Genomic DNA, 115,343 nt, shown 5'->3' with positions numbered 1-115,343 from the left:
CCGGCCCCGGGAGCATCGACGATTTCGAGCTGTTCTACGCCCGCCGAGCCCTGGACCGCTTCAGGACCCGGCTGGGCCGCGAGGGCCTGCTCGACCTTCTCGCAGCCGACATCGAGGAGGGCAACGCCTTCCTGCGCGAGTGCGCGCGCACTTCCAAGGACCGCTTCAAGGCGGGCACGACCGTGCTCGCCGTGCAGGGCCTCACCTCGGCCGCGTTCCTGGCCTGGATGGACGAGGCCTTCGCCGGCGACGAGCACGCACTGCTCGTCGCACACCCCGAGCACTACGTGATGGGCACCGACGACATCGGCGCACGCGTGGTGGAGAACATCGGCCCGTACGTCTGCTCGTTCTACATGGGCGGCTGGGGGACGGCCGCGCTGGCCTGGGCCGAGGACGCGGACGAGCTCCTCCCGGAGTCGGAATTCCCGCGCAAGATGTCCTCGAACCTCTTCCTGGCCGATGGCACGGTCGTCGGCCGGGCCCTCATCCAGTTCGGCGACACCGCCGACGGATTCACCGCCAACCTGACCGTCTACTTCCCCGTCACGAGCCCCGACGACGTCCTCGAACACCACCTGCGCCACTACGCCGTCGAGTTCAGGAACTGGATCGTCGCCGCAGCGGCCGTCCGTAGCTGAGGTGAGGGTTCGCCGTGTCCGACTACTCCGCTCCACCCCGTGCGGGCCGCAAACTGACCCTGGTCGTCCTCGGCCTGGCGGCCCTCATCACCACCATGCTGTGCGCTTTCGCACTGCCCTCGCTGCACAGCGGACCGCACCACGTACCCATAGGTGCTACCGGGCCCCGGCCGGCAGTCGAGGCCCTCCACAAGAACATCGACGGCCCGCGGTGGGACGTCCGTCGCTACGCGACCACCGATGCCGTCGAGTCGGCCACCAAAGAGGGCGACATCGCGGGCGGTCTGGCGATCACCGCGCAGGGCGTCGATGTCTACACCGCCACCGCCGGCGGCCCTTCCGTCACCAGCGCGCTCACCGGGTTGGGTGACAGCGTCGCAGCACAGAACACGACACAGGCCACAGTCCACGAACTGGTGCCGTTCACCGAGGACGACCCACGCGGCGCGGGGATGACCGCGGCACTGATGCCCATGATCTTCGGCGGGATCTTTCCCGCGTTGATCCTGGGCAGCGTCTTCCCCGGCCATCGCGGGCTGCGGACACGTCTGACGGGAGCCGTGCTGTTCTCCGTCGCGGCGGGCGCGGCCGTCGTCGCCGTCCTCCAGTTCGGTACGCACTCGATCGACGGCGACTACGGGCTCACCGCGCTCGGGGTCATCCTCGGCATGACGGCCATGTCCACGACCCTCCTCGGCCTCCAAGCTCTCCTCGGCGTCGCCGGCTTCGCCCTCGGTGGTGCCGTCATGATGCTGCTGGGCAACCCGCTTTCGGGTCTGGCCACCGGTCCGCACTGGCTCCCCGACGGATGGGCGACCCTCGGTCAGCTGCTTCCGCCGGGCGCATCGGGCAGCCTTCTGCGTGTCAACGCCTTCTTCGGCGGGGTGGGTGACGGCCTCCCCGCCCTGGTCCTGACCGTCTGGGTCGTCGTCGGGGTCGCCCTCGTGCTGATCGCCGACCGGCGCGGAAGGCGTACTGCGCCGTCCCGCTCCGCACCGGCCTTCGACTCGGGGGGCGTCGAGACCTCACGGCGCGAACCCGTCACCCCCTGAAAGCTGACGCACACCTCTCGACTGGAACGTGAGTACACAGTAGGTTTACCCGAGTGTCATGCACCGGCGGGGCGTGGGGCGACTGCCGCGCCCGACGAAGCGCGGTAATGACGCGTTGCCATATCGACAAGGAGATACGCCGATGAATGTCGAAGAACTGAGCGCACGTGCGGAGATCCACGACGTGCTGCTGCGCTACTGCCGCGGTCTCGACCGGGTCGACATGAGCCTGGTCAGGGGCGGCTTCCACGGCGACGCCTGGGTCCAGTTCCCCGAGAGCCTGCATATCGGTTCCGTGGATGGATTCGTCGACTTCCTGTCCGGCGAGATGCCGCGGTTCGTCCGCACCATGCATCTCCTCGGCAACAGCCTGGTCGAGTTCGACGGGCCCGACGTCGCCCATGTCGAGACGTACCTGAACGCCTATCACCAGGGCTCGGAGAAGCACCAGTGGAAGGGCGCCTACGTCAAACTCTGGGGACGCTACCTCGACCGGTTCGAGCGGCGGGACGGTGTCTGGCTGATCGCGCGCCGCAGGCTTCTCGTCGACTGGATGTACCAGTACCCCTCCGACGGATGGTTCGACGACCACCCGGACGCCTCCGTGGGCATGCGGGACGGAACCGACCCCAGCCTGCGCCCGGTTGCCGGCTTTCACGGCACGCCGACGGCGGAGAAGGACTGGCCCAGCTGATCCGGTGCGCGCGGATGCCATGACGGCCGCGGCGAAGTGTGAACGTGACGACGACCAGGAGGCGATGAGGTATATGTCAAAGGGCATCAAGGCGGACATCGGCCAGTCGAAGGCGCAGGAGATCATCGACCGCGTCGTGGAGTTGCGGCCGTGGCTGCGCGAGCACCAGGCAGCGGCCGAGCGGCAGCGGCGCATCCCGCAGGAGACCATCGAGCGTCTCGACGCGGCCGGTGTGTTCGGCCTGACGACACCGAAGCGGTACGGGGGAGCGGATTTCACGACCCGGGAGGTGCACGACATCTTCCGTGCACTCGGCTCCGGATGCGGGGCGACCGGCTGGATGGTGTGGGCGGCCGCGGGCGGGAACCTGTGGAGCTGTGCCTTCGACGACGACGTCGTCGCCCCGGTGTACGAGTCGCCGTGGGTCGGCAATCGCACCTTCGCTGTGGGCGGGACCAGCCGGCGCACGTCGGGGACCGCACGGCAGGTCGACGGCGGTTGGATGATCAAGGGCGCATGGCCCTTCGCGACGGGGAGTGCTCACGCGTCCCACGGCTATCTCGCCGTCTTCTACGACGAGGTGGACGACGCGAAGGTCGGGATGGTGCTCGTCCCGAAGGATTCGCTTGCGGCCAGGGACGACTGGGACGCGATGGGGATGGCGGCCACGGGCAGCCAGACCGTGGCGACGGACGGCGAACTGTTCGTCCCCGACGGGTACTTCAGCACTCCGAAGCGGCTCACCGAGCGGCTCGCCGGGCTTACCGAGCGGGGCCTCGGACCACGTCGCGGAGGCCTCGCCCGCTCGCTCGTCACCGGAGCGGGTGTCGCGCTCGGCATGGCCGACCACGCCATGGAGGTGTTCCTGGGGGCGATCGGGAAGCGTGGCATCCCGTACTCGCCGTACGCGAAACAGGCCGACGCGCCGATCACGCACCTGACCGTCGGTCGCGCCCACACCCAGATCCGGGCGGCGGCAGCGGTGGCCGACGCCGCGGTGGCTCAGCTCGACCGGCTGGAGGCAGCGGAGGCGGACCCCGCCGAGCCTGACACCCTCCAGCTCCACACCGACGTGGCGTACATCTGGGACGCGTGCGGCTCTGCCGTCGAGACGCTCTTCCGTGCGTCCGGGGCGTCTGCGATCACCAAACGGCAGCCGCTTCAGCTGATCGCGCGCAACTGCCGTGCGGGCAGCCTGCACGCGGCGCACGGCATCGACACCTGGATGGAGAACGTCGGGCGGGAGCTGTGCGGATCGGAGGCGCCGCCGGCGTCCATGAGCGTGCTCGAACGCCGTTCATAACAAGCCGAGCGAGAACGCCGACGCGCCACGTGCGAGGAGGAATCCGATGACCCGACTTCGCCCGCCGGGACCACGCAGGTCTGGTACGCGACTGCATAGTAGATTTATCAACATGTCACGTACTGATAAGTCGGCGGACGAGCAGATCGTCCCCCAGGACATCGTCGGAGCAACCCTGCGGGCCGCGGAAGCGCGTGGCGTCTCCGTGGCCGAGGTGACGCTCCGGGACATCGCCCAGGAGGCCGGGATCTCCCGCAGCACACTGGTACGCCGGATCGGCGGCAGTCGGCACGCCCTGGACGAGGCGCTGCGCGCGGCCGGCGTCGAACCCGGGGGACGCAAGCCGGTCCGAGAGCGGGCGATCGAGGTCACAGGCACCCTGATCAGTACGCAGGGACTCGGCACGGTCACGTTCGAACGTGTGGCGGCTGCCGCCGAGTGCTCCGTACCCAGCCTCTACGCGACCTTCGGAGGACGTGACGAACTGCTGCGGTTGGTGTTCGAGCGCTACAGCCCCACCGTCGACGTCGAGGCGCTTCTTGCCACGTCGCGCGGTGACCTGGAGGACACCGTCCGGCGCCTCACGCGGCTCATGGTCGACACGCTGGAACGTGAACCGCGTGTCTTGCCCGCCCTGTTGGCGGAGGTCTTCGCCCGCCCCGGCGACGCCAACGTCCTGATGGTCTTCCAGACACTCACTCCGCGCCTCCTGGCAGGCCTCGGAGCGTGGCTCGCCGAAGAAGCCGCCGCCGGCCGGGTCCGGGATCTCCCGCCCATGCTGCTCACCCAGATGATGACCGGCCCGATCTTCCACCATTTCTTGTTGCGCCCCGTCACCAGCCAGGTCGCCGCGGCAGACCTGCCCAGCAAAGAAGAAACGATCGAGACGTTCGCCCAGGCCTTTCTCCGTGCCGTGGCCCTGCCCCCGCCGGGCGACGAGGCCAGGCAGGAATAGCACGACGGCCAACAAGGTGACGGCGATCCACGCCGTCGCCCGGCCGCAACAGCACTTCACATCAGGAGGTTCCAGCATGCTCCGCACCGGAGTTCTCGCGGGTCCCATCAGCGGTATCAAGTACGAAACACCGAGCTGCTCCGGCCTGACGAACGAGCGTGGCGAATTCCGGTACCGCGACGGGGAGCGCATGGCCTTCCTCCTCGGCGAAAACGCGATCGGAACCGTCAAGTGCGCCCCTCAGGTGAACTTGACGCAGATAGTCAGCCGCGTCGACGGGAGCCCGCACAAACTGAAGGACCCCGGTCTCACCAACATCGCCCGCCTGGTCTTCACCCTCGACCGCGAAGGAGTGCTCGACCACGGCACCCGGATAGCCCCCGAGGTCCACGACATCATCGGCGCACGCCCGTTGGACTTCCGGCATGACATCGCCTTCGCGGGCCGGGAGGACGATGAGATCCTGGCCTTCACCCAGGATCCCGTCATGGTCTCGCTGCTCGCCGACCTCGACGGCGCCGGCGTCTTCGAGGACCGCACACCGCGGCAGTTGTGTTCCCCCGCCGCCGCCCGCAACGAGCTGCGCCGCAACGCGATGGGCATCCGCCGCTTCCGCGACGTCAAGATCCCTCTCAGCAACGGCTCGCACCTCTACGCCGACGTGTTCCGCCCCGCGGAGGACGGCGCGTACCCGGTGATCATGGGCTGCGGTGTGTACGGCAAGGCGTTCAACCACCACTCCATCTGCGGTGACGCCGAACTGGAGGAGCACGAGCAGATGGAGGACGAGTACTTCCACGGGAACGCCGACGGGCTCCCCTGGGAGAACCACGAGACCGTCAACACCGCTACCTGGGTGCCGAACGGCTACACCGTCGTCCGGGTCGACGGACCCGGCAGCGGCAAGAGCCCTGGCACGCTGGCGCCTTGGGGCATCTCCACCGCCGAGGCGTACAAGGACGCCATCGAGTGGGCGGGCGAACAGCCGTGGTCCAACGGCAACGTCGGGCTGTGGGGCATGTCCTACCTCGCTGTCACCCAGCACGCCGTGGCGAGCCTGCGCCCCGCCCACCTCAAGGCGATGGTCGCCATCGGCACCGACATCGACCTGTACGAACAGGTCGCCTACAACGGCGGCATCCTCAACGAAGAGTTCTTCCCACACTGGTACCGCAACGGCCTGGTGCCGGCCGTGTGCGGCGAACTGGACGCCGTCGACTTCCTCAAGGCCATGCGGGACAACCCGTTCAAGGACTCCGACCCGGACGCCATCTTCGGGCCGCGCGCCGAGGTCTTCATGAGCCCGGACATGAGCGACGTCACGGTGCCCCTCTGGGCCGTCGCCGCGACCACCCATGTGAGCCACCTCCACCAACTCGGCAGCAGCGAGACCTACGTGCACACCCCGACGCCGCACAAGAAGCTCGACTTCTGGGAGGACTGGCTGGTCAAGTCCTATGCGGAGGACTCCGTCGCCGACCACATGGCCTTCTTCGACCACTGGCTGAAGGGCATCGACAACGGCATCATGGACAGGCCGCCGGTACGGCTTGAGATACGCACCGGCAACGGCGCCTCCTACATCCAGGAGGAGGACGAATGGCCGATCGCGCGGACGCGGTACACCAAGTGGTTCTTCGACGCCGCCCCGTCCGCCTGGAGCGGCGACGGTGTGCGCGACGACTTCCTGCGCCTCTCGCCGACGCGGCCCGGCGAGGAGGCCCGCGTGAGCTACTCCGCCGAAGTCCAGCTCGCCGACGCGGCGCTCGGCCCCGAAAGCCTGCGCGGCGACACCGGGTCGGCGGCCACCGACCCGCGGACCACCGGCGTCTCCTTCATCAGCGACCCGGTGACCGAGGACCATGTCCTCGCGGGATACGGCAAAGTCGAACTCTGGGTCTCCGCCGACAGCCAGGACATGGACATCTACGTCTCCCTCCGCGTCGTCGACGAGAAGAACAGGGAAGTCGACTACTCCGGCCCCACGACGATGGGGCTCAAGGCCGCGCATTACCCGGTGGCGAAGGGCTGGTTGAAGGCGTCGCACCGCAAGCTCGACCCCGCACGCAGCACCGGATACGCGCCGAAGCACACCCACCTCAAAGCCGATCACGCCCCGCTGAACGACGGGGAGGTCGTCCCGGTGGAGATCGAACTCATCCCGCACACCGCTGTCGTGCGTAAGGGCCACCGCGTCCGCATCGACATCCAGCCCTACGACGGCCAGGGCCACGGCACGCACCACGCGTACGACCCGAGCTACCACACCGGCGCGACCAACAGCGTCCACACCGGCCCGGCACACGTCGGGTACGTACAACTGCCGCTCGTCCCTCGCCGGGTCCAGGGCTGATACGACATCGGCCGGTCGGCCGCTCTCCTGCTTTTCAGGCCCCCGACGTTGCCGGTCCTTGTCCAGCGCCGTCCGAGCAGCCGGACTACTGGGCCATGGACTCCTCCTCGACGAGGAATCCTGGGACCCCCGTTCCCGGCGCGCCGACCACGTCCGCCCCGCCCGAACCTGCACGTCATCGGCGCGTCTTCAAGCGTTGACACGGCGGAAACGCGCTCCTTACAGTGCATCCTGCCAAGTGCCCTGATGCGAAGGCGAGTCCGTGATACCTCGGAGAACGAGAATCCGCCGCACCTCCGTCGCCGTCGCCTTGGCGAGCCTGCTGCTGTCGACCGTGACAGCCGGCGTTCTCGATCCGCCGTCAGCAGCAGCGGCTACGGGAAAGACGGATGCGAGCTGGGTGCTCAGCACGACCGATCCGTCCACCGACTACGCCTCGGCGCCCCTGGGCAACGGGTACTTGTCGACCCGGGTGCCCGCGGAGGGCGCCGGCTTCTCGGCCACGCCGTTGCTGACCGAATCGCAGCTCGCGGGCTTCTACGGGCAGGGGCCGGGGATCTCCCCGCAGCGCGTGAACATTCCGGCCTGGTCCACGCTGGGGATCTCCGAAGGCAGCGCGATCTACGGCAACGTCGCATCGGGCAGCTGCAGTTTCGGCGTCGTCTGCGAGGCGGAGTCCGGAAAGCTGTCCGGTGGGGCGTTCGTCGACACGAGCCACAAGAACTTCGGGGGGACGGGGTTCGTCGCCGGCTACGGCCCCCTCGGGAAGCCGGCCGTCGGTGCCGCCTCCACCGTCACCGTGGCCGACGTCCCGGCGGGCACCGCGCGCCTCACGGTCCGCTACGCCGCGGGCTCCGGTAAGGCCCAGACGCTGACCGCACAGGTGAACGGAGCGGGCCCGGTCCAGCTCCAGTTGCCCGGTACCAGTTCCTGGGACACCTGGGCGACGGCCACGCTCGACGTCCCCGTCACTTCCGGTGCGAACACCGCGGCCGTCACCTGCGCCGCCGGCGACAGCTGCCTGGCCAACGTGGACGAGATCTCACTGTCCCCGCAGGACACACCACCGGCCGCTACGGCGCCGACGGGGACGACCTCGGACTACCGGCAGTCCCTTGATCTCCGGGCCGGCATCATCACCACCTCGCTGAAGTGGACTTCGCCGGCGGGGCGGGCGACCCGGCTGACCTATCGGGTACTGGTCGACCAAGCCGACGCCCATCTCGGCGTCACCCAGGTCGACATCACCCCGGTGAACTGGAGCGGACCCCTGTCGGTGATCGACATGTTCGACGGGCGGGCCGACACCCTCCCGGCCAACCACCGGCTGGCCAAGTCCGTCAACCTGACGCAGGTCTCGGCCGGACACGTCGACGGGAGGTCGGCGACGATGAGCGAGAGCCTCACCACGCAGCAGATCGGCATGCGGGCCGGGCTCTCGTCCGTACTGCGCGTCGACGGCGACCGCGTGGCGACCAAGCCGTACACCGACGTGCCCGCCGACTCGCTCGCCCAGAGCGCCGATCTCCACGTCAGAGCCGGAAAGACCTACCAGGCGACGAAGTTCGTCGGCGTCGCGTCCTCCAACGACACCGCACAGGGCTCGGCGCCCCTGGTGACGAACGGACCCGCCGACCCGCAGGCCGCGGCTCGGAACTACGCGGCACACGCCGCCCAACGAGGATGGCGGCAGGTGGAGAACGACCACACGCGTGCGTGGGCACGCCTGTGGCAGTCCGACATCACCGTTCCCGGAGACCCGTCCCTGACACAGCAGTTGCGCGCCAGCGCGTTCTACCTGCTCTCCGCGGTCCGCGACGGCGTCACCTGGGGTTCCTCTCCCGGCGGACTGACCTCCGCCGACTACAACGGACATGTCTTCTGGGACGCGGACACCTGGATGAACCCCGCGCTCCTGGCCGGCCATCCGGACCTGGCCAAGAACCTGCTCGACTACCGCGAAGCGCTCCTGCCCGCGGCCGTCGCGAACGCCGCTTCGCACGGTTTCCAAGGCGCGCAGTACCCCTGGGAGAGCGCGGACACCGGAGCCGACGTGGGCATCCACCCGCGCGAGATCCACATCGACTCCGATGTCGCGCTGGCACAGTGGCAGTACTACGAAGCCACCGGAGACCTGAAGTGGCTGCGCACCAAGGGCTGGCCGGTGATCAAGTCGGTCGCGCAGTTCTGGGCGAGCAGGGCCACGCCCGACGGTCAGGGCGGCTACGACCTCAACGGGGTGCAGTCCCCGGACGAGAACCACGACAACGTCAACAACAGCGCGTACACCAACGCCGGTGCGATCAGCAGCCTGAACACCGCCGTCACGGCCGCGAAACTCGTCGGCGAACAGCCCGATCCCCGGTGGGCGCAGGTCGCCGGCGGGCTGAGCGTGCCCGTCGACCCGGCCACCGGGGTGCACCAGGAGTTCGACGGGTACCGCGGCGACACGATCAACCAGGCCGACACCGTCATGCTGCAGTACCCGTTGGCCTATCCGATGACCGACGAGCAGGCGCAGGCCGACCTCGACTACTACACGCCCCGCACCGACATCAACGGCCCGTCCATGACGGACTCGATCAACCTGATCGACAGCGCCGCGCTCGGGACCCCCGGCTGCGTCACCGAGACGTTCCTCAAGCGCGGCCTCGATCCCTTCATCGCCGCGCCGTTCGACCAGTTCGCCGAGACGCGCGCCGGCGGGGCGTTCACCTTCACCACCGGGATCGGCGGGGTGCTGCAGGCCTTCCAGTACGGCTTCACCGGCCTCCGGTTCCAAACCGACGCGGTCACCGTCGACCCGATGCTCCCGCCGCACATCCCGGGTGTCGACATCACCGGCCTCCAGTGGCACGGCAGCACCTTCGACATCTCCGTCCGTCATGACACGACGCGGGTGACGATGCGCGGCGGCCGGTCCCTGACGGTGTCGGCCGCCGGCCGGCTGACCACGCTGCACGGACACCAGAGCATGACGATCCCCACCCGGCGCCCCGACCTGACGCCGACCCGGGATGTCGCACGCTGCACGGCCGTCAGCACGTCCACGGCCGACCTCAGCTTCCCCGCGGTCGCCGCCGTCGACGGCAGCCCCAGCACCTGGTGGAAGGCGACCGGCCCAGGCTCCACCCTCACCGTCGACCTGGGCAAGGCCAAGACCCTGTGCCGGACGGTCGTCCAGTCCCACGGAGCGACGACCGCCTACCGGATCGATGTATCACGCGACGGCAAGACCTGGACACCGTTCGGCACGCCGGTCGCGGCAGCCGCAGCGTCCAACACCACGGTCACCGCCTCACCTGTCTCCGCGCGCTACGTCCGATACACCGCGGCGGGCACAGCGACCGCCCAAGTGGTGAGCATCGAGGCGTACGCCGACTAGCGGCCCCGGAGGCGCACGTCTGAACGGCGTTGGGGGCCTGCCGCAGGCGGAGTTGGGCGTTCGGCTGACTCCGGACCGCGAGGTGCTGCGCGGCTGCCAGGTCTACGTTGTATGTACTGTGCGGAGATGACAAGGAGCGAGCGAATCGCGGACCAGCTGGACCGGCACTGGCACAAGAACCTGCGGCCGCGGCTGCAGGGTCTTGCCGATGAGGAGTACTTCTGGGAGCCGGTGCGTGGCTGCTGGAGCATCCGCCCACGTGGCACGTCGGCCGCGCCGATGTCGGCAGGTTCGGGGGAATGGACGATGGACACCGCGTCCCCTGACCCGGTCCCGTCGCCGGTGACCACGATTGCCTGGCGGCTGGCGCACATCGTCGTCTCCTGTCTGGGTTATCGGGTCGGATGGCACTTCGGCGGCCAGGACGTCGACTTCCGGACATTTGCCTACGCGGGGACCGCTGACGAGGCGCTCGAACAGCTCGACGAGATGTACGGGAGATGGAACGCGGGGGTCCGCGAACTCTCGGACGCCGACCTGGACAATCCGCCCACGGTGGGTCCCGAGCGGTTTCCCGTGGAGGGCATCGTCCTGCACGTCAACAGGGAACTGATCCATCACGGCGCCGAGATTTCTCTGCTGCGCGACCTCTACCGCTGGCAGGACCGCGCCGTACAGCGCTGAGAGGTGGGCGGCCGGACGGGCGGGTCGACCCCCGGCACCCACTTTCTGGCAACGTTCCCAGGATGGGGCGGCGTCGAGGTTGACAACGTTCTCATACGGCTCGTAGGTTCACGGAGAAAGCGCTTGCTATCACACCGCACCGTGGGGGTGTTCGCTCTGTCCCGCTCTTCAGGACGTCCAGAACCCGTAACCGATTCGCCAGGCTCCGACCGGACGCTGCGCGCTGCCGTCGTGGGCACCGGCGGGATCGCGAGGGGAGCTCACCTGCCCGCCCTCCGGTCCCTCGCCGGGGTGGACGTCGTCGCCGCCGTGGACGTGTCCGAGGAGTCCGTCCGCTCCTTCTGTGCGGAGGGCGGCATCCCGCACCCCTACACGGGGCTCGACCTCATGCTCACCGAGCAGAAACCTGACCTGGTGGTGCTCTGCACTCCGCCCTCGGTGCACCGGGAGCAGACGATCTCCGCCCTGCGGGCCGGCGCGTGGGTGCTGTGCGAGAAGCCACCCTGCCCTTCCCTGGAGGACTTCGACGCGATGCGCGCCGAGGAGGGCGACGACGGTCCCTACGCGGCCATCGTGTTCCAGCACCGGCTGGGCTCCGGTCCACGCCATGTGCGGCGTCTCTTGCGGGACGGGGCGCTGGGCCGCCCGCTGGTGGCGCACTGTCAGACCACCTGGTACCGCGACGCCGCGTACTTCGCCGCGCCCTGGCGCGGGCAGTGGGAGACCGAGGGGGGCGGGCCCACCATGGGGCACGGTATCCATCAGATGGACCTGTTGCTCGACCTGCTCGGCCCGTGGGACGAAGTCAAGGCGATGGCGGGCCGGCTGGTCCACGACGTGCGCACCGAAGACGTCTCGACCGCTCTTGTCCGCTTCGAGAACGGCGCGCTCGGCACTGTCGTGAACAGCGTCCTGAGCCCCGACGAGGTCAGCCGCATCAGGATCGACTGCGAATACGCGACGGTGGAGGTCACCCACCTGTACGGCCACTCCAACGCCGACTGGCACATCAGCCCCGCCCCCGGAGTCCCCGAGGAGACGGCCGCCGCGTGGCGGGACTTCGGCGCCGACGAGCCCAGCTCGCACCTGGCCCAGGTACGTTCCTTCGTCGACGACCTGCGCGCGGGCAGGCGTCCCGGCACGAGCGGGGCGGGCGGCAGGACCACGCTCGAACTTGTCTCGGCCCTCTACAAGTCGGCGTTCACCGACGCCACGGTCCACGCGGGCGAGATCGGGCCGGGCGACGACTTCTACCCGGTCCTGCACGGAGGCACCCCCGGCTGGGCACCCATGAATGATCTGGAGGGCACCGCGTGAAACTGACTCATCTCCACGGCGAACGCATCGACGTGGCGCACGACGGCACCCGCCTGCTCTCCTACGTCTACGCGCCGGAAGCCGCCTTCGAGGCGCCCAAGCCGTACCTGCATCCCCTCGCCACGCTCTCCGGCGGCGTCGTCACCGACTACCGGCCCAACGATCACCGGTGGCACAAGGGCATCCAGGTGACGGCCTCCCACCTCTCGGGACAGAACCTGTGGGGCGGCAACTCCTACGTGCACGGCGAGGGCTACCTCGAACTGCCCGACCGGGTGGGCTCGATGACCCACGAGGGCTTCGACGACGTGCGTGCGCAGGACGGCCTCGCGGTCATCGCCGAGCGCCTGACCTGGCGTGCGCACGACGGCTCCGCGTGGGCCGACGAGCGGCGCCGCGTCGAAGCAGCCGTCCCGCGGCCGGGCTCGGGCGCCTGGCACCTCACCATCTCCACCGCCGTCACCAATCTCCGCGACGAGCCGTTGCGCTTCGGCAGCCCGACCACCGAAGGCCGCGAACTGGCCGGGTACACAGGCCTGTTCTGGCGCGGGCCGCGCGCTTTCCGCGACGGCCGGGTGCTGACCGCCGACGCCGAAGGCGCTGAGGTCATGGGCACGCAGTCGCCGTGGCTCGCGTTCAGGGGTGAGTTCGACGGTGTCGACGGGCACGCGACCGTAGTCTTCGCCCACGCCCCCGAGAACGATCACACCGGTGAGCACGGCGCGCATCCCGCGCACTGGTTCGTCCGCAACGACCCCTTCGCGGCCGTCGCCCCCTCCTGGGCCTTCTACGAAGAACTGGTCCTGGTGCCCGGCGACACGCTCGTCCGGCGCTACCGCGTCGTCGTCGCGGACGGCCAGTGGGAACGCGGAGACATCGCCTCCTATCTCGCGAAGCAGACATGGTGAGCTTCGACGGCCTGCCGGGCGCCGTCGGCGTCTCCCATCTCTCCGTCTACGACTGGGAGGCGGCGGACGGCCACTGCGGCGGCAGCCCTCATCTGCATCTGGTCTGCACCGAGGGGTACGTGGTGGAGTCGGGTCGGGGCGCCGTGCAGACGATCACGAGCCGCGGTTTCACCTCGACGCCACTGGCGGCCGGGTCCGTGGTCTGGTTCACGCCGGGCACGATCCACCGACTCGTCGACGAGGACGAGCTACGCATCACGGTCCTGATGCAGAACAACGGTCTTCCGGAGGCGGGCGACGCGGTTCTCACCTTGCCGCCCGCCCACCTCGATCCGCGCACGTACGCCGCGGCCGTCGCCCTGCCCGCCGAGGAGACGGAGGCGGCCGCGCGGCGCCGCCGTGACTTGGCTGTCGAGGGTTTCGCCGTTCTGCGCGCCGCCGCCGAGGCGGGGGAGCCTGGACCGTTGCGCGCCTTCCACAAGGCCGCGGCCGCCTTGGTCCTGCCGCGGCTCGCGGACTGGCGCGAGCGTTGGGAACGCGGCGCGCTGCGGGCCGTCAGGGCGACGGGCGCACAGCTCGACCACTTGGCCGCAGGTGATGTGAGCCATCTCGCCGAGGCCGCCGTGCACGCGCGGACCCCCGCCGTACGCGGCAAGTACGGCATGTGTGGCCGACTGGACACCTACGACCTGCCGGGCGCCTGAGCCTCCGGTCCACCGATCCTCGACGGCCGGCCGCGGCCGGGTACCACGGACCCCGTGGTGCCCGGCCGCGGCCGGCCGTTCGTCAGCCGGCCGCGACCTGCGGCCGGCCCGTTTCCAAGCCCTTGAGCGGCGCGGCCAGTTCCGCGCCGCGGCCCTTGTCGTGCAGCCAGCAGTGCGCCCAGTGGCCGCCGCCCAGGTCGGTGCGCGGCGGGAACGAGGTGCGGCACTCGTCCATCGCGAAGGGGCAGCGTGGATGGAATCGGCAACCGGCGGGCGGGTCCGTCAGGTTCGGAGGCTCGCCCGCCGTCTCGCCCTCGTCGAACGCGGTGGCCCGGTTCACGGTGATGCGCCGGGCCGGATCGGGGGATGCCTCGACCAGCATCCGGGTGTAGGGGTGGCGCGGTGTGTTGATCACCGCGTCCTTGGGGCCGCCCTCGACCATCTGCCCCGCGTACATGACCTGCACGTCGTCGCACAGGTAACGGGCGGAGGCGATGTCGTGCGTGATGTACAGCAGGGCGAGGCCCCGTTCGTCACGGAGCTTGCCGAGGAGGTTGAGCATGTCCAGGCGGATCGATACGTCGAGCATGGAGATCGGCTCGTCGCCCAGCAGCACCGAGGGCCGCACCGCGAGCGCGCGGGCGATGACCACGCGCTGGCGCTGACCGCCCGACAGGGAGTGCGGGAGCTTGGACAGGTAATCCTGGGCCGGCGTGAGACCCACCTGTTCCAACAGCTCCGCCGCGAGCGAGCGGGCCTGCGCCTTGGTTCTGGCGTGCCGGTGGATGAGCAGCGGGCGCTGGAGCGTGTAGCCGATCGTGTGGCCCGGGTGCAGGGAGCCGAAGGGGTCCTGGAAGATGAGCTGGACCTGTCGGTGGTAGTCGCGGCCCGGCGCGCGCCGGGTGGCGACCGGCTCGCCGTTCAGCTCGATCGTGCCGGACGTGGTCGCGTACATCCTCGCCAGCAGCCGGGCCACGGTCGTCTTTCCCGAGCCCGACTCTCCGACCAGAGCGACGATGCGGCCGGGGCGCAGCGTGACGTCCACGTGCTCGACGGCGTGCACGCGCGCGCCGCCCGGCATTTCGAAATGCTTCGTGACGTCGATGGCCCGCAGGACCGGGGCCTCCTCGGTCGCTGTCCGTTCCGTGCTCATCGGGTGGTCTCCTCGGCTGCCTGGTCGGGGGAGGGCGGCTCGTGCCCCGGCTGCGTTGTGCCCTCGGCCTCGGGGAGGTGGCAGGCCGTGACGCGGCTGCCGCGCAGGACGGGCAGCGGGCGCTCCGTGCGGCATCGGTCGAAGGTGTGGGCGCAGCGTGGCGCGAACGCGCAGCCGTCCGGGAGCTGCTTGAGGTCCGGTGGTGTACCGGGAATCCCGTGCAGCACCTGAAGAGGGGCGTGCAGGGGAGGGAAGGAGTCGCGCAGGCCCTGGGTGTAGGGGTGTTCGGGGCTGAGGTAGAGGCTCGTGGCCGCTCCCGTCTCGACGATGCGCCCGGCGTACATGATGGCGATACGGTCGGCGACCTCGAGCAGCAGCGACAGGTCGTGGGTCACGAGGACCACGGCGAACCCGATCCGGTCCCGCAGGCGCAGTATCTGGCCCATGATCTGACGCTGCATCACGACGTCCACGGCGGTGGTCGGTTCGTCCATGATGACGAGGGACGGCTCGCAGGCGAGAGCCAGAGCGATGGAGGCGCGCTGGCGCATCCCGCCGGACAGCTCGTGCGGATAGGCGCGGGCCCGGTCGGGGGTGATGCCGACCATGCTGAGCAGTTCGGTGATCCGCGCGTCCAGTTCATCGCGCTTTATGCCCTTTCGATGCTCGCGCAGGACGTCCGCGAACTGCGCGTGGAGGCGCATCACGGGGTTGAGCGCGTCCATCGCGGACTGAAGGACGACGGCGATGTCGTCCCAGCGCAGCCGCCGCAGCTCGCGTTCCGAGAGCGACAGCAGGTCGACGGCGGCGCCGTCGGCGCCGTGCAGCAGCATCCGGCCCGCCGTGGTCGTTGCGGGTGGGCGCTGCAGTCTGGCGAGGGCGGTGATCAGGGTGGACTTGCCGGACCCGGACTCACCGGCGATCCCGAAGATCTCGCCCCTGCCCAGCGTGAAGTCGATGTCGGTGCAGGCGCGGACGTCCGTCTCGGGGCCGCCCGGTCCCAGGTAGTCGACGCACAGCCCACGGACGTCGAGGAGGGGCTCGGCGGCCGAGGGGCCGGGCGCCGGAGACGGCGGGTGATCGGTGGTCGCGGTCATGAGTGGAACTCCTTCGCACCCGCGGCGGTCGGTTTCACGAGCTCACCGCGGTCGGGGCGGGGACCCGGGAGGCGGCACGGCGGGAGGTGTGCCTGCCGGCGGCGAGCCGTGGGTTGGCGATCTCGTCGATGCCGAAGTTGATGAGCCCGGTCGAGGTCCCCAGGGCCGCGATGCAGAAACCGGGCGGCAGGAACCACCACCACTGCCCGTTGAGGATCGCGTTCTGCTCCTGCGCGCTCTGGATCATCGTGCCCCAGGAGGGATTGCCCGGGTCCGAGACGCCGAGGAAGGCGAGACCGGCTTCGGCCAGGACACCACCGATGATCGCGTGCAGGAACATGGCGAAGACCCAGCCGGAGAGCAGCGGGAAGACTTCGACGAAGACCAGGCGCAGTCTGCTCTCGCCCAGCATTCGGGCCGCCTGGGTGAAGTCGCGGTTGCGCAGGCTCATCGTCTGGGCCCGCAGGGTCCGCGCACCGCCGGCCCAGCCGAAGACACCGATGATCACGGCGATGCTGAGGGCACTGATGTTCTCGACGTAGCCGGCCACCACCAGGGTGAGCGCGAAGACGGGCATGACGATGAAGAGATTGGTGACGAAGTTGAGCACGGTGTCGGTCCAGCCGCCGAAGAACCCGGCGGTGACGCCGAAGACGATCGCCAGCGCGGTGCCGATGACCGCGGAGACGAGCCCCACCAGCAGGGAGCCCCGGGCGCCCGCGATGACCTCGGCGAGCACGTCCTGGCCGGACGCGGTGGTGCCCAGCGGATGGGCGCCGCTCGGCGGTTTGCTGACGGCCAGGTAGTTGAGGGCGGTGGGGCTGCGCCCGAGCACCGCGTCGTTGATCCACGGGCCGAACAGTGCCGCGAGCACACAGAGGGCGAAGATGACCAGGCCGACCTGGACCTTGCGGTTGCGGAGCATTCTCGTACGGGAGCGCATGGCTGTCTTTCTTCTCCTCGGCCGCGGTCAGCCTTGGCCGCGGGTGCGCGGGTCGAGCAGGACGTACACGCTGTCGGCGACGAAGTTCGCGATGAGCACGGCGAGCGTGGTGAACAGCAGGATTCCCTGCATCAGTGGCAGGTCGCGGTTGCTGACCGCGCCGGCCAGCAGGCTGCCCATGCCGGGGTAGCCGAAGACCGTCTCGGTGACCACCGCACCACCGATCACCGAGCCGATGGCGAGGGCGAAGCTGGTGAAGGTCGGCAGCAGGGCGTTGCGGGCCGAGTACCGGAACAACACCCGGGACCTGGACAGGCCCTTGGCGCGCCCCAGGAGCACGTAGTCCTCGCTGGTGGTGGTGAGCGTCATGTTCCGCATCCCCAGCAGCCAGCCGCCGAAGCCCGAGAAGACCATGGTCAGGGCAGGAAGCAGCCCGTAGTGCAGCGTCGAAAGCCAGTAGGCCGGCGAGCCGTGCGCGGTGTTCGGATCGGCGCCGCCCGACAGCGGGAACCAGCGCAGCTGGAAGGCGAAGTACCAGAGTGCGAAGAGCGCCACCCAGAAGTACGGGACGGAGCTGAAGAAGGTGCTCAGCGGGCTCAGGATGCTGTCCATCCTGCTTCCCGAGCGCCAGCCGCACAGGGCGCCGAGCAGGGTGCCGAGGAGGAACGCCAGCACGGTGGAGGCGCCGACCAGGAGGAGGGTCCAGGGCAGTGCCGAGCCGATGAGCTGGGAGACGGGTGTCGGGAAGTTGGTGAGCGAGAGGCCGAGGTTGCCGTGGGCGAGTTCGGAGAGGTAGTGGCCGTACTGGACCGGCAGGCTGGAGTCCTTCTCGCCGAACAGTTCGCTGATGGCGGCGACGGTCTCCGGCGGAACGGTTCCGCCGTTCTTCTGCTGCATCTGCTGGACGATGGCGCCGGTCGCGTCGCCCGTCATCAGGCGTGGCAGCAGGAAGTTGAGCGTGATCGCCGACCAGGCCGCGATGAGATAGAAGCCGAGCCGCTTGCCCAGCTCCCTGAAGCGGGCGGTATGCCGCCGGCCGCGGGCGGTGGGTGCCGCCGCGGGTGCGGGCGCCGCCGCAGGTGCGGGCGCGGTATGCGTCGTCATGCCTGGACCGCCTTCAGGGAGTGCAGCAAAGTGGCCGCGGCCGGGGCCGAGTTGACTCCGAGTACGCTGTCGCCGCCCTTGTTGGCAGGCCAGTGCGTCCAGAAGGCCGAGGTGCGCGCCGCCCAGTTGCAGGACCAGACGAGCGGAATGAGTGGCAGCTGTTCGGCCAGGATCCGCTGGAGCCCGTGCGCGGCGCTCTCGATCTCGGCCGGATCGTTCGTGGCGGCGAGCTTCTTGAGGAGGGCCGCCGTCTCCTCGTCCTGCCATCGGATCATGTTGAAGGTGGTGGCCTTGCCGATCGGCGTGACCGTGTTGGAGTCCATCAGCAGGTGAAAGTGGTTGTAGACGGAGCCGCCGCCCTGGGTGCTGAGGTGGACGTCGAAGTCGCCCTTGTTGACCCGGTCGACGAGGGTGGGGACGTTGACCGCGGACAGCTGCACCTCGACGCCCAGATGGCGCCGCCACTGGTCGGCCAGAGCCGCGCCGAGGATGCTCTGGGTGGGGATGCCGGAGAAGCAGGCGAGCTTGACCGTATGAGTGCCTTTGTCCGGATGGGTCAGTGCGCCTCCGCGCACCGACCAGCCTCCCTTGGCCAGTTCGGCCCGCGCGGCCGCGGCCTGCGGCTTCGGTACTCCGGCGTAGCGGGGCAGCAGTACGGAGCCGAAGACGTTGGAGGCGAGCCCGGCAGCGTTGGCAGGACCCTGGCCGGAGTCGACGAGCTTGGAGACTGTCGTGCGGTCCAGTGCCAGGTTCAGTGCGCGGCGCACGTGCACGTCGCCCCACGGCTGCTTCGCGTGGTTGAACAGGATCGCGGCGAACGAGCCGTTGGGGGAGGGGATGTAGGCGTTGCGTTGTGGGTCGCGGCGGTCGAAGTACTTGGTCCCGCCGGCCCAGGATATGTCCACGAAGTCCAGCTCGTTCGCGAGGATGCGCAGCTTGGCGTTGTCCTCGCCGACGGTGGTGAAGCTGACGCGCTGGGGCGCCATCGAGCCGCCCCAGTAGTCGTCGCGCACCCGCATCACGACCTGCGCGGTGGAAAAGGTGTCGAGGACGCACGGGCCGGTGCCGACCGGCTCCGGGTTGGCCCACGTGGTCACCGGGTGCTGCTCCCACAGCCGTTTGGGCACGATCTTCATGGTGCCCAGCGGAGCGATCTCCTGGTAGGCCGGGTGGTCCCAGATCAGCCGCACACGGTCCGGCCCCGAGCGCTCTGCCCTCTGGTAGGTCACGCCTGCGATATTGGTCTCCGGATGCTTCAGCGGCAGCTCGAAGCTGTACAGAGCGTCCTCGATGGTGAGGGGATGGCCGTCCGAGAACCGGACTCCCTCGCGCAGGGTCAGCTCCAGGGCGTGACCGCCGTCCTGCCAGGTGAAGGATTTCATCAGCCATGGGCGGGCTTCACCGCCTGACATCTCGACGATCCACAGCGGTGGTTCGTACACGAAATTGGCGAGCGAGCCGATCGTGCTGGCCGGCGAGTAGATGTTGAAGTTGCGCACCATGCTCGAATTGCGGTTGGACAGGGCCAAGGTGTGCGACCTGTCGCCTCCGCCGCTGCCCGGCACGCTGCATCCGCTCAGCGTGACCCCCGCCCCCGCCACCGCCCCGCCAGTGGCCAACAGCATGGCCCGTCTTGACAGTTGGGGCACAGGACTTCCCCTCTCCGTTGAGGTTGACATCGTTATCAGAAAGCGTTTTCTGATAACGTTCGCAGGTAACGTAACCAGAGGGAAATCTTCCGTCAACCCTTGGGGCCGGCCAGGAGGCCGCGAGGGGCGGGACGAGGTCCGCAGCGAACACGAGGAGGAACCGTGGGGGACGAGCCCACCATGCGGGACGTGGCCCGCGCCGCGCAGGTCAGTGTCAGCACCGTCTCCCGCGTGATCAACGGCGAGAGATACGTGGGAAGCGCGACCCGTGAGCGGGTCGCCGAAGCCGTCGCGCGCATGGGTTTCCAGCCCAACGCGCTCGCCCGCAACCTGCGCCCCGGCCAGACCTCCTCGACCCTCGCCTTGGTCGTCGAGGACCTGTCCAACCCTTTCTCCGCGGCCATCGCCGACGGAATCGACGAGGTCGCCAGGGCCCGCGGCCACCTCGTGCTGCTCGGCTCCACCAAGCGCGACTTCACACGCGAACGCGACGTCCTGCAGGAGATGGTGCGCCGCCGCGTCGACGGCATTCTCCTTGTCCCCCGGCCCGAGAACCACGCGCAACTGCACGCCGAGATCTCCCGCTGGGCCCCTATGGTCTTCCTCGACCGCGTACCGCGCGGCGTCAAGGCGGATGCCGTCGTCCTCGACAACCGGGGCGGCGCGCGCCGCGCCGCCGCCGACCTCATCGCCCGCGGCCACCGCCGGATCGGCTACCTCGGCGGAGCGTCGAACGTCACCACCGGCGCCCAACGCCTCGCGGGCTACCGCCAGGCCTTGCGTGACAACGGCATCGAACCGGACTCCTCCCTGGTGCGCCTGGACAACCACGACGTGGCCTCGGCCCAGGAGGCCGCTGCCTCACTCCTCGCCGCGCCCGAGCCGCCGACCGCGCTGTTCGCCGACAACAACCGCATGACCGTCGGGGCCGCCACCGCCGTCCACCGCTCCGGCCGGCCCGTCGAGATCACCGGCTTCGACGAGATGGAAATGGCTGAACTGCTGTCCCTGCCTCTCACCCTCGTCACCTACGACGCCGTCGAACTCGGCAGGAGGGCCGCCGCCCTCCTGCTGGACCGGATCGCGGGCGACACCGCGAAACCCCGCCGCGTCACCCTGCCCACGTCCCTCACGCGTTTCGGGAGCCACGACCGTGCATGACCGCCGCGCCTCCACGGAGGCCCGTCTGAGCCGTACCCTGCGCGAGCGCGTCCGCCCTGCCGTACATCCGCTGCGGCTGCCGCTCGACGTCGCCGTGTGGGAGGCCCCCGGCGAGCCCGTACCCGTCGCCGATGCCCTCGGCGCCGACCACACACCGACCTCGGTGGGCGAACCCTGGGGCCGCCCCTGGTCCACCACGTGGTTCCGGCTGCGCGGCACCGTGCCCCCCGCATGGGCGGGGCGGCACGTCGAGATCCACGCGGATCTCGGCTTCGACCGCTCCTCCGTCGGTTTCCAGGCGGAAGGCCTCGCCTACACCGCCGACGGCGCCGCCCTCAAGGGGCTGAATCCCTACTCGGACTGGATACCGGTCGCCGCCCCAGCCCTCGGTGGCGAGGACATCGACCTTCACATCGAAGCCGCGGCCAACCTGTCCGTCATCGGCACTCCCGGCGAAGGCGGCTTCGACTTCCGGCCCAGCCCCGAGGGCGACAGGCTCACTTCCTCCGGTGAACCCCTCTACCGCACCGCCGCCTTCGACCTTGTGGTTGTCGACGACGAGGTGTGGGAACTCGTCCAGGATCTCGAGGTTCTCTCGGAGCTGATGGCCGAACTCGGCGACCGCGACCCGCGCCGCGCCGAAATCCTGCGCGCTGTGGAGCGCTGCCTCGACGCCCTCGACCCCGAACAGGTGGGCCCCACCGCCCCCGCCGCCCGCGCCTGCCTGCGCTCAGTGCTGGCTGCCCCCGCGCACGCCAGCGCCCACCGGCTCAGCGCCGTTGGCCATGCCCATATCGACTCGGCGTGGCTCTGGCCGGTGCGTGAGACGGTCCGCAAGGTCGCGAGGACCTGCGCCAATGTCGTCGATCTCCTCGACAGCGACCCGGACTTCGTCTTCGCCATGAGCCAGGCCCAGCAGTACGCCTGGATCAAGGAGCACCGCCCTGAGGTGTACGCGCGGGTCAAGGAGAAGGTCGCCGAGGGGCGCTTCGTGCCCGTGGGCGGCATGTGGGTGGAGTCCGACAGCAATCTGACCGGCGGTGAGTCACTGGTACGCCAGTTCACCCACGGCAAGCGCTTCTTCCTCGACGAGTTCGGCATCGAACCACGCGAAGTGTGGCTGCCCGACTCCTTCGGCTACAGCGCCGCGCTGCCGCAGATCATGAGGCTCGCGGGCGCCGAGTGGTTCCTGACCCAGAAGATCTCCTGGAACACGGTCAACCGCTTCCCGCACCACACTTTCCGCTGGGAGGGCATCGACGGGACCCGGATGTTCACCCACTTCCCGCCCGCCGACATGTACAACTCCGAGGTCAAGGGCGCCGAGGTGCATCACGCCGCCCGCAACTTCGCCGAACAGGGCGAGGCCCGGCATTCCCTGTTGCCCTACGGACACGGCGACGGCGGTGGCGGCCCCACCCGCGAGATGCTCGCCCGCGTCCGTCGGCTGCGCGACCTGGAGGGCTCGCCCCGCGTCGACTTCGACTCCCCGGCCTCCTTCCACGCCAAGGCGCTCGCCGAGTATCCGCAGCCACCCGTCTGGTCGGGAGAGCTGTACCTGGAGTCCCACCGGGGCACCTACACCTCCCAGGCCCGCACCAAGCAGGGCAACCGGCGCAGCGAACACCTCCTGCGGGAGGCGGAGTTGTGGGCCGCGACCGCTGCCGTGCGCCGCGCCGCGCCGTACCCGTACGAGGCGCTGGACCGGATCTGGAAGACGGTCCTGCTCCAGCAGTTCCACGACATCCTGCCCGGCTCGTCCATCGCATGGGTGCACCGCGAGGCCGAGGAGCAGTACGCCCGCGCCGCAGCGGAGCTGGAGCGGCTGATCGCCGGCTCCCTGAGCGTGCTGACGGAGGACGGCGACCCGGCGACGGAACTCGTCGCCAACGCGTCACCGCACGCCAGAGCGGGGGTGCCCGCCCTGGGCGTCGCCCCCACGGCCGCTGCCACCGGCCCGGTCACCGTGACCTCCGACGACGGCCTTGTGACTCTCGACAACGGCCTGCTGCGCGTACGGGTCGACGGGCGCGGACTTGTCGTCTCCGTCCACGATCACCGGGCCGGGCGCGAGGTCGTGGCGCCCGGAGCACCGGCCAACCTCCTGCAGCTCCACCGTGACACCCCCAACCAGTGGGACGCGTGGGACGTCGACGAGTTCTACCGCAACTCGGTAACCGACCTCACCGACGTCGACGGCCTCACCGTCCATGGTGCCGGTACGGACAGCGCCGAGGTTCGGGTCGAACGCCGCTTCGGCGCCTCGACTGTCGTCCAGACCATCGCGCTGCGCGCCGGCGCCGCGCGCGTCGATTTCACTGCCGAACTCGACTGGCACGAAAGGCAGAAGCTCCTCAAGGCCGCCTTCCCCCTCGACGTCCAGGCCGACCGGTCGGCCGCCGAGATCCAGTTCGGCCACGTGTTCCGGCCCACCCACGCCAACACCACGTGGGACGCCGCCAAGTTCGAGATCTGCGCGCACCGCTGGCTGCACGTGGCCGAGCCCGGCTACGGCATCGCGCTCGTCAATGAGGCCACCTACGGCCATGACGTCACCCGCGACGACCGAGCGGTCGGCAAGGGCGTCGTCACCACCGTCCGGCTCTCGCTGCTGCGGGCACCCCTCTCGCCCGACCCGGAGGCCGACCAGGGCAGGCACGTCCTGCGCTACGCCCTCGCGCCCGGCGCCGACATCGCGGACGCCGTCCGCGAGGGGTACCACGCCAACCTCCCCGAGCGGCGCCTCAGCGGGACGCCCGTCGTGCCCCTGGTTTCCGTCGACCATCCGGCCGTGGTCATCGAGGCCGTCAAACTCGCCGACGACGGCAGCGGTGACGTCGTGGTCCGCCTCTACGAGGCGCTGGGCGGCCGGGCGAGCACACACCTCGACGCCGCCTTCCAGGTCGTCCGTATCGCCGAGACCGACCTGCTGGAACGCCCAGCCGCCGACGGCGCCACGGCCGACGGGGACCGCTTCCCCGTGGAGCTCGGCCCGTTCCAGATCCTCACGCTCCGTCTGTACCGCCCCGACTCCCCGCACGAGGTGAAGTGACATGACAGCGCAGGTGCCCCTGCCCGACTCGGTCCACGTGATGACCCACGACACCGCACCGCGCACGGCGCGCGCCGCGGCAGCAGGGGAGTGGCACACGGGACAGGTCCGTGTACGCGCCTCCCACGACACCGACGGCGGGCTGGCCGTCACCGCCACGGCCGGACCCGACGGCCTCTCCCACATCGCCTTGCGCTGGCGGCTGACGCCGGCCCCCGGCGCCCTGGTCCTCGGCGACGCCTGGGAGCGTGGGTACGGAGACCTCCAGTGGCGCACCCTTCAGCCGGAACGTGCCCTTCCCTGGTACGCCCTCGTCAGCGACGCCCCCGGCGGCTCGACCACGGGGTGGGGGGTGCGCACCCGGGCCGGCGCGCTCTGCTCCTGGACGGTCGACGAGAGCGGTATCACCCTCTGGCTGGACGTCCGCAGCGGCGGCCTCCCGGTCCTGCCCGGGGAGCGCGAATTGCGCGCGGCAACCGTCGTCACCGCCCGGGCGGCCACACCGTACGCCGCACACGCCGCCCTCTGCGCACGCATGAGCCCGGACCCGTTGCTGCCGGCCACCCCCGTCGTCGGCAGCAACAACTGGTATTACGCGTATGGGAGGGACTTCGGCCCCGATGCGGTCCTGCGCGACGCCAGGACCCTCGTCGCCTACGCCGATGGTCACCCCGTACAGCCGTACTGCGTGATCGACGACGGCTGGACCGAGGGGGGCGGCAGCGCACCCGGCGGCCCCTGGGACGTGGGACTGCCCGGCCTCTTCGACGACATGGCGGGCATGGCCGCGTCGATCAAGGCAACCGGAGCCAGGCCAGGACTGTGGTTCCGCCCCCTGCTGTCCCGCACCCCGACCCGCGCGACCCGTCCCGGCGTCATGCGGGACGGCGGCCACCCGCTCGACCCGTCGCTGCCGGCCGCCCTGGAGACCGTGGCCGAGGACATCACCCGCTTCAGGGGCTGGGGTTACGAGCTGATCAAGCACGACTTCTCGACCTACGACGTCTTCGGCCGGTTCGCGGGCGACGCGCCCGCGGTGCTCGCCGAACCCGGCCTCGCCCTGGCCGACCGGGGGCGCACCAGCGCGGAGATCCTGGTCGACCTCTACCGCACCGTCGCCGAGGCGGCGGGAGACACACTGATCATCGGCTGCAACACGATCGGCCATCTCTCGGCCGGACTGGTACAGGTGCAGCGGGCCGGGGACGACACCTCGGGCAAGGACTGGGAGCGGACCCGCCGTATGGGAGTCAACACGCTCGCCTTCCGGCTGGCCCACCACGGAAACCTGTACGCGGTGGATGCCGACTGTGTGCCCTGCACCCCGGCCACCGACTGGGAGCTCAACCGGCAGTTCCTCGACCTCGTCGCCCGCTCCGGAACGGCCCTCTTCGTCTCCGTCGATCCCGCCGCCCGCACCGACCGCACGGATGCCGACCTCGCGGCGGCGGTCCGCCTGGCACTCGACGGCGGCACCCCGGGCGGCGTGGAACCCCTCGACTGGCAGTCGACCACGGCGCCGCGTCACTGGCGCACCGGCGAGGGCGAGGAGCTGGCCTACGACTGGTCGCAGCGCTGGGGCGCCACCCCGCTGCCCGTGTGACCGGCTGCTCCAGGCGCCCCGTGCGGTAACCGCACCGGCGGCCGGCCCGCGGCGCTTCCCCCACCTCATGAAACGAAGGAACTCACATGACGCGCATTCGCTCATTTCCGCTCCTGAGTGTGACAGCCGCCCTGAGCCTGTGTCTCCTGTCCGTACAGCCCGCCGCCGCGCAGCCCGCGGCCGGCGATCACGGGGACCAGCGGCACGCCGACGCGACCGCCGCCGTCAACGGCTTGCTGAGCTGGTACAACACCGGCACAGGGCAGTTCGACACCACCGGCTGGTGGACCAACGCCAACGACCTCCAGGCGGTGCTCGACTACTGGCGGGCCCCGGGGGACACCGGAGGCCACGACTTCAAGAAGCTGGCCGCCGACATCTACACGAAGAACGTCGACAAGTACGACGGCCAGTTCCGCAACGACTACCTCGACGACACCGGATGGTGGGGCCTGGCCTGGCTGCGTGCCTACGACCTCACCAAGGACCCCCGTTACCTGAAGACAGCCATCGCGGACGCCAACCACATGTGGAGCTACCACGACGACGTCTGCGGCGGCGGCATCTGGTGGAACTATCCCCGTCAGTTCAAGAACACCATCACCAACGAGCTGTTCATCGAACTGTCCGCGGGCATCCACAACAGGCTGGCAGGCGACACCACCCACCTCCGGCGAGCCCTGAACGTCTGGCACTGGTTCGAGGACAAGAAGCTCATCAACGGCGACAACCTCGTCAACGACGGCCTCAACACCTCCTGCGTCAATACGGGGTTGACCACGACCTGGACGTACAACCAAGGCGTCGTCCTGGGCGGTCTGGCCGAACTGCACCGGGCCACCGGCGACACCGCCTTCCTGAAGCAGGCCCGCACCATCGCCGACGCCGTGGTCACGTCTCCCGTACTCGCGCCCGGCGGCATCCTGTCGGAACCGAACGACCAGGACGCGGACCCCAACGGCGACCAGCCCTCCTTCAAGGGCGCGTTCATGCGCAACCTCGGCACGCTCAACCGCGCTCTGCCCAACCACCCGTACAACACCTTCATCGACAAGCAGGCCGACTCCCTGAACACCCTTGACCGCAACGGTGACTTCTACGGCTACCACTGGAGTGGCCCCTACGACAGGGCGGACGGGGCCCGCCAGCACAGCGCCATCGACGCCTTGGTCGCGGCGATCCGCTGACGGTTCTCGCGCCGCGCAAGCCGCGGATGGGAGAGCTCGCTGTGACCGACATTCGTCGTGACGAAGGGCTGCGGGACCCCTCCCGCCGCCCGTGACTATGGTCGCCCCCGGCGGCGAGCGGCCAGCTCGTCCGGGTGCGATCCGGGTGCGATCCGGCGAGAGCGATCACAGGGGAGACACGCGTGGCCGGACGGGTGAACGCTGCAGTGGGTCGCGGTGCGAAGCTGGGCATCTACTGGTCGCTCGTCGCGTCGATGATGGCGGTCCCGGTAGGGATAGCGGCAGGTTCCGTGCTGATTCCCCTGATCACTGTTCTGGTCATCATGTTCGTGTGCGTTCTCGGCACCTGGCTGGTGTCGCTCGGCGAGGGCTGGAGGACAGCGGTCCTGGTCATGTCATGGTGCCTGGGGGTGGCCGTGGGTCTGACGCTTGTCGGCTTCGGCATCTGGAGTATCCGCAACTTCAGCCCGTACTGCTTCTCCGGCGGGCAGTTGGAGTGCTTCGAGACCGTCGAAGAGCAGCGCCGACGGGCCAGAGCCAACTCCTTGGCGTGGCTCGTGGGCGGCGGCATGGTCATCCTGCTGGTCCTGGCCGTGCCGGCCGTCACGTTCATGAGGCGCCGCACGGTGTATCGCCGACGCCGGTGAGGGGCCGGGCCGCTTGTACCGGCATGCGGCGGGCGGAAGCGGGCGTGCAGTCGGCCGGCATGAACCACGAACAGGCGGGTCTGCCCGGAATTGTGTGACTGGGCCCTGTAGTTGGCGCCAATCGCCGGTCGCCGTGCTCAGCCGGCGTCGTGGCAAGGCGCATTGGCTGACCCGTCGGCGAACGACATGAGGCCTCCCCATACGCTCCGTGGCATGAATTTCTTCCGATCGCGCGTCAGACCTGCGAAGCCGACTCCTGTGGCTCGGGCCGCGGCTCTGTATCAGTCCGGGCGTTATGCCGAGGCGGAGGCCGAGGCGAGCGCCGTGGCCGGGTCGCGACGGCGTGACGATACGGATGTGCCGCTGGCGCTGAGCATTGTCGCGCTTTCGGTCGGCGCCCAGGGCCGCCATGCCGAGGCTCTTGCCGCGTACGACGAGGCTCTGCCGGTCTTCGGCAGGCTTTTCGGGGCCGGTCACTGGCAGACCCTGAAGTCGCGCTCCGACCGCGCTCAGCAGCTGGCCGCACTCGGCCGGTACGCGGAGTGCGAGGCGGAGTGTGCGGCCGTTGTCCGGGCCGCGACCGGCGGGACGGGTCCGGAGATGCGGCTCGTGGCGGCGGCAGCCGGCAACGGACTGGTCTTCGCCCTCAACGCGCAAGGACGCCACGTGGAGGCCGAGGCGCTGGCCCGTGAGGCGTTGGCCGCGCATCGCGAACCGGACCGGCTGTTCCTGGTCCTGCGGCTCGGACTGGCCCGCAGCCTCAACGGGCAGGCCCGCTACGAGGAAGCTCTCGCCGAGGCTGCGAGCGCCGACGCCCTGCACCGAGGTCTGCCCCCGGAGCAGCGCGGTCAGGAGGTTGGCTCCGTGGAGCTTGTCGTGGCTACCGCCCTCCTGGGGCTGGGTCGCGAGGCCGAAGCCCGCGACCGGGCCGGCAGCGCTCACGATGCCTGCCTGGCCTCCTTCGGTCCTGTCCACCGCCGGACCGTCGAAGCTCGGGCACTGCTCGACCGTCTCGACGGCGTCTGACGCCGCTCGTCCGCCAACTACAGCGCTCAGCCGGGCGCGTGGTCGTACCAGCGGCCGGGGGGACCAATTTCCCGCTTGTTGAACGGCAGTTCAGCGGCATGAGCACGGATATCCCATTCTGGCGTCCATGATGACGCGCGACGCATACGACGACGCCATCGGCGACGACGACGTGGAGTTCGGCCTGACCCGGATCCTGGACGGGATCGAGGTCCTGATCGCTCGACGGACGTGCCCAGTGCACGGGACGCAAATGGTCACCGGGCCCGCCGACCTGGTTCCCGCTGCCGCGCGCCGAGCGCGCGCGCCACGGGCTTGACGTCGCGGCCGAGGTCGGCTGCTCCGACCTCCGGACAGCGGCGGCCTGCCTACGCGACGTACCGATTGATGAGCTCGTCAAATGGTCCGACTACGAACTCGGGTCCGGACCGACGGTCGGCGGAGGCGTACTACCGGTGAGCCCGGAACAGGCTTTCGCCACAGGTCGTCGGCGACTGGGCCTGGGGATGCACGGCCCTCGACCGGGACCGGGCCCTGGACCGGCAAGTGCCGACCTACGCCTACGAGTTCGACGACGAGAAAGCTCCCTGGTTCAGCACCCTCAAGAAACCCAATTTCCCCACCGGGGCCTTCCACGGCAGCGAACTGCAGTACCTCTTCGCCGACGACAGCTCCCCGGTCCGGCCACCCCCGCCCAGCAGCAACTGGCGGTCCAGATGGTGCGCTACTGGGCCCAGTTCGCCTACACGGGCGACCCGAACGGCCACGGCGCGCCGCCCTGGCCCCGATTCGGAAGCGGCCAGCACGTCCAGTCGCTGCAACCGGGGAAGACGGAAACGGCCGATCTCACCCAGGAACACCAGTGTGGCTTCTGGCAGACCATCGGCAGCTGACGGCTGCTCGTCCGCGTGGGGCTCGTCGGACTGCGGCAGCATCGTCCTCGGGCCGTCGTACGACTACGCCGGGGCGGTCTTCGTCAGGTCGTCGGCTTCGAGGCGGCCGTGGGACCAGTCTCGGTCCCGGTGTCGTCGCGGGCTGCCCAGGAGGCCAGAATGCGCAACGCGTCGTCCGACGCGGTCCCCGGTTCGGCGGTGAGCACCATCAGCCGCTGGCCGCTGCCGTCGGGGCTGGCCCAGGTGTCGCAGTCCAGGGTGAGGCTCCCGACGACCCGATGGTGGTAGTGCTTTGTGCCGTAGGTCGCCCCGTTGACGCGGCGATCGGCCCACCATGTACGGAAGTCGGGGTCGATGACGGCGAGGTCGCCGACCAGCCGCGCGAGCTCGGGGTTGTCGGGGTCCGAGGCGGCCTCCATGCGCAGCGCGGCGACAGCGTCGCGAGCGTCGTGTGCCCACTCGGTGTGCAGCGCGCGGATCACGGGATCGGTGAAGACGAGCCGCACGTAGTTGCGCTGCCGCGGCGGGATGGCGTCGAAGTCGGTGAACAGCGCGGCGGCTGCGGGATTCCAGGCGAGCACGTCCATGCAGGTGCCGAGCACGATCGCCGGCGTGCTGGTCAGGCTGTTGAGGAGGCGCCGCATCGCCGGGCGCGGGCTTTGGCGGGTGCGCCGGCGCCGCGGCCGTGCGTCCGTCTTCCCGGCGATCTTGTACAGGTACGCCTGCTGGTCCTCGTCGAGCCGCAGTGCGGCGGCGACCGTGGCGAGGACGGAGGCGGACGCCGGCACCCGTCCCTGCTCAAGACGGGTGTAGTAGTCGACGCTGATCGCCGCCAGCCCCGCGACCTCCTCGCGACGGAGCCCCGCGACCTTCCTCGGCCGTCCGCTCTCGGGCAGGCCGACCGAGCGAGGTGTCAGCTCGGCTCGGCGCGCCTTCAGAAAGGCGCCGAGTTCGCCGGTGTCATGGGCAGGCGTCATGCACACCATTGTGCGCGGCAGGACGCTTCGCGTGGGAGGGCACGATTGTTCCGGGGGAAGGAATCCGCCGCTTGTGCGTCCGCTTCACCCGTTCGACGCTGGGATCATGAACAGCACGGATGTCACCTTTGACAGTGCCGGCGTCCCCCTTGCCGGGCGCCTCCACCTTCCCGACGAAGAAGCCGTGGCCCCCCGGCCCGCGATCGTGGTCGGCCACCCAGCCGGCGGAGTGAAGGAGCAGACCGCCGGCCTGTACGCCGCAAGCCTCGCCGAGCGGGGCTTCGTCACGCTCGCCTTCGATGCCGCGTACCAGGGCGAGAGCGGCGGACAACCGCGCGGTCTTGAGGATCCGGCGCATCGCGTCGAGGACCTCAAGGCGGCGGTGTCGTTCCTGAGTACCCGGTCCGAGGTCGACCCGGAACGCATCGGCGCTCTCGGCATCTGCGCCTCCGGCGGCTATGTCGTGCCGGCGGCGGCCACCGATCACCGTATCCGCGCCGTCGCGACCGTCAGTGCCGCCGACATCGGTCGCCAGTTCCGCGAGGGCGCCGACGGCACCCAGGACTCAGCGGTCATCCAGTCGATGCTGGATGCCGCCGCGCGCGCCCGGACGGAGGAAGCGAGCGGCGGCGGCGTCGGCAGCTTTCCGATCTTCCCCGCGACCGCCGAGGAGGCGCGGGCGCTGGGCGGGCAGCACGGCTTCGAGGGCTTCGACTACTACCGTACGGACCGCGCCGGGCATCCTCGTTCGGCTAAGGAGTTCACCTGGTCGAGCGTCGACCGGATCGCCGCCTTCGAGCCGTTCCGTTTCATTGCCATGATCGCGCCGCGCCCCCTGTTGATGATCGCCGGCGGCCAGGCGGTCACCCGGCACATGACCACCGAGGCGTTCGACAGCGCGCGGGAACCCAAAGAACTGTATTGGGTCCACGGAGCCAGCCACGTTGACCTGTACGACAGGCCGGAGTACGTCGGCCCGGCGGTCGAGGAACTCACCGGCTTCTTCGGCGCGCACCTCGCCGGCTGACCGGCCACGCGCGCGCCCGAGCCCTCGCCGCACTGAGCGCGGCCCGATCCCGCGCCAACGCTCACACCACCGAGTTGACGCTTCGGCGGTTATTTCTGTGTGGCGGCATTGAGCAGGTCGAGGGCACTGTGCTGGCAACTGTGGTTGGACTCCGTCAGCGGCCCGTTCCAGTGCGACCCGTAGATGTCACCGTCAGCGCGGTCCTTGGTGTAGGCCGCGTCTGCCTGACGGTCCAAGTAGGCGGTGTACGGGTGATCGTCGAGCCCTCCGTTCAACGCCCCCAGCCCGCGTACGTATGCGCCCTTGAACGAAGCACCGTCGCCCTCGCATCCACCCTCGTTGTTTTCTCGCAGGATGCCGTCGGGGTTGAGGCCGGCCGCTGTGGTGGACGCGTCCGCCAGCGTTCGCGCGCTGTCCAGGAGACCGTTGTCGCCGGTCGCCTTGTTCAGCTCGCTCAGTCCTCCGAGCACGACACCTTGGTTGTAGGTGTAGGTGGGCTGGCCGTTGTTCTTGCAGTCGTCCCCGAGCCCGTCGTTGATCAGGTTGGAGCCGTTGATCATTCCGCTGCCCTTGAACCAGTTCCACTCGTCCTGGGCGCTGTTCAGGTATGTGGTGTCACCGGGGATGCGGTTGTGCAGCGCGGCGGTGAGTTTGAGGTACAGCTCGTTGGTCACGGCGTTCTTGTAGGCCTCGTCCTCCTTCCACTGGACTCCACCGCCGCACTTGTCCGTCCAGTAGCCGGCCATGTGATCGGCGTCGGCGCGTGCCGTGTCGAGATAGCGGCTGTCGCCGGTCTGGTCGTACGCGGCGACCCAAGCCAGCCCCCACCAACCGGTATCGTCGAGAAACTCGTTGGTGAAGTCGCCTCCTTGCGCGTCCACGTTCTTGTCGTAGGTCTGCGCGATGGCGCTCTCGTACGTCGTGTCTCCGGTGACCTGCATGTTGTTGATGAGGGCGGTGAGGGCGTTGGCGGACGTCCACCAGCCGCCGCCGTCGAACAGCCCGGTGTCGTTGTCGTACATGGTCATCAGGCCCGCCGCAGCGGCCGTGCTCCTGCTCTCTGCCTGCGCGTCGGCTGCCTGCGACAAGGGAGCTGTACTGAACACCAGGCCGCACAAGGCAACGGACGCACCCAGTACTTTGCGGGGGAAGTTCATCGTCACTCTCCATCCGCGGTCAGGCCGCGGCGACTCGGGACTTGTGGGGGGAACGTGCTCGGCGGAGGGCCGGTGCCGGCGTCGTGGCGGCGCGGGCAGGACAACGGGCCCTCTGGGCAATGACGCTGGTCGGTCGCTGACGTCGGTGGTCACGGCTCAGTGGTGCCGTCACCCTCGACCCTGGCACCCGTGGCCAGTGGCATTGACGCACGTCTGATCCGGCCGGGCATGCAGAACTGTGCCGTACATGACAACGTTGTCGAGCCCTTGACGTATGCGGTCATGACCCGTTCTGGCGGGATTCGCGAGAAGCTCTCGAAACTCTCCAGACGCCGGACGCACACTTCATTGGTACCTGGCGAATGCACTTCGAAGCTAGCCAGCCGTCGTGGCCACGTCAATGGCCCGTGCAACTGGTCGGACCTATAAGGGGGTTGCTCCGGTCGACGAGATCTCCCGCCGACGTGACGCCGTGTCGTGAGCCCCGTGGTGGGAGAGGGTGTGACGACCGGTCACTCCAGCCGGCCCGCTCGGCGAACCACCGGCCGTTCGCGCTGCGGTCGCGGGTTGAACCGCAGCGACTGCTCCGAGGTATCTCGGACGTATCGGCGGATCGAGACTGGGGTTGTCATGGCCCTTGCGAACTGACGCGAGTGCGTGTGAAATCGTTTGGAAATGTTCGAAGTTGCTGTTCCCTTCTGGAACCCGAAGGAGCCTTATGGGCAGTGTCATGGCGGGCGGCGCCCGTACCGAAGAGGTGCCGCTCACGTTCCTGGGGGGACGGCACGTACGCCGTGGACGTGGTCGGGGACGGCCCGGACGGGCTGGTGGGGGAGAGCCGCGAGGTGACGTCCCAGCACGCCCTGAGGCTGGACATCCCGGCCGATGGCGGGGTCTCTGCCGCCGCCACGACCTGAGATTTACCGAACTGCCTTCGACATGATGACAACGTTGTCAATGGTGTTGTCGGTTTTCTGCCTACTGGAGGTCCCCCATGATGAGATGGAGTCGACGCTCGCGCCTGCGCACCGCAGGGGCATTGGCCGTCGCGGCGCTGTTCGGCGGGGCGTTTCTGTCGCCCGTCGCCCAGGCGGATGTGCCGCATGCCGGCCGCCTCACCGATCTGGTCAACTCGTTCATCGGCACCCAGAACGACGGCAACACCTATCCGGGAGCGGCGGTCCCGTTCGGGATGGTGCAACTCTCGCCGGACACCGGGCACAACACCGGTTACGACTACACCCAGAACCAGATCCGCGGCTTCTCCATGGTCCACCTCTCCGGAGTCGGCTGTGGCCTCGGCGGCGATCTTCCGGTGCTGCCGACGACCGGCGATGTCACGGAGACGGACAACGCGAAGTATGCCGCGACGTTCAGCCACGACGACGAGAAGGCCGGGCCGGGATACTACGCGGCCGGGCTCGACAGCGGAATCAAGGCCGAGTTGACGGCGACCAGTCGTACAGGGGTGCAGCGCTACACCTTCCCGGCCACCACCAAGGCCAACGTCCTGCTGAACGCCGGGCAGTCGCTGCACAAGACGGTCTCCACCAAGGTGGAGATCCTGAACTCCAGGACCGTGCGCACCGCGATCACCGGCAGCGGCTTCTGCCAGGACACCGTCCCGTACACGGTCTACACCGTCACCCGCTTCGACCGGCCCTTCACGTCCTCCGGTACGTGGAAGGACACGACCGTCACCGCCGGATCGAAGACGTCGTCCGCCACCACCGGCGGCAACGGCGCCTACGTCCGATTCGACACCAGCAAGGACCGCACCGTAGAGGCGACGACGGCCTTGTCATACGTCGACGCCAAGGGGGCTGCCCTGAACCTGGCGGCCGAAGGCGGACGTACCTTCGACAACGTGCACAAGGCCGCGCAGTCCACCTGGGAGAAGCGGCTCGGTGACGTCAAGGCGCAGGGCGGCAGCGACACGCAGCGCCGCACATTCTACTCATCGCTGTACCGGTCGTTCCTCGCGCCGAACGTAGGCAACGACGTGGACGGGCGTTACACCGGCTGGGACCAGAACATCCATCGGGCCAGGGGCTTCACGTACTACCAGAACCTCTCGCTGTGGGACACCTACCGCACTCAGACGCAGCTCCTGTCCCTGCTCGCGCCACGCGAGACCCGGGACATCGCCTTGTCGACGATCCAGATCGACAAGGACAGCGGCTGGCTCCCCAAGTGGGGCTACGGCACGGTCGAGACGAACATCATGACCGGCGACCCGGTCACCCCCTTCCTCACCAACGCCTACCAGCAGGGTCTGCTGAAGGGCCATGAGGAGGAGGCGTACCGCGCCCTGAAGAAGAACGCGGACGGTGTGCCGCCCGCGGATTCACCCGCCGTGGGCCGGGAAGCCAACAAGGAGTACCTCGCCGACGGGTTCGCCCCGTACATCGCAGGGCGCGAGCACGTCAAACCGGGTGACTCGGACTACGACCACGGCGCTTCCGCGACCCTGGAGTACGCCCTCTCGGACGCGATGCTCGGGCAGATGGCCAAGGACCTCGGTCACCGGGACGACGCGAAGCGCTACACCGAGCGGGCACAGAACTACCGGAAGATCTTCGACAGTTCGACGGGCTTCTTCCGCGCCCGGGACGCCGCCGGAGCGTTCACCGGACCTGCCGATCCGGCCGAGAGCGAAGGATTCCACGAGGGCACGTCCTGGCAGTACCAGTGGATGGTCCCGCAGGACCTGCCGGGCCTCTTCGGCCTGATCGGCGGCACGGACGCGGCGAACAGCCGGCTCGATTCCTTCTTCGCGTACGACCAGTTGCTGCAGGATCCCGGGAAGACCGCGCGCGAGGTGTGGGTCAACGGCCCGTACGACTACTACAACGCGGACAAGTACAACCCGCAGAACGAGCCCGATCTCATCGCCCCGTACACCTATCTGTCGACCGGCCAGCCCTCGAAGACCACCGACGTGGTGCACGCGGCACTGACGCTGTTCACCGACGCGCCGACGGGTATGACCGGCAACGACGACCTCGGAACCATGTCCGCGTGGAACGTGCTCTCCTCCATCGGCATCTTCCCGATCCAGCCCGGCACCGACACATGGGGCCTCTCCACTCCCGTCTTCACACGTGTCGACCTCACCCTCGACAGGCGCTACTACCCGAAGGGCAAACTCACCGTCCGGGCACCCGGAACCTCGGACACCAACCGGTACATCCAGTCGGCCGGCACCGACGGCAACGACCTGAAAACCACGTATCTGACCACCGAAAGCCTGCGCAAGATCTCCGACCTGTCCTTCAAACTGGGGGAGGCACCGTCCTCCTGGGGCACGTCCAAGGACGCGGCCCCGCCCGCGCTGAACTGATCCGCATCCGAAGCCGGTGTCTCGGAGTCCGGCGGGGGAGCCGCATCGCCCCGCCGGACCACGGCGTCTTCCCCGGTCGCGATCCTGAGCTTCCGGGCGGTGCAGCGCCGTGCGTCAGGTGATGCGGGGGAGGACGGCGTCCTTTTCGGTATCGCGTACCGCCGACCGCCGAAAAGGGGATGTCTGTCCATGCTCAGTCGCCGTACCACCCTGCTGTCCGCACTCGCTGCGGGTGCCGGAGCCCTCTCCGTCTCCGCCGCGTCCGCTTCCGCTTCCGCGTCCACTGCCTCAGCCGGTTCGGGGGCCGCGCGGTTCAACCTGCCCCGGCCGAGCGGACCGTGGCCGGTCGGCGCTTCGGCGTACCGTCTCGTCGACGAGACCCGCAGCGACCCCTGGGTCACGGCGCCCCCGTACCGGGAGCTGATGGTGAGCGTCCGCTACCCCGCCGCCCGAACGGCCGGGATGCCCGCCGCGCCGCAGTTCCTGCCCGGCGAGGCGGCCGGTTTCGCCGCCGCCAACAACCTCTCCGGCGTGCCCGGCGACGCCGTCGACTGGGCCGCCACCCGCACCCACGCGCGGCAGGAGGCACCGGTGGCGCGGCAGGGCGGCCCGTTCCCCGTGGTCCTGTACTCGCCGGGAGTGCTCGACCCCCGCTCCCTCAACAGCACGCTGTGCGACGACCTCGCCTCGCGCGGGTACGTGGTGGTCACCGTCGACCACACCTACGAGGCGACCGCCGTGGAGTTCCCCGGCGGCCGGGTCGCCACCACTGTCATACCAGCGGAGTTCGCCGCGACGGGACAGGATCCGGTGAAGGTCATCGCTCTGCTGGAGAAGGTCACGGCCGTCCGCGTCGCGGACACCCGCTTCGTACTGGACCGGATGCCCGCGCTGCTGCGCCGCGCGGTCGGTGGCGCGGCCGACCCGCACCAGGTCGGGATGTTCGGACACTCCGCCGGGGGCTTCACCGCCCTTGAGACGATGTACGAGGACAGTCGGATCCGGGCCGGCGTGAACCTCGACGGCGTCCTCGCCTACGTCACGGACGACGCTGATCCGGGAAATCTGTCCCCCGTTGCCGCGCACGGCCTTGACCGCCCGTTCCTGCTGGCCGGCAGCGACACCGACGACCTCGACACCGAGCCCGCCTGGGCCTCGCTGTGGCGGCGCAGCACCGGCTGGCACCGTGGCTTCCGCCTGGAAGGGGCCGCGCACGCCTCTTACACGGACGTCCAGAGCATTGTCCCGCAGCTCGCGAAGCCGCTGGGGCTTTCCGTACAGACCGTCGAGAGCAACGTGGGGACGATCTCTCCGCGTGCCTCGATCGCGGCCCAACGGGCCTATCTGGCGGCGTTCTTCGACCGCCATCTCCGCGGGAGGCCCGACCGGGGCTTGTTCGACATGCCGTCGGCGCGCTATCCCGGGGTGCACCTTTTCAGCTGAGCCGCGACGGCACGACGAAGCCCGGAGCTCGCGCCCTCCCCCTGAACACGGTGTTTGGCGTTCGCTCCCGCGTGCAGATGTATCCGATGACCACCACGACGGAAGACAGCAAAGAGACGATCCTCCGCCCCCTGGGCGCCAACGAACACGTCGTCGACTACTACATGCACCGCAACCCGACGCAGTTCTCCCTGGTCGCCGAAGTCACCACGCCTGTCACGGCGCAGACCTTGGGGGCGGCGCTGAAGCAACTCCAGCAGCGGCATCCGCTGCTGGCCGTCGCCGTCACGGACTCGGCCACCCCGGCGGCGGCCTTCCGTAAGACGGACCGTGCGGTCCCGGTCGAGGAGCGGCCGGCCGGTACGCCGTGGCAGGCCGTCGTGGCCGACGAGCAGACCAGGCCCATCCCGCCGGAGCCGGGGCCGCTCGTGCGGGCCGTTCTGGTGCCCGCCGAGGCCGGCAGTACCGTCGTGCTCACCTTCGCCCACCAGATCTCCGACGGGGTCGGCGGCCTGCAAGCCTTGCTCGACCTGGTCTCCGTCCTGGACGGCGCGACGCTCGCGGCCGGCGATGTCCCCCAGCCGCAGGAGGAGTTGCTTGCCCGCCAGGGTGTGACGCGGGCCGACGCGCAGGCGGATCCCGGTACGCAGCAGTCAGCGACGGCGGCTGGCCGCGCCGCGCCGGACGGCGGCGCCGCCGCGCCGCCGGAGGCTGACGCGCGCATGGGCGCGACCGGGGAGCTGTTGCCGTTCACCGGCCGTACGCCGCATCTGACGTCCCTCGCCCTGGACAGCGGACTCACCTCCCGGCTGGTCGCCCGCGCCCGCGGCGAGCAGTCGTCGGTGCACGCGGCGCTGTGCGCCGCCGCCTCGCTGGCGTTCCACCGCAGGGGACGGGAGTTCGTACGCGTCCTGAGCCCGATGGACCTGCGGCGGGCGGTCGGCCGCCCTGCCGAGACCGTCGTACGCTTCGCCGGTGCCAAGACGGCCAGCGACGGCCGCGACGGCGACGACCTGTGGTCGCTGGCCCGCAGCCATCACCGGGCACTGTCCGCCCAGCGCACCCCGCAGGCCATCGCCGAAGGGTCAGCTGTCCTCGCGGAGCAGGCGCCGGACAGCCCCGAAGGTGTCGAGGCGATGATGGCCGCCGCTACCGCCGCCGACATCCAGATCACCAACCTCGGCGTGGCACAGCCCCACGCATCCGGTACGGGCATCCTCGCTGCGCTCTGGGGCCCCGCCCAGCTGACTCAGCTGCGCGGCGAACACCTCCTCGGCGTCGTCACCGTCAACGGCCGGCTCCGGATGACGGAACTCACCCACGACCCCCTCGCCGGACTCGTCACCGAGATCGCCACGCTCCTGGCCGAGGCGTGCGCCGAGCCGAATACGTAGCCGCGTACTGGCGTACGGACCTGCGCTCCGCACCGCGTACCGAGCGCATGCGGCGACCAGTCGCAGGGACGCGTCGACCCGCCCCGGAGCGAACAGAACGGCGCGACGACAGTGCGCAGCCCCGCCAGGAGCCACGCGCCGTTTTGCGCCGTCCGTCGCCGGCGGTCCGCCGCCTGATCGTCACGCTCCGACGAAACTCACCGTCTCGGTCAGGTCCGCCCGCCCGGTTCGCAGCCGGGGCGCGCCGTCGTTCTCGTATCCGACCGCGACACCGCAGACGAGTACGAGCCCGTCATCGGCGCCGACCAGCCGGCTGACCGTCTCGCGGTACATCGTCCACATCACCTGCGGGCAGCTGTGCACCCCTTCCGCCCTGAGCAGGAGCATGACCGTCTGCAGGTGCATCCCCGCGTCCGCCCACTGCCCGGGTCCCATCGTCCGGTCGACGTAGCTGAACAGCACGGCCGGAGCCCCGAACGCCTCGGAGTTCAGGACAGCGATCTTCTCGGGCCTGTCGGGGTCGTCCCGCGCGATCCCCAGCGTCTGGTACCGCTGGGCCGCCGCTGCGGAGAAGCGGTCCAGATACGGCGACGTCAGCTCGGCCGGGTACATCGGATACTCCCGCTCGTCTCCCGGGTCACCTGCCCGCGCTCTGGCCGTCGCGCGCCGTTTCAGTTCGGCCAGGGGCTCGCCGGTCACCACGTACACATGCCACGGCTGGAGGTTCCCGCTCGACGGAGCCCGCGCCGCCGCGGTCAGCACGCGTTCGAGTATCTCCTTGCGTACCGGCTCGTCGCTGAACGCCCGTATCGCCCGGCGACTTTCCACTGCTTCGTAAACGTCCACGCTGTCGCGCCTCCCGTTCCATGGCGGGACAGCCATCTTTCCCGTTCTGAGATCGCCGGAACAGAAAATGGCCCATGCTGATGGGCCGACCACTGCTACCTTTTGCGGAGGCCGTGCGAGAGATCGAGGAGGTGGTACCCGTGAACGCAGTATCGACATGGGTGCTCCCCTCCGGGGTCGCGGTCGGGCGATAGACAGGTCGTCCGGGAGCGCCGTTGCAGCGCACTCCCGAAAGGCTCGACCATGCATGTCACTTCCGAGCGACGCCTCGACGACGGCGTCCTCGAACGCGAATTCACCCTCGGCGAGATCCCCGGCATTCTGTGGATGCCCTCATCCGCTTCCGCTTCCGCTCCGGTCCCACTGATCCTGCTCGGCCACCCCGCGCTCGGGCTGCGCAAGATGTATCCCCGGCTGGTGGCCCGGGCCCGGCACTCCGCGGCGGCGGGCTTCGCCACGGCCACCATCGAGCTCCCCGGGAGCGGGGACCGGCCCCGTTGGCCCGCCCTCGACCAGGCCCGCGCCGACCTGCGCCGGGCGATGCAGGCCGGCGGGCCGGTCGGCGACGAGATTGTCGACGCTCTCGTCCTCCCGCTGGTCGACAAGGCGGTCCCGGAATGGCAGGCCGCGTTGGACGTCTTCCTGTCGCTGCCGGAGATCGGCGGTCCGGTCGGGTACTCGGGGGGAGTGATCTCCATCGGCGTCCGGCTGGCGGTGGTCGAGCCGCGCATCGTGGCCGCCGGTCTGTTCGCGGGGAGCCTTGTGCCCCGCGTGATGTTCGAGGAAGCCCGGCAGGTCACCATTCCGCTGCATGTCCTGCTGCAGTGGGACGACGAGGGTAACGACCGGCAGGCAGCCCTGGACCTGTTTGACGCCTTCGGTTCCGAGGAGAAGTCCCTGCACGCCAATATGGGCGGTCACACCGGCGTCCCGCAGTTCGCGGGGGACGCCGCGGCCCAGTTCTTCACACGGCACCTGCTGTGACGCCGGACCGTCGGACGGCAGCAGACAGTAACTGATACCGGCGGCACACCGCTTCGTCAGGGACGGGTCCCGGCCCTCTGCAACCGTCTGCACGGCGGGCCCCTACCGAACTCTCGGTAGGGGCCCGCGCTGCCTCACGTATCCGTCTCCGGCCCGACCACAGGCGACAGGATGTCGCCCATGGTTCCGGACCGGGCGAGGTGCGCCGGGTGGTCGAGCGCGCCTCGCTAGCTGCACCGGTTCAAAAGGCTGTTCGCCTTCTCGTCCACGGGGAGTGGGCGGTCACTTGGCGGTGCCCGAGACGTCGAGCTTGCCCACCATGATGTGCATGGTGTCGGCTTCCCAGACGACGTAGAACTTGCCTGGTGCGTACTCGTCCGCCATCGGGTACGTGTCCCAGTCCGCACCGTCGGGCTGGGCTGGGTCGTTCAATACCGTGAAGAAGTCCTCGGCGATGTTGTGGCTCGGCAGGGCCGGGTCTTCTTTGAACGGACCCCAAGTGCGCCCGCCGTCCGAGCTTGTGGCCTTCGCGGCGTTGCCGTTCGCGCGGGCGACCATCACGAGGTCTCGGACGTCGCCGTTGCCGTCGTCGTCCTGAGAGACGGCGATCTGGTTCTCACCCGGCAGCGTGGGCGCCGTGACCATTGCCGGCCGGTTAGAAGAGGTCGGCCGAGGTGCCCTCCATGAGGTTCTGGAGGATGGTGCGCAGCCACGGGCTGCGCACGGCCGGTAGCCGGACCAAGGTGTGCTGGAACGTTCCCCGGTCGGTCCGGAAAAGGTGGTTGGGGAGCAGCGGGAGCGGGTCGTCGCGGAGGACGTCTTGGGGTATGCGGCCCGACGCGGGAACCGGCACGTACGGCTGGGGAGAGACCAGCCACAGCCACACACCCAACGGCAGGGGTACCAGGTATGCCGGCGCGATCGGGCTGGCGGGGGTCCAGGTCTGGCCCGTCTGGGGATGGACCGGTACGAGGAGGATGCCGACGCCCGCGTCCGGGGAGGGCTGTCCCGGTCCAGCCAGGACGGCGCGCCGCTTCGGGAGGCTTGGCGGCAGCAGGGCGTCGAGTGCGCGTTGGAAGACGTCCGTGGTCAGACCGCCCGGGACCTTCACCGGCTGCCCTTGGGAGGCAACCAGGAGGTGTGCGAGCGCGTGGCCGGCTGCCGCCTCCCACTGCGGACTCCACGACCAGTAGTGGTTCGAGCCCAACCGTCCTCCCCACGTGGCAATCGGCTCGAACGGGGGCGTTTTCTCACCCTTCTCTGCCAGCTCCGCCCAGGAGAGCGGCGCGGCGTGGATACCGTCAACGGGGACGCGTCGCACGGCGTCCGAGCTGAGCCGTACCGTCTGCCAGAGCGAACAGTCGTCGACCCTTGTCGCCACGGGGAGGTTGCATGCCTCGCAGGCCATGTTGGGCCCGTCGGCCCCGTCGAGGCCGCAGCAGGCACCGCCGCGCTTCTCGGGAATCAGCCGGGTCCCACGGATATCACCGGGCGCGATGACACTCGCCCCGGGTGTGCTGTCGGACAGCGCATAGTCCGGCGCGTAGATGCCGCGTGCGTCTGCCTCGCCCGGCTCGATCTCGTCCCACATCCGCCACGGCCCTCCCCAGGGGTCCGGGTCCACGGCAAACGTGCCTGACTGCATGAGCACCGGCAGCTGGGTCCCGTTCCCGTACTTCTGACGGGCGTGAACCGGCAGTGAGACCTGGGACAGCGGGGCCGTCAACTCGGCGCCGCATCCCGCACACACGAAAACGAACAAATGTCCTCCGCCTGCCGAAACAGACGCATCCTCGCAGCTCGCCGGCAGCCGGCCAACTTGTTTTCTCATCCGTTGAGGGGCGCCGCTCTCGGTGAGGATGAGTTCGACATATGTGTCGATGTCGTGGTCGCCGGCAAAATGGCCGGCGCCGGAGGACCGCTCGTACCGGTCACGGCGAGCAAGGTCGGGGCGCAGCCGTAAAGCTTCATCCCCAACCACGCGGAGCGCCGTGCTCGCGGTGAGCGCCGGAGCGGCCGAGAACCTGATGCGGCCGTCGGGACGTCTTGCTGGGTGTGAAAGGCATAGCAGACCTCGACGAGGCAGAGCTCGTGCGCCGCGTCGCCGGCGGCGACCGCGCCGCGTTCGACGAGTTGTACCGGCGTACCTCGCCCTGGCTGGCGGTGCGGCTCCGCCGCCGGTGTGCTGACGAGGACGTCGTCGCCGACGTACTCCAGGAGACCTACCTGGCGCTCTGGCGGGCGGCCGGTAGTTACGCGGGTTCCCTGACCGGGGGCAGCGCGGTCGGCTGGCTCTGGACGATCGCCGCGAACCGTCTCGTCGACGCGTTCCGCAAGCGCGCCAGGCAGGAGCGGCTGCCTGCTGTTGACCTGGTCGAGCGGACCGTGCCGGCCGCCGAGGACGAGGTGCTGGCGAACCGCGTCGACCAGAACCTTGAGCAGGCGTTGCTGCGGCTGCCACCGGAGTTGCGGCAGGTGTTGCAGGCGATGGTGCTCGACGATCTGTCGGTCCGGCAGACGGCGGTGCTGCTCGGCGTGCCGGAGGGCACGGTGAAGACCCGCGCGCGGCGGGCCCGGATCGCGTTGCGGGAGACGCTCTCATGACTCATCCCACTGCCATGGTTCTGGCCTGTTACGCGCAGGGCGGGCGCGGACTCGACGACGCCGCGCTCTGGTCGGTCGAGATCCATCTCGACGCGTGCGCGCGGTGCCGTGAGTGCCTGGCCCGAGAAGTCACTCCCGCCACGGCGGAGTTGCTCGACCGGGTCGCTCTCTCGCTCGACCAGGCGATCAGTACGAGCCCGCTGCCGGCTCCGCGCCGCACACGTGCCGGGGCTGCTCACCGACGCCTGTTTGTCCGGACGTTGCTGCCCTGGCTCGCGATGACGGTCGCGGTGCTGGGCTGCGGCGTACTCCTCGACTTCGCTGAACCGGGCCTGCCGTCGCTCGTGTTGCTGCTGGCTCCGGTGGCTCCGCTGCCCGGCGTCGCGGTGGCCTGGAGCCGACGGACCGACCCGGTCTGGGAACTGATCGCGACCACGCCCGCGGCCGGCCTGGCCATGGTGTTGCGGCGCACGCTCGCGGTGCTCGTCGTCGTACTTCCGGCGTTGCTGGTGGCGGGGGTGAGCACCGGAACCTCACTGGGCCTTGTCCTGCTGCCGTGCCTGGCGTTCACTGCGGCCACCCTCGCGCTCGGCGCCTTTATCGGCGTCCGGCGCGCGGCTGTCGGACTCGCGGTGGCCTGGTGCCTGTCGGTCCTGCTGCCGAGCGTCGCGACCGGATCGCTGTCCCCGGTGCTGCGGCCGGGCAGCAACGCCGCCTGGGGGGCGGCCGTCGTTGCCCTCGCCGTGACCGTCCCCCTCGCCGGCACTCGCTTCCGCCGCCTGACCAGCGGCAACTAGATCCCCGAGCAGGAGAAAACACCATGCGACTGGTGAGCGCTGCCGAAACAGCCCCCACTCTTCATCCCTGGCGGGTCCACGCGCGTGAGCTGCGGGTCCGGGCCGGCCGGCACTTGGCCGTCGATGGCCTCGACCTGGCACTGAAGACCGGAGTTCACGGTCTGCTCGGCCCGAACGGTGCCGGAAAGACGACGCTGATACGCGCGCTGTCCACCGTCGTCAAACCAGCCGGCGGCTCGTTGACGCTGCTCGGCGCGCAGGTCGACGGCCGCGCCGACCTGCGGCAGGTGCGTCGCGGACTGGGTTATCTGCCGCAGCAGTTCGGCTTCTACCCACGTTTCACCGTCCGCGAGTTCGTCGCGTACATGGCCTGGCTCAAGGAGATGCCCAAAGCCGCGGTACCCGACGCCGTACAACGCGCGATCGAGCGGGTGGGGCTCACCGGCAAGGCCGAGACCAGGATGAAGGCCCTGTCCGGCGGCATGCTGCGCCGGGTCGGCATCGCCCAGGCCGTCGTGAACGACCCCGAGTTGCTGCTGCTTGACGAGCCCACCGTCGGACTCGACCCCGAACAGCGGCTCGACTTCCGCGACTTGCTGCGTGACCTCGGCTCCGACAGCTGTGTGCTGGTCTCCACCCACCTCGTCGAGGACGTCGTCGCCGCGTGCACCGACGTCATCGTCATGAGCGACGGCCGACGACTCTTCCAGGGCACCCCCGACGACCTGATTGCCCTCGGCGGGCAGGACGAAGCGGGCGACAGTCCGGCGGAGCGCGGGTACTCCGCGCTTCTGCGTCAGCACAGGAGCAACGCATGATCCGTATCCTCGGCATCGAGCTCCGGCGGTCGGTAGCTCTCGGCGCGGCGCTGCTGATCGCCGTCGGCGGCACGATCGTGCTCCAGGCCACCACGGGGCGATGGGCCACCGGGTGGATGGCGCTGGTCATGACTCAGCGCGAATACCTCGCGGTGATGTCGCCCCTCGCGATGGCCGCCGGTGCGTGGCAGTCCTATCGCGAACACCGGGCGAACGTCGCCGAGTTGTTCGCCAGCGCGCCGCGCCCGCGATCTCGGCGGATCGTGCCGATCCTGGCCGCGACCGGGCTGACGGTCCTCGTCGCGTACTTGGTCACGCTCCTGGCGGCGGCCCCACGGATCGCCGGCACGGCACATTATCTGCCGCCGGCCGCGCTCGCCGTCACGGCCGTCGGGCTGATCACGATGATCGCCTCGGTCTGGGTCGGGCTGGCCGTCGGACGGCTGGTGCCGGCGCTCGCCACCGCACCCGCGTTGGCCGTGGTCGGCTACATACTGCAGGTCCTCGCGCCCCATCTCCTTCCGGACCAGGGGTTCGTGGTCGCGTTTTCGCCGAGCATGGGGATGAGCCGGTTCAGCGACTACGACACCGTCGGAGGCGGAGTCAGCGGTGCCCAGGCTCTGTGGATGGCCGCAGTCGCGGTGGCCGGCGTCATGCTTTTCGCCGTCCGGAACCGTAGGCTCGCGTTCGCCGCACTGGTGCCGCTGGCGATCGGCGCGACAGTCACGGCCCTGGTCGCGCCGACCGGCGCTGCCTACGACCGGCAGACCCTCGACCCGGTCGCCCAGGAACTGGTGTGCACCACGGACACTCCGCGTGTCTGCGTCAGCCGGGCGCACGAAGGTGTGCTGCCCGAGGTGGTGCCCAAGGCCCGGCAGGCGTTGCGACTCCTGCCGGCGACGGGCATCGTCGCGGCACACGAGGACACGAGCACCATCTTTCCTCCCACCTCGCCGGGGCCGCAGGCCGGCACCGCGCTGATGGACATCACGCTCGACAAGCACGGCCATCTCGCCGACCCGGGCCAGTTCCTGCCGAGGATGCTCACCGAGGTGTTCGCCACCCCGATCAGCTGCGCGGAGACCCGGGACATCGATCTCGCCAGCGCTGCCGCCTTTTGGCTGCTCGACCGGGAGCCGGTCGCCGGTCTTAACGGCTTCGACTTCGACGAACCGGAGACCGTCACGCTCTGGAAGGGGCTGAAGGCCCTGCCCCCGGCCGAGGCAGGCGGCAGGGTTGCCGCCGTCCACCGGGCCGCTCAGAAGTGCCAGGACACCAGCGGCCTCCTGACCCGAAGTGCCCGATGAGAGGCATCATGCTCTACGTCCGCTCGCGCCGGGTGCCGACGGCGCTCGGCGCGGTGGTCTCGGCGACCGCCCTGGCATGGCTGCCGGCGGCGGTCTTCAGCGACGCGGGCGAGGTGAGCAGCACCGTACTCGCCCTGACCGTGCTGCTCCTCGTGGCCGCTGTCACCTCGACCCTCGGCGGTCCCGACGACACGCTGGACCGCACAGCGGCGAGGCCGTGGGGGTTGCTGCGGACATCGCACCTGGCCGCGGCCTTGGGATGCATGCTCATGGTCCTGCCGGCCACGCTGCTCACCGCCACGCGGTTCGGACCGTTCGGATCCGTCGTCCGCGACACGGCCGGTCTGCTGGGCCTGACCGCCCTCGCGGCGGCCGCGACCGGCAGCGCCAGGGCGTGGTTCCTGCCGCTCGGGTGGACGCTCGGCGCGACGGCGTATCCGGGCACAGGTACCGCGGGTGAAGCACTGACCTGGCAGACACAGGCATCTGACAGTTCACCGGCAGCCGTGGTTGCGGCAGTGCTCGCCGCCGTTGGCCTCACCGTGTACGTGAGGTGGGGCCCACGCCCGCGAACGTCGTCGGAGAACGTCTGAGTGGGCGGGCTTCGACGGCGCGGGAAACCGCAGCGAAATCGGTCCGGACTCTTGACTGTGATGTTGGAGTCCGGTGATATGCGATGGAAAACATTCGAAAAAGTTTGCTGTTGTTCAACTGGTGACTGTCGAAGCTGTGATGGACGCTGAACGGCGTTCGGCTCGCGCGGCGTTCGGCGGTTCAAGACGAGGGACACACATGCGAGGCAGACGAGAAGGACTCTGGCGGGCGGTGACCGGCGTGGCGCTGTCGGGGCTGCTGGGCAGCATGGTGGTTGTGGCAGCCGCCGCACCGTCCACCGCCGTGCAGACCCCCGCGAGATCCTGGACGGTGAACGGGCCAGGCGATTCGGCGCTCAACGCGGAACTCGACCTCGACCCCGCGGGCGAACTGCACCTCGCGGTGGACCGCGACAAGGTACCGGCGCTGCTGCCGGGCCGGCTCGGAATCCGTACCGACCAGCACGATCTGACGACCGGGCTGCGGCTGGTCAAGACGAGTGAGCGCACGGTCCACGAGTCCTACAACACCACCACAGGCAAGCAACTGCGGCGTTCGGCCACGATGCGGGAGGCCACGTTCACCTTCCGCGGCGCCGACGGCGCGCGGCTGGGCGTGGTGGTACGCGTGTCTGACGACGGCGTCGCCTACCGCTACCTGCTGGATGACCAGGGGCCGGTGACGGTGACGGGTGAGGCCTCGACGTTCGAGCTTCCGACGGACGCCAAGGCCTGGGTCCAGCCGTACTCGAACAGCTACGAGACCGAGCGGACCGAGACCACCGCGGGCGCGGCCAACGAGGCGCAGCCGCAGCAATGCGGCGGTGACACCTGTTCGTTCGGCTTCCCGACGCTGTTCGAGGTGGGGAGCACCTACGTGCTCCTGACGGAGGCGGACGTCGACGGCCGGTATTCCGGCAGCCATCTCGACCACGTGGCGGGCGGCTCCGGCTACTCGGTCGCACTGGCGGACGACACCCCCGTGACCTCCCAGGGGCCGCTCGCGACGCCGTGGCGTACCGCGATCGTGGGGAGCCTGGACACGCTGGTCGGCTCCACACTCGTGGACGACCTCGCGCCGCCCGCGAAGGTCAAGGACACCTCGTGGATCCGGCCGGGCGTCGACGACTGGTCCTGGCTGAGCGAAGGGTCGAGCCCCGGTGACTTCGACCGGCAGAAGGACTTCGTCGACTACGCGGCCGAACACGGGCTGCAGTACACGCTCGTGGACGCCGGATGGCAGGCGAGCTGGGTCCCGCAGCTGGTCCGCTACGCGCGGGCCAAAGGCGTCGACGTGATCCTGTGGTTCGCCTGGACCGACCTCAAGACACAGGAGCAGCGCGACAGTTGGTTCGCGAAGATCAAGGGGTGGGGTGTCGCGGGGGTCAAGGTCGACTACATGGACTCCGACTCCCAGTCGACCTTCCAGTGGTACGACGCGATCCTGCGCGACACCGCTCAGCAGAAGCTCATGATCGACTTCCATGGCGCCACGATCCCTCGTGGTCTGCAGCGTACGTGGCCGCAGGTGATGAGCGTCGAGGCGGTTCGCGGGGAGGAGAACGGCCAGAGCCCGACCCGCGACATCTTCCTCGCCTTCACCCGCAACATCGTCGGTTCGATGGACTACACCCCGACATGGTTCTCCCGACCGGGCCGCAAGGACTCCCTGGCGCACGAACTGGCGCTGCCCGTGGTCTACGAGTCCGGCTGGACCAGCCTGGGCGACAATCCAGAGGGGTTCGCCGCGCAGCCGGTGGCCGAGCGCTACCTCGAACAACTCCCCACCACCTGGGACGAGACGCATCTCGTCTCGGGAGGACCCGGCCAACAGCCCGTCGGTGACCGGCAGGCAGTCATCGCCCGCCGCAACGGGGACCGCTGGTTCGTCGGCGGCATCCTGGCAGGCGCGAGCGACACGATGAAGGCGCCACTCACCTTCCTCGGCAAGGGCACGTGGCTCCTGGAGACCATCGGCGACAGTGACGGCCAACTGCGGCGTACCGTCAGTACGGTGACCGACAAGAGTGTCGTCTCGGTCCCCGCGGCCGCAGACGGCGGTTTCGTAGCGCTTGCCTGCCCCGCCGCCAAGGGCCGCACCAGCTGCGATCAGCCCGTCGTCACCGCGCCCGACACCTCCCTGACCCTCGACCCTGCGACCACGACTGTCAGCCCAGGAGCTTCCGCCGGCGTCGACGCGACGTTCGTCCTCCCGAAGGGCTCCGCACTGCGGCAGGTGCGTATGACGCTGGACCGCGACCGGCTCCCGGTCGGCTGGAAGGCCACCGCCGCGACGTCACCGCCGCCTCGCTGCGCGCGGGCAAGGCGCTCAGCGGCCACTGGACCGTGACGGTCGGCAAGGACCAGCCCGGCGGCGAGGTCGACGTGCCTGTCGTGGTCACCTACGCCAACCCGGCCGGGGGAAAGGCCCCGCCGGTTCACGTCGAAGACGTCGTACGGGTCTCCGTCCCGTTGCACGGCACGGTCTACGCCAGTGATCAGCCGTTCCTCACCGAGACCAACGGCTACGGGCCGGTGGAGCGGGACCAGTCCAACGGCGAGGCCGGCGGGCAGGACGGGAAGCCGCTGACGATAGGCGGGACCGTGTACGCCAAGGGCCTCGGCATGAACGCGCCGGGACAGGTGCAGATCGACCTCCAGGGCCGCTGCACCCGTCTTGAGGCCCATGTCGGCGTCGACGACGAGACGGCAGGGCAGGGGAGTGTCACGTTCACCGTCCTTGGTGACAACGGCCGGCAACTCGCCGCCACCGGAGTACTGAAGGGCGGCGACAGCGCGGTCGACCTGACCGTCGACGTCACCGAGGTGCACACGCTCACCCTCTCCGCCGGAGACGGCGGCGACGGCAAGAACTCCGACCACGCGGACTGGGGTCTGACCCAGCTGACCTGCCAGGACTGAAACAGCGGCACAGAGACGGACACCGTAGGCGGACCACGGCGACAACGGCCTGCCGCCCATGGTGGAACCAAAATTGCCCGGTTGGCATCATCCTGCGGCGCAGGCGCAGGCGCAGGCGCGCTAAGGGCAGCAAGGACAGACGCAGGGGCCGGTGCGCGGCGCACAGCCGTACCCGCACCGGCCCCCGCGGTCCCGGACTCCGGCGGTCAGGCGGTCGCGTCCGGTACGAGGCCGGCGTAGCCCGAGGACAGCTCGGGTATGAGGGGTGCGCACCACTCGTGCGCCACCAGTGTCTCGGCCAGTGCGTGGACGTGGTCTCCCACCACGGCCGCCGCCTGGTCCAGACGCACCGGTCGGCCGCTGAGCAGGAGGCGCAGGGCCGGCAGGGCGGCGGCCTTGAACGTGAGCTTCTTGCCGGACGAGAACACCTCGGCCGTACCGCCCAGATCACGCAGCCGGGGACGGAACTCGCTGACGCAGACGACGGATTCGAGTCGCCCGAAGGTCTCCAGGAAGGGGACGTGCCGGGCCGGGGCCGCCTCCTGCTGGCGCGCCGCCAGGAAGTCGGCGGGAGCACGGGAACCCACAAGCCGAACGGCCTTCTCGACGAGCTCCCGGTGCTGCTCCGATCCCGGTGCGAGGTCCAGGTCGCGGCGGAAGAGTTCGTCCTCGCGGGACCAGTCGGCGAGCCAGGCCAGCCAGGACGCCCCGCTGCGCACGCCGAACCCGACCGTCATGTGCAGGCTGTGCCCCGAACTGCGGCCGCTGCGACCGGCCTTGTGCCAGTAGCCGCGGGGGATGTGCATGACGTCGCCCGGATTCATGGTGCCGGTCCACAGGACCTCCTCGCCGGCTTCGTCGTTGTCCGCCGCATCGCGGTGGAGCGGCGCCGCGCGCGACGGACCCCGCACCTCCCAGTCCTTCTGGCCCGACAGTTGGATGGCGAGGACGTCGTGCGCGTCCCAGTGGAGGCCGAAGCCGTCGGCGCCGTTCGTGGTGAGGTAGGTGTTGATGTTGACGCTCTCGCCCGACCACCACTGCAGCGCCCGGCAGGCCACTTCCAGTGTGGGGTCGAAGACGTTGGCGCGGTCCAGCACCATCGTCACCCCCTCACGCAGAAGGCTGCCGAGGCGGTGCGTGTTCACCAGGCCGACGGTCTGGTCGGCGCCGCCCGTTTCCGGTGTCAGGTACGCGCTGGGGTGCAGCTCCTGGCCGTCCCGGAAGCAGCGTATCCGCGGACTCGCCAGGCTCCGCCGCATCGCGAGGTCCAGGAGCCGGGTGGGGGTCAGCAGGCGCGGTGTCAGCACCGGGTCACCGAGTCCGCCCCGGGCGAACCCGGCGCCGAGGTGCCGTGGACCGTCCCATTTCAGCGCTTCCTCGATACCGGTGACGAGTCTGTGCTCCACTGCTCCTCCTGGCGTGCGAACGGTGTCGGCCTCGTGCCGGGGCCGCGCAACCCCCCGGCTGCGCGGCCCCGTTGTGGTCCTGCGAAGCCTGCTCTCAGACGCGGTGAGGCGCCCCGGTCCGCGGGCTCAGCGCCACGACACCCCAATCGAAGTCGTTCGCCGTGGCGCTGAGCGGGTCGGCGCCGTCGGAGCGGTCGCGCACGCTCCCGAGCACCTCCACCGCTACGAGGAGGCTGTCACTGCTGAAGGTGGTCTCTGCATTGCTCACGCCGGTCACTCCATCCGGTCAGCGGCTCGCTCGGAGGCGAGTTGTCCACCCCGTTGTTACCCGCAGGCCCAAAAAAGGTTCACGGGTGTCGCCGACGGCCTCGACGGTCAGGAGATGGTCGAGCACGTCGGCCTTACTGGGCGTCTCAGATTGCCAACTGGCCTCCTGGCTCAGACGGCGCTCAGCGGTGCGGCCCGGATGGTGCCGCACCGCGTCGTGTCAGGCTGGATGTGTTTCTGCTCAGGTCCAGAAGCGCCCGTGGTTCGGGCACGTCTGACCGGTACCGCCGCAGGTGTTGCAGGTTTTGCCCTGCTGCCCGCGGCAGTAGGGGCAGTTGACGACGGCGACTTGGTCCTTGCGGCACTTGGCGCCGCTGCCCGAACGGCCCGCGCTGAACAGGCCGCCGCCGGTCGTGACGGTCCAGTCCTTGCCGTGCCGGGGGCACCGGAGCCCCGAGGTGCAGCGGCCGCACCCCCTCGAACAGCACCGCTCCAGCTGCTGACCGCACCTGCACTTCGTCTCGCTCATCGCTCTTCCTCCTGCGGTGTCAGGCAATGGTCCAGCCGCGCGTGCGCACGCTGGACCGCTGGAACGCCAGCGACAGGCCTCCCGTCAGGCCCATGGCGTTGCCCATCCAGCGGGTAATCGCTCCCATCCGCCGGTCGAAGTACGCCTCACCGGTGCAGCCGCCGGTGGTGGGCGTGAGGTCGACGTAGAACATGAAGTACGTGTCGATCTTGTTGCCCGCGATTACTGTCAAGCCGCTGCTGTCGAGGCGGCTCAGGTGGACGCCTGCCTCTACCCCGGGTTCCGACACGGTCGGCGAAGGGATGCTGAGTTGCTCGGCCACGCCGCTGAAGAGGATCTGCAACGTGTCTTCGACCGAGTGCGGCGAGTCGAAGCTGCCGACGCGCTTGGTGAACCTGCCCATGAACATCCTCCTGAAGTGATGGGGTACGCCCTCGGCTCCCGTCCCTCCGTCCGCCGTGGCGGCGAACAGGCCTGCGAGTGGGGCCGGTTCACACCTTCGCCCTGAAGCCGGGGGCCCGTCTGTCCCCGGCCATGGGGACAGACGCCGGGTACGCACGGGTGGTAGACCTGTTTGCGGGCTGTCGAGTCCGGCCGGGTGGCCGACGGGCCGCGGGGTGAGGAATCGTCATGAACGACACGCACGGATCGCCCGCTGACCGCCAAGCTACGACCGGACCGCGCCTGGCTGCGGTCGACGATCACCGCGTCATCCTCCATGGCATCCAGGCATGCCTCGCCGGGGAAGCACCCGAGATCGACTGGGTGGGGAGCGCCGTGAACGTCGATGCACTGCCGTCCAGGGTGACTTCGCTCCCGTCGGTCGTCCTTCTGGACATCGAGCTGAACGACGGCAGCGACGTCGCCGCCAACGTGCGGCGCCTGCGTGAGTGGGGTCCGCAGGTCGTGCTGTTCAGTCGCGAGCACCGCCCCGTGGTGGTGCGCCGGGGTGTCGAGGCAGGGGCGCTCGGGCTGGTGCTGAAAGAAGACCCGGACGCCCAACTCGCCGAAGCCATCAGGGCAGCGCACGCGGGCAAGGCATATGTGTCCAGTCGGCTGGCCCATCAGATCGTCCACGACCGGCGGGGAAAGGTGCGGTTGAGCCCCCGGCAACTGGAGGTGCTGGAGCTGCTGGCCCGCGGACTCAAGCCGACGGTGATCGCCCGTCGCTTATACATGACCGAGGAGACGGTCAGGACTCACCGCAGGAGGGCCATCGAGGCGTTCGCCAAGGACGAGGGAACCCGCCCGGCCAGCACCTCCGAGCTGGTGTACCGCTCGATGGTGGACGGCCACATCGACCTCGGCCCGAGCGACCCCGGCAGACCCGGCACGTCGTCCCCGGACGCCGACAGGTGACCCGACGCGGCAATCATCGCGCCGGAGTGGAGACCGCCCTTCGCCGCTCGTTCGCGGGTCTGTCGCTGCTGTTCGCCATCGCGTGGTGGCTCACGGCCGTCTCCCTGGCTGTCTCTGACGACCGGCGTCCGCTGCCCTTGGGCGTCACCGTGCTCTTCGCCGCGTCCGCGACGGCCTGGGCCTACCGGGGAGCCTTCGTCCGCATCGGACCGGTCGATGCCTGGTCAGCCGCAGTCGTGGCGGTGACCGTGCACACGATCTACGCCGTACAACCCTACGCGGAGCTGGTGGTCGGCCTGCGCTGTATGACGACGGCCGCCGCGGTCATCCTCGCTGTCGCGTACCTGCCCCGCGCCCAGGGGCTGCCCATGGCGGTGCTCGCTCTTGCGGGGCAGATAGCCGCAGGGTGGCAGGAGGGTGTGGGGAGTGCCCTGCAGGGGATCTGGCCGCCGCTCGCCGCAGGGGTGGCCGCGACGGTACTGGCCCCCGTCCTTCGCGCCGCAGGTGACCGTGCGGACACCGCGATGCGCGTGGACGAGGACACCAGTGAAGCCGCAGCACGGGAACGGGCCGCTCTGCGGGGCAGACGCGACTTCCAGCGGCTCCTGCACGACGACGTCGGGTCGGCTCTGCGCGTGGCGGGCATGAGCGGCGTACCCACCGGGGAACAGCGTGCCGAGGCCCGCCGCGCGCTGGTGGCACTGACGGCCGGTTCGGGCGGCGCGGCCGGCGCGGAGGGCAGCGGAGACGTCGACCTCGTACCGTTGCTGACGGGGCTGACGGCCACATCGGTGAGCGGCGTCCCGCGGCCGCGGGTGACGACGCACTTCCCGCCGGAGCTGCTGGTGCCCCACGACGTGGCCGCCGCGTGCACGGGAGCGGCCGTCGAGGCGCTGCGCAACGTACGGTACGCCGGCGCCGCGCACGTCGTGGTCCGGCTGAGCGGGGATCACCAGGCCCTGGAGCTGACCGTGGTGGACGACGGCCGCGGCTTCGTGCCGTCCCAGGTCCGCCGGACCGCCCTGGGCCTGCGCGACTCCATCGGCCGGCGGATGGCCGACATCGGCGGCGTGGCCGACGTACGAAGCCGACCCGGACATGGCACGACGGTCCACCTCCGGTGGGCCGCCCCCGTACCGGACGCCTCCGACAACGCGCTGGGACAAGCACGCGGTCAGCGGGAGACGCTGCGCGCCGCCGCGGGGGACGTACGCCATGCGTTGGCGGCAGTGTGCCTGCCGTACCTGGTGGTCATGGCCGTCGTGGCGGTGATCCAGACCGTGGGGACGCCAACGCTGCTCGGCCATCTCGTCTGGTACCTGGCGCTGGCGGCGGCCACCTGCGTGCTACTCGCCAGAGCAGACCGGCGGATCACCGGACGGGTGGCCGTTCCGCTGCTGGCCGTCGCGGTCGCGGGTGCGGTGAGTTGTCTGCTCGTCATCCCGCCGGAGGCCGTCAGGGACTACCGCTCGTGGCCGATCGGCGCGGTCACCCCGCTGCTGGCCCTGCTCGTCATCGTGCGTCCGGTCCGCCAGACGGTTCTCGCACTCGCGTGCGAGGAAGTGGGCATCGTTGTACTGATCGCCCTGAACCCGCCGGCCGACGAGTCGGTCGTGAGTACGGTAGCCATGGCACTCCCCACGATGTTCGCTCCCGCGACGGGGGTGGTGATGGGCCTGGTCATCCGGCGGACCCTGGTCACCCTGGGCGAGGCGGTATTGAACGCCCACCGACACCGCATGATCGTCGTCGCCACCGAGTCCGCCGTGCGCGCGAGAGCGCAACAGCACCGTCGTCGACTGCGGGAGATCGATGCGCAGATCGTGCCCTTCCTCCATACGATCGCCACAGGAGACGGCGCCGATGACAGACCGGACCCGGCCGCTGTCCGCGCTCGGGCGGACCGGCTGGCCCAGTCCATCCGCGACGAACTGCACCTGCCGGGCGTCCTCGACGGCCCCCTGCGCGACCTGGTCGGCCGCGCACGCGAAGCGGGCTGTGAGGTGACGATCCACGCCCAGGCGGACGACGCCGCCGCGCTTCCCGACACTCCCGCCAGAACGGCTCTGCTGCGGAAGGTACTCACCGCCGCACTGACGGACCAGACCACACCCGGCGAACTGGTACTCGGCGTCCAGGACGGCCCCAAGGGCCGAACCCTCAGCCTCGTCACGATGCCTGGCGATCCCCGCCGCGGCGCAGCGCTCCACGCGGCACTGGAAGGCACGCCGCACACCCTGGAGGACTCCGCCGACCTGACCTGGGCGGAGGCCGCACTGCCGGAGCGTGTTCGTAGCGGTGATTGAGCCTGCGATACCCGGTCAGTTGCGTGATCGTGCGCGCGATCACTTACGGGAACGACTGGCCGCTGTCAGAGCAAGTAAGGGCTTTGGTGGGCTCCTTCAGAGTCTTGGTAGTCTCCGCGCATCTACGACTGGACGGGGAGATCGTGGGAGCGAAGGCGTCGAGTTCTGAGACCCGGTGGTTCCGCTGAAGTCTCCTGACAATCTTGGCACCGGGAACGGCACCCTTCTCAACAGCACCCCGAAGCAGCTACAGCGCGTAGTTCAGCTGACTCAGGAGGAGCGATTCGGTTCAGAGGGCTTGACGGATTGCCTGCGCCAATTCGGCTGCCGTTGTGGGAGCGATGTGGGGCTTGTCGACGAGAGCGGTGTCGATGACCGCGGCAAGTCGGCGCGGCAGCGCGGGTAGTCGGTCCCGTACAGGTACGGGCGGTTCGTGCAGGACGACGCCGACCGGGTCTGTGCCGGCGGGGAAGTCGCGCGGTGGCGAACCGGTGAGCATCCAGTACAGGCTGGCCGCCGTAGCCCACAGATCGACCTCGGGCCGTGCGTACTTGAAGTCGATGACCTGGCCGCGTGGCATGAAGGCCAGGGTGCCGCCCATCGCGCCGGTGAGGGTGTGGCCGGACAGGCCGGCGCTGTCGAACGCCTTGGACAGGCCGAAGTCGGCGATTTTGACGGTCGCGTGGTCTCTGCGGCCGGTGAGCAGGAGGTTCTGCGGCTTGATGTCGCGATGTACCAGTCCACGGTGGGTGACTGACGTCCCGTCAGCAAGCTGTACGGGCACCTCCGCGGCGTGCGCGTAGTGCAGTCCGCGGAGCGTCTGGAGGGCCACGCCCACGGCTTGGTCGACGCTCAGCCTGCCACCGGCTCGGGCGGCGACGTCGGCCACGCTGCCCAGTCGGCAGTACTCGCTGGTGAAGTAGAAGGTGCGGCCGTGCGCGCCGCCGCCGAGGAAGGCGACGATGTTGGGATGGCGCAGGGCGCGCGTGCAGGCGAACTCGCGCAGGAAGCCGTCACGGGCGGCGGGGTCGAGGGCGCCGTGCGCCAACAGCGTCTTGAGAGCGCGGAGTTCGCCGGTTTGCTCGTCCTGGGCGAGATGGACGATGCCTTGTCCGCCGCGGCCGAGTTCCTGGAGGAGGCGGTAGCCGCGGATGCCGGCCGCGTCCGGTTCTCCGGCCTCGGCTGCGGCCATGAGTGTGTGCACGGCGTCGGCGGGGTCTCGTGCCTCGGCGGACACGGTCGCGGGTTCCCCGGCCTGGACACAGACCCGTAGCACCGTGTCGCCGACGGCGATCTCGTCACCGTCGGTCAGGTCCCGCCCGGCCGGACCGGACGGAATGCGCTCCCCGTTGACGTACGTGCCGTTGCGGCTGTCGAGGTCCCGTACCCGCACGTGCGGGGGATTGACGTCGAGCATGCAGTGGTGCCGGGAGGCGTCCTTCTGCGATCTGGCCAGCCGGATACCGCATTCGCGAGCGCGGCCGACCAGGCACGTCGTGCGGTCGCCGAAGACGTACTCGGCTGCCGCGGGCGCGCCGTACAGGGTCAGGGTGACGGAGGACGGCATGTCACCACTCGTACTCCCAGTCGAGTTCCAGGCAGCGCGTGTAGTCGAGTTCGGTCACCAGCAGCTGGCGGGCATCGGCGCTCAGGGCCATGCCGAAGACCTGGCCGCGGTGTCCTTCAATGACGCGCAGCCGCTGCCCCTGGTCCAGGTCCCACAGGTGGACGTCCTCGTCCGCGAGGCCGGAAAGGGCGAACCGGCCGTCCACGGTGACGGCGACGGTGTTGATCAGGCCGGGGTCCGGGATCTCGCGGAGCACGCGGCCCGTCGCCGGGTCGAGGACGACCAAGGTGCCGTATCCGGCGATCACCGCACGCCGGCCGTCCGCGGAGATCTGAAGCGTGGCGATGTTGTACGGGCCCTCCACCGAGTAGATCCGGCGGCCGCTCGCGGCGTCGTAGGCGTGCACGCCGAACTGGCCCCATTCCAGCACGCTTCGGCCGTCCGGGGCGAAGCGCAGGTGCGCCCCGGCCGGGCGCCCGGTGTGCCGCCACAGCCGCAGGCCCGCCGCCAGGTCCCAGCCGCAGAGCTCGTCCAGGTCGTACCGTCGCCGCCGGTCCTCCTCGGCGCCGTTGAAGGCGTTCGACGCCCCGTACCGGCGGTCGGGGCTGATCGCGACGGCGCCCACCGGCCCCTGGTGGCCCCGGAAACCGGAGGACGGGTCCGCGTACTGCGGCTGCCGCCGTACGTCCTCGACGTCCCAGAGGCACAGCGTTCCGCTCTCCTCGCCGGTCAGCAGCCAGGCACGGTCGTCGGACAGGGCCACCGCCCGGATGTCCTCACGGTCCAGCAGGACGGTCCGGTCGTCCCTCAGGTCGAGCAGGGCGGTCTCCGACCGGCCCGGGACGACCGCGGCGGTCCCGTCGCTCGTCATCAACGGAGCGGCGGACGCTGTGACCAGTGAAGGGATCATGCGGTTGTTCCGGGCGTCGGCGGCGTCGCACAGCAGGAACCGGTCGGGGAAAAGCCCGGCGAGGAACACGCTCCCGTCCCCGATGAAGGCCATCGCCGAGGGACTGCCGAGACGCCCGGTGAAGTCGAACTTCTGCCAGGCACCGCGTAGTCCCGTGCGCCGCCCGTGCTGCCCGAGCATGCTCCAGGCGTTGAGCAGATCGGGATTGCGCGCGTGGCCCGGCACGGCCCGCGCGGTACGCAGGCAGGCGGCCGACTGCGCGTAGTGGCCTGCCTCGAAGAGCCGCTCGCCCTCGCGCATCGCCGCCCGGAACCGCCCGGCGTGATCGGTCAGTTCACCGGCGGCCCGGGGCCGGGCGTACGCCCACGGGGCGCGGTAGCGGGGGACCGGCAGGGGCTGCACCTTGATCCGCCCGTCGAGCATGGTCAGCACGGCACGGCTTCCGTCGCCGCTCATCGCGAGGTGGGACGTGTGGCGGGACATGCCGTCGTCGAACGTGCGCAGGCAGCGGCCCGTCGCCGTCTGCATGACGCGGAGCGGCTGACCGCTTCCCACGACGGCGAGCGAGCCGTCGGGTGTCAGCGCGAGCGTGGAGACGTCCCTCACGTCGTGGGGCACCTGCGTGGCGATTTGGCGGGTTGCCACGTTCCACAGCACCATCGGCCCGTCCCACATCTGCAGGGCGTATCGCACGCCCGGGGCCACCGCGGCCCTTCGCACGAAGCCGCCCCACGCCGAGCGAAGCGGATCGGAGCGCGGCTCCGTGAGAGCGGCCCGGCACACGCCCGCACCGGCATCCCACAGGCGGATCGTCGTCTCTCCCAGGCCTCCTGCGGTCACGGCGATGGCGCCGCCGTCGCCGAGTTCCAGCGCGGTCATGTGTTCCGTCCGGCTCGGGACCGGGCCCACAAGCCGTCCCGTGTCCAGGTGCCAGAACCACAGCGTGCCGTCCGTGTGCGCGGTGGTGCCGACCGACCCGTCAGCGCTGAGTGCGACCGAGGTGACGCCCTCGGCGACCGGGCCCTTCGGCAGAGGCAGCCGCTCGCCGCGCAAGAGGTCCCACGCCTCCGGCAGGCCCTCCTCGCGGCCGACCAGACCGATCCGCCCTTCGCCGTCCACCGCGACTGCCACGACGTGCGAACCCTCGGACGTCAGCTCCCGCACGCAGCGGCCGCTGTCCGTATCCCACAGCCGGAGGACCCCCTGGTAGTCCCCGGACAGCACCAGGCCTCCGTCGGCCGTCACAGCCACGGCGCTCACCGACGTCCCCTCGTGGCCGGTCAGGACCACCGCGCGGGCCCCCGGATCGCGGGCCAACTCCGCCAGCGCCTCCGCGGTTTCGGCCGGTACCGGTTCACCCGGGGCGGCCGGGCCCAGCAGCTCCGCCGCGTGTTCGCGGTCGTCGCGCTCCAGGTGCACCAGTCCGATCAGGCGCGCGCCCAGGGCGTCGTCGCCGCCGATCTCACGGGCGGACGTCAGCTCGGCGAGGAGTTCCGCGTCGGTCTTGCGCGCCTTGCGCCACTGGTGCAGGCCGAAGTTGAAGGTGGCGGTCAGGCTGTGCGGGTCCGCCGCCATCGCCGTCCGCCACCGCTGTTCGGCCTCCTCGGTCCGCCCGAGGTCGAGCAGGGACAGCGCCTGGTTGGAGAGCCCGTCCGCCAGCAGAGCGGCCGCCTTCGGGACCGGCCGCGGGTACGGCGTGCCGAGCACGTCGCCGTACACCTCGCTCAGGATGCCGGCAGCCTCGTCGAGTCGGGACGGCCGAGCCGTTTCGGCCGTCATGAAGCACTGGCGCAACAGCCCCGCGACGGCCGGCGGCAGGGGCGGCACCCGCGGATCCTCCGGACCGTTGGCTGTCAGTGCGTCCAGTGCCTCGGCGGCGGCCTGGCCGTAGTTGGTCGGCCGGTGGCCGGTGAACATCTCCAGCACCGTCAGCGCCCACGACCACACGTCCGTCGCGGACGTCAGCCGGATCTCCCGGTGCCCGGCGGCGGCGCGCGCCTGCTCGGGCGAGCAGTATGGGCGCGTCATGCCGCCGAAGGTGACGCCGGACGCGGTCGCCCCGTCGGCGTCCGGTGCGCGCGCCCCGGCCAGTCCGAAGTCGGTGACCTTGGCGGTTCCGTCGGTTTCGAGCATGACGTTGGCGGGTTTGACGTCCTGGTGGACCAGGCCGGTGTCATGGGCGTGCTGGAGGCCCCACGCCGTCTGGACGGCGACGTCCAGGACGCGCGCGAGGGCGGCCTGGGTCCCGCCCTCGTAGAGGCGACCGCCGGTCACGGCCTGGGCGAGGTCGCCGCCGTCGATCCACTCGGCGAAAACCCGGGGCACGCCGCCGACGGTGCGGACGTAGGCGCAGTTGACGGTGTGCGGGTGCAGGCCCAGGCCCACCCAGGTGCCCGCCTCGGCCTCGAACCGGCGCCTGCCGCTCGTCGAGGCGACCTGCTCCGGTCGGGGTGTCTTGACCGCGAGGTCCACGCTCCAGCCCAGGTGCCGGACCCGCTGGACCGTCCCCATGCCGCCGCTTCGCACGTCGTCGAGTACCTCGTACAGATCGAGGACCACCTCGCCGGGCTGCCAGAGTGTGGATGCCATCGCCGCGCCGTCAGTCGGCCAGGGCCACGTACAGGGGGCTGCCGAGCAGTACCCGCATACCGGGGCGGGCGTCGAGTTCGGGGTACGGGCTGGGCCCGGTCAGCAGGCGCCGGGCGACGAACTCCACGGTCTGCGGGCGGCCTCGGAGCAGCCGCCCCGCGGTGTGCACCCAGGCCAGCGAAGGCTGGTCGGCGGGCATTTCGGCACCGTCCGCCGCCAATGCCGAGGCGAGACCGGCCAGCAGCGTCGGCGCCGAGGACGGCGCGAAGTCCTGGGTCTGCGGGGCGCCGGACCCCAGGACGTGGCTGCCGGCTCCGCCGAGACCCAGGATCGTCTGACCGGTCCGGCCGCCGAAGTACACCAGCGTCCCGCCGCTCTCGCCGGGCAGTGGCCCCCACTGCATGGACAGACTGCCGCGGAAATACGGTCCGGGCTCGTCAACCGAACCGGTCTGCCCGCTCTTGTCGAGGTGCCGCAGGACACGCTCCAACTTGGCGGTCCGGTCGGGCACACGTGCTTCGACGCTGCGCCTTACGTTGAACAGCTTGAGACTCAGGCCGGCTTCAGTGGTGCTCCGTCGCTCGAAATCGGGGTCGATCTGCCCGAGCAGCATGTCGACCTTGGCGTCGCTGATGTACAGGTAGTACCGCACCGTCACCCTCCGAGACTATCGTGGCCCAGCCTCACAGGTCACGGTCTCGTCCATCGACCTCAGAAATCGCGCAAGTGCGGGCAGCGGGGTGTCCGAGTTCGGGCTCGCCGCGCTTTGGGCGTACTCCATAGCCTTGGTGAACTCCGAGTCGCCGAAGCGGCGTTCCAGTACGGGTTACCCAGCGGATCGCGTACCCGCCCGACCTGGGTCAGTCGCCGATCCGGGACCGGACGAGCGGTAGCCGGACGTCTGCTTCGTGCGGGCGTCGAGCGGTGGCCGCACTCGGCTCCGGGCTGCGGCCGCTCTCAGTTTGTTCAGCCGCCGTCCAGTGGGATGCGGAGGCTGACGGTTCCGCGCAGGTCCAGCCAGGCGGTGCCGGGGCTGCGGACGAGCCGGAGCACGACGTGAGTGCAGTGCGGGCAACGGGCGATCAGTCCGGGCCCGCGGCCGTAGACCCGCAGCCGGGCGAGGGGTCCCGTGCTGCCGCAACCGGTGCAGGTGGTGACTGCCGCGGTCAGGTCGACGGCAAATACCTCCGAGAGCGGTCCGGCCAGGACGTTGCCGTCCTCGTAGGCGTCGTCTTCGTAGGTGTCGTACGGTGCGTCGATGGGGAGCGTGGTCATGTCAGCCTCCGCTGGGACCGAAGCGTTCGGTGCGGACGAGTCCGGGTGCGTGGCCGAGCCCGACCAGCTGGTCGGCCGCGTACTCGACGAAGCCGGTGGGCCCGCAGACGTAGACGGTCGGCTCGAAGTCGGGCGGCCACCCGGACGTCACCAGATCCTCGGCGCGCAGCCGCCCGGACGGGCGACGCGATCCGTCGGGAGCGGTGCGCGTGAAGACGTACGCCACGTCCAACCCCGGGTCGGTGTGGCGCAGTTCGTCCTGGTAGAGCAGGTCCTGCGGGGTGCGCACCGAGTAGATGAGCCGGAACGGCGACCGGCCGCCGACCGCACGGCGTGCGCGGATCATCGCCATCAGGGGGACGAGTCCGGAACCCCCGGCGACCAGGAGCACGGGCTCGGTCTGCTCCGGGCGCCACACGAACCAGCCGCCGACCGGCCCTCGCAGCTCCACCACGTCACCGACACCGAACACGTCGACGAGGTACGGCGACACCTCTCCGTCCGTGACGCGCTGGACCGTCAGCTCGACTTGCTCCGCGCCCGGTGGGGAGGCGATCGAGTAGCTGCGCTGGGTGCTGTAGCCGTCGGCGGCCGTCAGCCGCACGTCCACGTGCTGGCCGGCGAGGTGTCCGGGCCAGCCGAGAACGTCCAGGAGCAGGGTGCTCGCGCCCGGAGTCTCCGCCCGCCGCTGCGTCAGTGTGGCCACCCGCCAGCGCAGCCGGTCGCCTAGTCGCCTTGGTACCGCTGTTCGCGCCATGGGTCTCCGTAGTCGTGGTAGCCGGCGCTCTCCCAGAACCCCGGTTCGTCCTCCAGGAGCAGCTGGATCCCGCGCACCCACTTCGCCGACTTCCACAGGTACAGGTGCGGCACGAGCAGCCGGGCCGGCCCGCCGTGCTCGGGCGGCACGTCCTCGCCGTCGTAGCCGTAGGCGATCCACGCCTGGCCGTCGAGCAGGTCCTCCAGGGGGAGGTTGGTGGTGTAGCCGCCGTAGGCGTGGACGAGGGCGAACTCGGCGGCCGTCTCGACGTCGGCGAGCAGCAGGTCGAGCGAGACGCCCTGCCAGTGGGTTTCGAACTTGGACCACTTGGTGACGCAGTGCAGATCCACGGTCGGCCGCTCGGACGCCAGCCCCATGAGGTCCTTCCAGGACCAGGTCCGCTCGGCGCCCGTCTCGGTGGTCACCGTGAACTGCCAGGTGTCGCGGCTGACCCGGGGGGTGGGTCCGGCGGACAGTACGGGGAAGTCGTACGCCTCGTACTGTCCGGGCGGCAGCCGCCCGTCGGAAGATCTCGGACGTCCCTGGAAGCCGGGTGACAAGGTTCCCATGGTCAAGTCCTTCCCGCCGCACCTTGTCGATGTCACTGGGGATGCGGGATTGCGTTGCGGGAGCACCCGGATCCCTGTGATGCGGGTGCTCGACCGGCGGCTGCGCGGTGGCGGACCGCTGATCTGACAGCGCCGGCTCAAGCGTCTTGTCCTAGGTGCAAGCGTAAATCCGCTGACCCTGACCGGCAATGTGAGCACGGCCAGGGATTGTTGACTGCGTAATCAGGCTCGTGCGCGCTTCGGAAGCCGCCAGTTCGGGCGGTGTAGCGCTGGTCGTGGAAGGACGGTCAGCCGCAGGTGGAAGACCAGGTCCCACGCCCGGTCGCCGTGACTGGAGTACGGCAGTGGTGCAGGTGGAAGACTGTCCTAATGGACGGTGATGGGGCGCGGCTGGGCGGCGTGGCGCGAGCCGAGGCCGGATTGGGAAGCGCCGAGGGGTTTCTGGAGAAGCTTGAGCGCAGCGATCTGCCGCCGCTGCGCGGGGATCGGCATACGGGCGAGGACTTCCGGGCCGAGGTGCTGAGCCGTGACCTGGGCCCTTTGCGGTTGACGGAGTTGGTGACGCCGGAGGGCGAGTGCTTCCGCGACGCCCGCTCCGCGCGTGCACGGGACAGTGAGTTGTGGCAGGTCGAGGTGGTGACGCGGGGGCATGTGCGTGCCGAGCAGGGGGGCAGCACCGCTGTGCTGGGCCCCACAGACCTCGTCCTCATCGACCCGGTGCGGCCGGTGCGGTTCGCCAGTTCCGCGACCACCCACGTGACGATGCTGATGCCGAGGCACCTGTTGCGGCTGGGTGCGGACGACGCGGCGCGGCTGGTCGGTGTAGGGATTCGTGGTGACCGGGGCCCGGGAGCGTTGGTGTCCTCGCTCGTCCGGGACATGACGCGGAGCGTGGACGGGTTCCGTGCGCACGAGGCGGACCGGTCGGCGGCTGCGGTGATCGAACTGATCGCGGTGACGCTGGCGTCCCGCCTGGGTGACGTCCGCCCGGTCGACGACGACGTGCTGCGCACGAGAGTCATCGGCTTCATCGAGGCGAGACTGTCCGACCGGGATCTCACCCCGGCCAAGGTCGCTGCGGCACACCATGTGTCGTTGCGCCGGCTGCACAAGCTCTTCCAGGACCAGCCCCTGACCGTGGCTGCCCTGATCCGCCGGCGGCGTCTGGAGCGGTGCCGCGCGGATCTGGCCCGCAGGACCACCACGGTCGCCGCGGTGGCCGCTTCGTGGGGTTTCTCGGACCCGGCGCACTTCAGCCGCCTGTTCAAGGCCACCTTCGGGCACAGTCCGGGGGCACGCGTGTTCAACGATGGTGCGCCGATCGTCAATGACCACCTCGCCGGAGCGGGCAAGGATGGTGGCTGACAAGACGGCAATCGGAAAGGCGCCTTGAACAATGAATCCGTCGCTCGACACCCTGCGTGATGTCCCTGCCCGAATGATCGAGGGGTGGAACCGTGGTGACGCGGCCGCGTTCGCCGCGGACTTCGCGCACGACGCGGAGCTCATTGACTTCGACGGCACGCTCCACAAGGGGCGTGACACGGTGATCGCGTTTCAGCAGCCGGCCTTCGACACGGTCCTGAAGGGCTCGCGGCTCGTGCAGGGCCAGGTGGAGTTCGCCCGGCTGATCGGGCCGGGCTGCGCCGTGGTGCATCACCGTTTCGGCATGGTGATGGCCGGTGAAGAGGAACCCCCGCCGACCCGGTACTTCCTGCAGCTGTTCGCGCTGGTCTGGCAGAACGACCGCTGGGAGATCGCGACGCTGGAGAACGCACGCAGGGTCTCGCTGGAGTCCGCCATGGCCCTGGACGCTCAGGCGACCACGTAACGGAGACCGACCGGTGCCTGCCTCGCTACCCGGGCACCGGGCGGTCGTGCCCGGTACGCATGGCTCGCATCAGCTATGCCTTCTGAAGCGGTCAATGGACTGCACCAGGTCGGTGATCGACTTCGCTCGCCGGTGGTCGTTGCCGAAAGCGTCTGATGCCTCTCGACCTGGTGCTGGAGGAGATCAGCCGACACCAGCGGCTGGCCGTCGCCCCGGGCCGCGACGGTTGAGCCGCTCAAGGCAAAGGGGTTGTCCGGCGCGGTGACTCGTCCAGGGGGTGCACAGCGATGGCGATCTTGCCGCGTGGGCGTTTGCGGCCCTCGGCGGCAGGGCCGCTTTCCATCAGTGTGTGCGCCTGTGCGATGTCGGCCAGCGGTAGCACGGCGCCGATCACCGGACGGAGTTTGTCCTGGTCGACCAGTCGTCGGAGGGCATCGAGCTTCGCCCGGCCGGGGCTGACGAAGAGGAAGTGGTAGGTCGCGTTCACGCCCCACGCGGCGAGCAGGTTCTGAGGTTCGGGGATGTCCACGATGGATACCACGCGACCTCGGTCGGCGAGGACCTCCGGGCTGCGGGAGAGGGTGTTCCCACCCACCGTGTCCAGTACGACGTCCACTCCGCCCAGCGCGCGGACCTGCGGTACGTAGTCGCCGGCCGAGAAGTCGATCGTGATGTCGGCTCCCAGTCCGGTGACGAACTCGTGATCCTTTGCCCGCGCGGTGGTCACCACCTCGGCTCCCAGCGCGCCGGCGACCTGGATCGCGGCCGAGCCGACCCCGCCCGCTCCGCCGTGCACCAGGACCCGTTCCCCGGCCCGCACCCCGGCGCGTTCGGCCAGTGCCTCCCACACCGTCACGCCGACGAGCGCGAGAGCGGCGGCCTCGACGTGCGACAACCGTGCGGGTTTGCGGGCGACCAGGGCCTGGTCGACCACGTGGAACTCGGCGTAGGTTCCCTGCCCGGCGAACGTCGGTGCCAGGTACCAGACCTCGTCGCCCGGCTGGAAGTCGTCTGCTCCAGAGCCGGTCTCGACCACCACGCCGGACACGTCATTGCCGATCACGGCGGGCAGCGCCACCTGGTCGCGGTAGTCGCCGCGCCGGGTCTGCAGGTCGAGAGGGTTCACGGACGTGGCCAGCACGCGCACCAGCACCTGCCCTGGTCCGGGAGTGGGCCTTGGCAGCTCTCGGGCGGCGAACGCGGTGTCCGCGTCACCGAAGCGGACGAGTTCCATCACACGCATCGAAGTCGACATGCCGTAAGCTTAGATCGAGATATCGCGAATCACCAATATGTATATGCGTTACGATCATCATGTGTTCTCGGAGGCGGAGTTGCTGGCTGTGTTCCGGGCCCTGTCCAACCCGGCCCGCCGCCAGATGCTGGTGTGGCTCAAGGAGCCCATGAGCTTCGCCGGGCAGGAGCCCGAGGACGTCGAGATCGGTGTCTGCGTGACCGACATTCAGCAGCGGGCAGGTCTGGGGCAGTCAACCACCTCGCAGTACCTCGCCATGCTGCGGCAAGCAGGGCTGGTGGTCGCCACCCGGCGGGGCAAGTGGACCTACTACCGCCGCGACGAGACGAACATTGCCCGCCTTCTGCAGACCCTGCGGGACGTGTTCTAGATCCCGGGGCAGGGCAAGGGTCGAGCCGGCCGAACTGTCCAGCCGAACTGTCCTTAACGCCGGGCCCGGCAGTTGGGCGCCCGACTGCCCGCTCAACCGGTCGCGGATGGCAGGTCGCTCCTCACGGAGCCGCCCGCACTTCCGCGCGAAGACCACGTCACCGCCTTCATGCGCCTGGACCCATGACTCGCTGAAGGCCAGTCATTCTCCCGGGGGCGGACCAGGATGACTGTGGCGTCGTCGATCAGCGGCACCGGCTGAGGCAGCGGTCCGTGTAGTGGCCACCGGTCGGCCGTCGTTGTCGCCCGCAATTCGGCTGCCAAGCCTTTCCGTAGATGTTGACAACGTTGCCATCGGAGCTGAGACTACCGGCGATGGCAACGTTGTCAGCAAGTGCCCTCATCCCCATGACAGTTGCCCGCCACGTGTGTCTGAAGCAATCCGCCCAGCTGAGGAGCCTGGCTATGACTGTCCCTGACCGCCCGTCCCGGGCCCGTCCGTTCGCCTCCAGACGCCGGGCATCGGCTGTCGCGGTGGCGGTCGCCGGGATGGTGCTGGCCGGGCTGCCCGCGGTCGGCGCGCAGGCGGCTTCCGGCGGCGGCACGGCTCGCGGCACCTTCTCGACGTCGTTCGAGACGACCGACCCGGCACCCGACTGGGGGAGCACGCCCGAGAACGGCCCCGGCGGCCACCCCTCGGTGACCGGGGTCGTGCCCGACTCGGGTGGCGCGCTGCCCGGCTCGGTGATGGCGCGGGTGTCCTCGGTCACCGCCAGTTCCGAAATGCCGCCCGACCATGTCGCGGCGCGTGCCGCCGACAGTGATGCGGCCACCTCGTGGCAGGCCGACGGCGGCACTCCGGCGCTGACCGTTACCCTCGGCGGCTCGTCGCGGGTCACGCGCTACGCCATGACGTCGGCGCCCGACTCTCCCGCCCAGGACCCCAAGTCGTGGGTGCTGCAAGGCTCGCACGACGGCCGGCAATGGCACGCCGTGGACAGCCGCGGCGGCCAGGACTTCGCCCAGCGCGGGCAGACCAGGATCTTCACCGTCAGCCACCCCGGAACGTACAGCCGCTACCGACTGGCCGTCGGCGCCAATCACGGTGACAGCCACACCCAGCTCGCCGAACTGGTGCTCGCCGAAGGGCAGGGCGGCAAGGCCGGGATGACGACCTCCGTCGGCAGCGGCCCGGCGGCCGGCCCCACCATCAAGAAGGACGTCGGTTTCACCGGCACCCACGCCCTCAAGTACGCCGGCTGGCAACTCGCCGACCACGGCTCCGCCGAGGACAAGATCTATCAGGTGTCGATCCCGGTGAAGCGCGAGACGCGGCTGTCGTACAAGCTCTTTCCCGAGCGCACCGGCAACGACCTGACGTATCCGAGCACGTACGTGTCGGTCGACCTCACCTTCAGCGACGGCACCCGGCTGAGCCGGTACGGCGCCACCGACCAGTACGGCAAGGGCCTTTCGGCTGCCGACCAGGGCAAGGCGAAGATCCTGCACGCCGGTCAGTGGAACGCGGTCGACTCCGAGATCGGCAAGGTCGCGGCCGGCAAGACGATCACCCGCGTCCTGGTCGCCTACGACAACCCCAACGGCCCGTCACACTTCGCGGGTTGGCTCGACGACATCGAGATCGGCGCCGCCCCGCCGGACAACGACTGCGCGCACCCTGCGACATGTGTGACCACCACCCGTGGGACCGACTCCTCCGGCGACTACTCGCGCGGCAACAACATCCCCGCCACCGCGCTCCCGCACGGCTTCAACTTCTGGACCCCGGAGACGAACGCCGGCACGACCAGCTCGATCTACACCTACCAGCAGGACAACAACGCGGCGAACAAGCCGGTCATCCAGGCGTTCGGGGTCAGTCACGAGCCCAGCATCTGGGTACAGGACCACCAGACGTTCCAGGTGATGCCGTCGGGGACCGCCACACCGACGACAGCCGACCGCACCAAGCGCGGACTGGCGTTCAGCCACGACCACGAAACGGCGCAACCCGACTACTACGGTGTGACGTTCGACAACGGCATCCGTACCGAGATGACGCCCACCGACCACGCGGCGGTCATGCGGTTCACCTTCCCCACCGGTGACGACAGCCTGATCTTCGACAACGTCAACGACAAGGCCGGTCTGACCGTCGACAAGGCCAGCGGCACCGTCACCGGCTACTCGGACGTCGCCGGCTTCTGGGGCGCCCCGCGGATGTTCGTCTACGCGACCTTCGACCGGCCGATGACCGGCACCGGCTCCCTCACCGGTGGCGGCGGCGCCGGGGTCAGCGGCTACACCTCGTTCGACCTCGGTGCGAACCGGCAGCTCAGCATGCGTATCGCGACCTCCTTCATCAGTGTCGACCAGGCCGAGCGCAACCTCGAACAGGAGGTCGGGCAGCGCGGTTTCGAAGCCGTGCACACCGCCGCGCAGGCCGCCTGGGACACAGCACTTGGCGTCATCACCGTCCGTGGTGCGAGCCAGGACCAGCTCACCTCGCTGTACTCCAGCCTGTACCGGCTCAACCTCTACCCGAACGAACTGTTCGAGAACACCGGCACCACGGCGAAGCCGGTCTACAAGTACGCCAGCCCCTACTCGCCGGCCGCGGGCCCCTCTACGCCCGTGGCCACCGGCGCCGTCGTCAAGTCCGGCCGCCCGTACGCCAACGAGGGTTTCTGGGACACGTACCGGACGGCCTGGCCGCTGGACTCGCTGCTCTACCCCGACCTCACCGGGGACATGATCGACGGCTTCGTCCAGCAGTACCGGGACGCCGACTGGATCGGCCAGTGGACAGCGCCCGGCTACCTCGGTTTCAGCGGCACCAACTCCGATGTGGCTATCGCCGACGCCTACCTGCGCGGCGTCACCAACTTCGATGTGCGCGGCGCCTACGAGGCCGCCGTCAAGGACGCGACCGTGCCGTCGTCCGGGCTGACCGGGCGCCCCGACGTCCAGCACTCGACATTCCTCGGCTACACCCCGCAGACCACCGGCTCCAGCGCCTCGGTGTCCCTGGAGGACTACCTCGCCGACTACGGGATCGCGCAGATGTCGCAGAAGCTGTACCGGACCACCAAGGCGAGCGATCCGCACCACCGCGAATACCTCGACAACTACCGGTACTTCAACGACCGCGCCCAGCACTACGTCGACCTCTTCGACAAGTCCACCGGCTTCTTCCAGCCGAAGAACGCCGACGGCACCTTTGAGCACACGCCGGAGACGTACAACCCGCTGGACTGGAACTCCACCGACTACACCGAGGGCGACGGCTGGACGTACGCCTTCGCCGCGCCCGAGGACGGCAACGGCCTCGCCAACCTGTACGGCGGCCGCACCAAACTGGCCGACAAGCTCGACGAGTTCTTCACCACGCCGGAGACCGCCCAGTACGGCGGCGGGTTCGGCGGCCCGTACCACGAGATGTTCGAGTCCAGGGACGACGCGCTCGGCCAGTGGGCGTTCAACGACCAGCCGTCGATGCACGTCCCGTACATGTACGACTACGTCGGCCAGCCGGCGAAGACGGCGAAATACGTCCGCGACGCCATGGGCCGGCTGTTCACCGGCAGCACGGTCGGCCAGGGGTACCCGGGCGACGAGGACAACGGCTCGATGTCGGCCTTCTACGTCGACAACGCGCTCGGCCTGTACCCGCTGCAGTCGGGCTCGCCGACCTTCGCCATCGGGTCGCCGCTGTACGACCAGGTCACCATCCACCCGCTCGGTGGCCGCCCGTTGACCATCACGGCGCACGGCAACTCCGACCGGAACATCTACGTCCAGTCGCTGACGGTCAACGGCAAGAAGTACGGCAGGACGTACCTGGACCACGGCGACCTGACCCACGGCGGCCGGATCGACTTCGAGATGGGCCCGCGCCCGTCCAACTGGGGTACGGCAGCGGCGGACGTGCCGCCGTCACTGACCTCAGGACCGAAGGCAGCCGTCCCGCCCGCCGACCTCACCGGTACCGGAAAGGGCACGGCCACCGCGAGTGGCGGCACCGACCCGGCCCCGTTGTTCGACAACACCTCCACCACCGAGACCACCCTGGCGGCCGGACCGTCCTCGGTGCAGTACCGGTTCGACCAGCCCCGGCAGTTGGATCAATACACCTTGACCAGCGGAGTCAAGACCGGCGCAGATCCGTCCAGTTGGACACTCAGGACATCGGACGACGGCACGCACTGGACCGTCGCCGATACGCGCAGTGGTGAGCAGTTCAACTGGCGCCAGCAGACAAGGGCATTCACCCCGTCCGCCCCGACCGGCAGCCACCGCTACTACCGGGTCGACTTCGCGTCAGGTGACAGCGCGACGACCCTGTCGGAGGTGGAACTCCTGGGCGGCTGACCCTGGTTGCCCCGGCCCTCCGGCGGGGTTCTCGGGGGCCGGTGAGCCCGGCGCCACCGGCCCCCTCACGCACCACGACCACCACGGCGTCCCCCCGAGGCGTCCCCCTCGGTCCTTGCCCTCGGACGCCCCCGCACCTCGCAGGCCACCTCGCATCCCGCACATCGGAGCCGACATGCCCGAGCAGCACCCCGACACCTCCCGCCGCACCTTCCTGCGCGCCAACGCCACCCTGCTGGCCGGCTTCGGTCTGTCAGCCGCGCTGCCCGCGGCCGCCGCGTACGCCACGGAGGCGAACACCGGGGCCGCCCCGTCCGCAGGTGCCAAGGGGTCGGTCGACCTCGCCCGGTACCGCCCGGTGGCGGCGTCGTCGACCGACTGGGCGCCCACCCCCGCCTCGTTCGCGGTGGACGGTCTCGGACAGCCGGGCGTACGGGGCTCCGGCTGGCGCGCGACAGCCGGCGACCCTCAGTGGATCAGCGTCGACCTGCAGGCGCCGAGCACCATCGAGTCGGTGGTGCTGGTCTTCGAGGCGGACAGCTCCGACCCGGGCTTCACCCCGGCGGACGGCGTCAACCCGTTCCTGCACACCACGGGCTTCGAGGCGCTGTCGAGCAGCGCCGTGGCGTTCTCCCTCGACGTGTCGGACGACGGGAAGGCCTGGCGCTCGGTGTACGAGACGACGTCCGGCGCCGGCGGGACGGTGACGATCACGCTGCCGAAGCCGGTGACGGCGCGGTGGATCCGGATGACCTCGACCAAGCGGGCCAACGACAACCCGGTGGGCCTGAACAGCTTCGAGGTCTACGGCAGTTGCGAGGCGCACCGGCCGCCGGCGACAGGCTGGACCGACTGGGGCAGCCGCCACCACGAGGCGCCTGCCTTGAAGACCGCCGCCGACGGCACCGTACCGCTGGAGTCCGGCTGGACGCTCACCATGGACGACTGGGCAGGTTCGGCCGACGGCGCACGGCTGTCAGGCCCCGGCGTGGACGTCAGCGGCTGGCTGCCGGCCACGGTGCCCGGCACCGTCCACGCGTCGCTGGTGGAGCAGGGGCACCTGCCGGAGCCGACGGTCGGCTTCAACAACATGCGGGCGCCCGAGGCCCTGTCCCGGCACGACTGGTGGTACCGACGGGCCTTCGAGCTGCCGTCCGGCCTGGCCACCGGCCGGGACCGCCGCGTCTGGCTGGAGTTCGACGGGATCAACCACCAGGCCGAGGTGTGGCTGAACGGCCACAAGGTGGGCGAGGTGACCTCACCGGTCGCACGCGCAACCTTCGACGTCACCGACGCCCTGGTCCGCGGTGAGCAGGTCGTCGCCGTGAGCATCGCCCCGATGCCGCACCCCGGCAACCCGGGCGACAAGGGGCCCTCCGGGATCTCCACGCTCAACTCGACCGCCGCTGCCGCGGATTCGCCCACGTACCTGTCCATCAGCGGCTGGGACTGGATGCCGGCGGTCCGCGACCGCGCGGCGGGCATCTGGAACCATGTGCGCCTCCGCTCGACCGGGGACGTGGTGGTCGGTGACCCGCGGGTGGACACGGCCCTGCCCGGCCTGCCCGCCGTCGCCGGGCCGTCCGTGCTCGGTACCGCCGAGGTGACCGTCGTCGTCCCGGTCCGCAACGCGAGCAGTGCCTCACGTACCACCACCGTCTCGGCGACGTTGCACGGCGCGCGAGTGACCAGCACCGTCACCCTGGCGGCGGGCGAGCACCGCGACATGACCTTCACTCCCGCGCGCTACCCGCAACTACGCATCAAAAAGCCGCAGTTGTGGTGGCCCAACGGCTACGGCGCCCCGACGCTGCATGACCTGGTCCTGACCGCCACCGCCGTCGGCCGCACCTCCGACCGGCGCACCGTGAAGGTCGGCCTGCGCCAGTTCGACTACCACTACGAGCAGCCGATCGTCATCCAGCCCAACGGCCACTCCGCGCCCCAGACCGTGGACCTGCCGAAGCAGCAGGCCCGCTATGTGCGTGTCCAGTGCGGCAAGCGCGCCACCGGTTTCGGTGTGTCGATGTGGACCCTGTCGGTCGTGGACAGTGCGGCTCCGGGCACCGACCTCGCCCTGCACAGGACGGCGACCGCCTCCTCCAGCGACAACGACGCCGACCAGCCCGCCAACGCCGTCGACGGCAGTGACACCACCCGCTGGTCCTCCGGGTACTCCGACGACCAGTGGATCCAGGTCGACCTCGGTGCTTCCGCCGCCTTCGACCAGGTCGTCATCACCTGGGAGAGCGCCTACGCCCTGACGTTCACCGTGCAGGTCTCCGACGACGGCACGGCCTGGACCGACGTGCAGTCCGTCAGCAACACCGGGACCCAGCTGCAGATCGCGGTCAACGGCACACGGGTGCTGGCCCGCGGCGGCAACTGGGGCTTCGACGAACTGCTGCGCCGGATGCTGCCGGACCGGATGGACGACGCGGTCGGCATGCACCGGGACATGAACTTCACGATGATCCGCAACTGGATCGGCTCCAGCAACCGCGAGGAGTTCTTCGCCGCCTGCGACAGCAACGGCATCCTGGTGTGGAACGACTTCTGGGAGGGCGACGCGATCTTCCCGCCGGACGACGGCCTCCCGTTGTTCCTGGACATCGCCCGCGACACCGTCCTGCGCTACCGCCACCACCCTTGCCTCGCGGTGTGGTGCGCCACCAACGAGAGCGACCCGCCGGCCGCCATCGACGCCGGGCTGCGCGCCGCTGTCACCGAGGTGCATCCGGGCATCCTCTACCAGGGCAACTCCGCGGGCGGCATCGTCACAGGACACGGCCCGTACTCCTGGATCGACCCCGCGAAGTACTTCTCGGGCGACACTTACTCCATTGGCAGCTACGGCTTCCACTCCGAGATCGGCATACCCACCGTGCCGGTCGCCGAGAGCATGCGGCACCTGGCCGCCGACCAGCCGTCCTGGCCGATCGGCGACGTCTGGTACCACCACGACTGGAGTACCCGCGGCGGCCAGAACCCCGACACGTACCGCGCCGCCATCGAGGACCGGTTCGGCACATCGGACAGCCTTGACGACTTCTGCGCCCGCGCGCAGTTCGTCAACTACGAGAGCATGCGCGCCATCTTCGAGGCGTACAACGCGCAGATGTGGGACGACGCTTCCGGGGTGCTGCTGTGGATGTCCCACCCGGCGCACCACAGCACCGTCTGGCAGACCTACGACTACGACCTGGACGTCAACGGCAGCTACTACGGCGCCCGCAAGGCGTGCGAGCCGCTGCATGTCCAGGCGAGCCTTGCCGATTGGCAGGTGCACGCGGTCAACCAGACCGCCGCCGACCTGACCGGTGCGAAGGTAACCGCCCAACTCGTCGACCTGCACGGCAAGCGGCTCGCCGGAGCGCAGACCCGCACCCTGGACGTACCCGCGTCCTCCTCGGTGGCCGCGTTCACCGTGCCGTTCTCCGCAGCGCTGCCCACCCCGCACCTGCTGCGGCTGACGCTCACGGACCGGCACGGTACTGAGGTCTCCGACAACTCCTACCTGCGCTACCGCGCGGCCTCCGACGTACGGGCCGTCAACGACCTTGCGCCCGCCCGGCTGCGTACGACGGTCCGCCGCAAGGCCCGCGACGAGGCGGCGATCACCCTCCGCAACGACGGCGCCTCGGTTGCCGCCTTGGTCCGCCTCGGCGTACGGGACGCGCACGGCGACACCCGGGTGCTCCCGACCCGCTACAGCGACAACTACCTATGGCTGCTGCCGGGGGAGAGCCGCACCGTCACCCTCTCCTGGCCGGCCCGCGCACTGCCCTCGGGCAGGCCCCGCTTCACGGCAGAGGCACTGAACCTCCCGCTGCGCAGGCTCTGAGAGCGGCCCGCACAGCAAAGAAGCCCCGGGAGAAGCCCCTGGTCGCGGGCCTGGGGCTTCTTCATGGGGTCTGCCCGATCAACGGGCGCCGGTGTCGGCCACGATCGAGCCGGTGACGGCGAGGGAGTTGCCGACGTGTCCGGCCAGCAGGCCCAGGGCGGCAGAGTGGACGCGACCGTCACCGCGGGTACGTCGTCGACGCAGGGAAGCTCGTGGCGCACGGCGAGAAGCGCGTCGAGCATGTGACCGACGACGGGAGCGTGCACGCCACGGCCACGATCGCCCCCCGACCAACTTGCCGCGAGGGTGCGACCAGCCGCTCCTGGGAGGGCGCAAGCTCCCGGCAGGGGGCGTCAGTTACACAATCCGCTGCATGGTCCCAGCCACAGTGGACCGCAGCCGTAATCCGTCCAGTTGCAGTAATACGGTGAGGCGTAGCACACCGTGTCGCAGCTTCCAGTTCCCGCGCACTGGGAATTGCAGTCGACGAGCTGGACGTTCTGATCGCTCCGAGGCGACACGCTCTGCGTGTCGGCAGGGCCCAACACCCGGAGAATCGCCCGCGCCTCGCTCTCGCCGAACACCGCCAGAGCCGCTCCTTCCAGGCCTTCGGCGGCTTCTCCCTGCCGCCGCCCCGCGATGATCTGCGGTGCCGTCCGCGTCGCGTCGTCGAGGACGGCGGATTGCTCGGCCGTCAGACCGGGGTGTGTCTTGCGGTAGTTCGCGAAGTGCGCCACCCACAGATCGCTCCGAGCCGAAGCCGACAGCGCGCCGTAGATGGCGCGCCGATAGTCGGCGGGGTAGGAGACGAACTCGGCATAGCCGGAGGGCAGTCGGTCGAGATGGGCCTTCACCCATCGCGACGCCTTGCTGCCCTTCGCGCGGGTCATGGCTTGCGCGGGTGACGCGGCCAGGCCGCCGGTGACCAGAAACGTTCCCAGGGCCAGACCTGGCACGGCCTTGAGGATTCCTCGACGGCTCGGGGGCCGCAGCACATCGAGATCGCGGAGTGCACGCACCACCCGCAGCGAGTCCGCAGGCCCCAACAGCCGGGCCAGGCGCAGGGACAGCGCGGTTCCGGTCCAGGCCCGCACCTGATCGCCGTTGACCGCCAACAGGGTCGGGGCCCATGGGGCCCCTTCCCCCAGGGCACGCGACCGCAGGCCGCGAATACGGGGCTCCGTAAGGCCCGCGGTGGTCAACGTGCCGTCGACGGAGGCCCGAACCCGATCTACCACTTCTTCACAGAATCGGCAGTCGGCGTCAAATGCCAGTACCCACTCGGTCATGTGCCTCTCCCCACGCTGATGTGAAGGGCAAACATGTGCCGAGGCGTCCGGCAGCGTCAAACAATTTCAGCGAGGATTGAAATGCTTGACACCTAAGGATTCAGTGGGCCGTGTGCGCGGTGCGCTCTCCGGCCCGGCAGCCGGCTCCGCCGATGTAGTACACGTTGAGATAGTTCGGGCCCGCGCCAGGCAGCTGGGTGCGGCCGGGGTTGACGCACAGGTGGTAGTCATTCGTGCTGCCATGCCCCCTGACGTCGACATGTACGCGCACTGTTGTCTCGCCGCAGTGGTTGTATCCGGCGAACTGGGACTCGCGGACGCTGTACCGGAAGAAACCGCACTGGGTAAGGGAGCCGGCGGCCACTTGACGTGCTTCCGGACCGCGACCGGACTCGGCGTGAGCCGGCCCCGGGAGCGCCATCATGGCCAGCGCGGCACTTGACGCCACTGCCGCCAGGGCAGCTTGAAGGGGACGGTGGAAAAGCTTCACGAACACTCCTTGCGAGTACGCCAGGACGACAACGACCAGCTGGCCGACGTAATCGTAACTCACTGAAACTGAATCATTGCTTTAAGTCACTATGGGAGTGCCGTTCCTCGCGTCGTTCTCGGACCGCTCGCCACGGTGCTCGCCCACCCCGAGCGATACGGTGCGAGCGCCTGAAGCCCCTTCAGCGGCTGCCGTCGGGCGGGCTCGGTGGCGCTGTGGCCGGTATTGGCTGGGGGATGTGCCTCCCGGCCGGGCTTCGGCAGTCATCCGCAGGGCCGGGCGGTTTCCCGCCGATTGGGAAATGACGATCCGGCGGTTCAGGTCGGCCGAGACGCTGCCGGACGATGACTTGGGGAGACGGTCGACGGCCTTCCGCACCGAGCAGTTGGAGGTCGCGTACGGGTCGTCCCCGATCAGCCAGCGCGGGGCACTGCCCTGCCGTTGGCACAGGGCCGTATCCCAAGGAGAAGCCTGGCGCGCCATACGTCGGCCACAGTTGCACCGGACATAGCGCGCCCCCCCACCGACCGGGAACGAACCCTACCGCCTCGGACAGCGGTCGCTGGGGCAAACGCCCGCGTAGAACTGGCAGTTCACTGCCGTGAGCCTCGCTGACCTTCGGCCACTCCCGCGTAGTCGGGCAGTTCGGCGCCGTTGATCGCGCGCCCCACCAACTCGGTGAACCATTCGCCGGCGAAATCGGGGCGCGGCTCGGCGTCCGGCCCGGGGAGGTCGCGGCTGCGGGCGTTCAGCCGGCCGATCTCCTGGTTGGCCTCGACGAACGAGCGCATCCGCGCCTCGTAGCGGGCGAACCCTGAGGTGGGGTCCCAGCCGGCGGCGGCCAGCTCTCCGGCCAGCAGGTAGGCACCGACCAGTGCCAGCCCGGTGCCCTGCCCGGACATCGGCGACGAGCTGAACGCCGCGTCCCCGAGCAACCCCACCCGTCCACTCGACCAGCGGTCCATCATCACCTGGGCGACCTGGTCGAGGTAGAAGTCCGGAGTGTCGTCCAGGTGCGCGAGGATGTCCGGGGTCAACCAGCCCATGCCCGCCATCCGCTTCCGCAGCAGGGCCTTCTGGGCTGCGACGTCACGGTGGTCGACGGCGAAGTCGGCCGCGTCGAAGTAGAACATGGCCATCGCCCGGGTGGCGTCCTGGATGGGCCGCAGGAGGGCGGAGCGCCCGGACTCCTGATCCTGGTACTCCAGCAGCCAGCGGTCCAGCCCGAACTCGTTGGGCACGCTGAAGAAGGCCAGCACGTGCCCGAGGTGACGCAGGAACCGCTCATGCGGCCCGAAGACCATCGCTCGCAGCTCCGAGTGCAGCCCGTCTGCCCCGACCACCAGGTCGAAGCGCCGCCGGTTGCCGCCCGCGAAGACCACGTCGACCCCGTCCGCGTCCTGGGCGAGCCCGGCGATTCGGTCGCCGAAGACGTACTCGACGCCGTCGCGGGTGTCGTCGTAGAGGACCTGGGCCAGGTCCCCGCGCAGGATCTCGATGTCCGCGATGAACCCGTCGCCACCGTCGTCGTCGGCACGGAAGGTCTCCAGCACCTGCCCGTCCGCGTCCACGGTGTGCGCGCCGGCGGTGTCGGTGCACGCCGCGCGCACCGCCGCGTCCAACCCCATGCGCCCGATGACCTCCTTGGCGATCCCGCGGGCGTCCACCGCCTGGCCGCCGGGACGCAGCTCGGGAGCCCGCTCCACCACGGTCACCTCAGCTCCCCACCGGCGCAGCCAGTGGGCCAGCGCGGGTCCCGCGATGCTCGCCCCCGCCACCAACACCCGGGGACCGTTCACCCGCGTCCCCTGCCCGCCTGTCCGGATCGCGTGCCCGGGGGTGGTGTCGTCGACGCTCATCACAGCCTCCATCTGCTTCTCCCGTACTGGTACGTCCCAGCACGGGCCCACCGCTGTCGGTGTATTCAGCCGTATCGACCACGGATCCGCACAAGACTCATCGGTCGCAGCAGACATTGATGAGAAACGCCAACTCCGATGAGACTCACACCGACCCGGACCGGTGTAAACCAGCAGCTCAACGAGTCCGCACTCCGCGCCTGCGGGGGAGGAGTCCGACGCCCGGCAGCGTGCGCAGCGCGCCGAAGGCTACGCCGGCGGGGTCACCGCGTGGAGCGCGCTCAGCCGCGGGCGATCTTAGGGAAGGCCTTGTCCGTGTCGACGTAGTACTTGCGGACCAGCGGGCCGAATCCGTCCTGCGAGTCGCCGAGGACCATGGCTTTGAGGACCTGAACGCTCTTCGCGTCATCGAATTTCCGCGCCGCCGTCTCGGTGCCGCCGACGACCAACGGTTTCCACTTCGCCCGAGACTCCACTGTGGCGCTGACGTCCGGGTCGAAGCCCAGATAGTAGGGGCGTGCGGAGGGCTCCTGCCCGACGGCCAAGAAGACGATCACATGAAAACCGGTGTTGTGCTTGTTGTTGAACTTGCTCTCGCTCCCGCCCACGTGCCCGGCCGAACCGTTGATGAATACGGCACGGTCGGCCTTCACGGCTTCGCCGACAGCGGCCCATTTGCTTTCTGTCGTCAACGGCACCGAGAGGTCCGAGGGCTCGTACAATCCCCCTGCTCCCGGGCTCAACAGAGCGCCCACCCTTCGAGCGCGCACCTGACAGTCGTTGTCCATCATTCCCATGAACATGGAATCTGTCGGCATCTGCAACCAGAACTTGAGGCGGTCGAGGGCGGGGCCCGGCGTCGCATCCACCGCCTGCGAGATCCGCGCCCTGATGGCCTGGATCGTCGGTGTGGTCTGGTCGACGGCTTGAACGTACGCCTGCTCGATCATGAAGATCCCCCCGGTCGATTCCCCTGTTCCACTATGGCGTACGGAACGTGCCTCCGGTAGAGCGGAGAGTGAGGAGCGGAAGGCCGAGGAACGCGTCGCCGTGGCCGTCAGCCAGGTCCTTCTCGGTGAGGCCTCCATCGACGCCGATGCTCAGTGCTTCGTCACGGTCCCTCCTGATCGGCACGACACGACCCGCCGCCCCACGGCGCTGATCGCGGACAGGACCTAGTCGCCCATGAAGTCCTCGATGTCCATGTTGCCGATCGCCAGATTGCCGACCATGCTCCCGACTTGCTCGGGGTCCATCCGGAAGGCGTGCCCGATGGGACCCTCCAGGGGTACGACCAGCACGCGGTGGCCGGGATCGCGCATGGTGGTCCCGTCCGCGATCACCACGACGTCCGCGGCCAGCTGCTCGGGGTCCTGGCTGTCGCGGACCAGCGCCATGAGCTGCTCCGGGCTGGAGTCCTGGAACGTCGGGTCGTCCACGGTGTCGATGTAGTCGCTGAAGTCGTCGATGGGGTCGCCATAGCCCGGCCCTGGGCGGTACGTGGTGTCGAGGAGTGAAGCCCAGGCGGCGGCATCGGTGAAGTCGGTGCGCACGAGCAGACCGAAGTTCTCCTGGGTGAGCACGGGCAGGGCGCGGGTCGGGGGCTCATAGAGCGGTGGACGATTCAGAGACTCCAGGTTGGCGCCGATGGGATCGGGGAGGTCGTCTGCCCAGTCCTCCGCGGTCTCGTCCTCCTCGGGCTCCCATTCGGGTGCGGCGGGGGCCTTCTCCTCGAAATGCTCCAGGGTCATCTCCTGGTACGGGCGGTGCAGCACCAGGTAGGTCAGGGCCGCTTGACGGGGCGTGATCCGGAACGTGTCCCCATCGGTGGCGCGGAAGGCCAGCAGCGGACGTAGGTGAGGGTTGGCCGTGGTCCTGTCGTTGGCGAGCACGACCAGATCGGGTATCCACCTCCTGTCTGCGGCCAGGATCTCGCGCACCTCCTCGGGGGTGGCGCCCTGCCAAGCGCGGTCGTCCACGACGATCAGGCGCCGGGGGATAGGCTCCCGCGGCACAGCGCGGGCCTCGTGGCCCCCGCGCGGAGCGACCAGACCGGGCAGTTCGCCCATGCGGGAGAGCACGTCACGCCACGCGTCGTCGTCGCTGTGGTGGGTGCGGATCAACAACATGCCGGACACCCGCGGACCGTCATCGGCCGGGGGCAGGGGCAGGGCAGGACGCATCAGGGGGCCTCGCGAGTATCGCCGTGGGTTGTCAGTTACTCGGTTCTACCCGCTGCCTCTGACAAGGCCCAGTTCTCCCACCCTGTCTCACACACCTGGGTTCGCTGAACTCGGCGGACAGCAGGGTGATTTGGGCGGTGCTCGCACCCTGGCCCGGCGAGCGCGTGCGGAGGAAGAGGTCACGGGCCCGTCCGGTTCGTGGCGATGCTAAGGCGACGGCCGCCCGGGGTGAGCAACTGGGGATCGAGTGACGCCGGACCCTGCCCTCACGCATCGGCCACGGCGGGCGTCAGCCGGGATTGTTCAGCAGGGGCAGCCCCAGGCGCCATCGTGCTCCGGGCGACGAGGTACATCGACGCCGCCGTCGAACTGCTCCTAGCCGAGGGCCGAGCTCCTCACCGAGGACATCGCCCGCCTCAACCGGGACCTTGTGCGGCCCGCGGGTGAGTCACTGTCGGTGGGCGATCTCTTCCGCCACCCGGGCCGCCTTGTTCACACCGTCAATCATGTAGCGCCGCCACAGTGGTGCCACGGCCCGGCGCAGGAGCGGGGCGCGTCCTGGCAGCGGCTTGAATTCGTAGGTCCAGCGGATGAGGGTGCCGTCTCCGTCGGGGCTGAAGGTCCATTCACCGCGCACGCCGCTGACCAGGCGTCGCATCGCGTTGGTGAAGTCGGTGATCTCGTAGGCGAAGGAGTGCGGGGCCGTGTACTGGGTCAGGCGCTCGACGGCGGTGGAGCCGTCTGTGAGGTCCGGGTTGCGTGATTGGCCGGCCGCGTCCCACGCCCCGGTCTGGTTCTTCGCGCCACGGACGCCGGGGAAGGGGCCCCAGCCGGTGAAGACGCGGGAAAGGTCGATCGGCACGATGATGTCGAACGCTTCTCGCGGAGAGAGCGTGGTGCGGGTCTGCACGGTGACTGGGACGCTGACGTCTGCGTCATTGATCAGTGTCATGGTCGTATTCCTTACCAGTTGACGGGGCCGAGGCGGTCGATGAACCGGCCCGTTCCGGCGTCCGGGTGTTCGGTCGCGAGTGTCACGATCGCGTCGGTGCCCTCCGTGACGGTCTGGGTGCCGCGGTGTCCGTTGAAGTCGGTGGCGGTGAAGCCGGGGTCGGCCGCGTTCACCCGGATGCCCGTCAGGGCTTTGGCGTACTGGGTGGTCAGCATCGTCACCGCCGCCTTGGAGGCGGTGTAGAGCGGCATCGAGAACTGTGATTCCACGCGCTCGGGGTCGTGGGTGAGTGCCTGTGATCCCATGCCGCTGCTGACGTTCACCACGGCCGGGTGCTGCGCCTTACGCAGCAGCGGCAGGAAGGCGGTGGTGACGCGGACGATGCTGACGACGTTGGTCTCGAAGACGTGCGAGGCGTCGGCCGCGGTGAGCTGCTCGGCGGGCACAGCCGGTCCGGGTACGCCGGCGTTGTTGATGAGGGTGTCGACGCGCCCTTCGCGGGCCTCGATGTCGGCGACGGCCGCTGCGACGGAAGCGTCGTCGGTGACGTCGATCTGCACGAAACGGGCGCCGAGCTCGGTGGCGGCGGCCTGGCCACGCTCCGGATCCCGGGCGCCGAGGAGCACGGTGTGGCCCAGGGAAGTGAGGCGCCGGGCGGTCTCGAAACCGAGGCTCTTGTTGGCCCCGGTGATGAAGGTGATGTTCATGGATCCAGCATCGGCACGCAGGTGGGGAACAACCAGAGAAGGCTTTTCGGTAGGAAAACGGGTACCACCCTCATCGGCCCGGTGCGCCGCCCCATGGGGTCATGAGCGCAGACGAGACAAGTTTGGGCGCTGGAGACTCGGATCGACGGCCGTTGCCCCAGCCCGCGCGGACCGCACCTGGCGCGGCCACCACCCCGGTGCCGCCGTAGGCGCCCAGGCTGTCCGTGACACCGAATGCGCCGCCTGCGCCGACCCGGAGCAGGACGTCCACGACTTCCTCCTTGAGCGCGTCTTCCCCGGCCGCGGGGTCGACGTCGTGACATCGGGGGAGTGGATCGACCAGCCGGGTCCGAGCGGCTGACCGACCAGGTCGGAGCGCCGCACGGCGCAATGTAGGGGTTTCCCCAATGCTCGTCTCCCGCGCCGAGGGCCACTGTGGGACGGCCCGGTCTCCCCGGGACCGTCGAAGCAGAAGATCAGGAGGCCGCGCCGTGTCGTCCCTCTCCCTCCGGCATCTGGTGCGAGCGGCTCTCGACGATGTCGGTGCGGCCGGATGGGCGGTCGAGGAAGAGGACTTCTGGTGCCGGGTGACGCGGCCCTCGGCGTCCGAGCGCGTCCAGGGGTGGAAGCTGCACGTCTCGGCGACCGCGCTGTCCGCGCCGCACGTCCTCGACCGGGCTGCGCGGATCCTCGCGGCGGGCGGCTGTTCGTTCAAATACGCCCGCAGTCTTGAGCTGGTCGAGGAGATGACCTCGGCGTCCTACGACCGCGCGCAGTGCGGCAAGTTCCTCACCGCGTACCCCGATGACGACGCCCACCTGCGCGAGTTGGCCCACCGCATCGACGCTGCGACCGCCGGACTGCCAGGACCGGCGATCCTCTCCGACCGGCCGCTGCGCAAGGGCAGTCTCGTGCACTACCGGTACGGCGCCTTCCGGGGCGTTCCTGTGCTCACCAACGACGGCTCCTTCGAGGCCCGGTTGCGGGAGCCCGGCGGGGCCGCCGTACCCGATCCGCGCAAGCCGTGGTTCTGTCCGCCGCCCTGGGCCGAACTGCCTCTGGCAGGCACGCCCGGTCGTGCTTCGGCGGCGCCGGCGGCGCCCTCGTCGGTGCTGTTGGCCGACCGGTTCGTGGTGAAGGAAGCCATTCGGCACTCGGCACGGGGCGGTGTGTACCGCGCGCTTGACGAACACACCGGGGCCGAGGTGATCGTCAAGCAGGCCCGTGCCCACGTCGCGGGAGGGCTGACGGGCAGTGACGCACGGGATCAGCTCCGCAGGGAAGCCGCCATGCTGACCGCGCTGAACGGGCTCTGCCCCGATGTCGTCGATCAGTTCGAGAAGGACGGTCACGCCTTCCTGGTGGAGACTCTGATCAGCGGAGAGACGCTCGCCCGGTGGGTCCGGGACCGGTACGCCGACGCCGCGCCCGGTGTGGACCCGGCGACGGCGCTCTCCATGGCGGCCCGGCTGGTCCGGCTCTTGGGTGAAGTGCACCAACGCGGCCTGGTCCTCCAGGACTTCAGCCCGAACAACATCATGGTGGGCGACGACGAGCGGCTCTGGCTGATCGACCCCGAATGGGCGAGACGTCCGGACGAGTGGACTTATCGTGCCTACACACCGGGGTTCGGGGCGCCGGAACAGTGTGCGGTGCCGCGCATCGGACCCGCCCACGGGCCCGCCGTCGACCTGTTCGCACTGGGCGCTGTCCTGTGCTACCTCACCACCGGTGTGGCCCCGGCCTTCGCTGCGGACGACGACACGACGGATGACGACACAGCAGACGACGACGCGGCTGACGGGGCCGAGGACAACCGCGCCGCCCGCTCACCGGAGGAGCGCGTCAGCGCCCTGTTGGCCCTGATGCGCTCGGAGCGCCCGGCCGTGCCGACACTGGCGCCCGCGATCCTCGGCCTGATGGTGGCGGAACCCGAACTGCGCTGGAATGCGGAGCAGTTGGGTGAATACCTGGCCGGTCGGACGCCGACAGCAGGGGCAACCGCCGCGTCACCTAAGCCCCCACCGGTTGAACCAGCCGGCGCCCTTCCCGACGTACGCAGACTCGTGGACGACGGCCTCACCTACCTGGTCCACGCACTCCGTCCGCACCCCGGTGAACGGCTCTGGAAAAGCGGCTCCTTCGGAGACACCACCGACCCGTGTGCCGTCCAGCACGGTTCGGCGGGCGTGCTGGCCGTGCTGGGCCGGGCATCCGAACTTGTCGACCGCGACGAACTGCGGCATTCCCTGGAGCGGTTGGCGCAGTGGACCGACGAACGGCGCGAAGACGTGCCGCGCTTGCTGCCAGGCTTGTACTTCGGCCGAGCGGGGACGGCCTGGGCGCTGCACGACGCGGCGCGCCGCCTGGACGATCCGACGATGGCCCGCAGGGCGGCCGACCTGGCGCTGGCCGTGCCCGTACAGTGGCCCAACCCCGATGTGTGCCACGGCGCCGCCGGGGCGGGCCTGGCCCAGCTGCACTTCTGGCAGGCGACCGGCGAGCCCGCCTTCCTCGAACGCGTCATCACCTGCGCCGACGGGTTGACCGCTCGCGCCGAGACCGTGCGTGGCCGGACGGTGTGGCCCGTACCCGAGGACTTCGACTCGGTCCTCGCCGGTATCCGGCACCTCGGTTTCGGGCACGGTGTGGCCGGTGTGGCTTCCTTCCTGCTCGGGGCGGGTCAGGCGACCGGGTGCCAGGAGTACACGGATCTGGCCGTCGCTGCCGGCGCCACCCTCGCGGCGGAAGCCGAACTGGGCCCGTGGGGGGCGCGCTGGCGCTCCGACCTGGATCATGAGCCAGGGACCGGCCTGCTGTACCACTGGTGTTCCGGCGCGTCAGGGATCGGCACGTTTCTGCTGCGCCTGTGGCGCGCGACGGGCGACAGCGCTCACCTGCGCCTCGCGGAGCAGGCCGGTGCGGCGGTGCACGCCGTCCGCTCGACCGCCTCGACCGCTGCCTGCCACGGGATCGCCGGCGACGGAGACTTCCTCCTCGATCTCGCCGACGCCGTACCCGAAGGTCCCTACCGGGACTGGGCCTGCGACCTGGCCTCGGTCCTGCGGCTGCGCGCCGTGCTCCGCGACGGGCTGTTCGTCGTACCGGACGAGTCGGGAACGTCAGTACGCCCCGACGCGCAGACCGGCCTGGCCGGCGCTGTTTCCTTCCTGCTGCGCCTCACGCACGGCGGACCACGGCCGTGGATGGCCGACCTGCCTGCCGAATCCGCTCACACCCCCCGCTGAGCCGCTGGGAGCGGCCGGCCCGTCGATCCGGACACCGCGTCCGCGGTGCCCTCCACCGGAACGGAGACCATTCATGGAAACAGAGCTCGAAGCGCTGCAACTACTGCCGGCCGAGGCCGAGGAAACCGCCATCGCCTGCACCGTGACCTGTGGGGTTTCCTGCTCTCCGGGCGGCACCTGCTCAGTGACCGGCTGACCCGCTGACGGGCACCCACGCCCACCGACAGAGAACCACCGAGAACCACCGAGAACCATCCCAGAAGGAGAAGACATGGAGAGCGACCTCGATGCCCTGCAACTGCTGACGGGCGAGGAGGCCCAGGAGCAGTCGCTGATCCTCTGTGAGGGACACACCTGCAACGGTGGCAGCACCTGTGCCATCAGCTGCAACGTCACCAACTGACCTGACGTGAGGCCGGTGACCGGTGCGGCCAGTGGGAGCGCACCGGTCACCGGACCGGAGAAGAGCGGAGAGCAACGGTGACAACCGACCCCACGCCACAGCTGCGCGGCGCACGACGCGACGGGCTGCCACCGCTCGTCCTGCCACGTGGGCATCTGTTGTTCGTCGCGGCCGGCGGCATCTCCGTCACCGCCCTGCCCGAGTGGGTCATGCTGGCGCGGACGCGGTACGGCTGGTCGGTGCGAGTGTGCCTGACCCACTCCGCGGCGTCCCTGGTGTCCCGTCAGGCGCTGGCCGCTGTCGCCCAGTCGCCGGTCGAAGGTCCCGACTGGGACACCTCGCAGGGCGTGGTGCCGCACAAGGAACTCGCCGAGTGGGCCGACCTGGTCATCGTGGCTCCCGCGACCACCAACTTCATCGCCAAGTGCGCTGCGGGGATGACCGACAGCCTGGCCCTGACGACGGTCATCTGCACATCCGCACCCACCTTCTTCGCCCCCGCGATCCCCGAAGGCGCCCTGGCCCGTCCGTCGGTTCGCCGCAACCTGGAACTGCTGGAGCAGGACGGTCATCATGTCGTCCCGATGGCACCCGCGGTCTCCGCACATGACGGCACCCCGGTCTCCGCCGGCATGCCCTCCCTGCTGAGTACGTTGCGGTACGCCGCACGCATGCTGTCCGCGCGCACCGGGGAGGCGAGCGGTGACCACCCTCGAACGGCGTGACTCCGCCACCCATGGCGGGCGCCTGCTCAAGGACGTCGCACACGACACGCGGCGGCCGTTGACGCTGCTCGTGCTGGTGATGGTCACCCGCGTCGGGATCTCGATCGCCGTCCCGGCGCTGCTCTCCGCGGCCGTCAACGCGGTGCTCGACGGTGACAGCGCAGGGCACGGGAGCCGGGCGCTCCTGTGGGGCGCCGCCGTCGCCGCCATCGCGCTGTGCGACGCGGTGATGGGCCCGCTGGGAGCCGCCGGAACGGGGCGTGGAACGCGCCTGCTGCGCGGAAGGATCATCAGGCAACTGCTCGCGCTCCAGCCACGTTCGCCGCTTTCCCCGGGTGAGGCGGTCACCCAGATCACCCAGGCCGCACCGCAGGCCGGCGCGCTGCCCGCGGCGGCTGCGCAGTCCGCGGTCTCACTGGCGGGGGCGCTCGCGGGCTTCGGCGCCCTCTGGGCGATCGACCTGCGGACCGCGGCTGCCTTCACCCTGGGCGTGCCCCTGTCGGTGCTGATAGCCCGGCGGTTCGTCGGCCGGGTGACCGAGGCGCAGAGCGCCTATCTGGGTGCGCAGGCGGACCTCGCGACCCGGCTGCTCGGCGCGCTGACCGGGGCGAGGACGATCCGGGCCTCGGGAACACTGGCCACGGAGACCGAACGCGTCCTGGCCCCGTTGGGTGCCGTGTCGGCCGCCGGACACGCGATGTGGCGGCTGCAGAAGTCGACGGTCTGGCAGTTCGGGCTACTGGTGTCGCTCACCGAGGCACTGGCACTCGCCGTGGCGGGACTCGGCGTCGCCCAGGGCCGGTTGTCCCCGGGAGAGCTCCTGGCCGTGGCCGGCTACGTCAAACTCGCCATCGGCGCACTCCAGCAGGTGGACGCCCTGCTGTCGCTCGCGCAGGCCCGCGCGGCCGCCGGCCGGATCGCCGGCGCCCTCGCCCATCCCCTGCCCGCCGCCGGCCCGGTCACCGGCACGACGGGGCCGGGGTCCGTCCTGCTGAAGGACGTCACCGTCCGCTCCGCCGGCGGTTCCTTGGTCCTCGACCGGGCACACCTGGCCCTGCCCGCAGGCCGGTCGATGGCCCTGGTCGGCAGGACCGGCGCGGGCAAGAGCGTGCTGGCGGGGCTGCTCGGCCGGCTGGGCGACCCCGACGAGGGAGAAGTCGTACTCGACGGCGTACCCGTGCGGGACCTGACCTTCGACGAACTGCGGAACGCCGTGACGTACGCCTTCGAGCGCCCGGCGCTGATCGGGGAGAGCGTCCATGACGTGATCGCCTACGGCAGACCGGATGTGAGCCGCCGGGCGGTGGAGCAGGCCGCGAGGGCGGCGCGGGCCGACGGCTTCATCCGCAGGCTGCCCGCCGGCTACGACACGCCGTCGGCCCACGCGCCCCTGTCCGGCGGGGAACGACAGCGGCTCGGACTGGCGCGGGCGCTGGTCAGGCCCGCCCGGGTGTACGTACTCGACGACGCGACCTCCGGGCTCGACACGGTCACCGAGGCCGAGGTGAGTGAGGCGGTGACCGGCGCGCTGTCCGGGCGGACCCGGCTCGTCGTGGCGCACCGCGTCACCACGGCCGCACGCTGTGACGCCGTCGCCTGGCTGCACGAGGGACGGATCCGCGCGGTGGGACCGCACCGCGAGTTGTGGCACCACCCGGACTACCGCGCGGTCTTCGCGGCCGACGCTGATCCGGCGACCGAGCGGGAGGTGCCGTGGCCTTCACCGGTGTGAGCACGAGACTGCGCGCGACGGCGCTCCGCAGCCCCGCGGCACAGCTGTTGGCGCAGTCACTGCGCGGTTCCGGCCGCCCCCTGCGGCGTATCGCCTGCTGGTCGGTGCTGGAGGCAGGCCCTGCCCTGGGGTCGGGCTGGTCGCTCGCCGCAGCGCTGGACCGGGGGTTCCTCGCGGGTGAACCCGCCGAGGGGCTGATGTGGATCGGGCTTCTCGCCCTGTTGTACGTCGCCAGGGCCGTGGCTGAGCGCGCGCTCTTCGACCCGCTGGCCGCCTGTATCGAGCCGATGCGGGACGCGCTGGTGACCACCGTGGTCGGCGCGACACTCCGCCAGGCCGTCCGGGACGGCAGTGGCGCGGACGCGGCCGGTGTGTCGCGGATGACCAGCCAGGTCGACACGGTGCGGCTGGTTGTGGGCGCGCTGATGCGGACAGCCCGTCCGCTCGCGGTCACCCTGGTCGCCACCCTCATCGGTCTTGCCGCGCTCGCCCCGGTGCTCGCCGCCGTGGTCGTACTGCCACTCGTCGCCGCGCTCGTCGCCTTCCTCGCCTCCATGAGGGCGGTCAGCCGGCGCAGGAGAACGGCGGTCATCGCCGAGGAGGACGTGGCAGCGTCCACCGGGGCCGTGCTGGCCGCCGGCCGGGACATCGCTGCCATCGGCGCGACGGAGTTCGCCTGCGCGAGCGCCGAGCGCAGCGTCCGGGCCAGCGCCCAGGCGTCCGTCGCGGTTGCCTGGGCAGCCGCAGCGCGCGTTCCCATCGTCCTGCTCGGTGGCCAACTCCCGCTGTTTTTGCTCCTGTTGGTGGGCCCGGCATTGGTCACCGGCGGGACGGCCAGCGCCGGTGAGGTGGTCGGAGCGACGCTGTACGTCAGCAGCAGCCTGGTGCCCGCTCTTCAGATGCTGACCGGCACGGTGGCCGGACTGTGGAGCCAACTCCATGTCGTACTGGAACGGCTGGCCGCCGTGACGGAACCGTCCGGCGACCCGTCGCCGGACCAGGTACGCGCGGACGCGCCGACGGGCCACGCCGCGCGGGTCGAGAATCTGACGTTCGCCTACGGGCCGCACGCCGAACCGGTTCTGAAGGACGTGCGGCTGACCATCGCGGAGGGAGACCACCTCGTCGTGGTCGGAGCGAGCGGTGTCGGCAAGTCGACCCTGGCCGGGCTGCTCGCCGGTCTGGAACGGCCGTCCGGGGGCGAGGTGCTGATCGGAGGGCGGCGGGTCGACAACCTCCCCGAGACCGAGCGCCCGGGTGTTGTCGCGCTGCTGCCGCAGGAGGCGTACGTCTTCCGCGGCACCCTCCGCGACAACCTCCGCTATCTCGCCCCCGAAGCGGATACGGCGGCTGTTGACGCCGCAGCACTCGCGGTGGGGCTCGGGCCCGTGGTGGACCGGCTCGGCGGCTACGACGTGCTGCTGGACGATCCGGCGGCCTCGCTGTCCAGTGGCGAACGGCAACTCGTCGCAGCCGCGCGTACCTATCTGTCGAGCGCGCCCGTTGTCCTGCTCGACGAGGCCACCTGCCACCTCGACATGGCGAGTGAGGCAGTGGTGGAGGCGGCCTTCGCCGCCAGGCCCGGCACGCTCGTCGTCGTCGCCCACCGCCTCGCGTCGGCCCTGCGCGGGCGACGCGTACTGCTGCTCGACGGCACCCGCGTGGTCTGCGGCACGCACGCCGAACTGCTGGGCACGGAGCCCGGCTATGCCGCGCTCGTGGGCCACTGGGACGGCACTGCGCCGCACGTTCCGCGCCCGCGCCCCGTACTCGCCACCGTGCCGGACCCGGCAGAGCGGCCGGAGTGAGGGCTGGAGTGGGCGGCCCGAGCAGAGCGGGACAGCGATCAACCGCGGGGCGCGGAACGTAGAGCGGGGTCGGAAGGACCCCGGCTGTCGGACAGCGCCAAGGCCGGTCGCGCCGTTGCGAACGTGGCCACCAGTGCCGCCCGCGACCGGGTGCCCGTCTTACGGAAGACGCGGGTGAGATGGGCTTCGACGGTCTTGACGGAGACGAACAGGGCGCCCGCGATGTCCCGGTTGGACAGGCCGCGGCAGACCATGCGCAGGATCTGGCGCTCGCGCTGCGAGAGACCGGTCTCCGAGGCGTCCTCGCCGTCCGTGTCACCTGACACGCGCGGATGACGGGCGCCGATCGCACGCTGGACGTCGACGGCCAGGTGCCGTAGGTACTGCGAACCGCACTGCTCGGCGCGGCGCTTCGTGAGTCCGGTGTGGAAGGCGGCCTCCGACAGGCGGTCCGTGCTGATCAGCCGTCGGGCCAGCAGCAGGCGGACACGGCATTCCAGCAGCAGGGACCCGTCGTGCGCGTGCTGTTCGACCACGTCCGTCAGCAACGGGATCGCGTCCCGATCGGGGGCGAGCGCCGCTTCGGCCAGGAGCACGGCGGCACGGTCGGCGGGGAGCCGCGAGGCATCAGCGGCGGCGCGAGCCGTCGACGCCCACCTTCGCGCGGCTGTGAGGTGGCCGGCAGCTGTCGCGGCGCGGGACGCGAGGGACCACCAGCGGGCCGGTCGTGTCGTGGGGGCGGTCGGCACGGGGGCGTCGGCGGTGGCGGACAGCATGAGCTGCAGGCTCTCCTCCGGTCGCCCCGCTTCGAGATGGAGCGTTGCCAGCAGGGCCGTGGCCGAGTGCCGGATCCCGTCGGGAAGGTCGCTCCGGTACGGCAGGTCACGTACCAGTGGCTCAGCCGCCTCGTGGCCCGACGCCCACAGCACGACCCAGCCGCGTACCAGCTGTGCCTGGTGGGCGAGTTCGGCACAGTCCAGCAGGCGGGCTGTCTCCTCCGCCTCGGCCGCCGATGCCGACGCGGTGGCGAGTCTGCCGAGCGCGGCCTCGGCCCAGGCGTGGCCGAGCAGCAACGGGGGCAGGTCGGCGGTGCGTCCGCCGAAGCGGGCGCACCGCAGTGCCCGGGACAGCAGGTGAGAGGCGCTTGTGTGACGGCCCGTCAAGTTCTGTGCCAGGCCGAGCCGGACGGCCGCGTCCAGGACGTCCTGCAAGGCTGAGTCGGCGAGCAGGTCGGCCTTTCGGGTGGCGTCAGCGACCGCGTCCTCCCGGTCGGTACTGTCGCAGGAGAGGACCGTACCCAGTGCCCAGGTCGCCGCCGTGGTCATGCGCCGGACCATGTCGCCGGTGGTGGGACCGGCCGAGAGGGCGGCGAACTGGGCGCGTACGGCGGGCAGGTCGCCGGTGGCCGCGCTCAGCGCCGCCGAGCGCAGTCGCAGGGTGTCGGTCACGGAGGGGCACACCGTCGTCCGGCTGCTGGTGGGCGTTCCGGCGCCGGACAATTCGGTGTCGAGCAGTGCGCGTGCCTCGCGGTGCCGGCCGAGGCTGTCCTCCATGCGCGCGTACATGGCGACGAGCCGGCCGCGTCCGGCCGGGGGCAGGCCGGGCGAAGCCAGCACCAGAGGTATCAGGCGCTGTACTTCGGCCCGCCGGCCGGACCGTGACGCGGCGACGCACAACAGGATCCGGGTACGCAGGACCGCGGCTGCGCCGTCCTCGTCGGCGGGCTGGATCCGCAGCGCGGCGCGGAGCCAGTCGGCTGCGTCGTCGGGCTGCGTGTCCAGGATCTGGCGGGCGGCGCCGCACAGCAGATTCGCCGCCTCGGTGTCGCCTGGAGGTGCGCATCGGGCGAGGTGGGCTGCCTGCTGGGGGAGCGGGGCGCCGATCCGGGCGAGAGCGTGGGCCGCCGCCGCGTGGACGGTGATGCGACGGCCGGGCGGGACGCGCGTGTAGGTCAGTACGCGGGTCAGCGGGTGGCGGAAGCGGAAGAGCGGTGTCCCTGACTCGTCCTCGCGTACGATGCCCAGTGCGACGAGTTCGTCGAGGACGGCGAGAGTGTGGCGGAGCGGCCAGCCGCTGACCGCGGTCAGCAGGGTGGGGGAGAACGGGGCGCCCAGCACAGCGGCGTACTGGGTGGCGGCGGTCTGCTCCGGTGTCAGTGCGGCGGATTCCCGCAGCCACCGGGAGCCGGCGGCGGGTACCGGAGCCGGTGAACACAGGCCGGTGCGGGCCAGTTCACGCAGGGCGGCGTCCGGCAGGGCGGACAGGGCCGCCGCCCACTCCGGTTCTCCCGCGCCGAGTTCACGGAGCAACGACCGGCGAGCGGGTCCGGCGGGGCCGTGGGCGAGCGGATGTGTCACGATGCTGCGGGCGCCGGGCCGTGCGTCATGAACGTCGTCCGGACAGCGGAGTGTCATGGTCCCTCTCAGGGCGGGGGCGGCGAAGCCGGCGGCGGCTCACCCGTCCTGGGGTGGCCGCCGCCGTGGCCCGGCCGGGCCGGTGAGCGTGTTAGCAGACGACGACGCTGACGTTGCTGTCACACGCGAACGTGCTGAAGTCGCTCGCGATGATCACGCCGTTCTCGTCCACGGTGTGTTCGGTCTCCAGCTCCTGGAGGTTGAGTACCTGCTGCATGGTGAACTCCTCTGGTGTGTGCGGTGGGACGAACCCGGTCGCCCTTGTGACGGCCGGGAGTGATGGGGGGTCGGGTCAGGCTCGGGAGGCTGCGACGGCGTCCACGGTGAACAGCGGATCGGGCGCAGGGGAGAGGACTTCGTCGAGGGCGAGCAGTACACCGGCGCTTCCGCTCCACAGGTCCGCGCTCATCCGCAGCATCTGGTCGCCGAGGAAGCGCACACCGGTGGGATGCGGCACGGCGTGGGCGAACAGCCCGGCCGCCGCGTCGATCGCGAGACGCCGGCTCTCCTGGGACCCGGTCAGCTCGGCGTGCTCGGCGAGCGTGAGCGCGAGTCCGGAGAGCCCCTGGCACAGGCCGCTCATACCGGTGTAGTTGGTGGTGAGCGCCTTCAACAGGCGTGGTGTCGCCCCGGCCAGCCGCTCGTCGTCCGTGTCCCGCAGGTAGCGGGTCGCGACGTGCAGCACACCGGCGGAGCCGCAGTACAGATACGGCATGCGGCGCACATCGGTGGTGGAGACGGGGAACGACATGTGGGCGGCTGTCGGGTCGCACTCCCGGTCCAACTCGGCGTGCAGCAGCGGCAGGCCCTGGTCGAGGTAGCTCTTGTCGCCGGTGACAGCGGCCAGTTGCTGGAGCATGAGCGCCACACCCGTCCTGCCGTGCCAGAGTCCGGTGGCGTCGTCGGGCCCCAGCCGAGGTGTCAGCGTGTGCGGTGCCCCGGACATGCCGTCGGCCAGTTCGGCCGCCCGTTCCAGGTGGCGTGCGTCGCCGGTGTGCCCGTACAGCGCGAGACGGGCGAGAGCGACGCCCGCCCCGCCACCGGCGAGAGTGACGTCCGTCCTGGTCAGCGAGTGGCTGTCGGCCGTGTCGAGCAGATCGACGGCCTCCTGTGTGTGTCCGCAGTCGGCGAGCACCCACGCGATGCCGGCGAGTCCGGTCTGCAGCCCGGGGCCGAGGGCGTCAGCGGTACGCAGCGTGTCCGTGCGCAGCCGTTCGAGGACGGTGTCGGGCAGCGCCCTGCCCGACCTGCGCAGGGCATGCACCACGCCGGCCGTGCCGTAGGCCAGACACAGGGTGTTGGCCAGATGGCCCTCGGGGACGGTGGGGAACACCCGGCGCGGATGCCCGGGATCGGCCATCGCGATCAGAGCGTCGGCGACGCGGTCGCGCAGCGCTGCGAGGCTCTCCTCGGGGGCGTCGACGACGCGCTCCGGTGAGGGAAGGGCGAGCGGTCCGCCGGCCGGGGTGTGGCCCCCGGCGTCGGTACCGTCGTGGTGAAAGCGCGTGGCGCGCTGCCACAGGGCCGGCGGGATGTCGCATCCGCGCAGCTTCAGACCGTGGCGTATGTAGCTGAGGGCGGCCGGAGCACGCTGGACCACCTGGTGCAGCGGGCACAGCATCAACAGGGCCAAGGCGCTGAGCCCGTAGGCGTCGTAGACGGCAGGGTCGTCGCCCACGAGGGCGGCCGGCGGGGTGTATCCGGGGGTGCCGGAGGCGACGAACGGGGTGCCGATGCGGTGCGCGGATTCGAAGTCGATCAGCCGGACCTCGTCGTCGTCCGAGACCAGCAGGTTGCCGGGGCTGACATCGACGAAGAGATAACCGGCGCGGTGCAGCCGGTCCATGACCTCGTCGGTGCGTTCCAGGATCGCCTCACAGCGGCGGTAGTAGTCGGCGAATTCGGCGGCGTCCGCGTCGCGGCGGATCAGTGGGTTGTGCGTCACCGTCCAGCCGTTCAGCGACTCACCCTCGACGAACTCGGTGACCAGGAAGTCGTGTTCCCACTCGGAGAAGTGCGCCAGCGGCTCCGGCGCGAGGCCCGGGACGGCGGCGTGCAGTGCCCGCAGCGTCTCCCACTCGGCGCGCAGCCGCTGTTGTGCGTTGGCGCCGCCGGCGCCGATACCGGTGTGCGCCCTGGCCTCCTTGATGAAGACCTTCCGTCCGGTGGCCTCATGACGGCCGCGGTAGGCGCCGCCGCCGTTGCTGTGGCGCAACGCGGCCTCGAAGGTGTAGCCGCCGAAACTGGTCCCGCCCGCCAGTGGAGGGGTTTCCTCCAGGAAGGGGTCCTCGACGCCGGCGGGCAGGTGGAACGACACCCCGCGTCTGTCCTCGACCAGCCGCCCGGCGCCGTCGGGAACCAGCAGCATCGGTGTGCCGTCGGCGCGCACCTGCTGCTGGCGCAGAAAGGATCCGTACCGGTAGTGCACCGTGCGGGAGGTGCCGAACCGCCGGTCGCTGAGGATGTAGGGACCCTCCTCGTCCGCCAGTGCCTCGCTGAGGGACTCCATCAGTCGGCGGGCGGCGTGGGGGTCCGCGGGATAGGCGGCGCAGAATTTGCCGCTCTGCGGGCGGGACGCGTGCTTCTGGTGGGTCCAGCCGTAGAAGAGGCGGGTGGACAGGTGCTTGAAGGCGACGTCCTGGTCGCAGCAGATGCCGGCCACCACGTCCAGGACGTGCTCAAGGCGCCCTGGCCGCGCGGAGACATGGACCTTCCAGCCGGCCGGCACGACCGTGAGGTCGTCGTGCCGCCACATGGTCCAGATTCCCGACGGGGTGCCGTGCCAGCCCGCTCGTACGGAGGTGGGACGCAGTTCCCCGCCGTCCGGTGGGGTGGCGTCCAGAGGTTCGTAGAAGTCGGGGTCCGCGACGGTGAAGGTGTAGGGGGTCCGCATCTGCCCTCTTCCTGAGGCGAGTCGGCTGGTGCGCCACCACGATGGCCCATGACGGAGAACTCGTCAACTGAAGTGAATGACGGACCTTATTGGGTACATGTAGGCTGCCGACGCTCGTTCACCCATCCCCGCTGTCCGGAGGACACCATGCCCCCAGTACTGCAGCTCCAGACCATGAGCGCGGCCGACGACTCAGCCGGCCTGCTGCCCCCCACGATCACCACGAGCGACAGCTCGCTCAGCGTGATCTTCTGCGACTCGAACACCACCTGGGCCGCGCCTGAGGACATGGGCGCCTGATCGGACCGGTCTCTCTTCAAGGGCGCAGGGGATGCTGGATCCCTGCGCCCTACCGGCACAGCTAGAATGAATGGAGGCGAAGCGGCAGGGCGCTTCCGCTGTCGATGACCGGAGCGGAGGTGCGGCGTGCCAGAGGCCGAGGCGGCGCAGCCGCGCACGCTTGCCGGGAAGATCGACGCGCTCTTCCGCGTCGTACGCCGTCCCAACCGCGAGTCCTACAGCCACGAAGAAGTGGCCAAGGCCTGCCGCGAGGCCACGGGCGAAAGCTTCTCGGCGACGTATCTGTGGCAGCTGCGGACCGGTCGGCGCGACAATCCGACCAAGCGTCACCTCGAAGCGCTCGCCCAGTTCTTCGAGGTACCGGTCACCTACTTCTTCGACGACGCCCAGGCGTCCGCCATCGCGGAGGAGCTCGAACTCCTCGGCGCCCTGCGGGACGCGAACGTGCGGAGCATGGCGCTGCGCGCGGTGAACCTGTCACCCGAAGCGGTCGGAACCATCAGCGACATGATCGACGTGATAGCGCGCAGGGAGCGGGGCGGAGGCTCTCCGCCGTGACGGCCGACCGCTCCGGGACGGGGCGCGTCCGACGGGACATGTGGGGAGACTGCCGCCGCCGCGTGGACCGCCTGCGCCTGCCCGATCCCTTCGACGCCGCCACGTTCGTCCGCGCCGTCGGGGCGCAACGCGGTCGAGCGGTCGAACTCTTACCCGTCCACGCGCGGCCGGACCTCCCGTGCGGACTCCTGCTCACCACGGCAGCCGCCGACTACGTGATGTACGCGGCCGACACCACCCCGTTCCACCAACAGCACATCCTCCTGCACGAGGCGGCGCACCTGCTCTGCGGTCACCAGGACGGAGCCTCCATGCACGCCGCCGCGCAGATACTGCTGCCGGGCCTCTCCCCGGCGCTCGTACAGCGGGTCCTCGGCCGCACCGTCTACAGCGAACCGCAGGAAGCCGAAGCCGAGTTGGTGGCCTCGCTGATTCTCTCCCGCGTCAGCTCCCACCCACCGCGCGCACGGCACACAGGCGCACAGCCCGACGTCGCCCCGCTGTTCGCGCTTCCGGACCAGCCGGGGAGTGGGCAGGCCCGGTGAGCCGGAGACGGGAGAAGCACCGGTGATCGACCTGGCGGTCTACGTCGCTGCGGGCATCTTCCTGTGCTTCGCCGTTCACCGGATCGCCGTGGCCAGGACCGGCCGAATTCAACGCTGCATGTGGGGTTTCGCCCTCTGCCTGGGAGTCTCACTGCTGCTGAACGCGCCGGACAATCGGCCGGCGCCCGGCCAGGCGGCGCACCTCGTCGTCCTGACCCACGCATTGAAACTGGCGGCCCTGACCTGCCTCGGGCTCATCGCCATGACACTCGACCGCCCCTCCGCCGGACGGCCGTCCTGGGCCCGGCAGTTGGGAGCGGGGCTCGCGGCCCAGGTGGTGTCCGCCGTGCTGTTCGCGTCCGCCCATGTCGTGGTGGCCCAGGAGTCTGTACTCGTCCGGCCCTCGCGCTCCTGGGCGTTCGCGCTGTACGGCGCACTCTTCGCGGTGTACGGCTGGCTGTGCCTGGTCCCGCTGGTACGAGCCCTCGCCCGGCACGCGCGCCGAGCGGAGCCCGGCGCCATCAGGACCGGACTGTGGCTGATGACGCTCGCCTCAGGCGCGGGTGTGCTGTGGACCTCATGGGCGCTGGCGGACGCCCACGACGTCCTGCGCCACGGTCAAGTCGGCCTCGGCGAGGACCTGATGTCGACACTGCTCGGCATCACCGTGGCACTCCTCGGCGTCGGCGGCGCATCCGCGGCCTTCCGGCCGGACATCCTCCGCGCCCCTGCCCGCTGGTTCCGGGCGCGGCGCGCCTTCCACGCCCTGGAACCACTCTGGGCAGCTCTGCACGCCGAACTCCCCGACATCGCGCTCCCCTCTGCGGCGACCGAGCGCCGCAGCCACCTGCCGTGGCCCGGCACCTTCGACCTGTACCGCCGCGTGATCGAGATCCGTGACGCCTACCTCTCCCTGCGCCCCTACAGCCAGCCGGAGACCCTTGACCGGCCCCCAGCCGCAGCGCAGCCGACCGACGCCGCCGATCCCCACCACGCGGCGGCCCTCGAAGCGGCTGCCATCGCGGCAGCGCTGGAGAACCGCCGCCTCAACCGCCGCCACGACACAGATCCCGGCACCATCCACCCGGCGCCGCACGCGCCGAGAACACTGGACGACGAGGCCGACTGGCTGGTCCAGGTGGCCCGGGCCTTCGCCGGCTCACCCGAGGTCAACCGGATCCGCAGCCGAGTCCCCGCCGACGGCGGGTAGCGTTTCGGGGGCGATCAAGACGACGCGGACGCCATGAAGTCGGCTCCGTCAGCCGGGACATGCTCGACTTTTCTCTTTCCGCAGCCCTGCCGACCTTGGTCGTCGCGGTCGTCGTCTTCTCCGCTCTGGCCGTCGCGGGCATCACGCCCTGGACCGTCGAGCTGGCCGTGGTTCTGGCCGTTCCCCTGCAGACGCTGGTGACGTTCATCCGCCTCGGCCGCCCTGGCGGTTCGTCTCCCTCCGAGCGATCGGCGCGCGGTCTGTGTCTGTTGCTGCGGTGAACTCGGCACCGGGCGGGCCGTGCCGTGGCCCTGCTCGCGCCATACTGCGAGTAGGGCCACGGGCCCCGGAAGCCGTTCGCCTGGAGGTCGTCATGACGAACAGCAGGCGCCGAGTCGCCTCGTAGCCACGCGGGCGCGGGCATCATGCCCCCCGTTCACGATGCCGGCGCCCGCTTTGTGGGGTCCTCTGGCCGGCAGGAGGGTCAGCCCACGTAGAGCTGCCACTTCCCGGAGCCGTCGAAGTAGTCGCAGCTATATGTCGAGTATCCGCCGTAGATCACCAACGATGTGCCGACGGCGCCGCACTCCCACTGGCTGTCGTAGTCGCCGGCCCACTGCCAGTTGACAGCCGTGGAGGCGGGTGCCGCTACCACCGCAGAGGTCCGGTAGGGCTCCGGGTTCCCGGACGGGCGGGCCTGCGCCGAACTGATCCCGGCGCCGGCCATCACGAGTGCACCTGTGGCGACAATGCCGATCATGGATCGACGGACAAGGTTGCGTCTCATGTTTTCCAGCTTTCTTCTGTTTCGGTCCGTGCGTGAGTTCAGGCCGGCCCAGCAGGGCACGGTCGGACAGTGCACCCCTTTTGGTCGGAATTTACCGCTGGGCAAGGGGGCGCTATGCGTCACTTCAGCAGTGGTCCAAGTACAGGATTCCGTAGTCCCCGACCAAACTGGATGACGACCAACCACTCACCCCGGTCGTGTTGTCCCTGAGCTGGACCCACAAGTCACCAGAGGATCCAGTCCAGCAATAGCTCGTCACGGAATGGCCCCGATACCCGTACCCGACAATTCCGTACCCGGTGCCGGGTCCCGTCCGGATGCGCACGCCGTCGCCGGAGAATGTGGTCTGCTCCGCCGGGGCCGGGTTCGCTGCCTGTCCGGTTCTTTCGCTCGCGACGGCCGCCCCTTCTGCGAGCGGAATGAGCAGCATGCTCACACCGACGCCGATGGCGGCGGCCCCGTGCCGAATCTTCCTCAGCATTCTTCGCTCCTTGTTCGGCTGATTGACCGATGGACGGATACGAGACGTTCCGGAAACCGCACCCCGCGTTTTCCGGAAGCTCATGGAGGGATCGTTTTCCTCGCTCGCATACGCCCTCGACACGAATAATGCCATCGCCCTCCCCGTTGCGCGCCGGGCCAACGATTCCTTGTCGCACGCGATCGATAACCAGAAATGTATGACTCGGCAAGTACTGGTGGATGAGTACTTTTCGCGGGGGGTACGGCAAAGCGTGGTGCGACGCCAGACGGTTGGTTCAGCCAGTGCGGCGACAGTGCTTGAACTTCGTCATCGCTTTCGCGAAAGCGCCGATGACGGCGTTGTGCGCGGTACTCAGCCATACGGGCACGATGACCATGGGAGGCATGTCACGAATGGGCACCACGGTGAGACCGGGGAACGGCGACCGTTCGAGTAGCGACGTCACGGTGCAGTGCAGGCCCTGGCCTCGGGCGACGAGGGTGAGGACGTCGTCGACCAGGACGTTGTCCCGGGCCGTCAGTTTCGTCATGTCGTCCACGGTGTGCCTGATCGGGCGTCCCGATGGAGTGAAGCGGGGGGTCCACAGATCACGGAACGTGGGTTCCATGTCGGTGGGTGGCTTGAGTAATTCCTGGTCGGCCAGGTCCTCCAGACTGACTGTTGTGTGACGGGCCAGCGGGTGACGTGAGGGGACGAGCAGGCCTCGCGGCACTTCGGCGACGACCGGTCCCACGGTCAGCTCCGGTCCCTGCCTGGCCTGGGCCTGGCCGTCGCCGCCCGGCGACCAGACCAGCACCACGTCGGCCTGTAGATCGCGGAGCGCGTCCTCGGGCGTCATGCCCTGGTGCAGTGAGACGGCGTTGAGGGTGACGATGCACTCGGCGCGCTCGCTTTCGAAGGCGGCCGCCACCCGGGTGGCGAAGTCGCCGCCTATGGAAGGGGTGTAGGCGAGGCGTAGCTCCTCCCCGCGATCACGGGCACAGGACTCGGCGCGACGCCGCAGCCGGGCCATGGCGGTGACGACCTCCCACGCTTCGGGGACCAGATCCCGGCCGGCTGGTGAGAGGACCACTTTGCGGCTGGCACGATCGACCAGGCTGAGCCCGAGTCGCTGCTCCAGCGCCCTGATCTGCTGGCTGAACGCGGGCTGTGTCATGGCCGTTCGGGCTGCCGCGCGCGCGAAGTGCAGTTCGTCGGCCAACACGAGGAAGAGCCGCAGTTGATGGAGGCTGGGCTCGCGACGAGCGCCGGGACCGGTGATGGGGGAGGGGCCATCCCGTTCCGCGGGTCGCGTCATAGGTCCGAGACTATCGATTCGACGGCGAAGGGCGGCGGCTGTTGCGCGGGCGGGTCGTGCGACGCCGAGAGGTCCGAGGCAACAGCGACGATCCTGAGAGCCCCCTGCCGCGGGCGTGAGCGAGCACCGGCGTCAGAGCTCGACAGCCGCCTTAGCGGTCGAACCGTCCTCGCCCCGGAGCACCGTGGCAGCCGCCCGTCGGACGGCCGCGACGGTCGGGCGAGCGCGCGAGGCGGGGGTCCATGCGAGGGCCGAGCTGCACGGTGACAGGTCCGCCACATCGACGTAACTGATGCCGGGCCGTGGGAAGAAGGTGCGTGCGGCGGCCGGAAGAAAGGCCATGGCACCTCCGTCGGCGACGGCGTTCAGGAGCGCTTCCATGTCCGCGACAACCGGGCCGTACGTGACCCGGGAGCCGTCCGGCCGGGGGTTTACCGCCCACCAGTCCCACCAGACGCGTGAAACCTGCGGCGGGACGTTCACCACTGTTCTGCCTGACAGCTCGGCGATACTGATCGTCGTCCGGCCCGCGAGCGAGTCGGTCGTGGGCAGGCAGGCGATGCGTGGCTCACTGGTGAGGTGCACGATCTGAATACCTGGCGGGACCGGCGGCCGGAGGAAGACCACGTCCACCTGACCGTCCAGCAACTGGTTGACGTGATCGACGAAGTTCAGGTTGCGGATCTCCACGGTGATCCGCGGGTGCCGCGCACGCAGTTCGGCCAGGATCGCCCTCGTACGTGGCATCGACGCCTCCGCCCCGATCGCCCCGACCACCAGCCGCCCGGCAGGCTCTCGTTCGCGGGTGTCGGCGACGAGCCGTAACTGGTCCATGGCCCGCACCGCGGCTTTAGCCTCGGGTAACAGTGCTCGGCAACTGGCCGTCATCTCCACCCGGCGACTGGTGCGATGGAACAGGGTCAGTCCCAAGTGCGCCTCCAGCGAGCGAAGTTGTCGGCTCAGCGCAGGCTGCGACATGAAGAGTCGGGCCGCGGCACGGCCGAAGTGCAGTTCGTCGGAGAGCACCAGCAACAGACGTAGCTGGTGAATGGTCGGTTCATTGTGAACCGGTGCGGGATCGCCGGGTGCCCGGCCGTCCGGTCGCTCGTCTGGGGGCCATACGTCGCTCATGCCCCGGAGTGTAGGGATCGGATCGGGGCGGCCCTTTCACCTCCGTGGCCCCAGGCCGGCACTCAGGCTTAGGCCCTGGCTGGAGGCGTGGCGGAATACGTTGCTGGCCGGACGCCTTGCAAAAGGGCCGCAGGTCGTCGTCGCTCGACCGTGCGGCCCGGTGGGCCGCTGCTAGCCCTCAAGGCCGAGGCCGTGCGGCGCCGGGCCGAAGAGCATCTCGCCCATCAACCCGGTGGTGTTGATGGTGACTTTGCCGCTGACGTCCGGGTAGGCGACGCGCTGGGCCCGGCGGTCGTGGGCGACGTAGTACACGTCGGGGCTGACACTCTGATTGCCCTCTTCGGCCCGGAACCAGTGCCCGGCCGCCAGTGCCATCGTCTCGACTGCCGTCAGTACCCCCATGCCGCTGACCACATGCAGGATCAGTCTGTGCCACGACGGTACGGCGACCATCACGCCGTACCGGGACGGGGAGCCGTGCACCTGGCTGACCAGCCAGTCCAGTACGGCTACCCGGGAGGCGACGAAGGGGTCGTCGCCCGAGAGGGTCACCAACTCGGTGTCCTCGCGGGCCGCGTCGCAGGCCTCGCGCACCACCCGCAACCCGTGGAGGTTCTCCACGTTGCGCATCGCCCGTCCCCACACCGCCTCGGCGCCGCCCAGTTCGCTCATCGACGACACAGGCACGAAGTCGAGTCGGCCTCCGGCCAACAGGGCGGTCCCCATGACCAGCCCGGGCAGGGCCAGGGGAGCGCCTTCGGCGACGCCAGGTGGAAGCCGGTCGGGTGGCATGACGAACGGCCTTAGCGACGAGGCCAGTTCACCGGGAGCGAAGGCCAACTCCCGCTGCTCGCCCGGCTCAGGATCCTTGCCCTTATTGCCGAATAATCCCATGAATCGAAGCGTAGCCAATGGGGGCGGGAACAGCGCCAATATCGCAAGGTCCGGTCGTCCGAAGCGGGCCACGTCTGAAGGCTTCGACGGCGTTCGGCGTCGGCTGCTTCCCTTGCCCGGAATCAGTCGTGCGGGTCCGAGGTCAGGACAGTTCGAGCAGACGGGTTCCCGAACGGAGGATGGCCAGAACGACGGCGCCAGCGGCCCGACGGCGTAGTGCTCGGCCTTCATGCTGTGCACTGATGCCGCCCCACCCGCTGCCGCAGGCCGGACGGTCCACCGCGTGGCCACCGCGGCGGCAGCGGCGACCAGACTTGTCAGCGAAGCCGGGTGCGTCACCGGCCTGTGCGGCGGTGAGGTGGAAGGCCAGGGGCTGGCGGCTGCCGTCGGCTGCGAGGTGGACCTTCGTGGTCAGCCCGCCGCGCGACCGGCCGATGGTGGCCGTCACGCTTGCCAGCCGGCGCCCCCTTTTGCGGGCTCCGGCAGCGTGCTGCTGGGCTCGCACGATCGTGGAGTCCACTGAGACAGCCCAGGTCGGCTCCTCGTTGGCGTCCGCCTGGGCCAGCAGCGCGGTGAAACCTCGCCCCCAGGTGCCGTCAGCGGACCGCATCCGCAGCCGGTTGCGGACGCCCGGCCAGTTGCCGGGCTTCTCCGGCAACTGCACCCACTGCTGCGCGTCAGCCAACGGCACCCGGACAAACGAGTAGACGCCCCGGAGGGAGCGACTACGCGCAGCCGGTGCCATCGGCCTTGCCGGCGGTTGTCCACCAGGACATCAGTCGGGCAGCCATCGCTTCCGGCTCTGATGGCAGAGGGGTAAGCCCGAAGTGATCCTCCAGCTCGTGCCACAGGAACTCGCTGATCTCTGTCTGGCCGACACCACCCCGGAGCCGCCGGAGAAGAGGGGTAAGCATGCAGTCGTACTCGTCCTGCACCTCGTCAGCGACGCCGATCGGATCCCCATCGTTGAGGAGATGCCGCAGGCCGTTCTCCGTGATGTCGGTTCCAGATCGCATCCCTCCAGGGTGCCACCCGGGAACCACCGCCATCCCTCACCTTCACCTTGATCCAAACGAAACCGCCTGGCTGAACGAGAACGCATTCCAGCTGACGACTACCCGTTGCGGAGGTGCTCCGTGAGGCGGGTCAGGAGGCGGGCCGCTTCTTCCAGGTTCTGGGCCGTGGTGGAGAAGTCCGCGGCGAGCAGTTGCTCCTCCTCCGCGTCGTTCCCCTGCTCCGTCGCGAGGACGGGGGCCGGGACGCTCGTTCCGCGGTACCCCACCGGTTCCGTGCCGGCGTGCTGCCGGTAGCCGACGAAGTCGGAGACGCCGGGCTGCGCGGGTGTGCCGCCCCCGTCGAAGCCGAAGAACTGCACGCGGGACAGCTGGGTCTCATCTCCCCCGGAGTTGGCGGTGATGCGCAGCCGGTAGTGCCGGTAACCCGACGAGTTGAAGAACGAGAACTCCCTGGTGTCGAAGCGCCGGTTGAACCTCTCGTTCTCCCGTGCGTCCAGCCGTGCCCAGGTGCTGCCGTCGTGGGAGCCCTCCAGGTGCCAGTCCGACGGGTCGCGCTCCTGGCAGTCGTTGGCGGAGGTCAGGCTGTAGGCCGTGACCACGGCAGGGCTCGTGAAGGTGAACTCGAGGTCCGCGGAGTCCTCGTGAGCCAGCCACTTGTCGCTCGCCTTGCGCAGGAGGTTGGCCGCGACCTCGCCCCACTCCGTGAACTCCTCGCTGGCCTCCACCTTGGACACCATCTTGGTGACGTCCTGGCGCTCGCCGGTCGCCGACGGGGCGGACGTTCCCGTGACGGCTGTCCGCAGGGTGAGCGAGGTCGCGTCGCCCTTGCGGTCGCTCCACGTCACTCGCTCCACCGCCGTACCGCCGTCGTCGAGCAGGAGGCACAGCCGGCCGATGGGCCGCCACACGCCATCGTGCTCCTCCTCGGTCGCGAAGTACCGTCCGGGGACGCCGGTGCGGGCGTCCCCGGCGGTCCGGCGCTCGGTGAGCGTGCCCCGCAGTTCGCCGATGGTGCCGTCACCGGCCCGGAAATGGCCGTGGAAGCCGGACAGGTCGCTGCGGAACGCGACGGCCGACTCCGCGCCGTCGGTCGTACGCCACGACAGGCGGGTCGCGGATTCCGCGGATTCGCCCTCGCCCCCGTCGAGGTGGAACACCAGGCTCGGCCCCGGCTGCCAGGTGGGCGCATCGAGGGTGCGCCGCTCGGTGGCGAAGGTGCGGACCGACCGTGCACCCGTCCTCGCCGCGAGGACACGCTCCGCGCGACCGGCGTCCTCGGCAGGGTCCAGCGTGATCGTGCGCACCCGGAGCAGGTTGTCGCCCCCGTCGTCGGCCTCGGAACCGGCATTGCCTATGCGCAGGACGTTCACGCCCGGCTGGAGGACCTTGCCCGGCACGTTCAGCACAAACTCCCGCACGCCGCCCGGGTCGCCGTCGTCGGGCAGCACGAAGCCTGCCGTCACCGTCTCGTCGTTCAGTACGACGTCCACGGGGACGGCCGCGCCGAGCACCATGATCCGCAACTCGGTCTCCGCGTTGTCCTCCGCGTCGTCCACCGAGAACTCGACCGTGAGGTGGCCCCCGGCCGCCACCGCGACGTAGGACGAAGCGATCACACACCGCTGGTGGCGGACCACGGCGTTCAACAACTCGGCGGGGCGGACGGCGAAATCGACGCGTACAGGATCCATCTGCGCTTCTCCTCATGGGTGTTGGACAGGTTGTCCGTGCCCGACGGGCCGGGCAGCTGTTCTAGACGCTAGCGGTCCCCACTGACAACGAAGCTTGACTCCTGTCACAGACGCACCACGAACACCCTTGTTATGTACGGCAGTTCATGACATGCCGGGCTCGCGCCCCCAGGCAGCCGTTGCGGTCGCCCGGCAGCCGTCGGCGGAGAACCAGACCAGGCGGGTGTCGGCGTCAACGTGCCTATCCACTGGCGCCAAATTTCTAACACGTGGTAAGTATTTGTGGACGCCTACCGAACGCCATGCGGCCTCGCAGGGACGCCACCGACCTTTGACGAAGGGAACGTGTGTGCAGAGCATCACCAAGAACAGGCAGTCTCCCGAGGTGCTGCGCACCATGATCGAGCGCGCCTACGGAGCGGCGCAGGTCCCGACAGGGGACGGCTGGGTGACCGAGCTGGGGCATGGCTGGTTCAACGTCGCCTACCGCATCCGCCTGCGCGACGGCGCCGAGATCGTCCTGAAGATCGCTCCGCCGCCCGCAGTGGAGGTGATGACCTACGAGCAAGGCGCCATGGCGATCGAACTGACCACGCTGGACCTCCTGAGCACACGGACCGCCGTGCCCGTCCCCGCCGTCGACTTCGCCGACCAGAGCCGCGAACTGTGCGACGCCGACTACTTCTTCATGCCGTACGTCGACGCCGACAACCTCGGCATCATCGCCGAGACGCTCCCCACGGCCGAGCGAGATGCCTTGATGGAACAACTCGGCGTGCTCAACCGGGAGATCAACTCCGTCCCCGGTCAGCACTTCGGCCCGCTGGCCGGCCCCGGCCATGCCACCTGGCGCAAGGCGTTCACCACGATGATCGAGAACGTACTCGTCGACGGCGAGCGTCGTGGCGTCGACATCGGCTGGGAGTACGACACCGTGCGCGCCGTCGTGGCCGCACACGCCGACAGCCTCGACGAGGTCACCGAACCCCGCTTGGTGGAGTGGGACCTGTGGGACAGCAACGTCATGGTCCGCGACGGCAAGATCGTCTGCGTCATCGACCACGAACGCGCCTTCTACGGTGACCCGTTGATCGAGGCCGGCTTCACCGGTACCCAGATGGCCGCCTTCGGCGACGCGGCACCCTTCATGCACGGCTACGGTCACGACGAGCTGACCGACACCGAGCAGACACGCCGCCGCCTGTACTGCCTCTACCTGCTACTGATCATGGTCATCGAGACCGTGTACCGCGGGCACAGCGACCCCCAGCAGTACGACTGGGCGCGACCCCGCCTCGACGAAGCCATGGCTCTGCTCGGCCGCACCCGCCAGTGACGTCCGCACCGGGGCCGGCCGTCGCGGACCACACGACCCGGCTCGGCACCGACCCGGTGGGCCGGCTGCTGTGGCGCTCCTGCACCCAGACCACCGCCGCGGTCGGCGTGTACGGCATCTACGCTCTTACCAACGCCTGGTTCGTCGCCCGCGGGGTGGGCGACACCGCCATGGCCGCAGTCAATCTGGCCGCCCCGCTCCTGCTGCTCCTCGGCGCGGTGTCCACCACTGTCGGCGCGGGGGGCGCCTCCCTGGTCTCCCGCGCCCTGGGCATGGGAGACCACCGGGCCGCCGCCCGTGCGGCGGGCAACTCCTTCGCCCTGTTCTGGGCCTGCGCCGCCGCCACCACCGTACTCGGACTGGTCTTCCTGGATCCGCTGCTCACCCTGCTCGGGGCCACCGGCGAACTGGGCGCAACCGCCCGCCCCTACGCCGTGGTGCTCCTGTGCGGGGCCCTGGTATCCACCGGCTTCTCCAGCCTGGTGCGAGCCGAAGGCCGCATGGGGTTCTCCACCCTGCTGTGGCTCGTGCCCGTCGCTGTACAGATCACCCTGGACCCGGTGCTCATCTTCGGATTCGACATGGGTGTACGGGGCGCCGCGCTCGGTACCGTCGGCGGTGGGGCCGTGTCCGCGGCAATGAGCCTGTGGTTCTTCTTCGTCCAGACGCGCCGTCCTTACCGCGTCGGCCTGCGGGACCTGCTGCCCCACGGCCCGACACTGCGAGCCCTGCTCGGGGTAGGCCTGCCCTCGTTCCTGGCGGGCACCGGTGTCACGCTCCTGGCCGTTCTCGTCAACGCCACCCTCGCGGCCGCCGGGTCGGCCACTGCGCTCGCGGCCTACGCCGTCTGCGCCCGCCTGCAGACCTTCGTGCTGATGCCGCACAGCGGCATCAGCCAGGGACTGCAGCCGATCGTCGGCTACAACATCGGCCGCGGCCTGCCCGGCCGCGCAGTCGAAGCCCGCAACTACTCCCTCCTCGCCTCCGGGCTGTACGGACTGTTCACCGCCGCTGCCCTCGCCGCGCTGGCCAAACCCCTGGCCGGTGTGTTTCTCAACGACGCCGGCACCATCACCACCGCCGGACAGGCACTGCCGGTCATCGCGATCGGGATGACCGTCGCCGGAATCGGCCCGCTGGTAGCGGCTTACGCCCAGTCGCTGGGCCGCCCGGCGCCCGCGTACCTCATCTCCATCGGCACCCTGCTCCTGATCAAGGTTCCCCTGGTTGCGGCCCTCGGCCGACTGGGTACCGCAGGTGTCTGGACCGCTCTGGCCGCCGGCGAAGTGGCCACCGCAGCGGTCGCCCTCGTGTTGCTGCGGCGGCTGCACGGAGCTACGACGTCGAAGTTTCCTTGAGGAGTTGGTCCAGGTGGGAACGCAGCACCGCTGCCATGTCCACTTCCTCCGGGCTCGTCAGCCACTGCACCTGCAACCCGTCCATCAGCGCAACGAATCCGGCCGCCGCTACCCGGGGATCGACTCCCTCCCGCAACGCCCCCTGCTCCGACAGCTGACGCAATGCGCGGTGCACGTACTCCCGCGTGGTCCGGTAGTGATCCGTGAAGTACTGATGGGCGGGATGATCCTCGGAGAACGCCTCCGCCGCGAGGCGCACATACAACTCCACTATCCCCGGATGCCGGGCATTGTGACCGGCCAGATCGATCAGATGCTGCACCGCCGCCGTGGGGGAGTACTCCTTCGGTCCGAGCCGCGCGGTGTCCTCCTCGTCGCGACGCTCCAGCACGGCCGCCAACAGCGCTTCACGGCTGGGGAAGTAGTAGTGGAGGCCCACGTGACTGATGCCGGCACGCTTGGCGATATCCCGCAGTGAGGCGCCGTGATAGCCCACGTCCGCGTACACCTCAACAGCCGTCGTGACGATTTGCTCACGGCGCGCCCGCCCCTTCGCATAACCACGCGAAGACGCAGGCACCTTGACTTCCGCATCAGACATGCCCCCCATCATCGCAGCGGCAGTGATCGGAAGGCATTCAGCAGGTGCTCGGTGCTCTACGGGGCGACTCGCACCGTCGTCCTTGGCGCATCCGCAAGCCCCGCGGCCGCGAATGCTGTCAGCAGTCCGCCTCGGTCGGAGCGAGCGAATCGCGCTGGGCTGTTCGGGCCACACGGGAGAGGAGGGTGCGCAGCTGTTCGGCGTCGCGGTCGTCGAGGTCGATGAGCAGGCGGGATTCGGCGGCCGCGAGGTTTTGCCGGACCTGACTGAAGCGGGCGCGGCCGGTGTCGGTGATGAGGACCTGGCGGGCGCGGCGGTCGCGCGGGTCGGGGCGGCGGGTCACCAGCTGGTGCGCCTCGAGGTCGTCGAGCAGGTAGGTCATCACGGTTCGGTCGAGGCTGATCTCTTTGGCCAGGGCGAGCTGGGTGGGCGGATCGCCGGCGGCGAGGGCAGCCAGGACGAGGTAGCCCCGGGGGCCTCCGGGCAGCTCGGCGACCGACTCGCCGGCCACGCGGTGGAACGCCGACGAGACCAGGCGGATCGCCCATCCCAGGTCGGTGTCCAGCGCCAGCTCTTCGGCCTGACCGCTCGGCTTCTTCTGCTCGGACCCAGGTCTGCTCACGAGGCCAGACTAGCACTATCAGCTCACCGACAGATGTTCTTGCGAGCAGAACATCTTGTGTGCATAGTGGTGTGCGTAACGGTGTCGCGGTGTGTGATCCGCACAGACACCCCCGATTCACCTGGCGAGGGCGAGTTCGATGAACAGCAGCAGCGTTTTGCAGGGCCGTACCGCGCTCGTGACCGGCGCGACCTCGGGCATCGGTAAGGCCGTCGCGCAGAATCTGGCCCGCCACGGTGTGCAGGTCGTGGTGCACGGACGGGACCATGCCCGGGGCGAAGCCCTGGTGAAGGAGATAGCCGAGGAGGGCGGTGTCGCCCGCTTCGTCGCCGCGGACCTCGCCGACGCCGCCGACACGCTGCGTCTGGCGTCCGAGGCCGGCGCCGTAGACATCCTGGTGAACAGCGCCGGGCTGTACGAGTTCGTTCCGACCGCGGTGACCGACGCGGCGAGCTTCGACCGCCAGGTCGCGGTCAACACCCGGGCCCCTTTCCTCCTGGTCGGAGCCCTGGCTCCGGGCATGGCCGAGCGCGGCCACGGCTCCATCGTGATCGTCGGCTCCAGCGCGGCGCGCATGCCCGCCCCCGTCGGCGCCGCCTACGGAGCCTCCAAGGCCGGCGCGGAGATCCTCACCCGGTACTGGGCGACCGAGTTCGGCGGATCAGGAGTGCGGGTCAACGCCGTCTCACCCGGGCCCGTGCACACCGAGGGCACACAGGCGATGCTCGGCGAGCACACCGCGATGCTGGACAAGACCAACGCGCGCGGCCGTGCCGGTGACCCCCGTGAGATCGCTGAGATCGTCGCCTTCCTGGTGGGCCCGGCCAGTTCCTACGTCAACGGCGCCGTCCTGTTCGCCGACGGCGGCGAGCTCAGCGCTCTGCCCGCGTGAGGGCAAGCCATGAACATATTCGTCATCGGTGCCACCGGCTTCGTCGGCGGCGCCCTCGCCTCGCACTTGGCCGGGGCCGGGCACACCGTCACCGGCCTGGCCCGCAACGCCATCGCCGCGATCACGCTCGCCGACCGGGGTATCGCACCGGTGGCCGGCGATCTGGACGCGCGCCGGTCCGCCACGGTCGAGGCGGCGCTGCGTGCTGACGCAGTCGTCTACGCGGCACAGGCCGGGCCCGAGCAGGAGACCGCCGCCATCAAGGAGCTCACCGGGGCTCTCGTCGGTACGGACCGGACACTGGTCTTCCTCTCGGGCAGTGGGGTGCTCCTGCAACGCACCGCGGGGGCCTGGAGCCCGGACGTGTTCGCCGAGCACGATCCGTTCACGGTCGAGCCCTTGGCGGACTTCCGCCTGGCCGCCGAGAATACGGTCCTGGCCGCCGCCGCACAGGGGCTGCGTGCCATGGTCATCCGGCCCGGTCTGATCTGGGGCCCGGGGGACCGCGGCCACCTGCCGATGATCTACCAGTCGGTCGCCGAGACGGGGGCGGCCTGCTACGTCGGCCAGGGGCTGAACACGTACAGCCACGTCCACATCGGCGATGTGGCCCACCTGTTCGCCCTCGCCCTGGAATCGGGGCGTGCGGGCGGGATCTACCACGCTGTCGCGGGAGAGGTCCCCAACCGCTGGATCGCGGAGAAGGTCGCAGACGACCTCGGTGTGCAGGCACTCAGCCTCACTCCCGAAGGAAGCTGTCGGTGTGTGGGGCGAGTTCGGCGCCCTCATCATGGCCGCGTCCAGCCGTATCCGCGCGGTCGGCGCCCGGTCGGAATTCGGGTGGCACCCCGAGCACACCGACATGCTGTCCATGATCGGCGAAGACCGCTTGCGCCGGCTCGCCGACTCCAGACCCGGCGCCCGAAGCCACGGTTCGCCGTGACTGTCGTCGTGCAGGCCACACGGGGCCAACGCACTCCAGGCGTCCACACCTCATCTTCCCGAAAGGGGAACTCTCGTGAGCACCGCCGACTGGCTTCCTGACGGCTTCCGTGTCCAGCGGATTGCCACCAATGACACCCATCTCTCCGTGGCTGTCGGTGGCCATGGCCCGGTCCTGGTCCTGCTCCACGGCTGGCCGCAGACCTCGCGCGCCTGGGCGCGCGTGATGCCGGCCCTCGCGGAGACCCACACGGTCGTGGTGCCCGACCTGCGAGGCACCGGCGCCAGCGACAGGCCGGCCGACGGCTACACGAAGACCAACCAGGCCCACGACCTACGCGGCATCCTGGCAGGGTTGGGCCTGACGGGCCCAGCGGCTGTGGCCGGCCATGACATCGGTTCGATGGTCGCCCTGGCCTGGGCCGCCGCTCACCCCGACGACGTCTCTCACCTGATCCTGGTCGACGCCCTGCTGCCCGGCCTCGGCCTGGAAGAAGCGATGAACGTCGCCCAGGGTGGCATGTGGCACTTCGGGTTCTTCATGGCCCCTGACGTGCCCGAGATGCTCTTCGACGGCCACGAACTGGAGTTCATCACCGCGACTTTCACCGCCATGTCCAGCCCCGGCACTTTTAGCGCCGATGACCTTGCCGCCTACGCCCAGGCGTACACGGGCCGAGAACGGCTGCGCGGTGGATTCGCGCACTACCGGACCCTCTTGGAGGACGGACGCGAGAACCGTGCGCTCCTCGCTCGGCGGCCACTGCCCATGCCCGTCCTGGCCATCGGCACTCACCAGTCCGGCGACGCCACCGCACGGGCACTGGCGCCTCATGGGGACGACGTACGGGCCGCGCTTGCCCCCACCGGGCACTTCGTCGCCGAGGAAGACGCCGGCTGGTTCACCCGTACGGTGACCGAATTCCTCACCTAGAGCTTTTCCGTCCGGGAGTTGACGACGAACCCGCCGTTCGCTGTTGCCGCAGATCTACCGCTCCCCCCTCCGGTCAACGCGACCAGCAGGCAGCCGTTACCACGCCTTGTCGACCCGGATCCTGCGGTTGCGCCAGCAGCTGGACGGCGTCGACTAGGGGAGAGGCGGGCGGGTGAGGGGTGACGCACCGACCGAGCGGGCAGGTGCAGATCGGATCATCCGTGCCCGCCTCCTTGGGTCCGAGCAGGAGAGGTCACATGTGCAGGACACGCGTCATCCACGTCCGGGCTCATTGCGCAGGCGCGCTCGGTGCTGTTCTCGGGCGCGGGGGAGCGGTGTTGTCAGTGGGCTCTGCCAGGGTGTGCGTCGTGGATGAACTGGTGGAGCGCGTCGACGATCAAGATCGTGCGTTGGGGGCGGTAGTCGGCCGCTGGGAGGCGATCCGGGAGGGTTGGCTGCACCGGGTCGCCGTGACGGTGTGTCGTGATGAGCGTGGGCGGTTCCTCGTTCACCGGCGGTCGGGGCACCTGTCGCGCTTCCCCGGGCTCTACGAGGTCGTGGTCGGTGGTGCCGTGGATGTCGGTGAGTCGTATGAACAGGCCGCCGCCCGGGAGTTGGCCGAAGAGCTGGGCGTTCGTGTGCTGCCGGACTTGCTGTTCACGTTCCTCAACCGCAGCGGGTTGAGTCCGCACTGGCTCGGCGTGCACGAAGCCGTGGTGTCGGACAGCGTGGTCGCCGATCCTGATGAGGTCGCCTGGCACGGGTGGTTGACCGAGCCGGAGCTGCGGTCGGCCCTGCTGGAGTGGCGCTTCACCCCCGACAGCCACGAAGCGTTCAGCCGGTATCTCGCGTTTCGGACCGCGCGGTCCTGACCTTGCCGACTCGCGGGCCGGGCGCAGGCTTGAGGCCCGCATAGTGCGAGCGCCTGTTCGTGACAGGTGCTGGACCACTTCTGATCAGCGGTAGGCGCCGACCGTGTTGGATGGGTTCATGAGCCAGACAGCTGCCCTGCGCCTGCGGCAGGCCATCGCCCGAACCGAGGACGCAACGCGAGAGCGTGTTCCCAGCGGGCGCTGCCCAGAGGACGCAGACGACGTGCTGGGTACCTTCGCGACCGACGGTGCGCTGGGCTTCGACCCTTTCCCCTTCCTCGAAGCACTCCATGACACGGGCTCGCGCGCGGTGGTCATCGGTCAGGTCGCCGGCATCATGCACGGCTCCACCGAACTGACGGGGGACCTCGACCTGCTCTGGGACGGCACACCTGACGAGGCGCACGCCTTGCGCGACGCCTTGGCCCGGTCCGGCTGCGTTGAACTGCCCGATCTCCGCCGCTCACAGGTCGCATACAAGGTTGCCGGCGCCAGCGGAGACCTATGCACTCCTGCCCTGCCCTGGGGCGCCATGGATGTCACCCCCTGCCTGACCTCGGCCGAGATCACCGGTGACCCCGCCGGATTCACCATCCGCTACGCCGCACTGGACGACCTGATCCTCATGCGGCGGGCCCTCGGCCGGCCGAAGGACCACCGTCGCGCAGGCGAACTCGCGCAGCTACGCACGGCTCGCGGACTGGCTGGATGAGGGGCCAATGGCTCATGGCTGGACCGATGACCAGGTATGGACCGCCGCGGGGGTCCAGACGCTGATCGGGCGCAGGCTTCATGTCGCCTACAGCATCTCCGGAGTCACCCGGCTGCCGCTGCTCGCTGAGCGAGACGGATTACAGCCGCCTGCTCGACAGCGCCCACCTTCTTCTCAAGGCCTCGCTCATCGTGGTGTGGGACCCACTGAACACGCACGTCTCGAAGAGGATGAAGGCGCCCGTGGCGGAGCGGGACTGGCTGACGGTCGTCCTGCTGCACGGTTACGCACCCGACCTCGCTCAGCGAACTGGAGACCCTGCTCCGCAGGAGGCCCAAGCCGCTGCAATACCGGCACGGCATCCTCAAGGGCTTCCTCACCGGAACCGGTCTCACCCCCGGCAGACCGAACTGACCCCAAGGCGCGAGGTTAGTGCACAGTGCTGTCTGCTCGTTCGTACACGCTGATGTGGCGCCAACTGGCGGCGTCATACGGCTCCCCGTTCCAGCCACCCCGGCGTTCGCGTAGCCGGAGCCCGGCGATACGGGCCATGAGGTCGAACTCGGGTGGGTGGGCCAGGCGCAGCCTGATGGGGAAGAGTCTGATACCGCCGCTGCTGATGCGGATGTGGTTCAGGTCGAGGACCTGGGTCAGCGGGTCGTACCGCCCAGCACCGAGGTCGACGTGCTCGAGGCCGACCTGCTCGGTGTCCAGGTACTGATGCCCGGGGCGTGAGGGTTCGGTGGGAATGCGGCATTCGATGACGAATACGCCGTCCTCGGTGAGGTGGCTGGCGGCGTTCTGGAAGCATCGGACCTGGTCCTCTTGGGTGAGCAGGTTGCCGATGGTGTTGAAGACCAGGTAAACCAGCCCGTAGGTATGGCCGGTGGTGACGTGGGACATGTCGCCCATGGTCACGTGGACTTGGTCGCCACCCGGCTTCTCACGCATCCGGTCGACCATGTCTTGCGACAGCTCGATCCCGTCCACCCGCACCCCGGCCCGCATGAGGGGCAGCGCGATTCGGCCGGTGCCCACTGCGAATTCCAGAGCATCCTGTTGTCCTGCAAGCCTGGCCAGGAATTCGACTGCGTCGGCCTCATCACCGCGTGGATCGTCGTCGTACCGCTGGGACATCTCATATCCGAAGCTCGTCTTGGGATCGAATCCCTCCACGTAACGCCCCCCAGGGTCAGTCGAGTTGCTTGCGCCAGCCCGACGCAGGATCCCGTCCGGGCCGGACCCTATTACCGAAGTTCCGCACATCGCTACGCATTTACTGAGCAGATGGTGCGCGCTGTCGAGCGCTGACATGGCGCATTTCCCACAAGGGGCACTCGTAGCGCCGCCCTGCCAGGCACGTTCTGGCAGGGCTTCTGCGTGGGTGGCGGCAGTAGTTGACGGCAGCGTCAGCGGGGGAGGGCGGCGGTTCGTCGCCGTCCGCACCGCAGCAGGTGACTGTCAGAGGTCACGCTGACCGCAGGGACCTGTTTCTAGTGATGGTCCCTGGCGAGGAACTCGGTGACGGTCC

100 protein-coding genes and 2 pseudogenes (2 of these 102 cut by a window edge) are annotated in these 115,343 nt (G+C 69.8%); 59 read left to right on the top strand and 43 right to left on the bottom strand.

All coding sequences use genetic code 11. The features are described from left to right. The 11 genes from OHS57_RS01520 to OHS57_RS01470 all read left to right on the top strand — a co-directional run. A protein-coding gene (locus OHS57_RS01520) for a hypothetical protein (protein ID WP_041999652.1) crosses the window boundary here: on the top strand, positions 1-641 show its 3' portion. The gene continues 55 nt to the left of window position 1, outside the view; 641 of the gene's 696 nt are visible here — the last part of the coding sequence; the start codon falls outside the window, past its left edge; the stop codon is at positions 639-641. Between the two features lie 14 nt (positions 642-655). Then, on the top strand, positions 656-1,693 hold the full coding sequence (locus OHS57_RS01515) for a hypothetical protein (RefSeq protein ID WP_328580671.1): 1,038 nt from the start codon (positions 656-658) through the stop codon (positions 1,691-1,693). Positions 1,694-1,835: 142 nt separating this feature from the next. Further along, positions 1,836-2,387 (top strand): nuclear transport factor 2 family protein, encoded by a 552-nt coding sequence (locus OHS57_RS01510; RefSeq protein WP_328580670.1) that lies wholly within the window; start codon positions 1,836-1,838, stop codon positions 2,385-2,387. Between the two features lie 64 nt (positions 2,388-2,451). Continuing rightward, entirely contained in the window at positions 2,452-3,690 is a 1,239-nt protein-coding gene (locus OHS57_RS01505; protein WP_328580669.1) for an acyl-CoA dehydrogenase family protein, read from the top strand. Between the two features lie 112 nt (positions 3,691-3,802). Beyond that, positions 3,803-4,645, top strand: a complete 843-nt coding sequence (locus OHS57_RS01500; RefSeq protein ID WP_328580668.1) for a TetR/AcrR family transcriptional regulator — start codon at positions 3,803-3,805, stop codon at positions 4,643-4,645. A 76-nt stretch (positions 4,646-4,721) separates the two neighbouring features. Then, on the top strand, positions 4,722-6,998 hold the full coding sequence (locus OHS57_RS01495) for a CocE/NonD family hydrolase (RefSeq protein ID WP_328580667.1): 2,277 nt from the start codon (positions 4,722-4,724) through the stop codon (positions 6,996-6,998). 400 nt (positions 6,999-7,398) lie between these two features. Next, a complete protein-coding gene (locus tag OHS57_RS01490) occupies positions 7,399-10,383 on the top strand; it encodes a discoidin domain-containing protein (protein ID WP_328580666.1) in 2,985 nt (994 codons plus the stop codon). Between the two features lie 126 nt (positions 10,384-10,509). Then, positions 10,510-11,067 (top strand): DinB family protein, encoded by a 558-nt coding sequence (locus OHS57_RS01485; protein ID WP_328580665.1) that lies wholly within the window; start codon positions 10,510-10,512, stop codon positions 11,065-11,067. Between the two features lie 156 nt (positions 11,068-11,223). Beyond that, complete coding sequence (locus tag OHS57_RS01480) at positions 11,224-12,384, top strand: Gfo/Idh/MocA family protein (protein WP_328584986.1); 1,161 nt, start codon at positions 11,224-11,226, stop codon at positions 12,382-12,384. Then, on the top strand, positions 12,381-13,292 hold the full coding sequence (locus OHS57_RS01475; RefSeq protein WP_328580664.1) for a PmoA family protein: 912 nt from the start codon (positions 12,381-12,383) through the stop codon (positions 13,290-13,292). Before OHS57_RS01480 ends, OHS57_RS01475 begins: the two co-directional genes overlap by 4 nt. After that, positions 13,286-13,996: a cupin domain-containing protein gene (locus OHS57_RS01470; RefSeq protein WP_041999678.1), complete on the top strand. Its 711-nt coding sequence runs from the start codon at positions 13,286-13,288 to the stop codon at positions 13,994-13,996. Before OHS57_RS01475 ends, OHS57_RS01470 begins: the two co-directional genes overlap by 7 nt. Positions 13,997-14,078: 82 nt before the next feature. On the opposite strand, the gene OHS57_RS01465 is transcribed toward OHS57_RS01470, so the two are convergent. Genes OHS57_RS01465 through OHS57_RS01445 form a run of 5 tightly spaced genes read right to left on the bottom strand, consistent with a single transcriptional unit; the run spans position 14,079 to position 19,918 of the window. Then, positions 14,079-15,149 (bottom strand): ABC transporter ATP-binding protein, encoded by a 1,071-nt coding sequence (locus OHS57_RS01465; protein ID WP_328580663.1) that lies wholly within the window; start codon positions 15,147-15,149, stop codon positions 14,079-14,081. Further along, positions 15,146-16,246, bottom strand: a complete 1,101-nt coding sequence (locus tag OHS57_RS01460) for an ABC transporter ATP-binding protein (RefSeq protein WP_328580662.1) — start codon at positions 16,244-16,246, stop codon at positions 15,146-15,148. Before OHS57_RS01460 ends, OHS57_RS01465 begins: the two co-directional genes overlap by 4 nt. A 34-nt stretch (positions 16,247-16,280) precedes the next feature. Next, positions 16,281-17,171, bottom strand: a complete 891-nt coding sequence (locus OHS57_RS01455; RefSeq protein ID WP_328580661.1) for an ABC transporter permease — start codon at positions 17,169-17,171, stop codon at positions 16,281-16,283. Positions 17,172-17,216: 45 nt separating this feature from the next. After that, entirely contained in the window at positions 17,217-18,293 is a 1,077-nt protein-coding gene (locus OHS57_RS01450) for an ABC transporter permease (protein ID WP_328580660.1), read from the bottom strand. Then, positions 18,290-19,918 carry an ABC transporter substrate-binding protein gene (locus OHS57_RS01445; protein ID WP_328580659.1) on the bottom strand — a complete coding sequence of 543 codons (1,629 nt, stop codon included), beginning with the start codon at positions 19,916-19,918 and terminating at the stop codon, positions 18,290-18,292. The genes OHS57_RS01450 and OHS57_RS01445 overlap by 4 nt, the downstream gene beginning before the upstream one ends. Positions 19,919-20,104: 186 nt before the next feature. On the opposite strand from OHS57_RS01445, the gene OHS57_RS01440 reads away from it, so the two are divergent. From OHS57_RS01440 to OHS57_RS01405, 8 genes are all read left to right on the top strand, one after another. After that, the gene (locus tag OHS57_RS01440; protein ID WP_078864092.1) at positions 20,105-21,103 is read left to right on the top strand and encodes a LacI family DNA-binding transcriptional regulator; all 999 of its coding nucleotides are present in this window, start codon (positions 20,105-20,107) and stop codon (positions 21,101-21,103) included. Then, positions 21,096-24,155 carry an alpha-mannosidase gene (locus OHS57_RS01435; protein ID WP_328580658.1) on the top strand — a complete coding sequence of 1,020 codons (3,060 nt, stop codon included), beginning with the start codon at positions 21,096-21,098 and terminating at the stop codon, positions 24,153-24,155. The genes OHS57_RS01440 and OHS57_RS01435 overlap by 8 nt, the downstream gene beginning before the upstream one ends. Before the next feature lies 1 nt (position 24,156). Further along, entirely contained in the window at positions 24,157-25,758 is a 1,602-nt protein-coding gene (locus tag OHS57_RS01430; RefSeq protein ID WP_328580657.1) for a hypothetical protein, read from the top strand. A gap of 86 nt (positions 25,759-25,844) precedes the next feature. Then, a complete protein-coding gene (locus OHS57_RS01425) occupies positions 25,845-26,945 on the top strand; it encodes a glycoside hydrolase family 76 protein (protein ID WP_052457474.1) in 1,101 nt (366 codons plus the stop codon). Positions 26,946-27,127: 182 nt separating this feature from the next. Next, positions 27,128-27,592: a hypothetical protein gene (locus tag OHS57_RS01420; protein ID WP_328580656.1), complete on the top strand. Its 465-nt coding sequence runs from the start codon at positions 27,128-27,130 to the stop codon at positions 27,590-27,592. A gap of 213 nt (positions 27,593-27,805) precedes the next feature. After that, positions 27,806-28,618, top strand: coding sequence for a tetratricopeptide repeat protein (locus OHS57_RS01415; protein ID WP_041999696.1), 813 nt, complete (start codon positions 27,806-27,808; stop codon positions 28,616-28,618). Between the two features lie 127 nt (positions 28,619-28,745). After that, on the top strand, positions 28,746-28,937 hold the full coding sequence (locus OHS57_RS01410; protein ID WP_328580655.1) for a hypothetical protein: 192 nt from the start codon (positions 28,746-28,748) through the stop codon (positions 28,935-28,937). 187 nt (positions 28,938-29,124) lie between these two features. Beyond that, positions 29,125-29,511 (top strand): carboxylesterase family protein, encoded by a 387-nt coding sequence (locus OHS57_RS01405; protein WP_328584985.1) that lies wholly within the window; start codon positions 29,125-29,127, stop codon positions 29,509-29,511. Positions 29,512-29,594: 83 nt separating this feature from the next. Here the strand turns inward: OHS57_RS01405 and OHS57_RS01400 are convergent, their stop codons facing one another. Then, positions 29,595-30,488, bottom strand: a complete 894-nt coding sequence (locus OHS57_RS01400) for a helix-turn-helix domain-containing protein (RefSeq protein WP_328580654.1) — start codon at positions 30,486-30,488, stop codon at positions 29,595-29,597. Between the two features lie 106 nt (positions 30,489-30,594). Between OHS57_RS01400 and OHS57_RS01395 the strand changes: the two genes are divergently transcribed. After that, positions 30,595-31,515, top strand: a complete 921-nt coding sequence (locus OHS57_RS01395) for an alpha/beta hydrolase (RefSeq protein WP_328580653.1) — start codon at positions 30,595-30,597, stop codon at positions 31,513-31,515. Positions 31,516-31,604: 89 nt separating this feature from the next. Here the strand turns inward: OHS57_RS01395 and OHS57_RS01390 are convergent. Then, positions 31,605-32,702, bottom strand: a pseudogene (locus tag OHS57_RS01390) (glycoside hydrolase family 76 protein); the annotation flags it as partial. A 695-nt stretch (positions 32,703-33,397) separates the two neighbouring features. On the opposite strand from OHS57_RS01390, the gene OHS57_RS01385 reads away from it, so the two are divergent. The 4 genes from OHS57_RS01385 to OHS57_RS01370 all read left to right on the top strand — a co-directional run bounded on the left by OHS57_RS01385 (position 33,398) and on the right by OHS57_RS01370 (position 38,852). After that, a complete protein-coding gene (locus tag OHS57_RS01385) occupies positions 33,398-33,589 on the top strand; it encodes a hypothetical protein (protein WP_328580652.1) in 192 nt (63 codons plus the stop codon). Between the two features lie 80 nt (positions 33,590-33,669). After that, the gene (locus OHS57_RS01380) at positions 33,670-36,015 is read left to right on the top strand and encodes a GH92 family glycosyl hydrolase (protein WP_328584984.1); all 2,346 of its coding nucleotides are present in this window, start codon (positions 33,670-33,672) and stop codon (positions 36,013-36,015) included. Positions 36,016-36,204: 189 nt separating this feature from the next. Further along, positions 36,205-37,458, top strand: coding sequence for an alpha/beta hydrolase family protein (locus tag OHS57_RS01375; protein ID WP_328580651.1), 1,254 nt, complete (start codon positions 36,205-36,207; stop codon positions 37,456-37,458). 86 nt (positions 37,459-37,544) lie between these two features. After that, the gene (locus OHS57_RS01370; protein ID WP_328580650.1) at positions 37,545-38,852 is read left to right on the top strand and encodes a phthiocerol/phthiodiolone dimycocerosyl transferase family protein; all 1,308 of its coding nucleotides are present in this window, start codon (positions 37,545-37,547) and stop codon (positions 38,850-38,852) included. A 180-nt stretch (positions 38,853-39,032) separates the two neighbouring features. On the opposite strand, the gene OHS57_RS01365 is transcribed toward OHS57_RS01370, so the two are convergent. Further along, positions 39,033-39,698, bottom strand: a complete 666-nt coding sequence (locus OHS57_RS01365) for a nitroreductase (RefSeq protein ID WP_328580649.1) — start codon at positions 39,696-39,698, stop codon at positions 39,033-39,035. Between the two features lie 243 nt (positions 39,699-39,941). On the opposite strand from OHS57_RS01365, the gene OHS57_RS01360 reads away from it, so the two are divergent. Further along, a complete protein-coding gene (locus tag OHS57_RS01360) occupies positions 39,942-40,682 on the top strand; it encodes an alpha/beta hydrolase (RefSeq protein ID WP_328580648.1) in 741 nt (246 codons plus the stop codon). 282 nt (positions 40,683-40,964) lie between these two features. Here the strand turns inward: OHS57_RS01360 and OHS57_RS01355 are convergent, their stop codons facing one another. Both OHS57_RS01355 and OHS57_RS01350 read right to left on the bottom strand, forming a co-directional pair. Further along, positions 40,965-41,327, bottom strand: coding sequence for a sialidase family protein (locus OHS57_RS01355; RefSeq protein WP_328580647.1), 363 nt, complete (start codon positions 41,325-41,327; stop codon positions 40,965-40,967). A 10-nt stretch (positions 41,328-41,337) separates the two neighbouring features. Next, a complete protein-coding gene (locus OHS57_RS01350; RefSeq protein ID WP_328580646.1) occupies positions 41,338-42,444 on the bottom strand; it encodes a hypothetical protein in 1,107 nt (368 codons plus the stop codon). 302 nt (positions 42,445-42,746) lie between these two features. Between OHS57_RS01350 and OHS57_RS01345 the strand changes: the two genes are divergently transcribed. From OHS57_RS01345 to OHS57_RS01315, 7 genes are all read left to right on the top strand, one after another. Next, entirely contained in the window at positions 42,747-43,286 is a 540-nt protein-coding gene (locus OHS57_RS01345) for an RNA polymerase sigma factor (protein WP_443043040.1), read from the top strand. Beyond that, positions 43,283-44,083, top strand: a complete 801-nt coding sequence (locus tag OHS57_RS01340) for a hypothetical protein (RefSeq protein WP_328580645.1) — start codon at positions 43,283-43,285, stop codon at positions 44,081-44,083. The genes OHS57_RS01345 and OHS57_RS01340 overlap by 4 nt, the downstream gene beginning before the upstream one ends. A gap of 23 nt (positions 44,084-44,106) precedes the next feature. Further along, positions 44,107-44,901, top strand: a complete 795-nt coding sequence (locus tag OHS57_RS01335; protein WP_041999719.1) for an ATP-binding cassette domain-containing protein — start codon at positions 44,107-44,109, stop codon at positions 44,899-44,901. Beyond that, positions 44,898-46,208 (top strand): hypothetical protein, encoded by a 1,311-nt coding sequence (locus OHS57_RS01330; protein ID WP_328580644.1) that lies wholly within the window; start codon positions 44,898-44,900, stop codon positions 46,206-46,208. The genes OHS57_RS01335 and OHS57_RS01330 overlap by 4 nt, the downstream gene beginning before the upstream one ends. An 8-nt stretch (positions 46,209-46,216) precedes the next feature. Next, positions 46,217-46,801, top strand: a complete 585-nt coding sequence (locus OHS57_RS01325) for a hypothetical protein (protein WP_198533490.1) — start codon at positions 46,217-46,219, stop codon at positions 46,799-46,801. 199 nt (positions 46,802-47,000) lie between these two features. Next, positions 47,001-49,151 (top strand): glycoside hydrolase family 97 protein, encoded by a 2,151-nt coding sequence (locus OHS57_RS01320; protein ID WP_328580643.1) that lies wholly within the window; start codon positions 47,001-47,003, stop codon positions 49,149-49,151. Beyond that, entirely contained in the window at positions 49,148-49,723 is a 576-nt protein-coding gene (locus tag OHS57_RS01315) for an NPCBM/NEW2 domain-containing protein (protein ID WP_328580642.1), read from the top strand. The genes OHS57_RS01320 and OHS57_RS01315 overlap by 4 nt, the downstream gene beginning before the upstream one ends. A 206-nt stretch (positions 49,724-49,929) precedes the next feature. On the opposite strand, the gene OHS57_RS01310 is transcribed toward OHS57_RS01315, so the two are convergent. The 4 genes from OHS57_RS01310 to OHS57_RS01295 all read right to left on the bottom strand — a co-directional run bounded on the left by OHS57_RS01310 (position 49,930) and on the right by OHS57_RS01295 (position 52,328). Then, the gene (locus OHS57_RS01310; protein WP_041999731.1) at positions 49,930-51,129 is read right to left on the bottom strand and encodes a JmjC domain-containing protein; all 1,200 of its coding nucleotides are present in this window, start codon (positions 51,127-51,129) and stop codon (positions 49,930-49,932) included. 94 nt (positions 51,130-51,223) lie between these two features. Then, on the bottom strand, positions 51,224-51,397 hold the full coding sequence (locus tag OHS57_RS01305; protein ID WP_157874494.1) for a hypothetical protein: 174 nt from the start codon (positions 51,395-51,397) through the stop codon (positions 51,224-51,226). A 240-nt stretch (positions 51,398-51,637) separates the two neighbouring features. Then, positions 51,638-51,925 carry a hypothetical protein gene (locus OHS57_RS01300; RefSeq protein WP_328580641.1) on the bottom strand — a complete coding sequence of 96 codons (288 nt, stop codon included), beginning with the start codon at positions 51,923-51,925 and terminating at the stop codon, positions 51,638-51,640. Between the two features lie 19 nt (positions 51,926-51,944). Beyond that, positions 51,945-52,328, bottom strand: coding sequence for a hypothetical protein (locus OHS57_RS01295; protein ID WP_328580640.1), 384 nt, complete (start codon positions 52,326-52,328; stop codon positions 51,945-51,947). Between the two features lie 227 nt (positions 52,329-52,555). Between OHS57_RS01295 and OHS57_RS01290 the strand changes: the two genes are divergently transcribed. Continuing rightward, entirely contained in the window at positions 52,556-53,284 is a 729-nt protein-coding gene (locus OHS57_RS01290; protein ID WP_328580639.1) for a response regulator transcription factor, read from the top strand. A gap of 26 nt (positions 53,285-53,310) precedes the next feature. Then, positions 53,311-55,590: a sensor histidine kinase gene (locus OHS57_RS01285; RefSeq protein WP_328580638.1), complete on the top strand. Its 2,280-nt coding sequence runs from the start codon at positions 53,311-53,313 to the stop codon at positions 55,588-55,590. 289 nt (positions 55,591-55,879) lie between these two features. Here the strand turns inward: OHS57_RS01285 and OHS57_RS01280 are convergent, their stop codons facing one another. From OHS57_RS01280 to OHS57_RS01255, 6 genes are all read right to left on the bottom strand, one after another. Next, a complete protein-coding gene (locus OHS57_RS01280; protein WP_328580637.1) occupies positions 55,880-57,157 on the bottom strand; it encodes an FHA domain-containing serine/threonine-protein kinase in 1,278 nt (425 codons plus the stop codon). A 1-nt stretch (position 57,158) separates the two neighbouring features. Beyond that, positions 57,159-60,656, bottom strand: coding sequence for a WD40 repeat domain-containing serine/threonine protein kinase (locus OHS57_RS01275; protein WP_328580636.1), 3,498 nt, complete (start codon positions 60,654-60,656; stop codon positions 57,159-57,161). 10 nt (positions 60,657-60,666) lie between these two features. Then, the gene (locus OHS57_RS01270; protein WP_328580635.1) at positions 60,667-61,314 is read right to left on the bottom strand and encodes a DUF7019 family protein; all 648 of its coding nucleotides are present in this window, start codon (positions 61,312-61,314) and stop codon (positions 60,667-60,669) included. Positions 61,315-61,622: 308 nt separating this feature from the next. Further along, positions 61,623-61,931, bottom strand: a complete 309-nt coding sequence (locus tag OHS57_RS01265; protein WP_328580634.1) for a DUF6510 family protein — start codon at positions 61,929-61,931, stop codon at positions 61,623-61,625. Between the two features lies 1 nt (position 61,932). Continuing rightward, a complete protein-coding gene (locus tag OHS57_RS01260) occupies positions 61,933-62,688 on the bottom strand; it encodes a ferredoxin reductase (protein WP_328580633.1) in 756 nt (251 codons plus the stop codon). Beyond that, positions 62,658-63,257 carry a sulfite oxidase-like oxidoreductase gene (locus OHS57_RS01255; RefSeq protein WP_328580632.1) on the bottom strand — a complete coding sequence of 200 codons (600 nt, stop codon included), beginning with the start codon at positions 63,255-63,257 and terminating at the stop codon, positions 62,658-62,660. Before OHS57_RS01255 ends, OHS57_RS01260 begins: the two co-directional genes overlap by 31 nt. A gap of 369 nt (positions 63,258-63,626) precedes the next feature. Here OHS57_RS01255 and OHS57_RS01250 point away from each other — a divergent pair, with 369 nt between their 5' ends. Beyond that, positions 63,627-64,622, top strand: coding sequence for a helix-turn-helix domain-containing protein (locus tag OHS57_RS01250; RefSeq protein WP_328580631.1), 996 nt, complete (start codon positions 63,627-63,629; stop codon positions 64,620-64,622). 31 nt (positions 64,623-64,653) lie between these two features. After that, positions 64,654-65,088, top strand: coding sequence for an SgcJ/EcaC family oxidoreductase (locus OHS57_RS01245; protein WP_328580630.1), 435 nt, complete (start codon positions 64,654-64,656; stop codon positions 65,086-65,088). 235 nt (positions 65,089-65,323) lie between these two features. Here the strand turns inward: OHS57_RS01245 and OHS57_RS01240 are convergent, their stop codons facing one another. Next, positions 65,324-66,343 carry a zinc-binding dehydrogenase gene (locus OHS57_RS01240; RefSeq protein ID WP_328580629.1) on the bottom strand — a complete coding sequence of 340 codons (1,020 nt, stop codon included), beginning with the start codon at positions 66,341-66,343 and terminating at the stop codon, positions 65,324-65,326. 61 nt (positions 66,344-66,404) lie between these two features. On the opposite strand from OHS57_RS01240, the gene OHS57_RS01235 reads away from it, so the two are divergent. The 3 genes from OHS57_RS01235 (at position 66,405) to OHS57_RS01225 (ending at position 74,927) form a co-directional block, all read left to right on the top strand. Continuing rightward, positions 66,405-66,713, top strand: a complete 309-nt coding sequence (locus OHS57_RS01235; protein WP_041999765.1) for an ArsR/SmtB family transcription factor — start codon at positions 66,405-66,407, stop codon at positions 66,711-66,713. A 464-nt stretch (positions 66,714-67,177) separates the two neighbouring features. Next, complete coding sequence (locus tag OHS57_RS01230) at positions 67,178-71,083, top strand: GH92 family glycosyl hydrolase (protein ID WP_328580628.1); 3,906 nt, start codon at positions 67,178-67,180, stop codon at positions 71,081-71,083. A gap of 175 nt (positions 71,084-71,258) precedes the next feature. Next, the gene (locus OHS57_RS01225) at positions 71,259-74,927 is read left to right on the top strand and encodes a discoidin domain-containing protein (RefSeq protein WP_328580627.1); all 3,669 of its coding nucleotides are present in this window, start codon (positions 71,259-71,261) and stop codon (positions 74,925-74,927) included. A 353-nt stretch (positions 74,928-75,280) separates the two neighbouring features. On the opposite strand, the gene OHS57_RS01220 is transcribed toward OHS57_RS01225, so the two are convergent. From OHS57_RS01220 to OHS57_RS01205, 4 genes are all read right to left on the bottom strand, one after another. Further along, the gene (locus OHS57_RS01220; RefSeq protein ID WP_328580626.1) at positions 75,281-76,216 is read right to left on the bottom strand and encodes a bacteriocin fulvocin C-related protein; all 936 of its coding nucleotides are present in this window, start codon (positions 76,214-76,216) and stop codon (positions 75,281-75,283) included. A 100-nt stretch (positions 76,217-76,316) separates the two neighbouring features. Then, positions 76,317-76,664 carry a DUF6355 family natural product biosynthesis protein gene (locus OHS57_RS01215; protein WP_328580625.1) on the bottom strand — a complete coding sequence of 116 codons (348 nt, stop codon included), beginning with the start codon at positions 76,662-76,664 and terminating at the stop codon, positions 76,317-76,319. 635 nt (positions 76,665-77,299) lie between these two features. Continuing rightward, positions 77,300-78,565 carry an FAD-dependent monooxygenase gene (locus OHS57_RS01210; RefSeq protein WP_328580624.1) on the bottom strand — a complete coding sequence of 422 codons (1,266 nt, stop codon included), beginning with the start codon at positions 78,563-78,565 and terminating at the stop codon, positions 77,300-77,302. Positions 78,566-78,846: 281 nt separating this feature from the next. After that, on the bottom strand, positions 78,847-79,515 hold the full coding sequence (locus OHS57_RS01205; protein ID WP_328580623.1) for a hypothetical protein: 669 nt from the start codon (positions 79,513-79,515) through the stop codon (positions 78,847-78,849). 100 nt (positions 79,516-79,615) lie between these two features. On the opposite strand from OHS57_RS01205, the gene OHS57_RS01200 reads away from it, so the two are divergent. Then, a complete protein-coding gene (locus OHS57_RS01200) occupies positions 79,616-79,744 on the top strand; it encodes a hypothetical protein (protein ID WP_328580622.1) in 129 nt (42 codons plus the stop codon). On the opposite strand, the gene OHS57_RS01195 is transcribed toward OHS57_RS01200, so the two are convergent. From OHS57_RS01195 to OHS57_RS01185, 3 genes are all read right to left on the bottom strand, one after another. Next, entirely contained in the window at positions 79,741-80,694 is a 954-nt protein-coding gene (locus OHS57_RS01195; RefSeq protein WP_328580621.1) for a DUF6924 domain-containing protein, read from the bottom strand. The two genes, OHS57_RS01200 and OHS57_RS01195, sit on opposite strands and share 4 nt — an antisense overlap. A 502-nt stretch (positions 80,695-81,196) precedes the next feature. Continuing rightward, the gene (locus tag OHS57_RS01190; protein ID WP_041999783.1) at positions 81,197-81,700 is read right to left on the bottom strand and encodes an SRPBCC family protein; all 504 of its coding nucleotides are present in this window, start codon (positions 81,698-81,700) and stop codon (positions 81,197-81,199) included. Positions 81,701-81,711: 11 nt separating this feature from the next. Next, a complete protein-coding gene (locus OHS57_RS01185; protein ID WP_328580620.1) occupies positions 81,712-82,407 on the bottom strand; it encodes an SDR family NAD(P)-dependent oxidoreductase in 696 nt (231 codons plus the stop codon). A 491-nt stretch (positions 82,408-82,898) separates the two neighbouring features. Here OHS57_RS01185 and lanL point away from each other — a divergent pair, with 491 nt between their 5' ends. From lanL to OHS57_RS01155, 6 genes are all read left to right on the top strand, one after another. Further along, positions 82,899-85,655, top strand: a complete 2,757-nt coding sequence (lanL, locus tag OHS57_RS01180) for a class IV lanthionine synthetase LanL (protein WP_328580619.1) — start codon at positions 82,899-82,901, stop codon at positions 85,653-85,655. A gap of 73 nt (positions 85,656-85,728) precedes the next feature. Beyond that, complete coding sequence (locus tag OHS57_RS01175) at positions 85,729-85,851, top strand: hypothetical protein (RefSeq protein WP_277816784.1); 123 nt, start codon at positions 85,729-85,731, stop codon at positions 85,849-85,851. 75 nt (positions 85,852-85,926) lie between these two features. Next, positions 85,927-86,058 (top strand): ALQxL family class IV lanthipeptide, encoded by a 132-nt coding sequence (locus tag OHS57_RS01170; RefSeq protein ID WP_198533492.1) that lies wholly within the window; start codon positions 85,927-85,929, stop codon positions 86,056-86,058. 77 nt (positions 86,059-86,135) lie between these two features. Continuing rightward, a complete protein-coding gene (locus OHS57_RS01165) occupies positions 86,136-86,783 on the top strand; it encodes a flavoprotein (RefSeq protein WP_052457480.1) in 648 nt (215 codons plus the stop codon). Next, a complete protein-coding gene (locus tag OHS57_RS01160; RefSeq protein ID WP_328580618.1) occupies positions 86,761-88,515 on the top strand; it encodes an ABC transporter ATP-binding protein in 1,755 nt (584 codons plus the stop codon). The genes OHS57_RS01165 and OHS57_RS01160 overlap by 23 nt, the downstream gene beginning before the upstream one ends. Continuing rightward, entirely contained in the window at positions 88,497-90,323 is a 1,827-nt protein-coding gene (locus OHS57_RS01155) for an ABC transporter ATP-binding protein (RefSeq protein ID WP_328580617.1), read from the top strand. The genes OHS57_RS01160 and OHS57_RS01155 overlap by 19 nt, the downstream gene beginning before the upstream one ends. A 38-nt stretch (positions 90,324-90,361) precedes the next feature. Here the strand turns inward: OHS57_RS01155 and OHS57_RS01150 are convergent, their stop codons facing one another. The 3 genes from OHS57_RS01150 to lanKC form a co-directional block, all read right to left on the bottom strand. Next, the gene (locus OHS57_RS01150; protein WP_328580616.1) at positions 90,362-92,737 is read right to left on the bottom strand and encodes a helix-turn-helix transcriptional regulator; all 2,376 of its coding nucleotides are present in this window, start codon (positions 92,735-92,737) and stop codon (positions 90,362-90,364) included. 91 nt (positions 92,738-92,828) lie between these two features. Next, positions 92,829-92,954 (bottom strand): SapB/AmfS family lanthipeptide, encoded by a 126-nt coding sequence (locus OHS57_RS01145; RefSeq protein ID WP_107070269.1) that lies wholly within the window; start codon positions 92,952-92,954, stop codon positions 92,829-92,831. Between the two features lie 75 nt (positions 92,955-93,029). Continuing rightward, the gene (lanKC, locus tag OHS57_RS01140) at positions 93,030-95,630 is read right to left on the bottom strand and encodes a class III lanthionine synthetase LanKC (protein WP_328580615.1); all 2,601 of its coding nucleotides are present in this window, start codon (positions 95,628-95,630) and stop codon (positions 93,030-93,032) included. Positions 95,631-95,777: 147 nt separating this feature from the next. On the opposite strand from lanKC, the gene OHS57_RS01135 reads away from it, so the two are divergent. From OHS57_RS01135 to OHS57_RS01115, 5 genes are all read left to right on the top strand, one after another. After that, positions 95,778-95,930 carry a hypothetical protein gene (locus tag OHS57_RS01135; RefSeq protein WP_157874499.1) on the top strand — a complete coding sequence of 51 codons (153 nt, stop codon included), beginning with the start codon at positions 95,778-95,780 and terminating at the stop codon, positions 95,928-95,930. A gap of 126 nt (positions 95,931-96,056) precedes the next feature. Next, positions 96,057-96,488 carry a helix-turn-helix domain-containing protein gene (locus tag OHS57_RS01130; protein ID WP_041999801.1) on the top strand — a complete coding sequence of 144 codons (432 nt, stop codon included), beginning with the start codon at positions 96,057-96,059 and terminating at the stop codon, positions 96,486-96,488. A gap of 62 nt (positions 96,489-96,550) precedes the next feature. Continuing rightward, entirely contained in the window at positions 96,551-97,033 is a 483-nt protein-coding gene (locus OHS57_RS01125; protein ID WP_063779742.1) for a hypothetical protein, read from the top strand. Positions 97,034-97,055: 22 nt separating this feature from the next. Then, positions 97,056-98,243, top strand: coding sequence for an MAB_1171c family putative transporter (locus OHS57_RS01120; RefSeq protein WP_328580614.1), 1,188 nt, complete (start codon positions 97,056-97,058; stop codon positions 98,241-98,243). A gap of 59 nt (positions 98,244-98,302) precedes the next feature. Further along, entirely contained in the window at positions 98,303-98,524 is a 222-nt protein-coding gene (locus OHS57_RS01115) for a hypothetical protein (protein WP_328580613.1), read from the top strand. A gap of 203 nt (positions 98,525-98,727) precedes the next feature. Here the strand turns inward: OHS57_RS01115 and OHS57_RS01110 are convergent, their stop codons facing one another. The 8 genes from OHS57_RS01110 to OHS57_RS01080 form a co-directional block, all read right to left on the bottom strand. Continuing rightward, the gene (locus OHS57_RS01110) at positions 98,728-99,030 is read right to left on the bottom strand and encodes a hypothetical protein (RefSeq protein ID WP_328580612.1); all 303 of its coding nucleotides are present in this window, start codon (positions 99,028-99,030) and stop codon (positions 98,728-98,730) included. A 124-nt stretch (positions 99,031-99,154) separates the two neighbouring features. Further along, positions 99,155-99,460, bottom strand: a complete 306-nt coding sequence (locus tag OHS57_RS37745; protein ID WP_443043039.1) for an SH3 domain-containing protein — start codon at positions 99,458-99,460, stop codon at positions 99,155-99,157. Positions 99,461-99,788: 328 nt separating this feature from the next. Continuing rightward, positions 99,789-100,811 (bottom strand): LysR family transcriptional regulator, encoded by a 1,023-nt coding sequence (locus OHS57_RS01105; protein WP_328580611.1) that lies wholly within the window; start codon positions 100,809-100,811, stop codon positions 99,789-99,791. Between the two features lie 132 nt (positions 100,812-100,943). Continuing rightward, complete coding sequence (locus OHS57_RS01100; RefSeq protein WP_328580610.1) at positions 100,944-101,942, bottom strand: LysR family transcriptional regulator; 999 nt, start codon at positions 101,940-101,942, stop codon at positions 100,944-100,946. 171 nt (positions 101,943-102,113) lie between these two features. Continuing rightward, entirely contained in the window at positions 102,114-102,836 is a 723-nt protein-coding gene (locus tag OHS57_RS01095) for a hypothetical protein (RefSeq protein WP_157874500.1), read from the bottom strand. Between the two features lie 142 nt (positions 102,837-102,978). After that, on the bottom strand, positions 102,979-103,527 hold the full coding sequence (locus OHS57_RS37740; protein WP_443042822.1) for a transposase: 549 nt from the start codon (positions 103,525-103,527) through the stop codon (positions 102,979-102,981). A 34-nt stretch (positions 103,528-103,561) separates the two neighbouring features. Further along, entirely contained in the window at positions 103,562-103,852 is a 291-nt protein-coding gene (locus OHS57_RS01085) for a hypothetical protein (protein WP_328580609.1), read from the bottom strand. A 98-nt stretch (positions 103,853-103,950) separates the two neighbouring features. Beyond that, on the bottom strand, positions 103,951-105,543 hold the full coding sequence (locus tag OHS57_RS01080; protein WP_328580608.1) for an alpha-1,2-mannosidase: 1,593 nt from the start codon (positions 105,541-105,543) through the stop codon (positions 103,951-103,953). Between the two features lie 349 nt (positions 105,544-105,892). On the opposite strand from OHS57_RS01080, the gene OHS57_RS01075 reads away from it, so the two are divergent. Together OHS57_RS01075 and OHS57_RS01070 are read left to right on the top strand one after the other, a co-directional pair. Continuing rightward, complete coding sequence (locus OHS57_RS01075; RefSeq protein ID WP_328580607.1) at positions 105,893-106,879, top strand: phosphotransferase family protein; 987 nt, start codon at positions 105,893-105,895, stop codon at positions 106,877-106,879. Then, the gene (locus tag OHS57_RS01070) at positions 106,876-108,237 is read left to right on the top strand and encodes an MATE family efflux transporter (RefSeq protein ID WP_328580606.1); all 1,362 of its coding nucleotides are present in this window, start codon (positions 106,876-106,878) and stop codon (positions 108,235-108,237) included. Before OHS57_RS01075 ends, OHS57_RS01070 begins: the two co-directional genes overlap by 4 nt. On the opposite strand, the gene OHS57_RS01065 is transcribed toward OHS57_RS01070, so the two are convergent. Continuing rightward, positions 108,215-108,838: a TetR/AcrR family transcriptional regulator gene (locus OHS57_RS01065; RefSeq protein WP_328580605.1), complete on the bottom strand. Its 624-nt coding sequence runs from the start codon at positions 108,836-108,838 to the stop codon at positions 108,215-108,217. The two genes, OHS57_RS01070 and OHS57_RS01065, sit on opposite strands and share 23 nt — an antisense overlap. A gap of 118 nt (positions 108,839-108,956) precedes the next feature. Then, a complete protein-coding gene (locus OHS57_RS01060) occupies positions 108,957-109,460 on the bottom strand; it encodes a MarR family winged helix-turn-helix transcriptional regulator (protein WP_328580604.1) in 504 nt (167 codons plus the stop codon). A 139-nt stretch (positions 109,461-109,599) separates the two neighbouring features. Here OHS57_RS01060 and OHS57_RS01055 point away from each other — a divergent pair, with 139 nt between their 5' ends. The 6 genes and pseudogenes from OHS57_RS01055 to OHS57_RS37735 form a co-directional block, all read left to right on the top strand. Then, the gene (locus OHS57_RS01055; RefSeq protein ID WP_328580603.1) at positions 109,600-110,352 is read left to right on the top strand and encodes an SDR family NAD(P)-dependent oxidoreductase; all 753 of its coding nucleotides are present in this window, start codon (positions 109,600-109,602) and stop codon (positions 110,350-110,352) included. 9 nt (positions 110,353-110,361) lie between these two features. After that, positions 110,362-111,396, top strand: a complete 1,035-nt coding sequence (locus tag OHS57_RS01050) for an NAD-dependent epimerase/dehydratase family protein (RefSeq protein WP_328580602.1) — start codon at positions 110,362-110,364, stop codon at positions 111,394-111,396. Beyond that, the gene (locus tag OHS57_RS01045) at positions 111,371-112,228 is read left to right on the top strand and encodes an alpha/beta fold hydrolase (RefSeq protein ID WP_328580601.1); all 858 of its coding nucleotides are present in this window, start codon (positions 111,371-111,373) and stop codon (positions 112,226-112,228) included. The genes OHS57_RS01050 and OHS57_RS01045 overlap by 26 nt, the downstream gene beginning before the upstream one ends. Before the next feature lie 368 nt (positions 112,229-112,596). Next, positions 112,597-113,100 (top strand): NUDIX domain-containing protein, encoded by a 504-nt coding sequence (locus OHS57_RS01040; RefSeq protein ID WP_443042821.1) that lies wholly within the window; start codon positions 112,597-112,599, stop codon positions 113,098-113,100. A gap of 118 nt (positions 113,101-113,218) precedes the next feature. Further along, positions 113,219-113,812, top strand: a complete 594-nt coding sequence (locus OHS57_RS01035; protein WP_328580600.1) for a hypothetical protein — start codon at positions 113,219-113,221, stop codon at positions 113,810-113,812. Then, positions 113,787-114,226: pseudogene (locus OHS57_RS37735) on the top strand (winged helix-turn-helix domain-containing protein); the annotation flags it as partial. The gene OHS57_RS01035 and the pseudogene OHS57_RS37735, both read left to right, overlap by 26 nt. A gap of 15 nt (positions 114,227-114,241) precedes the next feature. Here OHS57_RS37735 and OHS57_RS01030 read toward each other — a convergent pair. Both OHS57_RS01030 and OHS57_RS01025 read right to left on the bottom strand, forming a co-directional pair. Next, positions 114,242-114,988 (bottom strand): class I SAM-dependent DNA methyltransferase, encoded by a 747-nt coding sequence (locus OHS57_RS01030; protein WP_328580599.1) that lies wholly within the window; start codon positions 114,986-114,988, stop codon positions 114,242-114,244. A 317-nt stretch (positions 114,989-115,305) separates the two neighbouring features. Beyond that, positions 115,306-115,343 carry the end of an alpha/beta fold hydrolase gene (locus OHS57_RS01025; protein WP_328580598.1) on the bottom strand. 823 nt of this gene lie beyond the right edge of the window, so only the last 38 of its 861 coding nucleotides appear in the window; its start codon lies beyond the right edge, outside the window — the gene reads right to left on this strand; it ends in the stop codon at positions 115,306-115,308.

This window comes from Streptomyces sp. NBC_00370 (genome assembly GCF_036084755.1).
GTDB lineage: Bacteria > Actinomycetota > Actinomycetes > Streptomycetales > Streptomycetaceae > Streptomyces.
Note: the sequence above shows the minus strand (reverse complement) of the source record. Positions and strands in the feature narration are given on the sequence as shown.

What these genes read in the sequence shown, in the direction of transcription:
- OHS57_RS01510 (WP_328580670.1), top strand. Translation starts at nt 1,836, where the DNA reads ATGAATGTCGAAGAACTGAGCGCACGTGCGGAGATCCACGACGTGCTG.
- OHS57_RS01505 (WP_328580669.1), top strand. Translation starts at nt 2,452, where the DNA reads ATGAGGTATATGTCAAAGGGCATCAAGGCGGACATCGGCCAGTCGAAG.
- OHS57_RS01500 (WP_328580668.1), top strand. Translation starts at nt 3,803, where the DNA reads ATGTCACGTACTGATAAGTCGGCGGACGAGCAGATCGTCCCCCAGGAC.
- OHS57_RS01495 (WP_328580667.1), top strand. Translation starts at nt 4,722, where the DNA reads ATGCTCCGCACCGGAGTTCTCGCGGGTCCCATCAGCGGTATCAAGTAC.
- OHS57_RS01485 (WP_328580665.1), top strand. Translation starts at nt 10,510, where the DNA reads ATGACAAGGAGCGAGCGAATCGCGGACCAGCTGGACCGGCACTGGCAC.
- OHS57_RS01470 (WP_041999678.1), top strand. Translation starts at nt 13,286, where the DNA reads ATGGTGAGCTTCGACGGCCTGCCGGGCGCCGTCGGCGTCTCCCATCTC.
- OHS57_RS01465 (WP_328580663.1), bottom strand. Translation starts at nt 15,149, where the DNA reads ATGAGCACGGAACGGACAGCGACCGAGGAGGCCCCGGTCCTGCGGGCC.
- OHS57_RS01460 (WP_328580662.1), bottom strand. Translation starts at nt 16,246, where the DNA reads ATGACCGCGACCACCGATCACCCGCCGTCTCCGGCGCCCGGCCCCTCG.
- OHS57_RS01455 (WP_328580661.1), bottom strand. Translation starts at nt 17,171, where the DNA reads ATGCTCCGCAACCGCAAGGTCCAGGTCGGCCTGGTCATCTTCGCCCTC.
- OHS57_RS01450 (WP_328580660.1), bottom strand. Translation starts at nt 18,293, where the DNA reads ATGACGACGCATACCGCGCCCGCACCTGCGGCGGCGCCCGCACCCGCG.
- OHS57_RS01445 (WP_328580659.1), bottom strand. Translation starts at nt 19,918, where the DNA reads ATGCTGTTGGCCACTGGCGGGGCGGTGGCGGGGGCGGGGGTCACGCTG.
- OHS57_RS01430 (WP_328580657.1), top strand. Translation starts at nt 24,157, where the DNA reads ATGACAGCGCAGGTGCCCCTGCCCGACTCGGTCCACGTGATGACCCAC.
- OHS57_RS01425 (WP_052457474.1), top strand. Translation starts at nt 25,845, where the DNA reads ATGACGCGCATTCGCTCATTTCCGCTCCTGAGTGTGACAGCCGCCCTG.
- OHS57_RS01415 (WP_041999696.1), top strand. Translation starts at nt 27,806, where the DNA reads ATGAATTTCTTCCGATCGCGCGTCAGACCTGCGAAGCCGACTCCTGTG.
- OHS57_RS01410 (WP_328580655.1), top strand. Translation starts at nt 28,746, where the DNA reads ATGATGACGCGCGACGCATACGACGACGCCATCGGCGACGACGACGTG.
- OHS57_RS01405 (WP_328584985.1), top strand. Translation starts at nt 29,125, where the DNA reads ATGCACGGCCCTCGACCGGGACCGGGCCCTGGACCGGCAAGTGCCGAC.
- OHS57_RS01400 (WP_328580654.1), bottom strand. Translation starts at nt 30,488, where the DNA reads ATGACGCCTGCCCATGACACCGGCGAACTCGGCGCCTTTCTGAAGGCG.
- OHS57_RS01395 (WP_328580653.1), top strand. Translation starts at nt 30,595, where the DNA reads ATGAACAGCACGGATGTCACCTTTGACAGTGCCGGCGTCCCCCTTGCC.
- OHS57_RS01380 (WP_328584984.1), top strand. Translation starts at nt 33,670, where the DNA reads ATGAGATGGAGTCGACGCTCGCGCCTGCGCACCGCAGGGGCATTGGCC.
- OHS57_RS01375 (WP_328580651.1), top strand. Translation starts at nt 36,205, where the DNA reads ATGCTCAGTCGCCGTACCACCCTGCTGTCCGCACTCGCTGCGGGTGCC.
- OHS57_RS01370 (WP_328580650.1), top strand. Translation starts at nt 37,545, where the DNA reads ATGACCACCACGACGGAAGACAGCAAAGAGACGATCCTCCGCCCCCTG.
- OHS57_RS01360 (WP_328580648.1), top strand. Translation starts at nt 39,942, where the DNA reads ATGCATGTCACTTCCGAGCGACGCCTCGACGACGGCGTCCTCGAACGC.
- OHS57_RS01355 (WP_328580647.1), bottom strand. Translation starts at nt 41,327, where the DNA reads ATGGTCACGGCGCCCACGCTGCCGGGTGAGAACCAGATCGCCGTCTCT.
- OHS57_RS01340 (WP_328580645.1), top strand. Translation starts at nt 43,283, where the DNA reads ATGACTCATCCCACTGCCATGGTTCTGGCCTGTTACGCGCAGGGCGGG.
- OHS57_RS01335 (WP_041999719.1), top strand. Translation starts at nt 44,107, where the DNA reads ATGCGACTGGTGAGCGCTGCCGAAACAGCCCCCACTCTTCATCCCTGG.
- OHS57_RS01330 (WP_328580644.1), top strand. Translation starts at nt 44,898, where the DNA reads ATGATCCGTATCCTCGGCATCGAGCTCCGGCGGTCGGTAGCTCTCGGC.
- OHS57_RS01325 (WP_198533490.1), top strand. Translation starts at nt 46,217, where the DNA reads ATGCTCTACGTCCGCTCGCGCCGGGTGCCGACGGCGCTCGGCGCGGTG.
- OHS57_RS01320 (WP_328580643.1), top strand. Translation starts at nt 47,001, where the DNA reads ATGCGAGGCAGACGAGAAGGACTCTGGCGGGCGGTGACCGGCGTGGCG.
- OHS57_RS01300 (WP_328580641.1), bottom strand. Translation starts at nt 51,925, where the DNA reads ATGAGCGAGACGAAGTGCAGGTGCGGTCAGCAGCTGGAGCGGTGCTGT.
- OHS57_RS01295 (WP_328580640.1), bottom strand. Translation starts at nt 52,328, where the DNA reads ATGGGCAGGTTCACCAAGCGCGTCGGCAGCTTCGACTCGCCGCACTCG.
- OHS57_RS01290 (WP_328580639.1), top strand. Translation starts at nt 52,556, where the DNA reads ATGAACGACACGCACGGATCGCCCGCTGACCGCCAAGCTACGACCGGA.
- OHS57_RS01280 (WP_328580637.1), bottom strand. Translation starts at nt 57,157, where the DNA reads ATGCCGTCCTCCGTCACCCTGACCCTGTACGGCGCGCCCGCGGCAGCC.
- OHS57_RS01275 (WP_328580636.1), bottom strand. Translation starts at nt 60,656, where the DNA reads ATGGCATCCACACTCTGGCAGCCCGGCGAGGTGGTCCTCGATCTGTAC.
- OHS57_RS01265 (WP_328580634.1), bottom strand. Translation starts at nt 61,931, where the DNA reads ATGACCACGCTCCCCATCGACGCACCGTACGACACCTACGAAGACGAC.
- OHS57_RS01260 (WP_328580633.1), bottom strand. Translation starts at nt 62,688, where the DNA reads ATGGCGCGAACAGCGGTACCAAGGCGACTAGGCGACCGGCTGCGCTGG.
- OHS57_RS01255 (WP_328580632.1), bottom strand. Translation starts at nt 63,257, where the DNA reads ATGGGAACCTTGTCACCCGGCTTCCAGGGACGTCCGAGATCTTCCGAC.
- OHS57_RS01250 (WP_328580631.1), top strand. Translation starts at nt 63,627, where the DNA reads ATGGACGGTGATGGGGCGCGGCTGGGCGGCGTGGCGCGAGCCGAGGCC.
- OHS57_RS01245 (WP_328580630.1), top strand. Translation starts at nt 64,654, where the DNA reads ATGAATCCGTCGCTCGACACCCTGCGTGATGTCCCTGCCCGAATGATC.
- OHS57_RS01240 (WP_328580629.1), bottom strand. Translation starts at nt 66,343, where the DNA reads ATGTCGACTTCGATGCGTGTGATGGAACTCGTCCGCTTCGGTGACGCG.
- OHS57_RS01230 (WP_328580628.1), top strand. Translation starts at nt 67,178, where the DNA reads ATGACTGTCCCTGACCGCCCGTCCCGGGCCCGTCCGTTCGCCTCCAGA.
- OHS57_RS01225 (WP_328580627.1), top strand. Translation starts at nt 71,259, where the DNA reads ATGCCCGAGCAGCACCCCGACACCTCCCGCCGCACCTTCCTGCGCGCC.
- OHS57_RS01220 (WP_328580626.1), bottom strand. Translation starts at nt 76,216, where the DNA reads ATGACCGAGTGGGTACTGGCATTTGACGCCGACTGCCGATTCTGTGAA.
- OHS57_RS01210 (WP_328580624.1), bottom strand. Translation starts at nt 78,565, where the DNA reads ATGAGCGTCGACGACACCACCCCCGGGCACGCGATCCGGACAGGCGGG.
- OHS57_RS01205 (WP_328580623.1), bottom strand. Translation starts at nt 79,515, where the DNA reads ATGATCGAGCAGGCGTACGTTCAAGCCGTCGACCAGACCACACCGACG.
- OHS57_RS01195 (WP_328580621.1), bottom strand. Translation starts at nt 80,694, where the DNA reads ATGTTGTTGATCCGCACCCACCACAGCGACGACGACGCGTGGCGTGAC.
- OHS57_RS01190 (WP_041999783.1), bottom strand. Translation starts at nt 81,700, where the DNA reads ATGACACTGATCAATGACGCAGACGTCAGCGTCCCAGTCACCGTGCAG.
- OHS57_RS01185 (WP_328580620.1), bottom strand. Translation starts at nt 82,407, where the DNA reads ATGAACATCACCTTCATCACCGGGGCCAACAAGAGCCTCGGTTTCGAG.
- OHS57_RS01175 (WP_277816784.1), top strand. Translation starts at nt 85,729, where the DNA reads ATGGAAACAGAGCTCGAAGCGCTGCAACTACTGCCGGCCGAGGCCGAG.
- OHS57_RS01170 (WP_198533492.1), top strand. Translation starts at nt 85,927, where the DNA reads ATGGAGAGCGACCTCGATGCCCTGCAACTGCTGACGGGCGAGGAGGCC.
- OHS57_RS01150 (WP_328580616.1), bottom strand. Translation starts at nt 92,737, where the DNA reads ATGACACTCCGCTGTCCGGACGACGTTCATGACGCACGGCCCGGCGCC.
- OHS57_RS01145 (WP_107070269.1), bottom strand. Translation starts at nt 92,954, where the DNA reads ATGCAGCAGGTACTCAACCTCCAGGAGCTGGAGACCGAACACACCGTG.
- lanKC (WP_328580615.1), bottom strand. Translation starts at nt 95,630, where the DNA reads ATGCGGACCCCCTACACCTTCACCGTCGCGGACCCCGACTTCTACGAA.
- OHS57_RS01135 (WP_157874499.1), top strand. Translation starts at nt 95,778, where the DNA reads ATGCCCCCAGTACTGCAGCTCCAGACCATGAGCGCGGCCGACGACTCA.
- OHS57_RS01115 (WP_328580613.1), top strand. Translation starts at nt 98,303, where the DNA reads ATGCTCGACTTTTCTCTTTCCGCAGCCCTGCCGACCTTGGTCGTCGCG.
- OHS57_RS01110 (WP_328580612.1), bottom strand. Translation starts at nt 99,030, where the DNA reads ATGAGACGCAACCTTGTCCGTCGATCCATGATCGGCATTGTCGCCACA.
- OHS57_RS37745 (WP_443043039.1), bottom strand. Translation starts at nt 99,460, where the DNA reads ATGCTGCTCATTCCGCTCGCAGAAGGGGCGGCCGTCGCGAGCGAAAGA.
- OHS57_RS01105 (WP_328580611.1), bottom strand. Translation starts at nt 100,811, where the DNA reads ATGACGCGACCCGCGGAACGGGATGGCCCCTCCCCCATCACCGGTCCC.
- OHS57_RS01100 (WP_328580610.1), bottom strand. Translation starts at nt 101,942, where the DNA reads ATGAGCGACGTATGGCCCCCAGACGAGCGACCGGACGGCCGGGCACCC.
- OHS57_RS01095 (WP_157874500.1), bottom strand. Translation starts at nt 102,836, where the DNA reads ATGGGATTATTCGGCAATAAGGGCAAGGATCCTGAGCCGGGCGAGCAG.
- OHS57_RS01085 (WP_328580609.1), bottom strand. Translation starts at nt 103,852, where the DNA reads ATGCGATCTGGAACCGACATCACGGAGAACGGCCTGCGGCATCTCCTC.
- OHS57_RS01080 (WP_328580608.1), bottom strand. Translation starts at nt 105,543, where the DNA reads ATGGATCCTGTACGCGTCGATTTCGCCGTCCGCCCCGCCGAGTTGTTG.
- OHS57_RS01065 (WP_328580605.1), bottom strand. Translation starts at nt 108,838, where the DNA reads ATGTCTGATGCGGAAGTCAAGGTGCCTGCGTCTTCGCGTGGTTATGCG.
- OHS57_RS01055 (WP_328580603.1), top strand. Translation starts at nt 109,600, where the DNA reads ATGAACAGCAGCAGCGTTTTGCAGGGCCGTACCGCGCTCGTGACCGGC.
- OHS57_RS01050 (WP_328580602.1), top strand. Translation starts at nt 110,362, where the DNA reads ATGAACATATTCGTCATCGGTGCCACCGGCTTCGTCGGCGGCGCCCTC.
- OHS57_RS01035 (WP_328580600.1), top strand. Translation starts at nt 113,219, where the DNA reads ATGAGCCAGACAGCTGCCCTGCGCCTGCGGCAGGCCATCGCCCGAACC.